This is a genomic window from Arthrobacter sp. Soil764 (assembly GCF_001428075.1).
Lineage (GTDB): Bacteria > Actinomycetota > Actinomycetes > Actinomycetales > Micrococcaceae > Arthrobacter.
On record NZ_LMSI01000024.1, the window covers coordinates 1 to 112878 of the forward strand.

The 112878-nt window shown below is 66.1% G+C and carries 113 protein-coding genes, 1 tRNA gene and 2 pseudogenes (1 of these 116 only partly in view); 73 read left to right on the forward strand and 43 right to left on the reverse strand.

Going from position 1 to position 112878, the window contains the following annotated elements:
* A pseudogene (locus tag ASG86_RS20825) lies at positions 1-349 on the reverse strand (HNH endonuclease signature motif containing protein); the annotation flags it as partial.
* Between the two features lie 272 nt (positions 350-621).
* Between ASG86_RS20825 and ASG86_RS17730 the strand changes: the two are divergent.
* Positions 622-1188 carry a type 1 glutamine amidotransferase domain-containing protein gene (locus ASG86_RS17730; protein ID WP_056337507.1) on the forward strand — a complete coding sequence of 189 codons (567 nt, stop codon included), beginning with the start codon at positions 622-624 and terminating at the stop codon, positions 1186-1188.
* Between the two features lie 121 nt (positions 1189-1309).
* Positions 1310-2791, forward strand: coding sequence for an MDR family MFS transporter (locus tag ASG86_RS17735; RefSeq protein ID WP_056337510.1), 1482 nt, complete (start codon positions 1310-1312; stop codon positions 2789-2791).
* A gap of 68 nt (positions 2792-2859) precedes the next feature.
* Here ASG86_RS17735 and ASG86_RS17740 read toward each other — a convergent pair whose 3' ends face one another.
* Both ASG86_RS17740 and ASG86_RS17745 read right to left on the reverse strand, forming a co-directional pair.
* On the reverse strand, positions 2860-3696 hold the full coding sequence (locus ASG86_RS17740) for an alpha/beta fold hydrolase (RefSeq protein WP_056337513.1): 837 nt from the start codon (positions 3694-3696) through the stop codon (positions 2860-2862).
* Between the two features lie 59 nt (positions 3697-3755).
* Positions 3756-4427 (reverse strand): TetR/AcrR family transcriptional regulator, encoded by a 672-nt coding sequence (locus ASG86_RS17745; protein ID WP_056337516.1) that lies wholly within the window; start codon positions 4425-4427, stop codon positions 3756-3758.
* A gap of 229 nt (positions 4428-4656) precedes the next feature.
* On the opposite strand from ASG86_RS17745, the gene ASG86_RS17750 reads away from it, so the two are divergent.
* Genes ASG86_RS17750 through atzF form a run of 5 tightly spaced genes read left to right on the forward strand, consistent with a single transcriptional unit; the run spans position 4657 to position 13307 of the window.
* Complete coding sequence (locus ASG86_RS17750) at positions 4657-6159, forward strand: amino acid permease (RefSeq protein ID WP_056337519.1); 1503 nt, start codon at positions 4657-4659, stop codon at positions 6157-6159.
* 41 nt (positions 6160-6200) lie between these two features.
* Positions 6201-7076, forward strand: coding sequence for an urea amidolyase associated protein UAAP1 (locus ASG86_RS17755; protein WP_056337520.1), 876 nt, complete (start codon positions 6201-6203; stop codon positions 7074-7076).
* Positions 7073-7750, forward strand: a complete 678-nt coding sequence (locus ASG86_RS17760) for an urea amidolyase associated protein UAAP2 (protein ID WP_056337521.1) — start codon at positions 7073-7075, stop codon at positions 7748-7750. Before ASG86_RS17755 ends, ASG86_RS17760 begins: the two co-directional genes overlap by 4 nt.
* Positions 7747-11463 (forward strand): urea carboxylase, encoded by a 3717-nt coding sequence (uca, locus tag ASG86_RS17765; RefSeq protein ID WP_056337525.1) that lies wholly within the window; start codon positions 7747-7749, stop codon positions 11461-11463. Before ASG86_RS17760 ends, uca begins: the two co-directional genes overlap by 4 nt.
* Positions 11460-13307 (forward strand): allophanate hydrolase, encoded by a 1848-nt coding sequence (gene atzF, locus ASG86_RS17770; RefSeq protein WP_056337529.1) that lies wholly within the window; start codon positions 11460-11462, stop codon positions 13305-13307. Before uca ends, atzF begins: the two co-directional genes overlap by 4 nt.
* On the opposite strand, the gene ASG86_RS17775 is transcribed toward atzF, so the two are convergent.
* On the reverse strand, positions 13285-14199 hold the full coding sequence (locus ASG86_RS17775; RefSeq protein ID WP_056337533.1) for an alpha/beta fold hydrolase: 915 nt from the start codon (positions 14197-14199) through the stop codon (positions 13285-13287). The genes atzF and ASG86_RS17775 overlap by 23 nt on opposite strands.
* 74 nt (positions 14200-14273) lie before the next feature.
* Here ASG86_RS17775 and lysS point away from each other — a divergent pair, with 74 nt between their 5' ends.
* From lysS to ASG86_RS20830, 10 genes are all read left to right on the forward strand, one after another.
* On the forward strand, positions 14274-15806 hold the full coding sequence (gene lysS, locus ASG86_RS17780; protein ID WP_056337536.1) for a lysine--tRNA ligase: 1533 nt from the start codon (positions 14274-14276) through the stop codon (positions 15804-15806).
* 11 nt (positions 15807-15817) lie between these two features.
* Complete coding sequence (locus ASG86_RS20685; RefSeq protein WP_162253501.1) at positions 15818-15985, forward strand: hypothetical protein; 168 nt, start codon at positions 15818-15820, stop codon at positions 15983-15985.
* A 130-nt stretch (positions 15986-16115) separates the two neighbouring features.
* Complete coding sequence (locus tag ASG86_RS17785) at positions 16116-16448, forward strand: histone-like nucleoid-structuring protein Lsr2 (protein WP_056337539.1); 333 nt, start codon at positions 16116-16118, stop codon at positions 16446-16448.
* A gap of 345 nt (positions 16449-16793) precedes the next feature.
* Entirely contained in the window at positions 16794-19286 is a 2493-nt protein-coding gene (locus ASG86_RS17790; protein ID WP_026266017.1) for an ATP-dependent Clp protease ATP-binding subunit, read from the forward strand.
* Between the two features lie 447 nt (positions 19287-19733).
* Entirely contained in the window at positions 19734-21857 is a 2124-nt protein-coding gene (locus tag ASG86_RS17795) for a S9 family peptidase (protein WP_056337542.1), read from the forward strand.
* A gap of 160 nt (positions 21858-22017) precedes the next feature.
* Entirely contained in the window at positions 22018-22527 is a 510-nt protein-coding gene (locus ASG86_RS17800) for an amino-acid N-acetyltransferase (protein WP_056337546.1), read from the forward strand.
* 250 nt (positions 22528-22777) lie between these two features.
* Positions 22778-23779, forward strand: a complete 1002-nt coding sequence (dhaK, locus tag ASG86_RS17805) for a dihydroxyacetone kinase subunit DhaK (protein ID WP_056337550.1) — start codon at positions 22778-22780, stop codon at positions 23777-23779.
* Between the two features lie 2 nt (positions 23780-23781).
* Entirely contained in the window at positions 23782-24414 is a 633-nt protein-coding gene (gene dhaL, locus ASG86_RS17810; protein ID WP_056337553.1) for a dihydroxyacetone kinase subunit DhaL, read from the forward strand.
* Positions 24411-25151, forward strand: a complete 741-nt coding sequence (gene dhaM / locus ASG86_RS17815) for a dihydroxyacetone kinase phosphoryl donor subunit DhaM (RefSeq protein ID WP_056337557.1) — start codon at positions 24411-24413, stop codon at positions 25149-25151. Before dhaL ends, dhaM begins: the two co-directional genes overlap by 4 nt.
* A 36-nt stretch (positions 25152-25187) precedes the next feature.
* Positions 25188-25361 carry a hypothetical protein gene (locus tag ASG86_RS20830; RefSeq protein ID WP_200946289.1) on the forward strand — a complete coding sequence of 58 codons (174 nt, stop codon included), beginning with the start codon at positions 25188-25190 and terminating at the stop codon, positions 25359-25361.
* A 13-nt stretch (positions 25362-25374) separates the two neighbouring features.
* Here ASG86_RS20830 and ASG86_RS17820 read toward each other — a convergent pair whose 3' ends face one another.
* The 3 genes from ASG86_RS17820 to ASG86_RS17830 all read right to left on the reverse strand — a co-directional run bounded on the left by ASG86_RS17820 (position 25375) and on the right by ASG86_RS17830 (position 27377).
* Complete coding sequence (locus tag ASG86_RS17820; protein ID WP_056337560.1) at positions 25375-25875, reverse strand: hypothetical protein; 501 nt, start codon at positions 25873-25875, stop codon at positions 25375-25377.
* 77 nt (positions 25876-25952) lie between these two features.
* Complete coding sequence (locus ASG86_RS17825) at positions 25953-26384, reverse strand: DUF3592 domain-containing protein (RefSeq protein ID WP_056337563.1); 432 nt, start codon at positions 26382-26384, stop codon at positions 25953-25955.
* Between the two features lie 72 nt (positions 26385-26456).
* The gene (locus ASG86_RS17830; RefSeq protein ID WP_056337566.1) at positions 26457-27377 is read right to left on the reverse strand and encodes an A/G-specific adenine glycosylase; all 921 of its coding nucleotides are present in this window, start codon (positions 27375-27377) and stop codon (positions 26457-26459) included.
* A gap of 194 nt (positions 27378-27571) precedes the next feature.
* On the opposite strand from ASG86_RS17830, the gene ASG86_RS17835 reads away from it, so the two are divergent.
* On the forward strand, positions 27572-28282 hold the full coding sequence (locus ASG86_RS17835) for a hypothetical protein (protein WP_056337568.1): 711 nt from the start codon (positions 27572-27574) through the stop codon (positions 28280-28282).
* A 141-nt stretch (positions 28283-28423) separates the two neighbouring features.
* Here ASG86_RS17835 and disA read toward each other — a convergent pair whose 3' ends face one another.
* The 3 genes from disA to ASG86_RS17850 form a co-directional block, all read right to left on the reverse strand.
* Positions 28424-29500, reverse strand: a complete 1077-nt coding sequence (gene disA / locus ASG86_RS17840) for a DNA integrity scanning diadenylate cyclase DisA (protein ID WP_056337571.1) — start codon at positions 29498-29500, stop codon at positions 28424-28426.
* 247 nt (positions 29501-29747) lie between these two features.
* Positions 29748-30248, reverse strand: a complete 501-nt coding sequence (locus ASG86_RS17845) for a 2'-5' RNA ligase family protein (protein ID WP_056337574.1) — start codon at positions 30246-30248, stop codon at positions 29748-29750.
* Between the two features lie 65 nt (positions 30249-30313).
* Positions 30314-30565, reverse strand: a complete 252-nt coding sequence (locus tag ASG86_RS17850) for a hypothetical protein (protein ID WP_056337577.1) — start codon at positions 30563-30565, stop codon at positions 30314-30316.
* A gap of 195 nt (positions 30566-30760) precedes the next feature.
* On the opposite strand from ASG86_RS17850, the gene ASG86_RS17855 reads away from it, so the two are divergent.
* Entirely contained in the window at positions 30761-32374 is a 1614-nt protein-coding gene (locus ASG86_RS17855) for a peptide chain release factor 3 (protein ID WP_056337580.1), read from the forward strand.
* Between the two features lie 6 nt (positions 32375-32380).
* Positions 32381-33610 carry a beta-ketoacyl-[acyl-carrier-protein] synthase family protein gene (locus ASG86_RS17860; RefSeq protein ID WP_056337582.1) on the forward strand — a complete coding sequence of 410 codons (1230 nt, stop codon included), beginning with the start codon at positions 32381-32383 and terminating at the stop codon, positions 33608-33610.
* Between the two features lie 87 nt (positions 33611-33697).
* On the opposite strand, the gene ASG86_RS17865 is transcribed toward ASG86_RS17860, so the two are convergent.
* The 5 genes from ASG86_RS17865 to ASG86_RS17885 all read right to left on the reverse strand — a co-directional run bounded on the left by ASG86_RS17865 (position 33698) and on the right by ASG86_RS17885 (position 40014).
* Positions 33698-35047, reverse strand: a complete 1350-nt coding sequence (locus tag ASG86_RS17865) for an MFS transporter (protein ID WP_056337586.1) — start codon at positions 35045-35047, stop codon at positions 33698-33700.
* 65 nt (positions 35048-35112) lie between these two features.
* On the reverse strand, positions 35113-36441 hold the full coding sequence (locus tag ASG86_RS17870) for an enolase C-terminal domain-like protein (protein ID WP_056337589.1): 1329 nt from the start codon (positions 36439-36441) through the stop codon (positions 35113-35115).
* Entirely contained in the window at positions 36438-38042 is a 1605-nt protein-coding gene (locus tag ASG86_RS17875) for an aldehyde dehydrogenase (NADP(+)) (RefSeq protein ID WP_056337592.1), read from the reverse strand. The genes ASG86_RS17870 and ASG86_RS17875 overlap by 4 nt, the downstream gene beginning before the upstream one ends.
* Positions 38043-38080: 38 nt before the next feature.
* Positions 38081-38995, reverse strand: a complete 915-nt coding sequence (gene kdgD / locus ASG86_RS17880) for a 5-dehydro-4-deoxyglucarate dehydratase (protein ID WP_056337595.1) — start codon at positions 38993-38995, stop codon at positions 38081-38083.
* 134 nt (positions 38996-39129) lie between these two features.
* Positions 39130-40014, reverse strand: coding sequence for a LysR family transcriptional regulator (locus tag ASG86_RS17885; protein WP_056337599.1), 885 nt, complete (start codon positions 40012-40014; stop codon positions 39130-39132).
* A 149-nt stretch (positions 40015-40163) separates the two neighbouring features.
* Between ASG86_RS17885 and ASG86_RS17890 the strand changes: the two genes are divergently transcribed.
* From ASG86_RS17890 to ASG86_RS17905, 4 genes are read left to right on the forward strand one after another with little or no spacing between them, the layout of a single operon-like run.
* Positions 40164-41174 carry a tripartite tricarboxylate transporter substrate binding protein gene (locus ASG86_RS17890; protein WP_056337602.1) on the forward strand — a complete coding sequence of 337 codons (1011 nt, stop codon included), beginning with the start codon at positions 40164-40166 and terminating at the stop codon, positions 41172-41174.
* Between the two features lie 5 nt (positions 41175-41179).
* A complete protein-coding gene (locus ASG86_RS17895; protein ID WP_056337605.1) occupies positions 41180-41755 on the forward strand; it encodes a tripartite tricarboxylate transporter TctB family protein in 576 nt (191 codons plus the stop codon).
* A gap of 9 nt (positions 41756-41764) precedes the next feature.
* Entirely contained in the window at positions 41765-43312 is a 1548-nt protein-coding gene (locus tag ASG86_RS17900) for a tripartite tricarboxylate transporter permease (RefSeq protein ID WP_056337608.1), read from the forward strand.
* Positions 43309-43713 (forward strand): universal stress protein, encoded by a 405-nt coding sequence (locus tag ASG86_RS17905; protein ID WP_056337611.1) that lies wholly within the window; start codon positions 43309-43311, stop codon positions 43711-43713. Before ASG86_RS17900 ends, ASG86_RS17905 begins: the two co-directional genes overlap by 4 nt.
* Before the next feature lie 11 nt (positions 43714-43724).
* Here ASG86_RS17905 and ASG86_RS17910 read toward each other — a convergent pair whose 3' ends face one another.
* Positions 43725-44213 carry an NUDIX domain-containing protein gene (locus ASG86_RS17910; RefSeq protein ID WP_056337614.1) on the reverse strand — a complete coding sequence of 163 codons (489 nt, stop codon included), beginning with the start codon at positions 44211-44213 and terminating at the stop codon, positions 43725-43727.
* Positions 44214-44358: 145 nt separating this feature from the next.
* Here ASG86_RS17910 and ASG86_RS17915 point away from each other — a divergent pair, with 145 nt between their 5' ends.
* Entirely contained in the window at positions 44359-44598 is a 240-nt protein-coding gene (locus ASG86_RS17915; RefSeq protein WP_056337621.1) for a hypothetical protein, read from the forward strand.
* A gap of 56 nt (positions 44599-44654) precedes the next feature.
* Here the strand turns inward: ASG86_RS17915 and ASG86_RS17920 are convergent, their stop codons facing one another.
* From ASG86_RS17920 to ASG86_RS17930, 3 genes are all read right to left on the reverse strand, one after another.
* A complete protein-coding gene (locus tag ASG86_RS17920; RefSeq protein WP_056337623.1) occupies positions 44655-46343 on the reverse strand; it encodes a sensor histidine kinase in 1689 nt (562 codons plus the stop codon).
* A gap of 122 nt (positions 46344-46465) precedes the next feature.
* Entirely contained in the window at positions 46466-47839 is a 1374-nt protein-coding gene (gene radA / locus ASG86_RS17925) for a DNA repair protein RadA (protein ID WP_056337626.1), read from the reverse strand.
* 29 nt (positions 47840-47868) lie between these two features.
* Entirely contained in the window at positions 47869-48996 is a 1128-nt protein-coding gene (locus ASG86_RS17930; RefSeq protein ID WP_056337629.1) for an FUSC family protein, read from the reverse strand.
* Positions 48997-49247: 251 nt separating this feature from the next.
* Here ASG86_RS17930 and pstS point away from each other — a divergent pair, with 251 nt between their 5' ends.
* The 5 genes from pstS to ASG86_RS17955 all read left to right on the forward strand — a co-directional run bounded on the left by pstS (position 49248) and on the right by ASG86_RS17955 (position 53944).
* The gene (pstS, locus tag ASG86_RS17935) at positions 49248-50369 is read left to right on the forward strand and encodes a phosphate ABC transporter substrate-binding protein PstS (RefSeq protein ID WP_056337631.1); all 1122 of its coding nucleotides are present in this window, start codon (positions 49248-49250) and stop codon (positions 50367-50369) included.
* 103 nt (positions 50370-50472) lie between these two features.
* Positions 50473-51405, forward strand: coding sequence for a phosphate ABC transporter permease subunit PstC (gene pstC / locus ASG86_RS17940; RefSeq protein ID WP_056337635.1), 933 nt, complete (start codon positions 50473-50475; stop codon positions 51403-51405).
* The gene (gene pstA / locus ASG86_RS17945) at positions 51406-52518 is read left to right on the forward strand and encodes a phosphate ABC transporter permease PstA (protein WP_056337638.1); all 1113 of its coding nucleotides are present in this window, start codon (positions 51406-51408) and stop codon (positions 52516-52518) included. It begins immediately after the preceding gene.
* A gap of 92 nt (positions 52519-52610) precedes the next feature.
* A complete protein-coding gene (gene pstB / locus ASG86_RS17950; protein ID WP_018770927.1) occupies positions 52611-53390 on the forward strand; it encodes a phosphate ABC transporter ATP-binding protein PstB in 780 nt (259 codons plus the stop codon).
* Between the two features lie 92 nt (positions 53391-53482).
* On the forward strand, positions 53483-53944 hold the full coding sequence (locus ASG86_RS17955) for a hypothetical protein (RefSeq protein ID WP_056337641.1): 462 nt from the start codon (positions 53483-53485) through the stop codon (positions 53942-53944).
* Between the two features lie 122 nt (positions 53945-54066).
* Here the strand turns inward: ASG86_RS17955 and ASG86_RS17960 are convergent, their stop codons facing one another.
* The 4 genes from ASG86_RS17960 to ASG86_RS17975 form a co-directional block, all read right to left on the reverse strand.
* Entirely contained in the window at positions 54067-54474 is a 408-nt protein-coding gene (locus tag ASG86_RS17960; protein WP_056338164.1) for a hypothetical protein, read from the reverse strand.
* 250 nt (positions 54475-54724) lie between these two features.
* The gene (locus ASG86_RS17965; protein WP_056337644.1) at positions 54725-55735 is read right to left on the reverse strand and encodes an inorganic phosphate transporter; all 1011 of its coding nucleotides are present in this window, start codon (positions 55733-55735) and stop codon (positions 54725-54727) included.
* Between the two features lies 1 nt (position 55736).
* Positions 55737-56354, reverse strand: coding sequence for a DUF47 domain-containing protein (locus tag ASG86_RS17970; protein ID WP_056337647.1), 618 nt, complete (start codon positions 56352-56354; stop codon positions 55737-55739).
* A 394-nt stretch (positions 56355-56748) separates the two neighbouring features.
* Positions 56749-57408 carry a hypothetical protein gene (locus ASG86_RS17975; protein ID WP_056337650.1) on the reverse strand — a complete coding sequence of 220 codons (660 nt, stop codon included), beginning with the start codon at positions 57406-57408 and terminating at the stop codon, positions 56749-56751.
* Between the two features lie 211 nt (positions 57409-57619).
* On the opposite strand from ASG86_RS17975, the gene ASG86_RS17980 reads away from it, so the two are divergent.
* Positions 57620-57692, forward strand: a tRNA-Lys gene (locus ASG86_RS17980).
* A gap of 71 nt (positions 57693-57763) precedes the next feature.
* Here the strand turns inward: ASG86_RS17980 and ASG86_RS17985 are convergent.
* Complete coding sequence (locus ASG86_RS17985; RefSeq protein WP_235565222.1) at positions 57764-58327, reverse strand: M23 family metallopeptidase; 564 nt, start codon at positions 58325-58327, stop codon at positions 57764-57766.
* 84 nt (positions 58328-58411) lie between these two features.
* Complete coding sequence (locus tag ASG86_RS17990) at positions 58412-58753, reverse strand: YciI family protein (protein ID WP_056337657.1); 342 nt, start codon at positions 58751-58753, stop codon at positions 58412-58414.
* A gap of 139 nt (positions 58754-58892) precedes the next feature.
* On the opposite strand from ASG86_RS17990, the gene ASG86_RS17995 reads away from it, so the two are divergent.
* The 5 genes from ASG86_RS17995 to ASG86_RS18015 all read left to right on the forward strand — a co-directional run bounded on the left by ASG86_RS17995 (position 58893) and on the right by ASG86_RS18015 (position 63208).
* Entirely contained in the window at positions 58893-59906 is a 1014-nt protein-coding gene (locus tag ASG86_RS17995) for a LacI family DNA-binding transcriptional regulator (RefSeq protein ID WP_056337659.1), read from the forward strand.
* A gap of 134 nt (positions 59907-60040) precedes the next feature.
* The gene (locus tag ASG86_RS18000; RefSeq protein WP_056337661.1) at positions 60041-60877 is read left to right on the forward strand and encodes a DUF4397 domain-containing protein; all 837 of its coding nucleotides are present in this window, start codon (positions 60041-60043) and stop codon (positions 60875-60877) included.
* Positions 60878-60987: 110 nt separating this feature from the next.
* The gene (locus tag ASG86_RS18005; protein WP_056337664.1) at positions 60988-61764 is read left to right on the forward strand and encodes a class F sortase; all 777 of its coding nucleotides are present in this window, start codon (positions 60988-60990) and stop codon (positions 61762-61764) included.
* 81 nt (positions 61765-61845) lie between these two features.
* Positions 61846-62424, forward strand: a complete 579-nt coding sequence (locus tag ASG86_RS18010; protein ID WP_056337667.1) for an RNA polymerase sigma factor — start codon at positions 61846-61848, stop codon at positions 62422-62424.
* Entirely contained in the window at positions 62411-63208 is a 798-nt protein-coding gene (locus tag ASG86_RS18015; RefSeq protein WP_056337669.1) for an anti-sigma factor, read from the forward strand. The genes ASG86_RS18010 and ASG86_RS18015 overlap by 14 nt, the downstream gene beginning before the upstream one ends.
* Here ASG86_RS18015 and ASG86_RS18020 read toward each other — a convergent pair.
* On the reverse strand, positions 63198-63710 hold the full coding sequence (locus tag ASG86_RS18020) for a hypothetical protein (RefSeq protein ID WP_056337671.1): 513 nt from the start codon (positions 63708-63710) through the stop codon (positions 63198-63200). The two genes, ASG86_RS18015 and ASG86_RS18020, sit on opposite strands and share 11 nt — an antisense overlap.
* Positions 63711-63783: 73 nt before the next feature.
* On the reverse strand, positions 63784-64584 hold the full coding sequence (locus ASG86_RS18025; RefSeq protein WP_056337674.1) for a GAF and ANTAR domain-containing protein: 801 nt from the start codon (positions 64582-64584) through the stop codon (positions 63784-63786).
* Between the two features lie 456 nt (positions 64585-65040).
* Between ASG86_RS18025 and arfA the strand changes: the two genes are divergently transcribed.
* The 12 genes from arfA (at position 65041) to ASG86_RS18085 (ending at position 75292) form a co-directional block, all read left to right on the forward strand.
* A complete protein-coding gene (gene arfA / locus ASG86_RS18030; protein WP_056337677.1) occupies positions 65041-66567 on the forward strand; it encodes an arabinosylfuranosidase ArfA in 1527 nt (508 codons plus the stop codon).
* 59 nt (positions 66568-66626) lie between these two features.
* Entirely contained in the window at positions 66627-67214 is a 588-nt protein-coding gene (locus ASG86_RS18035; protein WP_056337681.1) for an HhH-GPD-type base excision DNA repair protein, read from the forward strand.
* Positions 67214-68218, forward strand: coding sequence for a LacI family DNA-binding transcriptional regulator (locus ASG86_RS18040; protein WP_056337683.1), 1005 nt, complete (start codon positions 67214-67216; stop codon positions 68216-68218). The genes ASG86_RS18035 and ASG86_RS18040 overlap by 1 nt, the downstream gene beginning before the upstream one ends.
* A gap of 78 nt (positions 68219-68296) precedes the next feature.
* A complete protein-coding gene (locus tag ASG86_RS18045) occupies positions 68297-68848 on the forward strand; it encodes a cysteine hydrolase family protein (protein WP_056337687.1) in 552 nt (183 codons plus the stop codon).
* Between the two features lie 97 nt (positions 68849-68945).
* Positions 68946-69248, forward strand: a complete 303-nt coding sequence (locus ASG86_RS18050; RefSeq protein ID WP_056338167.1) for an urease subunit gamma — start codon at positions 68946-68948, stop codon at positions 69246-69248.
* An 11-nt stretch (positions 69249-69259) separates the two neighbouring features.
* Entirely contained in the window at positions 69260-69613 is a 354-nt protein-coding gene (locus ASG86_RS18055) for an urease subunit beta (protein WP_056337690.1), read from the forward strand.
* Positions 69610-71367, forward strand: a complete 1758-nt coding sequence (gene ureC / locus ASG86_RS18060) for an urease subunit alpha (RefSeq protein WP_056337694.1) — start codon at positions 69610-69612, stop codon at positions 71365-71367. Before ASG86_RS18055 ends, ureC begins: the two co-directional genes overlap by 4 nt.
* Positions 71368-71393: 26 nt before the next feature.
* Complete coding sequence (ureE, locus tag ASG86_RS18065) at positions 71394-71873, forward strand: urease accessory protein UreE (protein ID WP_056337697.1); 480 nt, start codon at positions 71394-71396, stop codon at positions 71871-71873.
* A gap of 126 nt (positions 71874-71999) precedes the next feature.
* Positions 72000-72668 (forward strand): urease accessory protein UreF, encoded by a 669-nt coding sequence (locus tag ASG86_RS18070; RefSeq protein WP_056338169.1) that lies wholly within the window; start codon positions 72000-72002, stop codon positions 72666-72668.
* Positions 72669-72693: 25 nt separating this feature from the next.
* Positions 72694-73311, forward strand: coding sequence for an urease accessory protein UreG (ureG, locus tag ASG86_RS18075; RefSeq protein ID WP_056337700.1), 618 nt, complete (start codon positions 72694-72696; stop codon positions 73309-73311).
* Positions 73312-73424: 113 nt separating this feature from the next.
* Positions 73425-74255: an urease accessory protein UreD gene (locus ASG86_RS18080; protein WP_235565223.1), complete on the forward strand. Its 831-nt coding sequence runs from the start codon at positions 73425-73427 to the stop codon at positions 74253-74255.
* Entirely contained in the window at positions 74255-75292 is a 1038-nt protein-coding gene (locus tag ASG86_RS18085) for a HoxN/HupN/NixA family nickel/cobalt transporter (RefSeq protein ID WP_056337705.1), read from the forward strand. The genes ASG86_RS18080 and ASG86_RS18085 overlap by 1 nt, the downstream gene beginning before the upstream one ends.
* Positions 75293-75359: 67 nt before the next feature.
* Here the strand turns inward: ASG86_RS18085 and ASG86_RS18090 are convergent, their stop codons facing one another.
* A complete protein-coding gene (locus tag ASG86_RS18090) occupies positions 75360-77291 on the reverse strand; it encodes a hypothetical protein (protein ID WP_056337708.1) in 1932 nt (643 codons plus the stop codon).
* Positions 77292-77459: 168 nt separating this feature from the next.
* Between ASG86_RS18090 and ASG86_RS18095 the strand changes: the two genes are divergently transcribed.
* Positions 77460-78512: a LacI family DNA-binding transcriptional regulator gene (locus tag ASG86_RS18095; protein WP_056337709.1), complete on the forward strand. Its 1053-nt coding sequence runs from the start codon at positions 77460-77462 to the stop codon at positions 78510-78512.
* Positions 78513-78543: 31 nt separating this feature from the next.
* Here the strand turns inward: ASG86_RS18095 and ASG86_RS18100 are convergent, their stop codons facing one another.
* The 5 genes from ASG86_RS18100 to ASG86_RS18120 form a co-directional block, all read right to left on the reverse strand.
* Entirely contained in the window at positions 78544-78993 is a 450-nt protein-coding gene (locus tag ASG86_RS18100; protein ID WP_056337712.1) for a DapH/DapD/GlmU-related protein, read from the reverse strand.
* A gap of 96 nt (positions 78994-79089) precedes the next feature.
* Entirely contained in the window at positions 79090-79749 is a 660-nt protein-coding gene (locus ASG86_RS18105) for a GntR family transcriptional regulator (protein WP_056337715.1), read from the reverse strand.
* Positions 79750-79868: 119 nt separating this feature from the next.
* Entirely contained in the window at positions 79869-80900 is a 1032-nt protein-coding gene (locus tag ASG86_RS18110) for a transketolase family protein (protein WP_056337718.1), read from the reverse strand.
* Positions 80897-81808, reverse strand: coding sequence for a transketolase (locus tag ASG86_RS18115; protein ID WP_056337721.1), 912 nt, complete (start codon positions 81806-81808; stop codon positions 80897-80899). Before ASG86_RS18115 ends, ASG86_RS18110 begins: the two co-directional genes overlap by 4 nt.
* 35 nt (positions 81809-81843) lie before the next feature.
* A complete protein-coding gene (locus ASG86_RS18120) occupies positions 81844-83181 on the reverse strand; it encodes an MFS transporter (RefSeq protein ID WP_056337723.1) in 1338 nt (445 codons plus the stop codon).
* A gap of 187 nt (positions 83182-83368) precedes the next feature.
* Between ASG86_RS18120 and ASG86_RS18125 the strand changes: the two genes are divergently transcribed.
* From ASG86_RS18125 to ASG86_RS18150, 6 genes are all read left to right on the forward strand, one after another.
* Positions 83369-84193 carry a sugar phosphate isomerase/epimerase family protein gene (locus ASG86_RS18125; RefSeq protein ID WP_056337726.1) on the forward strand — a complete coding sequence of 275 codons (825 nt, stop codon included), beginning with the start codon at positions 83369-83371 and terminating at the stop codon, positions 84191-84193.
* A gap of 108 nt (positions 84194-84301) precedes the next feature.
* Positions 84302-85075: an SDR family NAD(P)-dependent oxidoreductase gene (locus tag ASG86_RS18130; protein ID WP_056337729.1), complete on the forward strand. Its 774-nt coding sequence runs from the start codon at positions 84302-84304 to the stop codon at positions 85073-85075.
* Positions 85076-85122: 47 nt separating this feature from the next.
* Positions 85123-86898, forward strand: a complete 1776-nt coding sequence (locus tag ASG86_RS18135) for a dihydroxyacetone kinase family protein (protein ID WP_056337732.1) — start codon at positions 85123-85125, stop codon at positions 86896-86898.
* A complete protein-coding gene (locus ASG86_RS18140) occupies positions 86898-87389 on the forward strand; it encodes an RpiB/LacA/LacB family sugar-phosphate isomerase (protein WP_327019836.1) in 492 nt (163 codons plus the stop codon). The genes ASG86_RS18135 and ASG86_RS18140 overlap by 1 nt, the downstream gene beginning before the upstream one ends.
* A 23-nt stretch (positions 87390-87412) precedes the next feature.
* Positions 87413-87682, forward strand: a complete 270-nt coding sequence (locus ASG86_RS18145) for a hypothetical protein (RefSeq protein ID WP_056337736.1) — start codon at positions 87413-87415, stop codon at positions 87680-87682.
* Complete coding sequence (locus tag ASG86_RS18150) at positions 87682-88122, forward strand: SRPBCC family protein (protein WP_056337739.1); 441 nt, start codon at positions 87682-87684, stop codon at positions 88120-88122. Before ASG86_RS18145 ends, ASG86_RS18150 begins: the two co-directional genes overlap by 1 nt.
* On the opposite strand, the gene ASG86_RS18155 is transcribed toward ASG86_RS18150, so the two are convergent.
* Complete coding sequence (locus tag ASG86_RS18155) at positions 88100-89644, reverse strand: carboxylesterase/lipase family protein (RefSeq protein WP_056337741.1); 1545 nt, start codon at positions 89642-89644, stop codon at positions 88100-88102. The genes ASG86_RS18150 and ASG86_RS18155 overlap by 23 nt on opposite strands.
* Positions 89645-89747: 103 nt before the next feature.
* Here ASG86_RS18155 and ASG86_RS18160 point away from each other — a divergent pair, with 103 nt between their 5' ends.
* Entirely contained in the window at positions 89748-90500 is a 753-nt protein-coding gene (locus ASG86_RS18160) for a GAF and ANTAR domain-containing protein (RefSeq protein ID WP_056337744.1), read from the forward strand.
* Here the strand turns inward: ASG86_RS18160 and ASG86_RS18165 are convergent.
* On the reverse strand, positions 90485-90805 hold the full coding sequence (locus ASG86_RS18165; protein WP_056337748.1) for a hypothetical protein: 321 nt from the start codon (positions 90803-90805) through the stop codon (positions 90485-90487). The two genes, ASG86_RS18160 and ASG86_RS18165, sit on opposite strands and share 16 nt — an antisense overlap.
* Before the next feature lie 195 nt (positions 90806-91000).
* Between ASG86_RS18165 and ASG86_RS18170 the strand changes: the two genes are divergently transcribed.
* Positions 91001-91285: a hypothetical protein gene (locus ASG86_RS18170; RefSeq protein ID WP_056337750.1), complete on the forward strand. Its 285-nt coding sequence runs from the start codon at positions 91001-91003 to the stop codon at positions 91283-91285.
* Between the two features lie 35 nt (positions 91286-91320).
* On the forward strand, positions 91321-91758 hold the full coding sequence (locus ASG86_RS18175; protein WP_056337753.1) for a universal stress protein: 438 nt from the start codon (positions 91321-91323) through the stop codon (positions 91756-91758).
* Here ASG86_RS18175 and ASG86_RS20590 read toward each other — a convergent pair.
* Together ASG86_RS20590 and ASG86_RS18190 are read right to left on the reverse strand one after the other, a co-directional pair.
* Positions 91755-92651, reverse strand: a pseudogene (locus tag ASG86_RS20590) (IS5 family transposase). The gene ASG86_RS18175 and the pseudogene ASG86_RS20590 sit on opposite strands and share 4 nt — an antisense overlap.
* Positions 92652-92872: 221 nt before the next feature.
* Positions 92873-94531: a hypothetical protein gene (locus tag ASG86_RS18190; RefSeq protein ID WP_156386223.1), complete on the reverse strand. Its 1659-nt coding sequence runs from the start codon at positions 94529-94531 to the stop codon at positions 92873-92875.
* Between the two features lie 540 nt (positions 94532-95071).
* On the opposite strand from ASG86_RS18190, the gene ASG86_RS18195 reads away from it, so the two are divergent.
* The 5 genes from ASG86_RS18195 to ASG86_RS20600 all read left to right on the forward strand — a co-directional run bounded on the left by ASG86_RS18195 (position 95072) and on the right by ASG86_RS20600 (position 97570).
* On the forward strand, positions 95072-95374 hold the full coding sequence (locus ASG86_RS18195; protein WP_056337761.1) for a hypothetical protein: 303 nt from the start codon (positions 95072-95074) through the stop codon (positions 95372-95374).
* A 193-nt stretch (positions 95375-95567) separates the two neighbouring features.
* On the forward strand, positions 95568-96056 hold the full coding sequence (locus ASG86_RS20595) for a hypothetical protein (protein WP_156386224.1): 489 nt from the start codon (positions 95568-95570) through the stop codon (positions 96054-96056).
* Positions 96057-96250: 194 nt separating this feature from the next.
* Positions 96251-96685 (forward strand): DUF6884 domain-containing protein, encoded by a 435-nt coding sequence (locus ASG86_RS18205; RefSeq protein ID WP_056337768.1) that lies wholly within the window; start codon positions 96251-96253, stop codon positions 96683-96685.
* Between the two features lie 162 nt (positions 96686-96847).
* On the forward strand, positions 96848-97033 hold the full coding sequence (locus tag ASG86_RS18210) for a hypothetical protein (RefSeq protein WP_056337771.1): 186 nt from the start codon (positions 96848-96850) through the stop codon (positions 97031-97033).
* Between the two features lie 306 nt (positions 97034-97339).
* The gene (locus ASG86_RS20600; protein WP_156386225.1) at positions 97340-97570 is read left to right on the forward strand and encodes a hypothetical protein; all 231 of its coding nucleotides are present in this window, start codon (positions 97340-97342) and stop codon (positions 97568-97570) included.
* 42 nt (positions 97571-97612) lie between these two features.
* On the opposite strand, the gene ASG86_RS20335 is transcribed toward ASG86_RS20600, so the two are convergent.
* From ASG86_RS20335 to ASG86_RS18230, 3 genes are all read right to left on the reverse strand, one after another.
* Positions 97613-97888 (reverse strand): hypothetical protein, encoded by a 276-nt coding sequence (locus ASG86_RS20335; RefSeq protein WP_235565224.1) that lies wholly within the window; start codon positions 97886-97888, stop codon positions 97613-97615.
* 128 nt (positions 97889-98016) lie between these two features.
* Entirely contained in the window at positions 98017-98760 is a 744-nt protein-coding gene (locus ASG86_RS18225) for a GIY-YIG nuclease family protein (RefSeq protein ID WP_056337780.1), read from the reverse strand.
* 13 nt (positions 98761-98773) lie between these two features.
* The gene (locus ASG86_RS18230) at positions 98774-99064 is read right to left on the reverse strand and encodes a hypothetical protein (protein ID WP_056337783.1); all 291 of its coding nucleotides are present in this window, start codon (positions 99062-99064) and stop codon (positions 98774-98776) included.
* An 89-nt stretch (positions 99065-99153) separates the two neighbouring features.
* Between ASG86_RS18230 and ASG86_RS18235 the strand changes: the two genes are divergently transcribed.
* The 5 genes from ASG86_RS18235 (at position 99154) to ASG86_RS18255 (ending at position 105015) form a co-directional block, all read left to right on the forward strand.
* A complete protein-coding gene (locus ASG86_RS18235; RefSeq protein ID WP_156386226.1) occupies positions 99154-99333 on the forward strand; it encodes a hypothetical protein in 180 nt (59 codons plus the stop codon).
* On the forward strand, positions 99330-99608 hold the full coding sequence (locus tag ASG86_RS18240; RefSeq protein WP_056337789.1) for a hypothetical protein: 279 nt from the start codon (positions 99330-99332) through the stop codon (positions 99606-99608). Before ASG86_RS18235 ends, ASG86_RS18240 begins: the two co-directional genes overlap by 4 nt.
* Before the next feature lie 35 nt (positions 99609-99643).
* Entirely contained in the window at positions 99644-99940 is a 297-nt protein-coding gene (locus ASG86_RS18245; protein WP_056337792.1) for a hypothetical protein, read from the forward strand.
* Between the two features lie 270 nt (positions 99941-100210).
* Entirely contained in the window at positions 100211-104449 is a 4239-nt protein-coding gene (locus ASG86_RS18250; protein WP_156386227.1) for a putative toxin, read from the forward strand.
* Positions 104446-105015 (forward strand): HEAT repeat domain-containing protein, encoded by a 570-nt coding sequence (locus ASG86_RS18255; protein WP_082566843.1) that lies wholly within the window; start codon positions 104446-104448, stop codon positions 105013-105015. Before ASG86_RS18250 ends, ASG86_RS18255 begins: the two co-directional genes overlap by 4 nt.
* A 928-nt stretch (positions 105016-105943) precedes the next feature.
* Here the strand turns inward: ASG86_RS18255 and ASG86_RS18265 are convergent.
* Positions 105944-106087, reverse strand: a complete 144-nt coding sequence (locus ASG86_RS18265) for a transposase (protein ID WP_235565225.1) — start codon at positions 106085-106087, stop codon at positions 105944-105946.
* Positions 106088-106520: 433 nt separating this feature from the next.
* On the opposite strand from ASG86_RS18265, the gene ASG86_RS20605 reads away from it, so the two are divergent.
* From ASG86_RS20605 to ASG86_RS18275, 3 genes are all read left to right on the forward strand, one after another.
* Positions 106521-106679, forward strand: coding sequence for a hypothetical protein (locus tag ASG86_RS20605; RefSeq protein ID WP_156386228.1), 159 nt, complete (start codon positions 106521-106523; stop codon positions 106677-106679).
* A gap of 99 nt (positions 106680-106778) precedes the next feature.
* A complete protein-coding gene (locus ASG86_RS18270) occupies positions 106779-107495 on the forward strand; it encodes a hypothetical protein (protein ID WP_056337804.1) in 717 nt (238 codons plus the stop codon).
* A 146-nt stretch (positions 107496-107641) separates the two neighbouring features.
* Entirely contained in the window at positions 107642-107851 is a 210-nt protein-coding gene (locus tag ASG86_RS18275; protein WP_156386229.1) for a hypothetical protein, read from the forward strand.
* A gap of 11 nt (positions 107852-107862) precedes the next feature.
* Here ASG86_RS18275 and ASG86_RS18280 read toward each other — a convergent pair whose 3' ends face one another.
* Positions 107863-108798 carry a methyltransferase family protein gene (locus ASG86_RS18280; protein WP_056338176.1) on the reverse strand — a complete coding sequence of 312 codons (936 nt, stop codon included), beginning with the start codon at positions 108796-108798 and terminating at the stop codon, positions 107863-107865.
* A gap of 140 nt (positions 108799-108938) precedes the next feature.
* Positions 108939-110198 (reverse strand): glycoside hydrolase family 1 protein, encoded by a 1260-nt coding sequence (locus tag ASG86_RS18285; RefSeq protein ID WP_056337812.1) that lies wholly within the window; start codon positions 110196-110198, stop codon positions 108939-108941.
* Positions 110199-110418: 220 nt separating this feature from the next.
* Between ASG86_RS18285 and ASG86_RS18290 the strand changes: the two genes are divergently transcribed.
* Together ASG86_RS18290 and ASG86_RS18295 are read left to right on the forward strand one after the other, a co-directional pair.
* A complete protein-coding gene (locus ASG86_RS18290) occupies positions 110419-111975 on the forward strand; it encodes an ABC transporter substrate-binding protein (protein ID WP_056337813.1) in 1557 nt (518 codons plus the stop codon).
* Positions 111976-112036: 61 nt separating this feature from the next.
* Positions 112037-112878, forward strand: the 5' portion of a protein-coding gene (locus tag ASG86_RS18295) for an ABC transporter permease (RefSeq protein WP_056337816.1). 112 nt of this gene lie beyond the right edge of the window; 842 of the gene's 954 nt are visible here — the first part of the coding sequence; its start codon is at positions 112037-112039; its stop codon lies beyond the right edge, outside the window.

Consider the following 112878-nt stretch of genomic DNA (forward strand, 5'->3'; position numbering starts at 1 on the left):
CCCCGGCGGCGCCGGAGCTGACGGTCAGGACCCCGGCAATTTCCTCCACCGCCGACATCTCGGCGTAGGTGCGTTCCTGTACCGGGGCGTCCGGGGCAAGCATTGCGTGCTGGAACCCAATGCACTCCGCAGCGTCGCGGGCTTCCACGGCGGCCAGCTGTGCCTTTAGGCGGCGCGTCACTTCCAGCCGTTCCAGCCGGAGTTCGTACCGCCGCTGCAACACATCCACGTCAGCGCCAGTACCAACCCCGGCAGCCAGGAAAGCGTCCTCAGCAGCAAGCGCATCAAGGGCAGCGACGGAGGCATGAACGCCCTCCAAAACCACCTCACAACCGCTGCCGATTTCCATACGAACAGCATCCATCGAGGCACTGACATTCAAACCTGGAGACAAACCCGCCCCAGCCAATCGTCACCCAGGCGCCCCTGGCTGCGCAGCCGCGTGCCGCCGTCGTGCTTGCGCCTCCTTAGCTGCCGCACCCAATGAAGTGCCCACCCTGGAAATATAGTCAGCTTGCTTATTACTTTCACCTTTCCTAGGCTGGAAAGCGTCAGGCAATCAACTCTCGAAGCGGGACCCTGCGCGCCAAAAACGCGCAACCGCAAGCATGAGGAGGAACAATGTCAGAACACAGCATCGCAGGCAAGAAGGTGGCATTCCTGCTGACTGACGGCGTAGAGCAGGTGGAGCTCACCAGCCCCTGGCAGGCCGTGAAGGATGCCGGCGGCGAGCCCACTTTGGTGGCACCCAAGAGCGGCAAGCTGCAGGGCTACAACGGCACGGAAAAGGGCGACACCTTCGACGTCGACCTCACAGTGGCTGAAGCAAATGCCTCGGACTTTGACGCCCTGGTGCTTCCCGGCGGCGTCGTCAACGCGGACCACCTGCGCGTGGACAAGGACGCCCAGAGCTTCACCCGCAGCTTCTTTGAACAGCACAAGCCTGTGGCATCGATCTGCCACGGACCATGGCTGCTCATCGAGGCAGGAGTCATCAGGGGCCGCAACGTCACGTCCTACTTCACCCTGGAGACAGACTTGAAGAACGCCGGCGCCAACTGGACTGACCAGGAAGTGGTGGTGGACCAGGGCCTGGTGACCAGCCGCAACCCGGACGACCTCCCGGCCTTCAACAACAAGCTGGTGGAAGAGATCTCCGAAGGCCAGCACGCGGGCCAAACGGCCTGACCCCTAATGTTCCCTCAGGGGTGAAAAACCCGTATGGAGGAATTACTCCAGCGGGTAGAGTGTTTGCATCTGCAGCGGCGCCGGCCGTGCATCATTCACAAAAACCCCTGAGGGAACACCCATGTCTACCGAGACCTCGCCCAACTCCAGCGGCCAGTCCGTCCAAACGCCAGGACAGGAAGCCCAGCCTGCCGCACCGGAGAAGATGTCCCGGGAGTCCGTGACGATCATCAGCACGCTGCTGGTGGCGACGTTCGTGGTGATCCTCAACGAGACCATCATGAACGTCGCCCTGCAGCGGCTCATGGTGGACCTCCGGGTGGACGCTCCCACCGTGCAGTGGCTGTCCACCGGGTTCATGCTCACCATGGCCGTGGTCATCCCCACCACGGGGTTCATCCTGCAGAGCCTGTCCACGCGCGCCGTCTTCATGCTTGCCATGGGCCTGTTCGCCGGCGGAACGGCCCTTGCCGCGGTGGCCCCAGGGTTCGAGGTCCTGCTCCTGGCACGCATCGTCCAGGCCGGCGGCACCGCCATCATGCTCCCGCTGCTGATGACCACCATCCTCACCCTGGTCCCGCTGGCCAAGCGCGGCGCCGTCATGGGCAACGTCAGCATCGCCATCTCCGTGGCGCCGGCCATGGGTCCCACGGTCTCCGGCCTGATCCTGGAACATTTCACCTGGCGCTTCATGTTCGTCTTCGTGCTGCCGGTAGCCCTCGCGGCGCTGGCCATCGGAGCGAAGTACCTCACCAACGTTGGCAAGCCTGAAAAGGCTCGGCTGGATACGCTGTCCGTCATCCTCACCGTCCCCGCCTTTGGCGGCCTGGTCTACGGGCTCAGCCAGATCGGCGGCGGCCATGGCGGCCAGGCCGGCCCCAGTGCCGGCGCCATCGCAGCCCTGGTCGTCGGCGTCGCCGCCCTGACGGTTTTCGTCCTCCGCCAGGTCCGGCTCCAAAAGGCAGCCGCGCCTTTGCTGGACCTGCGCGCCTTCAAGCTCCGGATGTTCACCGTCTCGGTTTTGCTGATGGTGGTGGCCATGATGGCCCTGTTTGGCGGCGTTATCCTGCTGCCGCTCTACCTCCAGGAAGTCCGGGGCCTGGGTTCGCTCGAAACCGGCCTTGCGCTGCTTCCCGGCGGGCTGGCCATGGGCCTGTTAGGCCCGGTCATCGGCCGCGCGTTCGACAAGGTGGGCCCGCTGCCGCTCACCATCACCGGATCCATCCTGATGGTGCTGGCCCTCTGGCAGTTTTCAATGCTCGACGCCGGCACCCCGGTGTGGTGGATCGTCACCCTGCATGTGGGGCTGAGTTTCGGCCTGGCGCTGCTGTTCACGCCCGCCTTCACCACGGGCCTGAACCCGCTGCCGCCGCACCTCTACTCCCACGGGTCCGCGATCATGAGCACCACCCAGCAGGTGGCCGGTGCCGCGGGTACTGCACTCCTGGTGTCCATCTTCGCTGTGGTGAGCGCCGCCTCGGGACTCGTCGCCGGGATGAGCGCCGCCTTCCTGACGGCAACCGTCATAGCCCTTGCCGCCGTCGTACTTTCCGCGATGATGCGCAAGACCGAAGGTCCCGGCGCGGGCCACGGCGGGCACTGACCCAACTGGGTAGCGTTAAGTGTCGTTTTGGAGCATCAAAACGACACTTAGTGCTACTTACTTGGGGGTCAGCCGGCGAAGAACTCGCTCAGTTCCTTGATCAGCCTGTCCGGGGCCTTGATGGCGCCATCGTGGCCGAGGCCGGGCAGGATGGTGTAGCTGGAGCCGGAAAGCACGTCGTGGATTTGGCCGCAGGCGATGCCGAAGTAGGCGGGGCTCTTTTCGCCCACCACAATCAGCGTCTCCAGGGGAAGCGCCTGGAACGGTTCGGCCGGCATGTCGGCGGCAATGATGGCTTTGATTTCGCGGACGCCGGTGCGCATCAGCTCACGCTGCTGCTTGCCTTCGGTGGTGCCGGCCGTCAGTTTGTTGGCCAGGGTCAGCATGGACAGCGGCATGCGGGATGAGAAGGAACCGCCGGCCTCCAGCCCCCGCTGGATCACGGCGAGGGCCCGGTCATGGTCTCCGGCGGCAATGGCGCGCTCATACTCCACAATCCAGTCGGCGGTGACGCTGCCGTTCACGGAGACGGCGGGGTCGTAGACGGCGAGTCGTTCCACCGGCAGTGTCCGGGCCGCGTGCAGGGCGACGGCGCCGCCGAAGCTGTGCCCAAACACATCGGTGCTGGAGGTGTGCTTCATGACGGTATCCAGGTCGCGGATGTCCACGTCCAGCGTGTAATCCTCGGGCTGCGGGGACGAGGATCCGCGCCCGCGCCGGTTGAAGGTGTGCACCGGGCGGCCCAGGGCGGCGCTCAGTTTCTGGGCGAACTTGGTGTAATCCGCAGCCGTCACCATGGAAGGCGGCACAACCACCACGCCCGAGCCCGCAGAAGCAAGGTCAGCGCCGGTGGAGAAGAGCTCCACAGTGCCGCCGTCGGGGGTCCTGATGTTCTCTCGCGTCATGCTCCGAGCCTAGCCGAGCAAGCCGGGTGGGGCATCCCGGCGGCCGGCGGCACGCAGGGTCAGGCCAGGCGGTTGATGAGGGCCTGGCTCGCCGCGCGGATGGCCGGCAGCCGGTTCCCGAGCCCGCACAGGATCAGCCCGGCGTCGGCGGCCTGCATGGCGGAGTCGGTATCGGCCGCGCCGTCCGCGCGGAGGTAGATCAGGGATTCCACTAAGCGGAAGGTGAAGTCGCCGCCGTCCGGTCCGCCCGGCGCGGCTGACACCTCCGCGCCCAGTGCCCCGTACAAACGCCTGAGCTCCTGGCGGTGGCTGTGGAACCGGGCAAAGCGGTCGCTCCGGACCTCGGGCAGGTGGTATAGCACGCCAAGGTTCCACCGTGCGCTGCATAGCTGGGTGCCGTCATAAAGCGCGACGGCGTGAAGGCGGCTTCCAGCCGGACTTTCGGTTTCCGGGGCATCAGTGGGCAGGGCGGCCACGGCACGTGCGAATGTCAGCCCCCCGGACACCGTCCCCTCGAGCAGGTCCTCGAGGATATCGTCCTTGGTCTTGAAGTGGTGGTAGAGGGATGACTGCCGGATGCCCACCGCGTCCGCGATGGACCGCGTGGAGGTGCTGGCGAAGCCCTGGGTGGTGAACAGCTCCGCCGCGGCGTCGAGGATTTCGTCGCGGGCGGTGGCGCCCGGCCGCGAGGGCTGCTGGTGGCGGGGGCGGCCCGGTCCGGCGGAAGTCACGGCCCCATTCTTGCACTGCCGGGTGCGCCGAAATTCACCGGCGGGCATGGTGAGGGGACGGAAATCTGCCCGAAACAAGATGTCTATCCGCCTTTTACAGAGGTGAAACTGTTTGGGGACATCCCGCTGGAAAACTATCAAGTGACCGGTAATCAGCAGCCTTCGGCCGAGCGCTGCAGTACCGGGAGGCTTCGCCCCCAAGATCCCTTTCCAGTTCCGGAGATTCCCGATGACATCCACCGTTCTCCCCACCGTCCACCAGGACGATGCAGACCTGACGTCCCTCGGCTACCAGCCCACCCTCCACCGCAAGCTCGGCCGCTACGCATCCTTTGCCGCCGGCTTCTCGTTCGTTTCCATCCTTACCACCATCTTCCAGCTCTTCGCGTTCGGCTACTCGTTCGCCGGGCCGGCGTTCTTCTGGACCTGGCCGGTGGTCCTGGTGGGCCAGCTGCTGGTGGCCCTGAACTTCGCCGAACTCGCAGCCCGCTACCCCCTGTCCGGTGCCGTGTACCAGTGGGCGCGGCGCGTCGGCGGGGAAGGCGTGGGCTGGTTCGCCGGCTGGTTCATGGCCATCGCACAGGTGGTCACCGCAGCCGCGGCCGCCATCGCCCTGCAGGTGGTCCTGCCCCAGCTCTGGGACGGATTCCAGGTGGTGGGCGGCGATCCCGCGCTCAACACGGTGACCGGTGCTTCCAACGCCGTGGTCCTGGGCGCCGTCCTCCTGGTGGCCACCACCATCATTAACTCCCTTGGCGTGAAACTGATGGCCCACGTCAACTCCGTGGGCGTCACCTGCGAGATCGTGGGTGTCGCGGCCGTGATCCTGGCCCTCATCAGTGCCGCCCAGCGCGGGCCGGACGTGGTTGCGGACACCACCGTGATGCAGGGATCGGACCTCGGCGCCGTGGGAGCCTTCCTGGTCTCCGGGCTGATGGCCGCGTACGTCATGGTGGGCTTCAACTCCGCCGGTGAACTGTCCGAAGAAACCAAGGACCCGCGCCGCACCGCACCCCGGACCATCCTCTCCGCCCTGCTCATCTCCGGCGTCGGCGGTGCTCTGATGATCATCACCGCCCTGATGGCGGCGCCGAGCCTCGACGACGGTCGCCTCGCCACCGAAGGTCTCCCGTACGTCCTCACCGCGGTCCTGGGCACCTTCTGGGGCAAGGTCCTGCTGGTGGATGTAGCCATCGCCATCTTCGTCTGCACCCTGGCGATCCAGACTGCAGGTTCCCGCCTGGTCTTCTCCATGGCCCGCGACGGCAAGCTCCCGGCGTCGGCCCTGCTCTCCTCCGTCCACCCCACCCGCGGCACGCCCATGTGGCCCTCCATCGTCATCGGGGCCCTTGCAGTTGGAGTGCTCGCCATCAACGTAGGCAACGCAGCCCTGTTCACCACCCTGTGCAGCGTCTGCATCGTGATGGTCTATCTTGCCTACCTCCTGGTCACCGTCCCGCAGCTGCTCAACCGGCTCCGCGGCGACTGGGACCGGGTGGGCCAGACCATGCCGGCAGGCCTCTTCTCCCTGGGCCGCTGGGGCCTTCCGGTCAACATCCTGGCCGTCCTTTACGGCGGCGTGATGGTGGTCAACCTGGCATGGCCCCGGCCCGAGGTGTACGACCCCTCCGGAGAGAACGGCCTCCTCCTGTGGTCCGCGCCGCTGATGGTCACCGCCGTGCTGCTCCTGGGCCTCTGGGTCCGGAGCCGGAACCTGGCAGCCAAGGCCTGACACCCATTTCCCTCATCTTTTCGACACAACCCAGGACTGACATGACACAGACCCTCGAAACACCAGCAACCGGCACCGCCACCACGGCCGGCGCCCGGGCCCATGCCCGCGAACAGCACGGCAGGACCGCCGAAACCATGCGCCACGTGCCGGCAGGCTCCGCCCCGGCGCACCTTCTGGCGGGAATGCCCGACGGCGCGTCCCCCACGTGGGCGGAATCCCTCGCCTTCGGCCGGTACACCACCATGTCCCTGGCCCGCGGCACCCGGATCCGGCTTACCGACACCGCCGGCGATGCCTGCGTGCACACCCTCCTGTACCGTGCCGGCGCCACCCACGAACGCCTCAACGCCGCCGACACCGTCAAGGTCCCCTGGCAGGCCTACCCCGGTACGGGCCACCCGCTGCTGTCGGACGCCGGCCGCCTGATGGCAACCATCGTTGCCGATACGTCGAACCGGCACGACGCACTGACCGGCGCCACCACCCTCGCCGGCAACACCGCAAAGTACGGTGCCGGAACCGTCTACAGCGCATCCCCGGCGGCACGGGAGCTGCTCACCCTGGGCGCCCTCAAGAATGGCCTGGGCACCCGGGACGTGGCGCCGTCGATCTCCTTCTTCAAAGGCATCACCGTGAACCCGGCCGGAACCATCACCTTCACCGGCAGCGCCGGGCCGGGTGCCGTCGTCGAACTCCTGCTCCAGATGGACGCCGTGCTGGTCCTGGCCAACACCGCCCACCCGCTGGACCCGCGCACGGACTTCACTGGGACGGCCGTCGACATCACCGCCTGGCACGCGCCCCAGGACCTCGCCGCACTGGAAGCCGGCAGCCTGGCCGGACCACTGGCCCCGGAACACCTGCAGGCCCTCCGCAACACCGAACACGACCTCGCCGCAAGGAACGCCCGATGAACACTGCAATCGATACCAGGTCAACCCCTGACGCCGCCGACGCCGCGCTCACCCCAGGCGCCCTGGTCCTGGACGAATTCGTTGAAGCCCGCGGCCCGTGGTCCGCAATCGTGGCAGCGGGCGATGTCCTCACCATCGTGGACCTGGAAGGCAACCAGGCCGTGGACTGCCTCCTCTATGCCGCGGCCGACACCACCGTCCGCTACTCGGCGGCGGCCACCATTGCCGCCCAGCAGTCAATCGTCCTCACCACCGGTTCGGTCCTCCGCGCAGACACCGGCGCGCCCATGATGACCGTCGTGGCAGACGAAGTGGGCGTGCACGACACCATCGGCGGCGCCTGCTCCCAGGAATCCAACACCCTCCGCTACGGACAGCACACCCGCGAACAGCACGCCTGCGTGGAGAACTTCCTGATCGAGGGCTCCCGCTGGGGCCTGGGCAAGCGGGACCTGGTGTCCAACATCAACTGGTTCATGAACGTCCCGGTGGACCCGGACGGCGCCCTGGGCATCGTGGACGGCCTCTCCGCCCCCGGCAAGCGGGTGGCACTGAAGGCTGAGGTGGACACCCTGGTTCTCGTCTCCAACTGCCCGCAGATCAACAACCCGTGCAACGGTTTCAACCCCACCCCCGTCCGCATGATCGTCACCCGGCCGGAGGCTGCCAAGTGAGTACTTTCGACACCCTCCTGATCGCCAACCGCGGTGAAATCGCATGCCGCATCATCGAATCCGCCCGCAAGCTTGGACTCCGGACCGTCGCCGTCTTCTCCGAGGCGGACCGCGGCGCCAAGCACGTCCGGCTCGCCGACGAAGCCGTGCTGCTGGGGCCCGCACCGGCCAAAGAGTCCTACCTCCGGGTGGACGCGATCCTTGCCGCCGCCAGGGAATCCGGCGCGGGTGCCATCCACCCCGGCTACGGCTTCCTCTCCGAGGACGCAGCCTTCGCCGAGGCCGTGGAGGCAGCCGGCCTGGTCTTCGTAGGCCCCACCCCCGAGCAGTTGCGCATCTTCGGCACCAAGCACACAGCGCGCGACGCCGCCCGGGCGGCCGGGGTGCCCATGATCGCCGGTTCCGGGCTGCTTGAGGATGTGGACGCCGCCGTCGCGGCCTCCGCCGCGATCGGCTTCCCGCTGATGCTCAAGGCCACCGGCGGTGGCGGCGGCATCGGCATGACGGTCTGCCGTTCCGAGGCCGAACTCGTGGAAAGCTTCCCCCGCGTGGCCCGCCTGGCCGGTGCCAGCTTCGGAACGGCCGGCGTCTTCGCCGAACGGTACGTCGAAAACGCCAGGCACGTCGAGGTACAAATCTTCGGCGACGGCGAAGGCCGGGTGGTCAGCCTGGGCGACCGGGACTGCTCCCTGCAGCGGCGCCACCAGAAAGTCCTCGAGGAAGCACCCGCCCCGGACCTGCCGGACGAGCTGCGGGAGGAACTGCACCGCAGCTCCCGCGCCCTCTGCGCCTCCCTTAACTACCGCTCCGCCGGCACCGTGGAGTTCGTCTACGACTCCGTCCGCCAGGAAGCCTCCTTCCTGGAAGTCAACGCCCGGCTCCAGGTGGAGCACCCGGTCACTGAAGCCGTCACCGGCGTAGACCTGGTGGAATGGATGCTGCGCCTGGCCCAGGGCGGCAGCGACGCCCAGGCAGTCCTGGCCGGCGTGCCGGACAGCCTCCCGGTGGCCGGCCACGCCGTGGAAGCCCGGGTTTACGCCGAGGACCCGGCCAGGGGTTTCCAGCCCAGCGCCGGAACCGTCACCAACGCCGCCTACCCCACTGCGGCAGAAGCCCGCGTGGACGCCTGGGTGGAAACCGGCACCGATGTCTCCACCAGCTACGACCCCCTCCTGGGCAAAATCATCACGTCCGGCGCAAACCGCGCCGACGCCTTCGACCGGCTCGCCGCAGCCCTGGAAGACACCCGGATCGACGGGATCGAGACCAATTTGGGTATGCTGCGCGCCGTGAGCGGCCTGGACGTGGTCCGCGCGGTCCAGCATTCCACCAGCACCCTGGACAACGTGGGGGACCCGGAGCCCCGCATCACGGTGGGCCGCCCCGGCCTGCAGACCAGCGTGCAGGACTGGCCGGGCCGCACCGGCCTCTGGCAGATCGGTGTCCCGCCGAGCGGCCCCATGGACGATCTGTCGTTCCGGCTTGGCAACACCGCCCTGGGCAATCCGGAAGGCGCGCCGGGTCTCGAGTTCACCATGACCGGCCCAAGCCTGACTTTCACGCACGCCACGACCGTCTGCGTCACCGGCGCGGAAGCCACGGTGACTGTTGATGGAACGGAGGTGCCCGCCTGGACCCCGGTGACCGTCCCGGCCGGGGGAACGCTCGAGACGGGCACGGCCGCCGGCAAGGGCCTGCGCGGCTACATCCTGTTCCAGGGCGGCCTGGACATCCCCAAGTACCTGGGCAGCGCCTCCACCTTCACCTTGGGCCAGTTCGGCGGCCACGCCGGGCGGGTGCTCCGCACGGGCGACGTGCTCCGTGCTGTGAAGCAGGCCGCAGGGCAGGAAGCACCCACGGCAGCCGTCCCGCTCGACAGCCGTCCCGCCCTCACCTCCACCTGGGAATTGGCCGTGGCCGAAGGCCCACACGGAGCCCCGGAGTTCTTCCAGCGTGAGGATATCGAGGAGCTGTACAGCGCGGAGTACGAGGTCCACTTCAACTCCGCCCGCACCGGCGTGCGCCTCATCGGCCCCAAACCGCGCTGGGCGCGGACCGACGGCGGCGAAGCAGGCCTGCACCCCTCCAACATCCACGACACCGCCTACTCGGTGGGTGCCCTGGACTTCACCGGCGACACCCCCATCCTGCTTGGCCCGGACGGACCCAGCCTGGGCGGCTTCGTCTGCCCCGTCACCGTCGTGACGGCCGAACGCTGGAAGCTCGGCCAGCTCCGCCCGGGGGACAAGGTCCGGTTCGTGCCCATCAAAGCCAGCCAGGCGCCGTCGGCCAGGGACCTGGGACCCGGCCGCCAGTTGGTGCTGCCGGGTGACGCTGATTGGTCGTCAAACCCGTCCATGGCAGCCACGGGGACCAGCCGCGGCTTCCGCGGCGATGGCGACGACGGCGTGCTGGGCCGGGTGCCGGAAGGTTCCGGCCGGCCCGCGGTCACCTACCGCCGCTCCGGTGACGACAACTTGCTGGTGGAATATGGCGAGATGGTGTTGGACCTGGGCCTGCGTGCCCGCGTCCATGCCCTGCACCAGCAGATCGAAGCGCTCCGGGTGCCGGGCGTCGTGGACCTGACCCCGGGCATCCGGTCGCTGCAGATCAAGGTGGACCCGTCCGTCCTGTCCACTGCCCGTCTGCTGGACCTGGTCCAGGAAATCGAGGCCGCGCTGCCCGCGAGCTCCGAACTGGTGGTTCCCAGCCGCACCGTCCGGCTGCCGCTGTCCTGGGATGATCCGGCCACCCGCGAGGCAATCGAACGGTACATGGCGGGTGTCCGGGACGACGCGCCCTGGTGCCCCTGGAACATCGAGTTCATCCGCCGGATCAACGGCCTGGAGTCGGTCAGTGACGTCTTCGACACCGTCTTCAACGCCGAATACCTGGTGCTGGGACTGGGCGACGTGTACCTGGGCGCGCCGGTGGCCACCCCGCTGGACCCGCGGCACCGCCTGGTCACCACCAAGTACAACCCGGCCCGCACGTGGACGCCGGAGAACGCGGTGGGCATCGGCGGCGCGTACATGTGCATCTATGGCATGGAAGGCCCCGGCGGCTACCAGTTCGTTGGCCGCACCACCCAAGTGTGGTCCAGGTACGCCGATTCCGCCCCGTTCGAACCCGGGTCGCCGTGGCTGCTGCGCTTCTTCGACCGGATCTCCTGGTACCCCGTCAGCCCGGAAGAGCTCCTGGACCTGCGCGCCGACATGGCCGCGGGGCGTGGGCGGGGCGTCGAAATCGAGGAAGGGACCTTCTCACTTGCCGAGCACGAGAAGTTCCTTGCGGAGAACAGCCGGTCCATCGAGGCGTTCCGGGAAAAGCAGGGTGCAGCCTTCGCCGTGGAACGGCAGGCATGGGCCGACGCCGGCGAGTTCGACCGCGCGGACGCGCTGGCCGCCGTCGTCACCCCCGTGGTGGATGACGTGGAGGTCCCGGACGGCGGCTCCCTCGTCTCGGCGCCCTTCGCCGCGAGCGTCTGGAAGGTGGACGTGGCGGCCGGGGACCGGGTGGTGAAAGGCCAGCCGCTGGTATCGCTGGAGGCAATGAAGATGGAAACGGTCCTGGAGGCTCCCTGCGACGGCGTGGTGCTCCGCGTCCTGCCGGCGGCCGGGGGCCAGGTAGTGGCGGGCGAGGCAGTGGTGGTCCTCGGTGCCGACCAACCTGCGGGGCTGGAAGAGCTGGAACTGGAAGAGGCAGCAGTATGAGCACGGCAATCAACGGCAGTGCCACGCGGCGTGCCACAGCAGCCCTGGCAGCGCTTGAAACAGTGGACCGGCCGGAAATCTGGATCACGCTCCGCAGTGCGGAGGACCTTCTGGCCGAGGCAGCGTCGATCGACGCCGCCGTGGCAGCCGGCGCGGACCTCCAGCTTGCCGGGCTGCTGCTGGCCGTCAAGAACAACGTGGACGTGGCAGGCATCCCTACCACTGCCGCCTGCCCGGACTTTGCCTACACCCCGGACAACGATGCCGAAGCGGTGGCCCGGCTCCGCGCCGCCGGTGCCCTGGTCCTGGGCGGCACCAACCTGGACCAGTTCGCCACCGGATTGGTGGGGACGCGCAGCCCCTACGGCGCCGTCCGCGACTCGCGCCGGCCGGAGTACATCTCCGGCGGATCCAGCTCCGGCTCAGCCGTGGCGGTGGCGCTGGGACTGGTGGACATCGCGATCGGTACGGACACGGCGGGCTCCGGCCGCGTCCCGGCCGGGCTTCAGGGCATCGTGGGCATCAAGGCAACGCTGAACGTCGTCTCGACAGCGGGCGTTGTGCCCGCCTGCCGGTCCTGGGACGCCGTCACCATCTTTGCCCGGAACCTGTCCACTGCCGAGCTCGCCATGGGCGTCATGGCGGGCAACTCCCGGTCCTGGCCGACAGACATCCGTTTGGCTGCGCCGTCAAAGCCGCGCGTGGCCTATCCCGCAACCCTGCCGGCGCTACCGGACACCTGGGCAGCCGAATTCAACCGCCACGTGGACCGGCTTCAGTCCTTGGAAGTGGAGGTGGAAGCCATCGAATTCGATGCCTTCCTCGAAGCCGCCCGGCTGTTGTACGACGGCGGGCTGGTGGCCGAACGCCACGCTGGCGTGGGCGGGTTCCTGGAAGAGTACGACGCCGGCACGGCCGCTCAGGCGGGCATCGATCCCACCGTGGAACGCATCATCCGCGCGGCCGGTACAGTGCCCGCGCACCGGTACGTCAACGACACCGACAAGCTGGAAGCACTAAAGCAGAAGGCAATGGCACAGCTCGAAGGGTTCGACGCCCTGCTGATCCCCACCGCGCCCTTCCACCCCACGCTGGCTGAAGTAGCCGCGGATCCGGTGGGAGTGAACTCCCTGATGGGCACCTACACAAACTTCTGCAACCTGTTCGATCTCTGCGCCGTTGCCGTCCCCGCCGGGGAAGTGGACGGCGCCCAGTTCGGGCTCACGGTGGTGGGGCGGACCTTCGATGATGCCGTGGCGGCGGATATCGCCCGCCGCCTGGAGGTCACCCCGGCGGCTCCCGCCCTCTTCGCTCCCGGTGCGGCAGCGGAAGTTGACCGTGCCGGTGCCCAGCCGCCGTCGTCCGCGCCCTGGCCGCTGGCAGCCGGTGCAACCGCCGTGCCGCTGGTGGTGGTGGGTGCGCACCGCAAGGGCCAGCCGCTGGCGCCGCAGCTGGAGGAACTCGGGGCGTTCTGGGATGGCCCGGTCCGGACCGCGGCCCGCTACCGCATGGTGGCACTGGACACGGTGCCGCCCAAGCCGGGCGTGTACCGCTCCGAGGACGGCGCGGAACTGGTGGGGGAGAAGTGGCTGCTGTCGCCCGCGGCCCTGGGGATCTTCCTGGCCTCCCTCCCTGAACCCATGCTGCTGGGATCCGTGCGCCTGGCGGACGGCTCCACCGCCGTCGGATTCGCCTGTGATGCCGTTGCCGCCGCGGCCGGGGAGGACATCACCGCCTGGGGTGACTGGCTGGCGGACCGGAGCGTGGAGCCAAAGCCCCGGACGGTGTGGCGAGACCTGGGGGAGGCTGCCCTCGCGGGGTTCAGCCGCGGGGAGCGCGGATAGCCTCAGCTTCGTCCGGGCGGGATTCCCCGTCCGGACGTTCTTCCTTGAAGTACGCCGCGATGTCCGCCACCAGTTCCTTGACCGCTGCCGGGATGGACCCGTGGAAGCACTTGGGGGAGAGCAGGTAGGTGCTGCCCGGAACCGCCTGGTGCAGCCGCTGGGCTGTTTCCTTGTAGTAGGCAGGACTCTTGCCGCCGGCCATGAAATGGGTGTTTGCAGGCAGCACGCTGAAGTCCCGGGCATGGTCCTTTTCGTCGTAGGCTGCGCGCAGTTCGCCCACCCCGCTGGGCATGACCTGGCGGAACATCCTGTTGATCCTGGTCCGGGACAACACGGCCATCAGGCCGGCCAGGACCGGTTCCGGGATCCTGGCCATGGTTGAGCCGGGGCTGGTGGCCTTCTTCATATGCGCCAGCGCATGGCCCACCCTGCCCTGGTTCACGGCATCCTCGAACCCGTCCAGCCACGCGGTGTCGATGCTGCCGTCAATATTCACCGCGGCGTCGTAGACCGCAAGCTTGTCCGGGACCAACGCGGTTCCGGTGAACTCCTGCACCGCATTCAGGGCCACCGCTCCACCCAGGCTGTGGCCCAGGATGTTCCGGGCGCCGGTGGCTTTGAGGACAATCCGGACATCCTCGATTTCGGTGGCCATGGAGTAGTCGGCCGGTTGTTCGGACGAGTTTCCCCGGCCCCTGCGGTCATAGACGTCAACCGCCCAGCCATCCCCCAGGCCCTTCGCCAGCGCAATCGAGAACGGGCGGTAGATCAACGCCGTCAGGAACGCGCCGCCGATCAACAGCACCCGCCGTTCGCCGGGCGCCTCTTCGGTGCCGTAACTGTATAAAGCCAGCCTGCCGCCGTCGTGCGTTGGAAGTACGCGTTCTTTCACCAGCCCATCGTAGGGTGTGCACCTGCGGGGCAACTGGGAGCCCGGGTACCCAATGCCCGGTAAACTTGTGGATTGTGACTTCCCAAAACACCCCCTCGCCCAAGAACGCCCCTGAGCCCGTCGATGCCAGTGAGCAGATGCGGATCCGCATGGAAAAGCGCGCCAAACTCCTGGAGCGCGGCGCTGAGGCGTACCCCGTGGGTGTGGAGCGGACGCATTCGCTCGCCGAGATCCGGGAAAAGTACGCCCACCTCGAGGCGGATGACACCACTGGTGACGTGGTGGGCGTTACCGGCCGCGTCGTCTTCATCCGCAACACCGGCAAGCTCTGCTTCGCCACCCTGCAGGAAGGCGGCACCGACGGCAAGGCCACCCGCCTGCAAGCCATGCTGAGCCTGGCCAACGTGGGCGAGGAAGCGCTGGCAGACTGGAAGGCGCTGGTTGACCTTGGCGACCACGTGTTCATCAAGGGCGAGGTCATCTCCTCACGCCGCGGCGAGCTGTCCATCATGGCCGATTCCTGGTCAATGGCCTCCAAGGCCCTGCGCCCGTTGCCCGTCCTGCACGCGGACCTGAACGAGGAAACCCGCGTCCGCCAGCGCTACGTCGACCTGATGGTCCGTGACGAGGCCCGCGAAATGGTCTACACCCGCGCGGCCATCACCCGCTCCATCCGCGAGACACTGTTCCGGCACCGCTACGTGGAAGTGGAAACCCCCATCCTCAACCTGGTCCATGGCGGTGCCCTTGCGCGGCCGTTCGAGACCCACATGAACGCCTTCGACCAGAAGATGACCCTGCGCATCGCCACCGAGCTGTACCTCAAGCGCGCCGTGGTGGGCGGGATCGACCGCGTGTACGACATGGGCCGCGTGTTCCGCAACGAGGGCGTGGACTCCACCCACAGCCCTGAATTCACCACCCTCGAGTGCTACGAGGCCTGGGCAGACCAGTTCGTCATGGCCGAGCGAATCAAGGAGATCATCCTCGACGCCGCCGACGCCGTGGGTGCCGGCCGTGTCCTGCAGACCGAGGCCGGCGAGATCAACCTCGACGGCGAGTGGGCGTGGCTGGCCGTCTACCCCGGACTTTCCGACGCCGTTGGGCAGGAAATCACGCCGGACACGCCCGTTGAGGTGCTGCGCGGGACTGCGGAAAAGCACGACGTCAAGGTGGACCCCAAGTGGGACGCCGAGAAGCTGGTGGTGGAACTCTTCGGCGAAATCGTGGAGCCCACCCTGCTGAACCCCACCTTCGTCTACGACTACCCGCCCTCCGCCCAGCCGCTGGCCCGCCCCCACCGCGAGGACGGCCGGCTGATCGAGGCCTGGGACCTGATCATCGGTGGCATGGAGCGCGGCACCGCGTTCTCGGAGCTGATCGACCCCGTCATCCAGCGCGAACGGCTCACCGAGCAGTCCATGCATGCCGCCGCCGGTGACGTGGAGGCAATGCAGCTCGACGAGGACTTCCTGCGCGCCCTGGAATACGGTGCCCCGCCCATGGGCGGCATCGGCCTGGGCATCGACCGGCTGGTCATGCTCTTCACGGGCGCCGGCATCCGCGAAACCATCCTGTTCCCCCTGCTGAAGCCCGAAGGGCACTGATCATGGAATACGTGGCAGTTATTCTTCCCTCCCTGGTGGTGGGCCTGCTGTTCTGGTTCGCCATGAAGGCGATCTTCAACGCGGACAAGGCCGAGCGGCAGGCGGAGGCCCGGGCGCAGGCCGAGGCCGACTCCCTCCCGGTGCAGCCCGTGGACCGCCCGGGCCCGGAATCCAAATAGATAAATCCCCCCTTCTTTCCGGTTTTATCCCCAAGGAACCAATAGGCGCTTTGACGCGTTGCCAACATAAGAGTCATAATTTTTTTGGGAAACATCCTGCTTTTCTGAAAACCCAAGAGGAAGACCTTTAATGGCACAGAAAGTAAACATCATCCTCGTTGATGATCTGGATGGGGGATCCGCAGACGAGAATGTTAAGTTCGGCCTCGATGGGGTCAACTACGAGATTGACCTGTCGGCAGGCAATGCCGCTGAACTTCGGTCTTCACTGGAGAGGTTCATCAACGCTGCACGCAAGGCATCCGGCGGCCGCAGCACCCAGAGGGCGAAGGCTCCAACGGGAGGGCGCAGCCACGATTCCGCGCAAATCCGGCAATGGGCCCGGGATAACGGCTACACCGTTAACAGCCGCGGCCGAATTCAGGCTGAAATCCAGGAAGCCTACCAAAAGGCGAATTCCTAGGACTGCCTTTAGCTTCACTGAAACCCCGCTTACCGCCGCCAGGCGGGGCGGGGTTTTTCAATTCCCGGCATAATCCTGCTATGGGCGGCTGCGCGGGCGGCTCAATTGGCCAAAATATGGAGGTGCTCCAAGCGCCCGGCGTCCGTCCGTATTTCGTGGCCGTGGACAACCGGGGATGTACGTTCCAGCCACTGGCTGTCTCTATGCGGACCCGGTTCACGGCCCCGCAGCCCGGCGCCGTCCTTATTCCCGCAAGGGCCCGGGTTTCCCCTGTGGCGAACACGCTCCACAACTTAGGAGCGGCCACGTAGCATCAAAGTACGTCGTAGCTAGGAGTGTGGCGAAATGTTTGAGCGATTTACGGACCGTGCCCGTCGCGTAGTTGTGCTTGCCCAAGAAGAGGCACGCATGCTGAACCACAATTACATCGGTACCGAACACATCCTCTTGGGTCTGATCCATGAGGGTGAGGGCGTTGCCGCCAAAGCTCTTGAGTCCTTGAGCATTTCGCTCGACGGCGTTCGCGAGCAGGTGCAGGAGATCATCGGACAGGGCCAGCAGGCCCCCTCCGGCCACATCCCCTTCACCCCCCGCGCCAAGAAGGTGCTGGAACTCTCGCTGCGCGAAGCCCTGCAGCTGGGCCACAACTACATCGGCACGGAGCACATCCTGCTCGGCCTCATCCGTGAGGGTGAGGGCGTTGCCGCCCAGGTTCTGGTCAAGCTCGGCGCCGACCTCAACCGGGTCCGCCAGCAGGTCATCCAGCTCCTCTCCGGCTACCAGGGCAAGGAAACCACCGGCGCAGGCGTCGGCGGCGGACAGCCCGAAGGCGCACCCGCCGGTTCCGTGGTCCTGGACCAGTTCGGCCGCAACCTGACCCAGGCTGCGCGCGAGAACAAGCTGGACCCGGTCATCGGACGCGAGCAGGAAATGGAACGCGTCATGCAGGTCCTTTCACGCCGCACCAAGAACAACCCCGTCCTGATCGGTGAGCCCGGCGTCGGCAAGACGGCCGTCGTCGAAGGCCTGGCCCAGGCAATCGTGCGCGGGGACGTCCCGGAGACCATCCGCGACAAGCAGTTGTACACCCTGGACCTCGGTTCCCTGGTGGCAGGCTCCCGCTACCGCGGCGACTTCGAAGAGCGCCTGAAGAAGGTCCTCAAGGAGATCCGCACCCGCGGCGACATCATCCTGTTCATCGATGAGATCCACACGCTGGTGGGTGCCGGTGCCGCCGAAGGCGCCATCGACGCAGCCTCGATCCTGAAGCCCATGCTGGCCCGCGGCGAGCTGCAGACCATCGGCGCCACCACGCTGGACGAGTACCGCAAGCACATCGAGAAGGATGCCGCCCTGGAGCGCCGCTTCCAGCCGATCCAGGTCAAGGAACCCTCCGTGGCACACGCCATCGAGATCCTCAAGGGCCTGCGCGACCGGTACGAGGCACACCACCGCGTCACCATCACCGACGGCGCCCTGGCCTCGGCTGCAAGCCTGGCCGAACGCTACATCTCGGACCGCTTCCTGCCGGACAAGGCGATCGACCTGATCGATGAGGCCGGCGCCCGGCTGCGCATCCGCCGCATGACCGCTCCGCCGGAGCTCAAGGCCATGGACGAGCGCATCGCCAAGCTGAAGATGGAGAAGGAATCCGCCATCGACGCCCAGGACTTCGAAGGTGCCGCTTCGCTCCGCGACAAGGAGCAGAAGATGATTTCCGAGCGCGCGGAGAAGGAACGCCACTGGAAGTCCGGCGGCATGGACGACATCTCCGAGGTGGACGAGGATCTCATCGCCGAGGTGCTGGCCAACTCCACCGGCATCCCCGTCTTCAAGCTGACCGAGGAAGAATCCTCGCGGCTGCTCAAGATGGAAGACGAACTGCACAAGCGCGTGGTGGGCCAGGACGAGGCCATCAAGGCACTCTCGCAGGCCATCCGCCGCACCCGTGCAGGGCTCAAGGACCCCAAGCGCCCCGGTGGCTCGTTCATCTTCGCCGGCCCCACCGGCGTCGGCAAGACCGAGCTCGCCAAGGCACTCGCGGAGTTCCTGTTCGGTGAAGAGGATGCCCTCATCACGCTGGACATGTCCGAGTACTCCGAGAAGCACACCGTCTCGCGGCTCTTCGGTGCCCCTCCGGGCTACGTGGGCTACGAAGAGGGCGGCCAGCTGACAGAGAAGGTCCGCCGCCGTCCGTTCTCCGTGGTGCTGTTCGACGAAGTGGAAAAGGCCCACGCGGACCTCTTCAACTCGCTGCTGCAGATCCTGGAAGACGGCCGCCTGACCGACTCCCAGGGCCGCGTGGTGGACTTCAAGAACACCGTGATCATCATGACCACCAACCTGGGCACCCGGGACATCTCCAAGAGCGTTGCCACCGGCTTCCAGTCCGGCACCGACACGCAGACCGGCTACAACCGCATGCGTGCCCGTGTCACCGAGGAGCTCAAGCAGCACTTCCGCCCCGAGTTCCTGAACCGTGTTGACGACGTCGTGGTGTTCCCGCAGCTGACGCAGGACGAGATCATCGAGATCGTGGACCTGTTCGTCACCCGCCTGGAGAAGCGCCTCAAGGACAAGGACATGGGCATCGAGCTCACCAAGGCCGCCAAGGTGCTCCTGGCCACCCGCGGCTACGATCCCGCAATGGGTGCCCGGCCGCTGCGCCGCACCATCCAGCGTGAGATCGAGGACCAGCTCTCCGAGAAGATCCTCTTCGGCGAGATCCACCCCGGCGACATCGTCGTAGTGGATGTCGAAGGCGAAGGCGACGACGCGAAGTTCACCTTCGCCGGCAACGCCAAGCCGCGCATCCCGGAAATCGCCCCGAGCGTCTAGTCTCCACAGCCAAAGCCCCGCCACTCCGCAAGGAGCGGCGGGGCTTTCTGCGTTCACGCCACCGTGCCTGGGTCCCGTGCTTTCATCCGTGGCTGGGTCCGGCGCCGGACATCAGAGATTTCCCGGCGCCTGCTCCTTCGTCGCTTTGACGGCGCCTACATAAATCCCTGATGCCCGGCACCTCGTGCGGAAGGCGGCTTTTGGGACAATCCTGGGGCTGGGCCCTGGAGAGTCCTTGAGCGGCCCTTCCCCGCATAACCGGTGCTGCCCGCCACCGTTTATGCGGTCCAGGGCCGGTCCTGTCGCTGGCCTACCGTGGCACCCCTCTGTGCGTAGCCTCAAGTGCAGGTGCCGGGGCCGGAGCGGACCCGGCCATGGGAGCGCACGCAAACCGCAGGGGAGCGTGGCGGCTGTGATGCGGGGCACAAACCGTGTTGAATCGGGGGCATGGCTAACTTGGAACCGGCGATCCCGGAAGAGCAACCACAGACCCCATTCCACGACCTCGACCACTACCTGTCCATCCCGCGGGTAAGCGGACTGGCCCTGAGCCCGGACGGCTCGCGGCTGGTCACCACTGTCAGCACCCTGAACGGCAAGGGCACGGAGTTTGCCACTGCGCTGTGGGAGCTTGACCCGGCCGGGCAGAAGCACGCGCGGCGCATTACCCGCAGCGCCAAGGGTGAGGCGGGTGCGGCCTTCGCTGCCAACGGCGACGTCTACTTCACGTCCGCTCGTCCCGACCCGGACAGCCCGGACGAGGAGCCGGTGAACCCGCTGTGGCTGCTTCCGGCCGACGGCGGGGAAGCCCGCGTGGTCCTCAGCCGGCCCGGCGGCGTCAGCAAAGTGATGACGGCCCGGGACGCCGACGCGGCGTTCGTGACGGCAGACGTTTTGGCAGGGTCCACTAACGAGGAGGACGACGCCGAGCGGCGCAAGGCGCGCAAGGACGGGAAGGTCTCGGCCATCCTGCACAGGGAATACCCGGTCCGCTACTGGGACGCGGACTTGGGCCCGGGACAGCCACGGATCTTTGCGGTGGAGGAGGGGGAGGACAAGGGGCCAGGCAAGCCGGCAACCGTTGACGCCACCGCGCCCTTGGTCCTGCGCAACCTGACACCGGAGGCTGGGCCGCGGCTGCGGGAGGCGGAGGCGGTGGTGAGTCCTGACGGCAGGACCATCTACAGCAGCTACACCAAACCATTGGCCAAGGCGGACAGCCGTTCCATCCTGGTGGCGGTGGATGTGGCATCCGGCGGCATGAAGGTGCTGCTGGACCAGGAGGGAATGAGCTACTTCCCGGGCCCCGTCAGCCCGGACGGCCGGACGCTGGTGGTGGTCAGCGAAAGCGACTCCACCCCGGAGGAGGCCCCCGAAATCAAAATGCACCTGCTCGATGTCTCCGGCGCTGCTGCCGGCGAAGCCGCGGGCCTGCAGCCCCTGGCCCACGACTGGGACCGCTGGCCCAAGCCCTCAGGGTGGCTCCCGGACGGCTCCGCCATCCTCGTCACAGCAGACGACGACGGCGCGTCGCCGGTCTTCCGGGTCAGCGTTCCGCCGGCTGCGGCGGAGGTGGGTGTCACCCGGGTGACGCAGGACGCCGCGGCCTACTCCGACGTCGTCATTTCTCCTGAGGGGCGAAAGGCGTATGCCCTGCGCAGCTCCTATGGATTCCCGGCCGAAGCCGTACGCATCGACCTGTCCACCGGGGAAACCACCCGGCTGCCTGCCCCCGCAGAACGTCCCGGCTGCCCGGGGCGCCTTGAGCGCATCGCCGCAACCGCGGCCGACGGATCCCGGGTACCTGCCTACCTGGCGCTGCCGGACGGTGCCTCAGCGGACAATCCGGCGCCGCTGCTCCTGTGGATCCACGGCGGTCCGCTGGGATCCTGGAACGCCTGGACGTGGCGCTGGAACCCATGGCTGCTGACGGCCAGGGGATACGCGGTGCTGCTGCCGGATCCTGCCTTGTCCACGGGGTACGGACAGTCCTACATCCAGCGGGGCTGGGGTTCCTGGGGGAAAGCGCCGTTCACCGACCTCATGGCCGTCACCGACGCCGCCGTTGAACGGCCGGACATCGATGAATCCCGGACTGCGGCGATGGGCGGTTCCTTTGGCGGCTACATGGCCAACTGGGTGGCAGGCAACACGGACCGGTTCAAGGCCGTGGTCACCCACGCGAGCCTGTGGGCGCTGGACCAGTTCGGGCCCACCACGGATGCCTCGCAGTACTGGCTGAAGGAAATGACGGCGGAGATGGCGCTTGAGAACTCCCCACACCTGCATGCCGAGAACATCAGCACACCCATGCTGGTGATCCACGGCGACAAGGACTACAGGGTTCCCATCGGCGAGGGACTGCGGCTTTGGTACGAACTGCTGTCCAAGTCCCGGCTGGCGGCGGACCAGGACGGGCAGACGCCCCACCGGTTCCTGTACTTCCCGGATGAAAACCACTGGGTCCTCCAGCCGCAGCACGCCAAGGTCTGGTACCAGGTGGTGGAGTGGTTCCTAGCAAAGAACGTCCTGGGCAAGGACATACAACTGCCCGCGGAACTGGGACTGTAGCTTTCGGGCCAACAGGTACGCGGCTCCGGCGACAGGGCCGAGTATGAGGTGAAGGGGGCTGGGGCATTTACGTAGCGTGCGTCTAAGCGAGGAACGAGCGAGCACGCGGTAAATGTCGCAGTCCCCGAGCCGAAAGCTGTTCGCCTCGTAGGATGGCTGTGTGACCGACTCCTTCCATATCCGCCCAGCACGCACCAGTGACGTCCCTGCCATCAAGAAACTGGTGGCGCCCCTGGCAGAGGAGCGCATCCTGATGGCAAAGGAGACGGTGGCGTATTACGAGAGCCTGCAGGAGTTCCGTATTGCCGAGTCCAGCGACGGCGGGATGATCGGCTGCGGCGCCCTGCACGTGATGTGGGAGGACCTCGCGGAAATCCGTACCCTGGCAACTTCCGGGGAATGGCGCGGCAAGGGGGTGGGGCACGTCCTGGTGGAAAGCCTGCTGGAGGAGGCCCGTGCCCTTGGTGTTGCCCGCGTCTTCTGCCTCACGTTCGAGGTGGACTTCTTCAAGCGCCACGGCTTCGAGGTGATGGCGGACCAGTCGGCGGTGGACCCGGAAGTGTACTCGGAGCTGCTGCGCTCCCATGACGAAGGCGTGGCCGAATTCCTGGACCTGGCACGCGTGAAGCCCAATACCCTGGGCAACACCCGGATGATCCGCACCCTCTAAGTCCCTGCACAGGTGTTCTGCGCTAACCCGTCTTGGCTTTACTCGATTTGATGGATAAACTGTTGGCGGCCGATATGTGGGGGGCCTCAGGAAAGGGACAGTCATTGGGGGCTGTCCCTTTGCTGCGTCCCGGGACGGCCGGCCGGGGGAGCGGCGGGCAAACCGGGGCGGAAGGGACCTACCGCCACCTCCGATGACGGTAGTAGGGTCAAAAAACACATCCTTCAGGAGCACAGCCAGGAGCAACGCCGTGAAGAAACTCATCAACGATCCAAAATCCGTCGTCCAGGAAGCTGTCCAGGGCTTTGGCCTGGCCCACGCCGGACTGGTCGCGGTCAGCGAAGACCCCATCTACATCACGCGCAAGGACGCGCCCGTGGCAGGCAAGGTGGGGCTGGTTTCCGGCGGCGGCAGCGGCCACGAGCCGCTGCATGCCGGCTACGTCGGGCAGGGAATGCTCGACGCCGCGGTGCCGGGGGCGGTGTTCACCTCACCGACGCCGGACCAGATCCTTCCCGCCACCCTGGCAGTCAACTCAGGCGCCGGCGTCGTCCATATCGTCAAGAACTACACGGGCGACGTCCTGAACTTCGAGACAGCGGCGGAACTGGCCGAGGCGGAAGGCGTGAGCGTCCGCACGGTGCTGGTCAACGACGACGTCGCGGTGGAGGACTCGCTCTACACGGCAGGCCGCCGCGGCGTGGGCGGCACCGTGCTGGTGGAGAAAATTGCGGGAGCGGCTGCGGAGCGCGGTGACGACCTGGACGCGGTTGCTGCCATCGGCGAACGGGTCAACGCCAATGTCAGGACCATGGGCGTGGCCCTGTCCGCCTGCACCGTTCCGCACGCGGGCACACCGAGTTTCGACCTGGCCGAGGATGAGATTGAAATTGGCATCGGGATCCACGGGGAACCCGGCAGGCACCGGATACCGATGGAAAGCGCGGACGGCATCACCAACCGCCTGCTGGAACCGGTCTTGTCCGACCTGAAGATCAGCTCCGGGGACAAGGTGCTGCTGTTCGTCAACGGCATGGGCGGCACCCCGTTGAGCGAGCTCTACATCGTGTACCGGCGGGCCGTGCAGGTGCTCGCCGATGCCGGTGCCACGGTGGAACGCTCGCTGGTGGGCAACTACATCACGGCCCTGGAGATGCAGGGCTGCTCCATTTCGGTCCTCCGGCTCGACGACGAGCTCACCCAACTGTGGGACGCACCCGTGCACACCGCCGCGCTGCGCTGGGGTGTGTGACTGTGGTCCTGGACGTCAACTGGGCCGTGAAATGGCTGACCCTTTGCGCGCAGGCCATGGCTGAACACCGTGTCGAACTGATCGAACTGGACCGTGCCATCGGGGACTCGGACCACGGCGAAAACATGGACCGTGGCTTCCAGGCCGTCCTGGCCAAGCTCGGTGAAGCCACGCCGGAAACCCCCGGCGCGGCCCTGAAGATGACCGCCATGACCCTGATGTCCAAAGTGGGCGGTGCCGCCGGGCCCCTTTACGGCACGGCGTTCCTTCGTGCCGCCACTGCCCTGGGTGATGCCGGTGAGATCGATCCGGGAGCGTGGGCCGGTGCCCTGGCGGCCGCCAGGGACGGGATCGTGGCGCGCGGGAAGGCGGAGCCGGGCGACAAGACGATGGTGGATGCGTGGACGCCCGCGGTGGATGCTGCCCGCGCCGCTGCGGACGGCGACGGCGCGGACGTTCTGAGCGTCCTGGTGGCCGCCGCGGAAGCTGCCGAAGCCGGGGCGGTGGCCACCGATCCGCTCATCGCGCGGAAAGGCCGGGCCAGCTATCTCGGCGAACGCAGCGCCGGCCACCGGGATCCCGGAGCTGTCTCCAGCGCGTTGATCCTGCGCGCGGCCGTTGGGGCAGCTGCGTGACCGTAAGCATCGTGGTGGTCTCCCACAGTGAAAAAATTGCCGACGGCGCCGTGGAGCTTGCCACCCAGATGGCACCCGACGTGATGATCCTGGCTGCCGGCGGCACCGACGACGGCAGGATCGGCACCAGCCTGGAGAAGGTCCTTGCCGCCCTTGAACGGGCCGGTGGAGAGTCGGGCGGGGAACAGGCCGGCGCTGAACAGGCCGCCGCGCAGCCCAGCGGCACGGTGGTCCTGACGGACCTCGGATCGGCGGTGATGACGGCCGAATCGGCGCTGGAGTTCCTGGCGAATCCCGCCGGCGTCCTGCTCGCCGACGCACCGCTGGTGGAAGGCCTGGTGGCGGCTGCGGTGGCCGCGCAGGGCGGAGCTGACGTGCAGGCAGTGCGGGAGGCGGCCGAGGCGGCGGCTGGTCCGCCGCGCCAGCCGGAACCTGCCCGGACGGAAGCGACGGACGCGGGACCTGTCAGCAGCGCCTCACCTGATTGCACAGGCGACTTCGAACTGGTCAACCAGGCAGGCATGCATGCCCGTCCTGCCGCGAGAGTGGCAGGCGGCCTGGCGTCGCTTGACGCCGAGGTCACCATCAATGGGGTGGACGGGGCGTCCATGACGGGGCTGATGACCCTCGGGGCGGGCAAGGGCACTGTGCTGCACGTGGAAGCGTGGGGCGCAGATGCGGAGCGTGCAGTGGAGTACGTCGGCGGGCTGGTGGAGGCCGGCTTCGGCGAGCCCTAGCCCCCGTGGCGGGTTCCTGCGAATAAGCTCAATGCCATGGAACGGCCGCTTGCAGAGAACTCCCAGGAAATCGAAGTGCTGGACGGCCAAATCTCCGTAGAGGAACTGCTGGCCGAACTCGGCTTCAACTGGAGTGCTGAACCCGTGGTCGGCGGTGCGGAACCCGGAGCCCCCGGGGGCGAAACCTTCACGCAGCCGGCGCTGTTCTAGGCCACTTCCAAACTCAAGGCCGGGCCTGCTGGTGCAGCCCGGCGTCGTCCAAAACCACCGACGCCGACAAAATCCTCCCGCACTGCTCGCCGAAGGGATACGCCGCCTGCGGACTGAACTCCAGGCTGCGAACCGGGAGCGCGGTTCCGTCCGGGGCTGTGGCGGACACGGTCACGGCCATGGGTGATTCGGTCAGGGCGTCCAGCATCAGCACACCAACTTTGGTGCCGTCCGGAGAGGCGGTGGCCGAACACACGCCCTCCGGATTGCACCCCGAGTCCACGGAAGCACTGCCCGGGCGGAGTTCGACGTCGCCCTCCTTGCAGGTGCCGTCCTGGCAGGCCCGCACGTGCAGCGCCCCCACCTTCGGCGAGTAACCGGCGGTAACGGTTATGGAGACAGCGGTGGCCTGCGCGATAGCCGGGCAGGCGCTGCCGCGGAAATCGCAGGCGGAGACAGAGGCAGACAGCAGTGCCGCCGTCAATAACACCAGGAGCCGCCCGGGCTTGTGCATGCCTTCAGGCTACGTCGGGTGGGTCCGCATCAGGCCCGGCGGCCGTCAATTGGAGGCGCCATTGTTATGCCGCAGGCCTAACCCACCGGGAAAATGCCGATGAACCAGAACAGTGCCAGGGCAAACACCGCGAAAAAGGCAATCAGGCAGCCGACGGCGGTGCGCGGCTCTGAGGAAACCTGGAGGGATTCGTTGGGGTTCTGCGGGTTGTAGGCCACCTCGATCAGCGACCCCGGCACCGGCTGCTCCACCCCGGAGACCTCGGACTTCCCCATGAAAAGGGTGCCCTGCGGATCGGTGAACTGGTAGGTGGGGTAGTAGCGGAGGTTCCGGTTGGAGCCGCCCACGCCGCTGGTCCAGCCGGTGGCGCTGCCGGTGACGGTCGCCTGCACCTTGGGCCAGGCCGCCATCAGCCGTTCCCGGCGCCTGGTCCTGCGACCCGCATGGACCAGCGAAAAGACCGCGGCGGCAACGAACAAGGCCCACACGATGTACAGGATGGTTTTCATGGCTTCCCCCGGTTCCGGTCACCAAGAAGTATGCCATTCCCAGCATGTGGCCTGGCCCGTGCCCCAGACGGGTCAGGCGGGGAGCCGGTAGCCGCCGTCGTGCATCTCGGCCAGGCCGTCCGCCAGCAGCCCCGCCAGCGCCCGCTCAAGCTGTTCCGGGGCGGTGTTGAGCCGGTGCAGCGCGGCAAGGGGCACGCCGATTCCCTCGGGCGCGTAGCCAAGATCTGCCGGCTCCCGCTGGAACATGTCCGCCGGCACGGGGGTTTCGGCCAGCCGCAGCACGGCCAGCACGGCGCCGCGGACCTGGCGGTCGGTGCCGTGCCACGCCTGGCCTTTGGGAACGTACGACGGCGGGGGCTCACCCGCAGCGAGCCAGGCGCAGGAGTCCTGTACCGGGCAGGCAGCGCATTTGGGCGCCCGTGCCGTGCAGACCAGCGCCCCCAGTTCCATGACCGCAGCGTTCCAGCGCACGGAGGTTTCGTCGTCGTCCGGCAACAGGGCGGCGGCCAGCCGCATCTCCGCCGCGGTCAGCGCGGGGGCGGGAAGCGCGACGCCGGAGACCAGGCGGGCGTGCACCCGCCGGATGTTGGTGTCCACCACAGTTTCGCGACGGCCGTACGCGAAGGCGGCCACGGCCGCGGCCGTGTAACTGCCCACGCCGGGCAAGGCCAGCAGTTCCGGGTAGGTATCCGGGACCAGGCCGGCGTGGTCCTGGACAATGGCGGTGGCTGCGGCATGCAGCCGGAGGGCGCGCCGGGGATAGCCGAGCCGTCCCCAGGAACGGACCGCTTCGCCTGCCGGTTCGCCTGCCAGGCCGGCGGGGGTGGGCCAGCGCTTGAGCCATTCGTGCCAGACGGGGAGGACCCGGACCACGGGGGTCTGCTGCAGCATGATCTCGCTGACCAGCACGCCCCAGGGGGAGCAGCGGGGCTCGCGCCAGGGCAGGTCGCGGGCGATTCCGGCGAACCAGGAGTTGATCCGGTGATGGAGCATCGCAAGGTCTGCAGGGCCCGGGGGAGTGACCGCAGCGGCGGCGGTGGAGGTTTGAGTGTCGATGCCACATACCTTAGTTGATGCGTTCAGGCGGGTTGAAAACCGCGTGTGGCCAGTGCCGTGTGACCAGTGCGATCCGGCGTGCGGCGGCGTGGTGGCAGTGCAGAACCGGCGGTGTTCCCTAGCCTAGGAGGATGGGCAGGCAAGGCGATTCAGCAGCACGCGGCACGGCATCCGGTTCCAGCAGCGTCCGGAAGCCCAGCCCTGCTGTGTACCGCCGCCGTCGCCTGGTTGTCGGCGCGGCGCTGCTGCTGGTGCTTGCGCTTGTGGTCAGCGGTTTTGCCCTGGCCGGAGCCTTCAAGGGCGGTTCGCAGCAGGCGTCCTCCACGCAGCCTTCTCCAGGCGGCACGGCCGCCCCGTCCGCCTCCGCAAGTCCGTCTGCTGCCGCCACCCCTTCCGGCCCGGCGTCGGCAACCACGTCCGCGACGCCGTCGGCCACTGCCTCTGCCACCCCTTCCTGCAACCAGAACCAGGTGACTGTTTCGGCGTCCACTGACAAGCCCGCTTATGGCCCGGGAGAAAACCCGATGCTGACACTGAAGGTGACCAATGGCGGCAGCGTCCCCTGTGAAGTCAACATCGGAACCTCACAGATGGAATTCCTGGTCACCAGCGGCTCCGACCGGATCTTCTCTTCAAAGGACTGCCAGGCCTCCAGCGAAGACCTGGTGAAGGTGATTGCCCCCGGCGCCAGCGAAACCGCGAACTTCCCGTGGAACCGGAACCGCAGTGCCGAGGGCTGCAAGGCAGTCTCTGCAGCGCCTGGCGGCGGTGGCGCCTACTACATCTTCACCGCCAGGCTGGGTTCACGGGCCAGCCCCAAGGCCGTCTTCCAGCTGAACTGACGCCCACCCTGCATCGATTGCTGAGTAACTGTCGTTTTCGGGGCTGAAAACGGCACCTGCTCAGCAATCGATGAGGGGGAAGCGCGGGGTGCTTGATGGGGAAGAAGCCTGCGCGGTGCGCCGGGGAAGGGTGAATCTGGTTTAGAGGAAGCGGTCCAGGAGGCTTGCCTCGGCCATCCGGCTGAGCCCCTCACGCACTGTCCGGGCGCGCTGGTCACCGATGCCGTCGACGGTCATGAGGTCATCGATGGTGGCTGCCATCAGGAACTGCAGGCCGCCGAAGTGGTCCACCAGGCGGTCCGCTACGGCCTTTGGAACAGCCTTCAGGCCGGACAGCAGCCGGTAGCCACGGGGCTGCACCACGGCATCCAGATTTACTTCACCGCCCGCAAATCCCACGATTGACGAAATCTTGCCGAGGTCGATCAGTTCCGTTGGTCCCAGGCTGACGAGTTCATTGACGGCCTTTTCGATGTCCTCCGCGGACGCATCGGGGCTGGCGTAGTCGCGGATGATCACGTCGCTGCCCGGGCCGCGGCCCACGGTAAGCTCGTCCAGCTGGAGGGAGAGGAGCCGGCCGTCGTCGCCCAGTTCCAGGACGTACTGCGAGATTTCCTCCGAAATGCGGCGGACCATTTCCTGCCGCTGCAGGGTGACCGCCACGTCGCGCACGGTCACCATGGCCTCGATTTCCAGGGCCGAGAGCGAACTGGTGACCTGGTCCAGGCGGGCCACGTAGCGCTCCAGCGTGGCAAGGGCCTGGTTGGCGCGGGCCAGGACGTTCTCGGATCCCTCCAGGACATGCCGCAACCCGTTCACGTACAGGGCAATGATCTGCATGGACTGGCTCACGGAGATGACGGGGGCCCCGGTCTGCTTGGCCACCCGCTCCGCCGTACGGTGGCGGGTGCCGGACTCCTGCGTTTCGATGCTTGAGTCCGGGACCAGCTGGACTGCGGCCCGCAGGATGTTGCCCGCGTCCTTGTCGCAGATGATGGCGCCGTCCATCTTGGCCAGTTCGCGCAGGCGGGTGGGGGAGAATTCGATGCCGATATCGAATCCGCCGGAGCAGATGGAATCTATGGTGCGGTCCGAACCCAGGACGATCAGTGCGCCGGTGCGCCCGCGGAGGATCCGTTCCAGGCCGTCGCGGAGGGGCGTTCCGGGTGCAACCCTGCCCAGAGTGGCCCTCAGCGATTCTTCGGGGCTCCGCGCCATAGGTGTTTCCCTTCAAAGATGCGGACCGCCGCCCGCAGGAATGCCGGCGTCCGCAGTTTGCCGGCAGGATCAAAAAGTGCACTGATTCCCGCAAGCTCAATGATAGGGGCAAGAAACCCAACTTCCGCACGGTCAAGCCCCAAAGTGCCCCATTAGGGGGTGCCCCGAACGGCCGGGAAAACGGCCTCTGGACCGCTGGCCGGGCGGGTACTTTCGACCCGTTTGATGCCCGGCGCTGAGGTGTTGGTCAGACGGACGGTCCCAGGGGCGTAACCGTTTTGGTGCTGCTGTCCCAGAGCCGCGCGCCTGTGCAGCGGCCTTCGAGGCGCAGGGCCAGCAGGTCCAATGCAGTTCCGAGTTGATGCGCGGGAATCCGCCGGGAAATGGTGACGTGCGGTGTCCAGGCCCCCGGACAGGTCTGCGGCAGTGCCCCGGACAGGCCCTGGTGGAGGAGGCGGTGCAGGTCCAGCAGGGGTGAGGTCAACAGAACGGACCGGGCAAGGACATATCTTCCGGTACCGGCGGGAAAGACGATCGCCCCGGAGAAGATGACATCGATGGGCAACCCTTCCCAGGGGCCTTCGTCTGCAGCAATCAGGTCCGGTCCGGCGGCAAGCGTGATGTGCGGGCTGTTGCTGGCGGAAGTATGGGCGGCAAGGCTGGGGAGGCCCGCTGCCGCGAGCCGCGCCCAGTCGGCCCTGACGAGTGAGTCCGTGGCGTCGTCAAAGACCAACTCGATGCTGCGCATGAACACATCATGCCCCCACCGGCGTGCTGCGGGCGCCTGCCGGATGTTGCCCCCGCCCAGGGGCTTCAGCGTTTCAGGTCCCGAAGCATCCGTTCCAGATCCCGGCTGACTTTGGAAAGCGATGCAGCCCGGAGGGCCCTGTGCTCAGCCGCTGTCTGCACTCCCCGTTTCCGGGACGGTCCTGAGGGAAGGGCCGACGCCGGTGCCTGGGTTGGCGCGCCAAGGCCCGCCGAGGCGTTGGCGGGCACATTCGTCGCCAGGTTGGTGGCCAGGGGGTCGAAGAAGAGGTTGCCGGTGAAAGTGGCGCCATGCATCATGCGCCAAAGCTAACCGGCCCGCATTTCACTGCTTTGAACACCCGGTTTCGCCCGCGTTAAGCCGGACCGGTCCCGTTTGCAGCCCTGCGATAAACTTGTACTTTGGCCGTTTGCCAATGCCATTCCCCGCCCTCGAGTCGCAGCGCAGTACCCGAAAGGCCCCTGGGCAGCCACAACCGCAGCGAAGGTAACACCGTGTCCCAAGATGTCCTGACCCCCGCCCGGATCTCCGGTATCCACAAAGAGGCCGGCCGCCGCAGGACCTTTGCTGTCATCTCGCACCCGGACGCCGGCAAGTCCACGCTCACCGAGGCCTTGGCCCTGCACGCAAAGGTCATCGGAACCGCCGGCGCTTCCAGCGGCAAAGCCAACCGCAAGGAGACGGTCTCCGACTGGATGCAGATGGAAAAGGACCGCGGCATCTCCATCAGCTCCGCGGCCCTGCAGTTCTCCTACCGCGACACCGTGATCAACCTCCTGGACACCCCCGGCCACGCCGACTTCTCGGAGGACACCTACCGGGTGCTCGCCGCCGTCGACTGCGCGGTGATGCTGGTGGACGCCGCCAAGGGCCTGGAAACCCAGACTATGAAGCTGTTCGAGGTCTGCAAGCAGCGGAACCTGCCCATTATCACCGTCATCAACAAGTGGGACCGTCCCGGCCTGGACGCGCTGGCGCTGATGGACGAAATCACCGAGCGGACCGGGCTGCAGCCCATGCCGCTGACCTGGGCCGTTGGGATATCCGGCGATTTCCGCGGCGTCTGGGACCTCCGCAATGACCGCTTCGCCAGGTTCCAGCGCAACAACGCAGGCGCCCAGATCGCCCTCACCGAGTACTTCACCCCGGAGGAAGCAGCGGAAAGTCAGGGCAGCAACTGGTCGGACGCCGTGGACGAGGCCGGACTGGTGATTGAGTCCAACCTGGAGTTCGACGTCGACGCCTTCCACGCCGGCAAGGCCACCCCCATCCTGTTCAGCTCCGCCGCCCTGAACTTCGGCGTCAAGGAACTGCTGGACGCCCTGGTGGACTTCGCGCCGCCCGCAGCGCCCCGCCCCGACGTGGAGGGCAACCCGCGGCCCGTTGAGTCGCCGTTCTCCGGCTTCGTCTTCAAGGTCCAGGCCGGCATGAACAAGGCCCACCGCGACCACGTGGCCTTCATCCGTGTCTGCTCGGGCGTCTTCGAGCGCGGCATGGTGGTCACCCAGACCCGCACCGGCAAGTCCTTCGCCACCAAATACGCGCAGCAGGTGTTCGGCCGCGAACGCGAAGTCATTGACGAGGCCTACCCCGGTGACGTTGTTGGCCTGGTCAACGCTTCCTCGCTGCGCGTCGGCGACAGCCTGTTCCTTGAGGACCCGGTGGAATACCCGGCCATCCCGCTGTTCGCCCCCGAACATTTCCAGGTGGCCCGGTCCAAGGACCCCAGCAAGTTCAAGCAGTTCCGCCGCGGCATCGAACAGCTGGAGCACGAGGGCGTCATCCAGGTGCTCCGCTCCGATGTCCGCGGTGACCAGGCGCCGGTGCTTGCCGCCGTCGGACCCATGCAGTTCGAGGTGGTGGAGGACCGCATGGCGCACGACTTCAGCGCACCCATGCGCCTGGAACGCCTGCCCTACTCGCTGGCCAGGATTTCGACGGCGGAAGCCATGCCTGCGCTGGCCAACGTCATCGGCGCGGAGGTGCTGTTGCGGTCCGACGGCGAATACCTGGCCTTGTTCAACGACGTTTGGGCGCTGCGCCGGATCGAGAAGAACCACCCGGACCTGACCCTCGTGCCCATCGGCACGCACAACCCCGCAAAGTAGGGCCCCATGGCTGAAATCCAACCCCGCGCGCTGGTCACCGGTGTGGGCACCATCAACCCCCTGGGTTCCAACGCCAAGGAAACCTGGGAGGCCCTGCTGGACGGGCGTTCCGGGATTGTGGCGCTGGAGCAGGACTGGGCGGAACAGCTGCCGGTCAGGATTGCCGGGCAGGTCACGGCAGACCTCTCGGAGCACCTCAGCACCCGCGAAATGAAGCGGATGGACCGGTGCGGACAGTTCGCGCTGATTGCGGCACGGGAGGCGTGGGCACAGGCCGGCGCCCCGGAGGTGGACCCGGAACGGTTCGCCGTGGTGATCGGCTCCGCGTACGGCGGCCTTGGTTCCACCCTTGAGCAGGACCGCGTGCTGGGACAGTCGGGCCCCCGCAAGGTCTCGCCGCACACCCTGACCCGACTCATGGTCAACGGCCCGGCCGCGTGGGTGTCCATGGATCTGGGTGCCCGTGGCGGCGCCCGGACGCCTGTCAGCGCCTGCGCCTCCGGGGCTGAGGCGATTGTCCAGGCAGCCGAGATGATCCGCGCCGGTGCTGCCGACGTCGTGATTGCAGGCGGGGTGGATGCCTCGGTGAATGACCTGGTGATCAGTGGCTTTTCGCAGATCCGTGCCCTCTCCACCCGTCCGGGTGATCCCCAGCTTGCCTCGCGGCCGTTCGACGGCGGCCGGGACGGCTTTGTGCTCGCGGAGGGCGCCGGGGTGGTGGTGCTTGAGAGCGAGGAGCACGCCCGTGCCCGTGGCGCCGCCGTGCTTGGGGCCGTTGCCGGGGGAGCCGTAACCTCCGACGCAAATGACATCGTGGCCGCAGATCCCGCCATGCAGCGGCGGGTCATGCAGAAGGCCCTGGATTCGGCGGGCATGCAGCCTGCGGACATCGGATTCGTCCACGCACATGCCACCTCCACTCCCGTGGGGGACCGGCTTGAAGGCCAGTCCATCAACGCGGTCTTCGGCAGCGACGTACCGGTCACTTCCACCAAGGGGCATACCGGACACCTGCTGGGCGGCGCGGGCGCCCTGGCCGCCGTCGTGGTGGTTGAAGCCCTGCGGACCGGCAAGGTGCCGGGGACGCTGAACGTGGAGGCGCTGGACCCGGAAGTGGACCTTAACGTCCTCACCGAAGGCGCCCACCAGCTTCCCCCGGGTTACGCCCCGGCCGGGCTGGTAAACGCCTTCGGTTTTGGTGGCCACAGCGTGGCTTTGGTGATCACGGGCTCCTGACTTCAGCCAGAACGCCGGAACGGTACCGGGACGCCGGAACGTTACAGCGTCCGGGCACCGTTCCGGCGATTTCGAGGGCAGGGGGCGTCAGGCGCGGCTGGGAACCGCAACCTCCACGGACTCCTCCGCTGCCTTCCCGGCTGGTTCTGCAGTGCGGCGCTCCCTCAGGAAGTAGACCAGGCCGGCAGCCACCGCGGACGCGGCAGCCAGGGCGAAGAGGCCCGGGATGACGCTTCCGGTCTGCTCCTTGATGATGCCGAAGCCGAACGGTGCCACGAACCCGCCCAGGTTGCCCAGCGAGTTGATGATGGCGATCGCCGGCGCAAGGACCACCGGGTGCAGGCCGGACTGCGGGATGGTCCAGAACAGCGGGGACGCGCTCTTGAACCCCATGGCTGCAATGGCCAGGAACACCAGCGCCAGCACGGGGGAGGCCACAGCTGCAGCGTAGGTGCCGGCGGCGGCCACCAGGAGCGCGACCACCAGCAGCGGCTTCTTTGACCTCGCTTTGTCCTGCATCTTGGCGGCGAAGTACATCGCGAATACTGCGCAGATCCAGGGGATGGAGGACAGGAAGCCGGCCGAGAGGTCGGTGGTTCCCGGGATCCGCTTGACGATGCCCGGCAGCCAGAAGGTGTTGGCATAGATGGACAGCTGGATGGCGAAATAGATGCCGCACAGGAGCAGGATCTGCGGGTTCAGGAGCATCTTCCAGCGGTTGACCCTGCCCTTTTCCGCGTTGGTGTGCTTTGCGTCCTCGGCATCGATGGCCTTGGACAGCGCATCCTTTTCCGCCGGGGAGAGCCACCTGGCATCCGCGATTTTCGCGTCGAGCAGGAAGAACACGGTGATGCCCACCAGGACGGAAAGGATGCCCTCGAAACCGAATAGCCATTGCCAGCCGCGCAGGCCCAGGCTTCCGTTCAGGCTCAGCAGCATGCCGGCGATGGGGCCGGAAATTGCCGCTGCCACCGAGGACCCGGCGATGAAGACCGCCGTCGCTTTCCCCCGCTGGCCGGCCGGTACCCAGCGGGCGAAGTAGAAGATGACGGCCGGGAAGAAGCCGGCCTCCGCGGCGCCCAGCAGGAACCGCAGGACGTAGAACATGGTTTCGTTCTGCACGAACGCCATGAGGAACGACACGATGCCCCAGCTGACCATGATCCTGGTCAGCCAGACCTTGGCACCGTACTTTTCCATCATCACGTTGCTGGGGAGCTCGAAAATGGCGTAGGCGATGAAGAACAGGCCGGCGCCGAAACCGTAGGCGGCGGCGCCGATGCCTACGTCAGCCTGGAGGTGGTCCTGGGCATAGCCGATGTTGGACCGGTTGAGCTGGTTGCAGACCAGCATGACCAGCATGACCGGGAGCACGCGCTTGAAGAACTTCCTGGTGGCAGATGCCAGGTCCAGGACGGCGTTGTCCACAGACTTCATTGAATATTTCCTTTGGGGAGGGGACAGGCAAGGCGGGGGCCTTGCAGAAATTTACCGGACTGCCGTTACCTGACCAGGCAGGGCCGCTTGGGGTCGAAGGACCAGCCGTCGACGTAGTACTGCATGCCGATGCTGTCATCCCGGGCGTCCAGGCCATGCTCGAGGTACAGCTGGTGGGCTTTGTCCAGGGCGTCCCGGTCCAGTTCAATGCCCAGGCCGGGAGCGGCGGGGACCTCGATGGCGCCGTCCTTGATCTGCAGCGGTTCCTTGGTGAGGCCCTGGCCGTCCTGCCAGATCCAGTGCGTGTCCAGCGCCGTGATCTCGCCGGGCGCGGCTGCGCCGGTGTGGGTGAACATGGCCAGCGAGATGTCGAAGTGGTTGTTGGAGTGTGAGCCCCAGGTGAGGCCGAACTCGTTGCACAGCTGCGCCACCCGGACGGACCCGTGCATGGTCCAGAAGTGGGGGTCGGCCAGCGGGATGTCCACGGCGTTGCTGCGGACGGCATGGGACATCTCGCGCCAGTCCGTGGCGATCATGTTGGTGGCGGTCCTCAGCCCGGTGGCCCGGCGGAACTCGGCCATCACCTCGCGGCCGGAGAACCGTCCTTCGGCGCCGCACGGGTCCTCTGCATAGGCAACCACGCCCTGCATCCGCTTGCCCAGGCGGATCGCTTCCTGCAGGAGCCAGCCGCCGTTGGGGTCGAGGGTGACCCGGGCGTCAGGGAAGCGCTTGGCGAGGGCGGTGACCACGTCCACTTCGTCGTCGCCGGACAGCACGCCGCCCTTCAGCTTGAAGTCCGAGAACCCGTAGCGTTCCTGGGCTGCCTCGGCGAGGGCGACGACGGCTTCCGGAGTCATGGCCTCCTGGCGCCGGAGCTTCTCCCAGCGGTCCGACGGCGATGCCTCCACGAGGTACGGCAGGTCCGTGCGCGCGTGATCGCCGATGAAGAACAGGTACCCGAGCATGGGTACCGAGGTGCGCTGCTGCCCGTCGCCGAGCAGTTCTGCCACGGGAACGCCGAGGAACTGCCCGTGCAGGTCCAGCAGGGCGGACTCGATGGCGGTGACCGCGTGGACGGTGGTGCGCAGGTCAAACGTCTGCAGGCCGCGTCCGCCGGCGTCCCGGTGGGCAAATTCGGCGGCGATTTCCCGCAGCAGGGAGCGGTACCGTGCCACGGGCCTGCCCTTGATCAGGGCCGCGGCTTCCTCGATGGTGGTGCGGATCTTCTCGCCGCCGGGAACTTCGCCAAGCCCGGTGCGGCCTTCTGAATCGGTGATGATGGCAACGTTCCGGGTAAAGAACGGTCCGTGGGCGCCGCTGAGGTTCATCAGCATGCTGTCGTGGCCGGCTACCGGGACTACTTCGATGGCGGCAATGGTGGGCTGGTTGCTCATGCGTTGATCTCTGCTTTCTCTGCGGCGGAAACCACTTCGCCGTCAATGCGCCGGTTCAGGTGCCAGGGGTTGCTGTCCTGGAGGGCTGCCGGAAGCAGTTCCTGGGGAAGGTTCTGGTAGGCGACGGGCCGCAGGAAGCGGTTGATGGCGAGGGTTCCCACGGAGGTGGTGCGGGAGTCGGAGGTGGCGGGGAACGGGCCGCCGTGGACCATGGCGTGGCCAACTTCGACGCCGGTGGGCCAGCCGTTGACGATGATGCGGCCCACCTTCTGCTCGAGGGCCGGGATCAGGGGTGCCGCCGTCGCGTAGTCCTTTTCAGTGAGCTGCAGCGATGCGGTGAGCTGGCCTTCGAGCCGTGCAACGGCTTCGAGGAGCTCGTCCGTGTTGCCGTATCGGATCACCAGGGACGCGGCGCCGAAGATTTCCTCGTGCAGGATGTGATTCGTGGTGAATTCGCTGACCCCGGTGCCGAAGATGGTGGGTGCCGGAGCGTTTTCGGTGGGGCCGGGGGTGCCCTGGCCGATCAGTTCGACGCCGGCGGCAGAGCCCAGGTTGGCGGTTCCGGTGTTCCAGGAGTTGGCGATGCCTTCGGTGAGCATGGTCTGCCCGGGGCAGGCGGCGATGGCACGTCCGACGGCGGCCGCAAGTTTGTCTCCCGCCTCCCCTTCGGGGGCGAACAGCAGGCCCGGCGAGGTGCAGAGCTGGCCGGAGCTTCCGGTGACCGAGGTGACGTACTGCTGGGCGAGGGCGTCAATGTCACCTTCAAGGGCGCCTTGGAACACGAAGACAGGGTTGAGGGAGGACATTTCGGCGTAGACCGGGATGGGTTCGGGACGGGCGGCTGCGGTCTTCATCAGCGCGATGCCGGCTGCCTGGGAGCCGGTGAAGCCGACAGCCTTGATGGCGGGGTCGGCCACGAGGGCCTGCCCGATGCTGGAACCGGGCCCGTAAATGAGGGAGAACACGCCTGGGTGCAGTCCATGGTCCTTGACGGCTTTGGTGACTGCCTGCCCCACAAGTTCGCTGGTGCCGGGGTGGGCGTTGTGGGCCTTGAAGACGACCGGGCAGCCGGCGGCCAGGGCCGACGCGGTGTCTCCGCCCGCCGTCGAGAAGGCCAGCGGGAAGTTGCTGGCGCCAAACACGGCGACGGGGCCGAGCGGAATCTGCCGCTGCCGGATGTCAGCGCGGGGCAGCGGGGTGCGGTCCGGGACGGCGGGGTCGAGGCGGACACCGCGGAAGTCGCCTTGGCGCACCACCTCGGCAAAGAGCCGCAGCTGGCCGGTGGTGCGGGCGCGTTCGCCCTGGAGCCGGGCGGCGGGGAGTCCGGTTTCCTGGCCGGCGCGGATGATGAGTTCGTCACCGATGGCCTCGATGTTGTCCGCGATCGCTTCCAGGAAGGAAGCGTGGGTTTCCGGTTCCAGGGTGCTGAAGGACGGGAAGGCCTCGGCCGCTGCGGAGGTGGCCGCTGTGAGCTGTTCCTCGGTAATCAGGGAGTAGGCAGGCTCCAGCGCCTGGTTGGTGGCCGGGTTGAAGCCGTTGGTGGTCTTGCCTTTGCCGGCGGTGGGCCGGCCGGCGATGAGGGAATGTCCGTTCAGGGTCATTGTTGGCTCCTGTGTCTGCAGTGACGGCGGGAATATGGCTAGGAAATCATGGCGATCAGGGCTTTGAGGTCTGCGAAGTCCTTCTCGTTGAGCTTCTGCAGCGGGGGGCGTACCGGGCCGGCCGGACGGTCGATGGCCTCGAGGCCGGCCTTGACGATGGAGACAGCGTAGCCTTTCACGCGGTCGCGGATGTCCAGGTACGGGATGACGAAGTCGTTGAGCTTCTTGTTGACGGCCACGCGGTCGTTGTTCCGCACATCCTTGTAGAAGTCCAGCGCGAACTGGGGGACGAAGTTGTACATGGCGCTGGAGTAGGTGCTCATGCCCAGCTGTAGCAGCGGCAGGGCGAAGGTCTCTGCCGTCGGGAGGCCGCCCAGGTAGAAGAGGCGGTCGCCGAGCTTGGCGTAGACGCGGGCGTCGTGCTCAAGGTCGCCCACACCGTCCTTGAAGCCGATGAGGTTTTGGTGCCGGTCCGCGAGGGTGGCGACGGTGGTGTCCTTGTAGATGGCATTGGCCCGGTTGTAGATGATGACGCCCAGGGAAGTGGCGCCGCAGACTGCGCTGACGTGTTCCACGAGCCCGTCCTGGTCTGCCTCGGTGAGGTACGGGGGAAGGAGCAGGATGCCTTCTGCGCCGGCGGCTTCGGCAGCCTTCGCGTTCTCGATGGCCTGGGCGGTGGAGCCGCCTGCAGAGGCGAGGACGGGAACCCGGCCTCCTACTTCGTCGACGGCGGTCCGCACCACGTGCTCCGATTCAGCGGGAGTAAGGGAGAATCCCTCGCCCGTGCCGCCGGCCGCGAACAGGCCTGCCACCGGGAAGCTTGCCTGCCACGCCAGGTGCTTGCGGTAGTTCTCTTCGTCGAACTGCAGGTGCGCGTCGAAAGAGGTGACGGGGAAGGACAGCAGGCCTTCCTTGAGTGTGTCCGCGAGTTCCTGGGGTGTGTACTTAGCCACGGTGTGGTCCTTCGGTGTGTGCGCCGCGGGCGGCAGGCTGATGATTCCTTCCCAGAGTAGGAGGGGCGCTGATGCCTGTCTAAGTGCATTTTTATATGTATTGATACCTTGCCTGCATCACCGACGAGTCCGGGCTACTCCATCGCGAACTCCAGGTCCCGGAGGAGGCGCGCGAGCGCAGGGTTGGTGATACGCCGATTCCACAGCGCATGCAGCTCCACCTGCTCGTGGTCCCCGTCTTCCAGAGGAAGGAACTCAACGCCGCGGATCCCCAGCAGGGTGGCGGAGTGGGGCACGAATGCCAGCCCGCGGTTGGCCGCCACGAGCGACACCATGGTGAGGATCTGGCTGACCGTATGCACCACGTTGGTATGGCGGATGGGGAGCATGCGCACCACCAGGTCATAGAAGTAGCGCGCCTGGGTGGCCGAGTGCATGATCAGGGGCTCATCGCTGAAATCGTCCGCCGTGATGCTTCGGCCCAGCAGTGCAAGCGGGTGGCTCTCCGGTACGGCCAGCATCATGGACTCGCGGTAGAGCAGATGCGAGTCGAACGTCTCCCGGTCGAACGGCGGCCGCGCCAGGCCCAGGTCCAATTCGCCGGTCAGCAACCCGGCCAACTGGTCCCCGGTCACCAGTTCCTGCAGTTCGATGTCCACGTCCGGGATAATGCCCGAAAGCTCCTCCAGCAGCGGGCCCAAGATGCTGAAGCCACTGGCTGCGGTGAAGCCGATCCGCAGGACGCCCGATTTGCCGGAAGCGATCCGCCGCGCAGTGGCGGGCGCCCGCTCCGCGAGAGCCATGAGCCGGCGGGCTTCATCCAGGAACGTCCTCCCTGCAGACGTGAGCTCCACTTTCCTGTTGTCCCGCTCGAGGAGTTCTGCCCCCACGATCTTCTCCAGTTTCTGGATCTGCCGGCTCAAGGGCGGCTGCGTCATATTCAGGCGTTCGGCGGCCCTGCCGAAGTGGAGCTCCTCTGCAACGGCGATGAAGCCAGCCAGCTGGTCGAATGTAAACATGATGCCTTCCGGGTATCAAATGATGCAGATAAGGGCTTAGACAGGCATCATAACCGCTCTCTACACTCGACAAAGCGAAGCGGGGGTGACCCCCTTCACAGATGTTCCGGGCCCCCGCCCGCCACTTGCGCTTGCACCTAGGAGTTCCAATGAAGCACTTCCCGTCCCGCCGCGCCGTCCTTGGAACGGCGTCGGCCTTCACCCTGCTGGCACTGACGGCCTGCGGCGGCAACGTTGCCGGCGGAGCCGCGGCCGGCAACTCGTCGAAATATCCAGCAGGGCCCGTAACAATGACCGTGGGACAGGCCGCCGGTGGCAGCACCGACCTGATTGCCCGGGCGCTGGCAGACGGAGCGGCCAAGACCCTCGGAGCCCCGATGCCTGTGGTGAACAAGCCGGGTGCCAACGGCGCCCTTGCCACCAAGGAAGTTGCCGGCAAGCCGGCCGACGGCCAGGAGTTGGTCCTCCTCACGGCATCCCTGATCACAATCACGCCGCTTGCCGTCAGCAAAGACGAGGCCGTGAACCTTGATGACCTGGATATCATCGCTGGCCTTTCACAGGACGACTACGTGCTGGTGGCCAGCCAGGGCTCCGGGTTCAAGAGCTTCAAGGATGTCACTGCCGCCGGCCGTAACGTCACGTTCGGCACCACCGGTGTGGGCACGGGCAGCCAACTGGCACAGACTGTCCTGTTCAAGCAGGCCAACGTGCAGGGCACCGATGTCCCGTTCGACAGTGGAAAGCCCGCGCTGACCGCCGTCCTGGGCAACCAGGTGGAACTGGCCACTATCCAGCTGGGCGAGGCCATGGCGCAGATCCAGGCCGGAAAAGTCGCTCCGCTGCTGGTCTTTTCCGAAGGTCGCAACAGCTTCCTGCCCGAGGTTCCGTCCGCCAAGGAAGCGGGCTATGACGTGCCCGTGGCACAGTACCGGGCCGTCGCGGCACCCAAGGGCACTCCCCAGGAGGTCAAGGACAAGCTCGCCGCTGCGTTCAAGGACACCTTCAAGACTGACGCCTACCAGGAGTTCAACAAGAAGAACCTCCTGACGCCCAAGGAGATCTCCGGCGAGGAAGTGGTAACGCAGTGGAAGGACTACGCCGCGAAGTACAAGTCCCTGGTGGAGAAGTACAACATCAGCCTCAGCGGGAACAAGTAAACGTCATGGGAACCACTCCATCAGTGACTGCCGGGCGGGGCGGCAGCTCCGCCCTTCCGCCCGGCGGTGATGGCCGGGAAGAGATGCCTGAGGCCCTGACCCCCGAAGAGCTGGCCGCGCAGTGGGAGGAGGAAAAGCCTCCCGCTGCGGGCCCGCTGGCCAACGCTGCCTCTTCCCTGGTGGTGCTCGCCGTCGGGCTCGGTGCCCTCGCACTGTCTGTGTCCATGGGCCTTGGCACCCCGGAGAAGCCCGAACCGGGGCTGTGGCCCTTCCTGACCAGCTGTGTGATGGTGGCACTGGCCATCTTCCAGCTGGTATGGGGCCGGCACAACCGGGACGCGGAGAAGTTCACCCGGATGTCCCTCGCTCCGCTCACTGGCCTGGCCACGCTGGCCGCCATGGTGGCGCTGATGCCCGTGATCGGCTTCGAAATCCCCTCCCTCATCCTGTGCATCATCTGGATGAAGTTCCTGGGCAGCGAGACCTGGCGCTCCGCGCTCCTCATCAGCACCATTGTCGTCGCGGCGTTCTACGGGATCTTCGTCCTGGCCCTCGGCACCTCCATTCCCCACCTCTTCTAGGAGACCACCGTGGATTTCTTCAATCCTGTGATCAACGGTTTTTCCGTCGTCCTGGAACCCATGAACCTTCTCTACTGCCTGATCGGTGTTGTGATCGGCATGCTGATTGGCGTGCTGCCCGGGCTGGGCCCGGCCGCCACCATCGCCATCCTGCTTCCGCTGACCTACAGCGTGGAGCCGGTCACCGCCATCATCATGCTCGCCGGTATCTTCTACGGCGCCCAGTACGGCGGCACCATCACCTCCGTCCTGCTCCGGCTCCCGGGTGAGGCGTCATCGGTGGTGACTGTTTTCGATGGTTACCAGATGGCAAGGCAGGGCAGGGCCGGAACCGCCCTTGGCCTGGCGGCCATCGGTTCCTTCATCGGCGGAACCGCCGCCATTATCGGCCTGACCTTCCTGGCCCCGGTGGTGGCCGGCTTCGCCCTCGACTTCGGGCCCGCCGAATACTCGGCCCTGGCGCTGCTGGGCATCCTGCTGGTGGCAACCATCAGCGGGGGCACCAAGGCCAAGGCGCTTATCGCGGCCGCCGTCGGACTCCTGCTCGCTACTGTCGGGCGGGACGTGTTTACCGGCGAAAGCCGCTTCACCTTTGGCAGCCTGCAGCTCGCGGACGGGATCGACTTCGTGCCCATCGCCATGGGTCTCTTCGGCCTGGGCGAGATCCTCTACAACCTCGAGGAGCGGCACCGGGCCGCCAAGGCGCCGTCGAAGGTCTCCAATGTCTGGCCCTCCAGGTCTGACCTCAAGCAGGCGTCGGGCGCCATCACCAGGGGCTCAGTCCTGGGCTTTTTCCTGGGCATCCTGCCCGGCGGCGGCGCCACCATCGCTTCCATGGCCTCGTACGCCATGGAGAAGAAGCGGGCAAAGCAGCCGGAACGGTTCGGGAAAGGCGCGCCGGAAGGCGTGGCGGGCCCGGAAACAGCGAACAACGCGGCAGCAACGTCGTCGTTCATTCCGCTGCTGACCCTGGGCATCCCCGCCAACGCCACCATGGCACTGATGTTCGGCGCGCTGCTGATCCAGGGTGTGACGCCCGGTCCGCAGCTGGTGGAGCAGAACCCGGACCTCTTCTGGGGCGTGGTCAACTCCATGTACATCGGCAACATCCTGCTGCTGATCATGAGCCTGCCGCTCGTGGGCATCTTCGTCCGGATCCTCCGCGTCCGGGCAGCAATCCTGGCGCCGATCACCGCCCTCATCACGCTGCTGGGTGCCTACACCATCAACAACAGCATGTTCGACGTGAGCCTTGTGGTGTTCTTCGGCGTGCTGGGCTACCTGATGAAGAAGTTCGGCTTCGAACCGGGACCGCTGGTCCTGGCTTTCGTCCTGGGTGAGCTGCTGGAAAGCTCGCTGCGGCGCTCGCTGCTGGTTTTCGGCGGCGACCCCACCGGGTTCTTCACCCGCCCCATCTCGGCAACGCTGCTGGTGGTCTTCATCCTGGTGGCCGTGCTGCCGGGCATCCGCAGCATGTTGGCCAGGCGCAAAGGCACGACGGCGGCGGCCGCTTCCGCCGTGAACGGCACCAACCAGAACATCAAGGAGAAGGTATGAGCATCATCGTCGGGTTCGTTCCCACCCCGGCCGGCGAGGCAGCCCTCGCCGCGGGCATCGCCGAAGCGCAGCTCCGGCAAAAGGACCTCTACATCGTGAACTCGGCCCGCCAGGGCGCACTGGTGGACAAGTCGGTGGCCCCGGAGGACGTGCTGGCCCAGGCCGCGAAAAAGGCGGCCGACGCCGGCGTCACAGCAACCGTCATCCAGCCGCCGTACGAGCACGACCTCGCGGATGAGTTCCTGGACGTGGCAAGGGAGGTGGATGCTTCGCTGATCGTGATCGGCCTCCGCCACCGCACACAGGTGGGCAAGTTCATCCTGGGCAGCCACGCCCAGCAGATCCTCATGCAGGCTGACCGGCCGGTACTGGCGGTCAAAGCCGGCGCTGCGCGTTCCTAAGGCGCAGGGGCTTATGCCAGTTGCCCGTCCTTGACGAGTGCGTCAAGGATGGGCAACTGGCCTTTCACGAGTTTGCGCCGCGCCTCCTGCTCGGGGAACCAGCGGGCGTCATCAATTTCGGGGTAGTGCTGGATCCTGCCGGACCCCTTGGGCCATTCCAGCGGAAAAGTGTTGCTGCTGATCACGGCGGGAGCGAAATCCACTTGCGCCGCGAAGACCGTGATCAGCTTTCCCGAGCGTTGCCGGAACTCGCCAAGCAACCGGTATTCGGCCTCGGGGGCAGGGGTGCCCATTTCCTCGGCGAATTCGCGAAGTGCGGCAGTGCGTGGATCCTCGCCCTCGTTGTATTCACCCTTCGGGATTGACCAGGCGTGGGCGTCCTTGCGGGCCCAGAACGGCCCGCCCATATGTGCGATCCACACCTGAAGCCCGTCCCGGGCACCGGCGGGGGCGGCCGGGTCCTGGCGGTACAGCAGGACGCCGGCGCTGCGAATGGGCATTGATCCTCCAAGAAGCCAGTTTCAACAGGAAGCGAAGTTGCCGTCCGCCGTTAACGCGGAGTTCACGGCCCTGCTTTAGGTTATTCCTTCAGGCACTCTGCCAGGCACTCTGCCTGGCACCCTGGTCGAAGGGACGGGACCACTCATGGCCAACATTGCCGAGGTTTTGGGACGGCTTACGCCGGAAGAAGTCGATGAGCTCCGCAGCATTGGTCCCCAGGGCCACCTGCCGCGGCATTTGGTGGACGCCCTGGACCGGGCAGCCGGGGGAGCGGGTTCCGGCCGCGGCTATTACGTGGTGAACGGCAACGTGAGCGCCACCGGCGGCCCCCTCCTGGTGCTGCGCAGCGACGTCTCCACATGGCTGGCCGGTACGGCTTCCTGAGCGCTGGCAGGGGCACCCCTGCTTCACGGGGCAGTCCGGAACCTCCCGGATCCCTGTCAGGATTCCGGCAGGATGAAAGTGGCCCTGGTACCGCCACCGGGCCCACTGTCCAGGCTGATGGATCCATGGTGGCCCTCAACAATGGTCTTGCTGACCGGCAGGCCCAGGCCGGCGCCCGGAATGGCCGTCTCACGCGAGCGTTCCGAACGGAAGAACTTGGTGAAGGCCTGATCCTGCTCTTCTCTGGTCATCCCCATGCCCGTGTCGGTGACGGAGCAGGCCACGCCCTGCCCTGTCCTGAAGGCCCTGACGGTGATCACGCCGCCGTTAGGGGAGTATTTGATGGCGTTCGAAAGCAGGTTCCGGACCACTTGGGCGATCCGTTCCCGATCCATCATGGCGGGCAGCGGCTCCTCCGCATCAAGCACCAGCTGCAGTGAGTGACCGGCAGCCTTGGGTGTGGCTGCGTCCACCTCCAGTGCCACCAGCCGGGAAAGGTCAGCCTTCTCCAGCGAGAGGTCCAGGCGTTCCGAGGCCACCGCAATGAGGTCATTGACGAGGCCCAGCAGGTGTTCCGCGTTCCGGCGCACCACCAGGAGCTCCTCGCGGATCTCCTCGTGCCCGGGTTCGTCCAGGATCAGTTCCAGGTAGCCGAGGATGGATGTCAACGGGGTGCGCAGCTCGTGGGAAACAGTGGCAACGAAGTCGTCCTTTGCCGCCATCGCAGCGATCAGGCTGGTGACGTCCACAAACGTGATGACGGAGCCCCCTTCCTGACCGCCCGCAGGAGGGAAGCTGTGGGAACTTACGGAATAGGCCCGTTGGCGCTCTAACGGACCGGCCCAGTACAACTCATCGGCAAATGCTTCCCCCGCTGCGGCGCGGGCAGCGGGAAGCAGGTTTGCCGGCACGGGAGTGGAGCGGTCGGCCGACCTGAGGCATGCCTGCCCGGTGGCGGGATCAACGACGCCGGCAAGGGCGGGGTCCACCTGCATGGCCCTGTTGGCCAGCACGGTGTTCCCTTTGGCATCCACCACCCAAACGCCCACTCCAACGGCCTTGAGCACAGCGTCGAGCAGTGCCTGCCGGCGGATGCTTTCACGGAGTGTGCGGAACAGGGCCTGCTCGTTTTCAATCAGCCGGGTCCGGTGGCGGCGGATGGTGGTGGCCACCACATGTGCTGTCACCGCGATGATCGACAGGACCAGGGGCAGGATAAGGGTGCGGATCATCGATCCGCCCACCGTCGACGAGCCGCGGACAGCGGCGGGGACAACAGTGCTGAGGACCGCCCCCGCAATGCCCAGGACAGGCATGTACGGCCGGACGTGGGCGGAGAGCCAGATGACGGGGAACACCAGCATCATGCTGAGGACGCTGAAGGGTGGTCCGCCCGCCTCCCGGGTGAACCCGATGGCCAGGCAATCCAGAAGCGGGATGACGACGAACGCCGGTGCAGGGAGCCGGCCCCACGGCACGGCAATGGACGCTGCGGCGATTGCCAGGTGGAACAGCAGCGCCGCCAGGAACAGCCTGTTGGTGAACGTCTCCGGGCTGAAGACCGCCGCGGCCGCCACCACCAGTGCAACGGTCAACGTCACGGGCAGTTGGCTTGCCACTACGCGCTTACGGGCGCTGAGGCTTCCGAACAGTCCGTCAAGACGGTCCGACACTACCGGCTCAGCCGGCACCCTGCGTTCGCGGCCCGCACCTTCGGCAGTGGCCTGCTGTTCTTTGATTGCCAAGCTTCCCCCAGCGCAGAAACCAAAAGCCGCCGTTTGCAGGACGGCCTGGCACCAACAGTACCCGCCGGGAGTGCGTCAGCGGCAAGGGCTTTGCGGGCGCGTGCCCTGGCGAGCCCGTTCTGCTAGCCGATTAGAAGGCTGAGCGCTTCGGTCAGGTGCTCAACTTCGCGGACCGAGAAGCCTGCCGGAACCGGGCCCGGTCCGGTGTGGCTGGCTGGAACCACGGCGTGGGTGAATCCCAGCCGGTGCGCCTCCTGGATGCGCTGGTTGATGCCCGGGACCGGCCGGACCTCCCCGGCGAGCCCCACCTCGCCAAAGGCAATCAGCCGGATGGGCAGGGGCTTGCGGGCCTTGGCCGAGGCGACGGCGAGGGCCACGGCGAGGTCCGTGGCCGGTTCACTGAGTTTCACGCCGCCCACGGTGGCAACATAGGAATCATCCTTGTGCAGAAGGGTCCCCGCCCGTTGCTGCAGCACGGCAAGGAGCATGGATACGCGTGAACTGTCCAGCCCGCTGGTGGCCCGCCGGGGCTGTGAGTTGGGGCTTTCGGCGAGCAGTGACTGCACCTCCGCCAGCAGGGGGCGTCGGCCCTCCATGGTGACCGTGATGCAGGTTCCGGAAACCGGCTCCTTGGTGCGGCTGACAAAAAGCCCGCTGGGATCGGCCAGTCCCTCAATGCCGTTCTCATTCAGGTCGAAGCAGCCCACGTCGTCCGTGGGACCGTACCGGTTCTTGACGGCCCTGAGCAGCCGCAGCCTGGAATGCCGCTCGCCCTCGAACTGGCACACTACGTCCACCAGGTGTTCCAGCAGCCGCGGCCCGGCGATGGAACCGTCCTTGGTGACGTGGCCCACCAGCAGGGTGGTCATGTTCCGGCGCTTGGCTGCGGCAATGATGGATGCAGCCACTTCACGGACCTGGGACACGCCGCCGGCGCTGCCGTCAACGTCCGCGCTGCTGAGGGTCTGCACTGAGTCCACGATCAGCAGCCGGGGTTCGATCTTCTCCACCTGCCCCAGCGCCTGCCCGAGGTCCGTCTCCGCGGAAAGGTACAGCGATTCGGCGACGGCATCGATCCGCTCCGCCCGCAGCTTCACCTGGGCGGCCGACTCTTCGCCGGTGACATAGAGGACGTCCTGGGCAGTCCGTGCGAACTTGGCGGCAACGTCCAGGAGCAGGGTGGACTTGCCCACCCCAGGCTCGCCGGCCAGCAGGATGACGGCGCCGGGAACCAGGCCGCCGCCCAGCACCCGGTCCAGCTCATCCACCCCGGTTGGCAGGAAAGCCGCGGTGGTGGCGTCCACGTCCGCTATCCTGCGGGCGGGCTCCACGACTGTTGTGGCCGCCGTCGTCCGCGCCACCGCAGCGCCCGTTTCCTCAACCGTTCCCCACGCCTGGCATTCGCCGCAGCGACCCACCCATTTGACGGTGGTCCAGCCGCATTCGGCGCATTTGTATGCGGGCGCCTTGGAGGCCCGGGAAGTCTTTGTTGCCATGCGTCCAACCCTAGTGGCGGGCACTGACATTACAGTGCGGGCAGTACGTCCCTGGCTTCGTCCGCGTCCATGCCCGTAGCTTCCAGCAGGTCCACCATCAGGGGCCGGAACAGCATCACCACCGTTTCACCCTCCAGCCGCTGCACCTCCAGCAGCTTGGGGTGCAGGCGCAGGGCGATCTCGCTCAGGTCGCGCCGGGCAGTGCGCAGGTGGGCGCGGCGGACGCCGTCGTGCGATTCCGCAAGGCCCAGCGAAAGCTCGTCAATCGCGGCAGCGGTCTCCTGCAGCACCTCCGCAATGCTGTCCGTCGCCTCATCCGAGAGGGCGGCGTGGTTGATGGCGCTGGTCAGCCGCCGCGCAAATACGCGGCTGTTGCGCAGCGCAAGGTCGATGAAGTCCAGCGACTGCTTGAGCCTGTCCAGCTCATCCCGGTGCCGGCGGTAGGCAGGTGCCAGGGTGGCCACTTCGCCGGAGGCGCGCAGGGACTGGCGCATGGTGTCCACCAGGGGCTGGCAGTTCCTGCCCCGGATGAGCGCGTGCCAGGCCTGCGTGGAGTCGCTGTTGACCAGGGCCCCGGCGCACTCCCGCAGCACTTCCGCCAGTTCATGCAGCAGTTTCTGGACGTCGCGTCGCGGCTCCCGGCGCGGATCCTTGGGCATGAGGATGGTCACCAGCAGCGCGAAAAGCCCACCCACCACGGCGTCGATGCTGCGGGTGAACGGGCCGCCCGCGGGCGCGGGGAGCAGCACCACCAGCAGCGACTGCAGGGCCAGCTGGGTGGTGAAGATGTTTCCGCTGTCCAGGAACCGCGCCAGCAGGATGGAGAACAGAAGAACGACGGCGGCCACCCAGATGTCGCCGCCCAGCCAGTGCAGGAGGAGGTCACCCACGGCGATCCCGATGGTGCAGCCCAGGCCGACTTCCATGACGCGCCGCAACCGCGGCTCCCGGGAAAATCCGAGCGCGATCAGCGAGGAGGTAGCGGCGAACAGCGGCCCGTGGTGGCCCAGGATCTTCTCGGCGAATGCGTAGGCACCCACCGCGCAGACTGTCATCTGGATGGCGGGGACGAAGGAGTTGCGGCTGCGGATCAACCCGGTCCGGACGCGGCTGCGCAGGAACCGCCTGCTTGCTGAAAGTCCTGATGGGATGGCCATGGGTTCAAGTGTATTCAGTGGCGGTGGAGCACCCGGGGCAGGCCACTACGGCCGGACATGTGATCGGCGCAATGGTGACCCGGCATTTGTCAGCCAATATCCCGCCGTCGTTAATCCTCCGTTCACTTTGTACCGCCCATCCCGTTACCTGCGGCCCATAACTTACTTGAAGGTACACAACGTACGCATCGCGCAGCAGGGTTCTGACGTCCCTGTCCCGCACCTGAATAACCCTGGAAGGGGTACATCTAGTGAAGGCACTTCGCTTCGGCCGCCACGCGGCTATCGCTGTCATCGCAGCCGGCGCACTCGCGCTCAGCGCCTGCGGTTCAGACAACGCCACGGGCACCGCGCCTGCCGGCAGCCAGTCCGCCGGCGGCACCAAGGTCACCGGTACCCTGACCGGCATCGGGTCCTCCGCCCAGGGCGCCGCCATGGACGCCTGGAAGACCAACTTCGCTTCCGCCAACTCCGGCGCCACCGTGCAGTACTCCCCGGACGGCTCCGGCGCAGGCCGCAAGGCCATCCTGGACGGCTCGGCCCAGTTCGCCGGCTCGGACGCCTACCTGAAGGATGACGAATACGCGTCCTCCAAGTCCGTTTGCGGCCCCGACGGCGCCCTCAACGTCCCGGTGTACATCTCCCCGATCGCCGTTGCCTTCAACGTCCCCGGCGTCACCGACCTGAAGCTGGACGCCACCACCGTGGCCAAGATCTTCCGCGGCCAGATCGCCAAGTGGAACGACCCCGCCATCGCAGCCCTGAACGCGGGCGTCTCCCTTCCTGATCTCAAGGTCACCCCGGTGAACCGCTCCGACGACTCGGGCACCACCCAGAACTTCACCGACTACCTGGCCGCCGCGGCCTCCGACGTCTGGACCGACAAGGCCGCCGGCATCTGGCCTGCCAGCCTCCAGGGTGAAAACGCCAAGGGAACCTCCGGAGTGGTCAAGACCGTGACGGACACCCCCGGTGCCGTGACCTACGCTGATGACTCCGCCGTGAGCGGCAAGCTGGGCGTGGCACAGATCAAGGTGGGCGATTCCTTCACCAAGATCTCCGCCGACGCCGCTGCCAAGGCCGTGGACGCAGGCAAGCCGGTTGAAGGCCGCGCCGCCAACGACCTCTCCATCAAGCTGGACCGCAAGACCACCATCGCCGGCGCCTACCCGATCGTCCTGGTGTCCTTCCACATCCTGTGCACCACCTACGACAAGCAGGAGACCGTCGACCTGGTCAAGGGCTTCGAGCACTACGTAGTTTCGGCTGAAGGCCAGAAGGCCGCAGCAGAGTCGGCCAAGTCCGCTCCGCTGTCCTCCGACTTGGCAGCCAAGGCTGCCAAGGCCATCGACTCGATCAAGGTCAAGTCCTAGCCAGTGCCGTAAACCGGGTTCCCCGCCTGCCGGAAGGCAGTGCGGGGAACTTGGCTTTGCACCCGCATCCCCAGTCCAGCAAAACGAATCGAAGGGCCGTCGAATGACCGCCACCCCCTTGACCAGTACCCAGGGCGCCGGGCGCGCCGGGGACAAAGTCTTCTCCGGCGCCACGCTGGCCGCCGGGTGCCTGATCCTCGCCGTCCTGTTCGGCGTCGCACTCTTCCTGGTCGTCCAGGCAATTCCCGCGCTCACCGCGCCCGCCGACAAAATCCAGGGCGGCCAGGGCTTCTTTGCCTACATCTGGCCAATCGTCATCGGTACGCTCATCGCCGCTGCCATTGCACTGGTAATCGCCACCCCCATCGCCATTGGCGTGGCGCTGTTCATCTCGCACTTCGCACCGCGCGGCCTGGCCTCCGGACTCGGCTACGTGGTGGACCTGCTCGCCGCCATCCCGTCCGTGGTCTACGGCGCCTGGGGTGCCGCGTTCCTGGCCAAGGAGATTTCGCCGGCCTACGGCTGGCTCGCGGCCAACATGGGCTGGCTCCCCATCTTCCAGGGGCCCGCCTCCACCACCGGCAAGACCATCCTCACCGCGGGCATCGTCCTGGCGGTCATGGTCCTGCCGATCATCACCTCGCTGTCCCGGGAAATTTTCCTGCAGACCCCCAAGCTGCATGAAGAAGCCGCACTGGCGCTGGGCGCCACCCGCTGGGAAATGATCAAGATGGCGGTGCTGCCCTTCGCCCGTCCGGGCATCATCAGCGCCGTCATGCTGGGCCTGGGCCGCGCGCTGGGCGAAACCATGGCCGTTGCCCTGGTGCTCTCCTCCGGTGCCCTGACCGCAAGCCTGATCCAGTCCGGCAACCAGACCATCGCTGCCGAGATTGCCCTGAACTTCCCCGAAGCCAGCGGCCTCAAGGTCAGCACGCTGATCGCCGCCGGCCTGGTGCTGTTCATCATTACCCTGGCCGTGAACATGATCGCCCGCTGGGTCATCACCCGGCACAAAGAATTTTCGGGAGCCAACTAAATGACCTCCACCCTTACCCCCGTCCGCAGCAAGCGGTCGGCGCTCACCAAGGGCCAGCTGCCCAAGTACGCACCCTATGCCGTACTTGCTGCCGCCCTGATCATCGGCGCCGCCATCCTTGCCCTGGTGGGTTTCAACCCGTTCGGCTGGGGAGTGGTCTCCGCCATCCTGTTCGCGGTGGGACTGGTGTCCTGGAGCGCTGCCGTGGAAGGCTCCCGCAAGGCCAAGGACAAACTGGCCACCTGCCTGGTGGTGGGTTCGTTCCTGGTGGCGCTGCTGCCCCTGGTTTCGGTGATCTGGACCGTGCTGGTCAACGGCATCCCCGGGCTCCTGGACCCCGGATTCCTCACCACCTCAATGAACGGCGTGACGGGCGCCTTCGACAACAAAGCTGTGGAGAGCGGCGGTCCGGTAATGGGCGGCATCTACCACGCCCTCCTGGGAACCGTGCAGATCACGCTGCTGGCCACCGTCATCTCCGTTCCCGTGGGGCTGCTCACCGCCATCTACCTGGTGGAGTACGGCCACGACGGACGCCTGGCCAAGGCCATCACGTTCTTCGTGGACGTCATGACCGGCATTCCTTCCATCGTGGCCGGCCTGTTCGCTGCCGCGTTCTTCTTCGCAGTGGTGGGTCCGGGCACCAAGACCGGTGCCGTGGCCGCCGTCGCGCTGTCTGTGCTGATGATCCCCGTGGTGGTCCGCTCCAGCGAGGAGATGCTCAAGATCGTCCCCAACGAACTCCGGGAGGCCGCCTACGCCCTGGGCGTGCGCAAGTGGCGGACCATCCTCAAGGTGGTTATTCCGACGGCGATCTCCGGCATTGCGTCCGGCGTCACCCTGGCGATCGCCCGGGTCATCGGCGAGACTGCGCCCATCCTGGTCACCGCGGGCTTTGCCACCAGCATCAACTCGAACGTGTTCGGCGGCTGGATGGCTTCGCTGCCCACGTTCATCTACACCCAGATCCTCAACCCCACCTCGCCGTCCAACCCGGACCCCTCCTCACAGCGGGCATGGGGCGCGGCGCTGGTGCTGATCATCCTGGTGATGGTCCTGAACCTGGCGGCCCGCCTGATCGCCAGGATCTTCGCCCCCAAGACCGGCCGCTGACCAGGGCGCCCTGAAACCAGGCCGTACCCGCCTTCCGCCTTCCCGCGGCGGCTCCTAGACTTCAATCCATACCCAGCAAGTGAAGGAACACCATGTCTAAGCGCATCGACGTAAAGGACCTGAACGTGTACTACGGCGATTTCCTTGCCGTGGAGGACGTCAGTATCAACATCGAGGCCAAGTCCGTTACCGCGTTCATCGGACCCTCCGGTTGCGGAAAGTCCACCTTCCTCCGCACCTTGAACCGCATGCACGAGGTCATCCCCGGCGCCCGGGTTGAAGGTGAGGTCCTCCTGGACGGCGATAACCTCTACGGCCCCGGCGTGGATCCCGTGACCGTGCGCTCGCAGATCGGCATGGTGTTCCAGCGCCCCAACCCGTTCCCCACCATGTCCATCCGGGACAACGTGCTGGCCGGCGTCAAGCTGAACAACAAGAAGATCTCCAAGGGTGAGGCCGACGTCCTGGTGGAGCGCTCGCTCAAGGGCGCCAACCTGTGGAACGAGGTCAAGGACCGGCTGGAGAAGCCAGGTTCCGGCCTTTCCGGCGGCCAGCAGCAGCGGCTCTGCATTGCCCGCGCCATCGCCGTGGAGCCCCAGGTGATCCTCATGGACGAGCCCTGCTCCGCCCTGGACCCCATCTCCACCTTGGCCATTGAGGACCTGATCAATGAGCTCAAGGACCAGTACACGGTGGTGATCGTGACCCACAACATGCAGCAGGCCGCCCGCGTCTCCGACAGGACGGCATTCTTCAACATCGCGGGCACCGGCAAGCCGGGCAAGCTGATCGAATATGGGGACACCCACACCATCTTCAGCAACCCGGTCCAGAAAGCCACCGAGGACTACGTCTCTGGCCGTTTCGGGTAGGCATCGCCCCCGTTGGCGATCTACTGGCCGACTTAGTACGCTCAGCCAGATACTTACAGAACCAGTAGTAAGCCAGCACAAGGAGTTTTGCCATGACGCAGACGGCCAGCAGCCCCCAGCTTACGGTTTCCGTGCCCGCGCAGGATGCAGCTGCACAGGAAGCGAAAGTGCAGGATTTCGCGCCGGAGGCACAGGGTATTGCCGGCGTCGCTGGCCCCCTTGGCGGCGAACCCCTTGCCGCCATCCCGCTCAGTGCCGTCCCCATTGCCGCCGTTCCCCTTGTCCAGGAGCTCGAACCCGCCCTCGGGCTGGCTGCTGCGGTTATTGAGGAAGAGGGCGATGCCCTGTCGGAGGTGTGGCGCACCAGTTCGCACCTTGAAAGCATGCAGTGGGAACTGGACAGCGCCCAGGAGTCCCTGCGCCAGGCGGTCCGAAATGCCTCCGCTGCGGGAGTGGCGCGTGAAGAGCTCTGCACCGCCGCGAACCTGACGGCCGACGAGCTCACAGCCGTCCTGATGCCCGCATCCGGCGGCCCGGGGGTCATCCAGCTCTGACCAGTGCCTGCCTCACCGGACAGGAGCCCGCGCCAATAACGGAGCTCACTGTGCGGGGACTGCCCTGCGCACTGAGGTGCCCGCTCGCTGCGCAGGGACATGCAGGGAACCTCCTGCCGTGGTCACTCAGGGATTTCCAGCTGGAATCCGCAGTGGCAGCGCAGGACCCGGGTGGGCAGCGACACCGCGTTGAGGCCGCTGCCCGTGGTGCTGGTTCGGTAGCAAAGCCGCTCAACCTCGTGCTCCGCTTCCTCCATTGGATAACCGCAGTGGATGTACTCATCGCCAAAGAGAATCACCTTGGCCATCCAGCGGACCTGGTTCAGGGCGGCCGCGACGTCGGCGGCGAAGGCGCTGTGTTCCTGGAACAGGTTGCAGTCATTGCAGGTGTAGGAGACGGTCACGAGGTCCCCACCGGCGGCGCCAATGGCCATGATGGCGTGGATGGTCAGCTGGTGCCCGGTTCCGCAGGCCTCGCACTGAAGTTGCCGTGGCTGTGGAAGGGGGCGCCGGGAATACGAGGAAGACATGGCGCCTGCCTTTTCCGCGTTGTGCATCCAAGCCGCCGTGTTGCTGCAGCGGCGCATATCCGCAGCCCTGCACGAGGCCCGGACGCCGGTTCCCGGCAACGTTGCCCAGGACCCTTTTTTCGAATCTACGTCACGTCCGTGCCCCTGTACAGGGGAGTTTCGCCCTCCTCTTCGCAGGCTCAACAGGGGCCGGCCAAGGCGGCTGGGGCAACGGGATAGGGGTGAAGACGCCGGGCTGGACGGGTGCCGGCTAGGCAGCGATGGGGGAGAGGGCCAGTGCGAGCACGAAGGCCAGGCCGCAGGTCGCCAGGGGAGTCAGGGCCCAGAGCCACAGGATCCGGATGACCAGTTTGCGGTTCGTCACCGAAAAGTGCTGGTTTTCCCCTGCCCCGAGGGCGCCCGCAGTGACGGTGTGGGTGGTGGAGAGCGGCCAATGGAGCCCGATGGCGCCCACAAAGAGCATCAGTGCGCTGAACGTCTGGGCCACAGATCCGCGCAGCGGGTCGATCCTGGTGATTTTGTATCCGATGGTGTGCGAGATCCGCCATCCTCCGAGGAGTGTCCCGGCAGTCATCATCACTGCGGAGAGCCCTGCCACCCAAAGGGGGATCCCGCCGTCGGAATAGCCTGCCGCCAGGAGGGCCAGCAGCAGCACTGCGCTGACGCGCTGCCCGTCCTGCAGGCCGTGGCCGAAGGCAACGGCTCCGGCTGCCACGGCCTGGCCCCGGCGAAAGCGCTGGTTCACCACATTGGGTTGCGTGTAGCGGGCCACCCACGTGGCCGGATAGACCAGCAGGAAGGAGCCGCTGTAGGCCACGAGCGGGGACAGCACCAGGGGCAGCACCACCTGGAACAGCAGCGACTGGTCCACCCCGGCAACCCCCGGCCCGCCAATCGCCAGGCTGGCAAGGCCGGCGCCCGCGAGGCCGCCCACCAGGGCATGGGTGGAGGATGCGGGAATGCCGCGCCGCCACATCAGCAGGCCCCAGGCGCAGGCGCTCGCCAGCCCGGCCACCAGGATGGCGAGTCCGTCGGGGCCGGCGGGAAGGCTGATCCAGGTCTGGCTGGCCGCGACGGCGAGCAGGGCGCTGAGGAGGGCGCCGATGAAGTTGAAGAACGCGGCAAGGAGCACGCCCACGCTGGGGGTAAGGGCCCGATTCCGCACGGCCAGGGCAACGGAGTTGGACGCATCGCGGAAGCCGTTGAGGAAGGCAAACGCCGCCGCCAGCAGGACCACCGCGGCGAAGATGACTGCCGCCACCTCAGGATTCCTTGACGATGATGCTGCCTACCTGGGTAGCCACCCGGCGCATGTCCTTGGTGACCTCCACCAGCTGGTTGGCGATGTCCCGGTTGCGGGAGTACTGCGCCCATTTCATGTCCGCGATCATGTCCGCCACCCACACCCGGTGGGTCCGCTCGGCACGCTTGGCCAGGCGCAGGATCTCGATCCAGTAGTCCTCGAGGTCATCAAGGTTATTGAGCCTGCACATGGCGTCCACCGTCAGCTCGGCCTGCCGGCTGATGATCTCCAGCTGGTCCGCGGCCCGCTTGGGCAGGCGGTCCAGCTTGTACAGGGCCACCAGTTCCGCGGCGGCATCCATCTTCTCCATCGCCTCGTTGAGGTACCGGGACAGGGCGTACATGTCCTCGCGGGGGAGCGGGTTCACGAAGCTGGTGCGCATGTGGGTCAGCAGGGCGAAATGCAGTTCGGCGGATTTGGCCTCGAGGTTGTGCATGTCCTCCACGAGGTTGCCGTGCTCGTCCGCCGGTACGCCGAGGATCTCGGCCAGGGTGGCGGTGGCCAGCACGATCTGTTGTGCCATCTGCGAGAGCAGGTTCAGCCCTTCGGGCTCCTGGGGAAAAAGGCGCAGCTTCACGTGTTTACCGGTCTCCGGGGACTTATCAAGGCGGGGGTTGCTGCCGTGTGACTTGACTCCGGCGGGCAACTGACGCCTACTCTACCGGCCCATTACGGCAGCCTCTGAATTGGCCCCGGGAAGAGGGCAGAAAAATGGTGCCGAACCGGATACGCCTCTCGGCGGTAGGCCGCTCTAGGCGGCTAATTGTTGAAGCCCGGGGGTTTCGCGGCTCGGCACCGGTTTCAGTCTTCTACTTCACCCGGCCCAAGTCAATCTTGACAGCGGGGCCTTATCCGTCCCGGAAAGCGGATCCGCCGGGGCCCGCAGCAGCTCCAGCAAGGAAGCCCAGTTCAGCAGGCAGCCCGGTCCGGCAAAGCGGCCCGGGCCAGCGAAAAAATTCGGCCAGGAAAGCTCAGTCCAGCTCGCCCAGGCGCCACGCGTTGGCGGCGTGCTCCAGGTCCTCGGCCGTCTTGACCAACTGGTGCGAATTGCGGGTCAGCTTGCTGGCGTGGGCCTCGTTGGCGTGCTCTGCGCCGTCGGCAAGCGTGGCCTGGCCGAGCGCCACCACCCGGCAGAAGGCGGCGGACCGTTCCAGCGCGACGTCGAAATCGCCGTCGAACGCCCCGGAAAGGATGGCATCGGCCATGGTGCGCATTTCCTCTGCACCCGGCGGCTCAGCAGCGCCGGCCACCACGTTGGACACCTGGGCGGTGTCCCGGCCCGCCCGGAAGTACACAGAGATGCGTTCGGGATCCTGGACGGTGGCAGCGCGCAGCGCATAGAGCCGCCACAGGGCGCCGGGAAGGGAGCGGGCGGGGCTCTCGGCCCACATCTCGGCGATGGCTTCCAGGCCCTGCTCGTCGGCGAGCTTTACCAGACGTTGGGTGACGACAGGATCATCGCTGTCCCGGCCATGCCGGACCAGGGCCTGCGCGGCAAGGTGGGCGGCCTCTGAGACGCGGGCGGGATCGGCCCCACCGGCGAAGGGCTCGAAATCCATCGGGGCGAAGGGCTTGGGCTTATGGTGCCGGTTGCTGCCGCCGTATGGACTGGTTCCTGCTTGCTCGCTCATGTCCCCCACGCTACTCCTGTGCGGACGCGGAAATCGAGCATCTGCGGCGCCCGTTGCACGTGCCGCTGAAGGGCGTTTGACGGGGGTTGTCAGTGCACGACGACGGCCCATTGGCCTTGTGCGAAGACGCCGGAACCATGGGTTAGAGTATTAACGTCCAGAAATGGATTGGGCCGGACGGACGGACACAGCGTGTTTGACCGGGCGGCAGGGGCCTTTAGCTCAGTTGGTAGAGCATCGGACTTTTAATCCGTGGGTCGTGGGTTCGAGCCCCACAGGGCCCACCCGCAGGAACCGTGAGGGTCCGCCGCGAAAGCCGGCGGACCCGTTCCATTTAAGTCCCTGCTTTCCGGACTCAGGCGTGAACAATACTTCCGTTGCGCGGCAGGCTGCCCCGGAATGCGATGGGAACGGCGGAAGCCCGTCCGGGATCCGCTGAATCCATTGCCTGCACATGCAGATGAGGTTCCGTGCTGTTGCCGGAATTGCCGCACCGTCCCACCGGATCCCCGCAGTTAACCAACTGGCCCGGCCGCACGCACAGGCTCCCACGCTTCAAATGGCACAGGGCGATGAAGACACCACTGCCCTCGATGATCACGTGGTTGCCTGCAAGCGCCGGCCACCCCTCCCGCAGCCGTTGGGCCTGCGTCGCTGCGTAGCCGATTGACGGAAAGCCGCGGAAGGCAGCGTGGTCCGGCTCCCCGTCGTGGGCGGCCTGCACAATCCCCGAGACGGGAGCCGTCACGGCCCTGCCGAACCCCACGAACTGTTCCGGCGGCTGGGGCCGGAACAGCGCCACAAACGTGATTGGTGCAGACCGCCCGTTCCCGTCTACCGGGGTGAAATCGATGGCGTGGCCCGTGGCGAAGAGCTGTGTGCCGTGGCTGGGTACGCGGTTCGCCGGTGAATTCTGCACCAGCCAAGGGCCTGTGAACGGATATTCCAAGTACACCGCTCCTGCCGGTTTCACCGGCTTGCCTGGTTCACGCGCTTGCCGGGTTCAGCTGGCGGGATCGTATTGGAAAGCCCGCACTTCCTGCGCGCAGCGGCAGGCCGCAGCGATCTTCGCGGCCCAGTGCAGCGCCGCTTCGTAGGTGGGCAGCTCCAGCACCGTGTAGCCGCCTTCGAGCTGTGCCGTCTGGGGGTAGGTGCCTTCGCTGACCGTACCGTCGCCGTCGACCATCACGGGTGGAACGCTCTCATCAATGCCGCCGCCGAAAACCCAAACGCCGGCGTCCTTCGCCTCCTGGACAACTGCGTGCGCCGCGTCCGCCACTGCCTGCAGGCCGCCGTCCGGGATATCCATGGCGCCGCTGGGAAACGAGATCAGATACTTGGTCATTCCGCCGGCTCCTTCATCGCAAAGGCTGGTTCAGCTTCATCCTTCCCACTGCCCGGCTGCCGCGCAAGGATGCGGCAGGACCCGCAACAATGAGCCGCCAGGCGGGGGCCGCAGCGGCTGCAACAGGCACAATAGGCTCATGGCAAAAACCAGCAAGGGCCGGATGCCGCGCCTGGAAGACGTGGCCAAGGTGGCAGGCGTCTCCCACCAGACCGTCTCCCGTGTGGTGAACAACCACCCCAATGTCAGCAAGGCCACCCGGGAAAAGGTGGAGGCGGCCATTGCCGAGCTGGGATACCGGCGCAACACCGCCGCCCGGAGCCTGGTCACGCGGCGCTCGCAGACCATTGGCGTGCTGGCAAGCGAGCTTTCCCAGTACGGCCCGGCGAACACCCTGCTGGGGGTTGAACATGCAGCGCGCAACGCCGGCTACTTCGTCAGCATCGCGGCCCTGCGGGAAGTCAACCGGGATGCCATCTCCAACGCCGTGGGCCACTTCATGGACCAGGCCGTGGACGGGATCGCCGTGCTGGTGCCGCACTCGGACACCCTTGCCGTACTGGAGCAGATGAATCTTCCCGTGCCCGTGGTGGCCGTGGGTTCGGCCGGCAGCGCTTCCGTTAGCGGCGCCATGGTGGACCAGCGGGCGGGCGCCAGGCTCGCCGTCGAACATCTCATCAAGGAGGGCCACCACCAGATCGGGCATATCGCCGGCCCCCCTGACTGGACGGACGGTGCCGAGCGGGCAGCGGGGTGGCGTGCCGCCCTCCGGGAGGCCGGACTGGATGAGTCCCTGCTGGTGGAAGGGGACTGGAGCGCGGGCAGCGGCTACGCGATCGGCCGCAAGCTCGCGTTCGGACGCACGGCCACTGCCATCTTCGTTGGCAATGACCAGATGGCCCTGGGCCTGCTGCGCGCCTTCACCGAAGCGGGGGTCAGGGTGCCCGACGACGTCTCCGTGGTGGGCTTCGACGACCAGCCGGAGGCGGGGTACTTTACGCCTCCGCTGACCACCGTCCGCCAGGACTTCGAGGAGCTGGGACGCCGCTGCATGGACATCATGCTAAAGGAGATCGAGTCCGGCGCCGCCGTGAGCTCCACCGTGGTTCCGCCTGAACTGATCCTGCGCGCCAGCACGGCCGCCCCCGCTTAACCGGGCAGCTTTAGCGGCCCGCACAAGGAGCCCAAAAAATATCTCCATGAATCTGCATCCAAATCCGGGGTTGCGCCGGTAGTAGGAGTGTCAGCAAAAAACGCCCGGCAGCCGGGCCGTTCAAGGAGATGGACATGCGCAACAAAATCTTCACCGCAGGTGCCGGTGCAGCAGCCATTGCAGCCGCAATCGCTCTGGCCGGTCCGGCCCACGCAGCAGACGGGGACGCCCAGCTGTCCGTGCTGCACGGTGTTCCCGGACTGACCGTGGATGTGTGGGTCAACGGTGACCGCACCCTGGATGACTTCGCCCCCGGAGCCCTTGCCGGGCCGCTGGCCCTGCCGGCCGGCACCTACGAGATCGCCATCACGGCAGCCGATGCCGCCGACGCCTCCGCGCCCGCCATTGGACCGGTCAGCGTAAACCTGGCTGCAAACGGAAACTACACGGCCGCAGCCCACCTGGGCGCTGACGGCAAGCCCACCGCCAGCCTGTTCACCAACGATGTGTCCCAAATCCCCGCAGGTAAAGGCAAACTGACCGTCCGGCACGCGGCCGCTGCCCCCGCCGTCGATGTCCTGGCAGGCGGCACCGCCGTCATCACCAACCTTGCCAACCCGAACGAAAAGACGCTCACCCTCGATCCCGGCACGGTCCCCGCCGCGGTGGCCGCCGCGGGCACCACCACCCCGGTGATTGGACCGGCGGACGTGGCAGTGGCCGAAGGGACGCACACCATCGTCTACGCCTGGGGCAGCCTGGCCGACCAGAACCTGAAACTCGCCGTCCAGACCATCGAGGGCCTCCATTCCGCACCGGCATCGGTGCCCGGTGCCCTTGACGGTTCCGCGGCTTCCGGTGGAGCCGGCACTGCCGTTGCCACTGCCGGGTTTGGCTTTGCAGCGCTGGCCCTCCTCGCCGGGGCCGTGGGCGTAGCCCGCGCGGTCAACACCCGGCGGGCGCAGCTGTAAAACCGGGGCAGAAACCGGTTGAAGGGCCGAACGCAGGGGCCCGGCCAGCACGGTCGGGCCCCTGCGCCGGACACCAAATAACAAGCAGCAACGGAAGGGAGGCGGCAGGCATGAAGGCAGGCACGACGCCGGCAGCGGAGTACCGCCGTCGCCGTCCGGCAGGTGGGGCGGCAGCAGCGATGGTGGCTGCGGCGGTGATTCTGGCCGGCTGCGGTTCCACCAGTTCCGGCAATTCCGGCAGCGTAAGCGGGCAGGCGGCCCAATCAACGGCTGCCACCATTGTTGCCGATCCCCCGCTTTCCCCACCGGCGCAGGGCTCTGCTGCCCCCAGCGGTCCGGCAGCCGTAACTGTCCCCACCGGACCGGCCGGTTCCCCAGGTCCTGCCGGCCCTTCCACCAGCCCGATCCCGGTCCGGCCTGCCACTCTGCCGGCCGCCGCGGCGGTGCCGGCGCCAACGTCACTGGCCGTGGCGGGCACCGCCATCGACATGCCGGTGGTGGCCGGGGGAGTGTCCGCGGAGGGAGCGATGGAAATACCTGACGCCTTTGACCGCGCGGCCTGGTATAAATTCGGCCCGGCGCCGGGAGCGGCTGAGGGAACCGCCGTCATCGCCGGACACATCGACACGAAGTCGGACCGGGCGCCGTTCTCGGCGCTGAAGTCGCTCGCGGCCGGAACCTTGATCCGGGTGGGACGGGACGGGGCCGTCCCGCTCACCTACCGGGTGGTGGGAGTGGAAATGATGGCAAAGGACAAGTTCGACGGCGGCGCGCTGTTCCGCCGGTCCGGTCCGCACCAACTGAAACTGGTTACCTGCGGCGGCAGATGGCTGGACGAGCGCATGGACTACAGCGACAATGTGATTGTCACCGCAGTTCCTGAATGAGCCGGTTCCTTCATGAGCCCGTTCCTGCATGATTGGTGGCCAGCCAGTAGCTCGTTCGCCGAAGCCGGGAAGGAGTTGCCTGTGACGCTTCCCGGGCACGCTTCCCGCGGGTGGGATGACGCTCTCACCGATTCCTTCCTGGCCGGGGATGAGCACGCGCTGGCAGCGGCCTACCGTGAATTCGCGCCCCTGGTGCACACCCTGGCCCTGCGTTCCCTGCCGGACAGGGCGGCGGCGGACGATGTGACCCAGGAGGTCTTCATCCGGGCCTGGCGCTCGCGGAACACCTTCAACCCGCAGGTGGCAAGGCTGCCTGCGTGGATCGTGGGAATCACGCGGAACGCTATCACCGACGCGCACTCGGCCGCGGCCCGGGAAGCACGAAAGGCCTTCGCGGCGGCCGGAGCCGGCATGGGGGAAGACACCGGCACAGGAACAGAGGCAGCGGAAATGCTGGCGGACCGGCTGCTCCTGGACGGTGAATTGGAGAGGCTGGGCGAGCCGCAGGGGTCCATCATGAAGCTCGCCTTCTACGAGGACCTGACGCACGAGCAGATTTCACGCAAGCTGGGCCTTCCCCTTGGTACGGTCAAGAGCCACATCCGCCGGAGCCTGTCGCATTTACGAAGCAGATTGGAGGTAGACCATGCCGCATCTTGATCCGGAACAGTTGAGCCTCCTTGCGCTCTATGACGGCTGGGAGGACCCGGCCGGCCGGGAGCACCTTGCTGCCTGCCCCGAATGCGCCGCCGACTACGCCGCCCTGCGCCGCACCGTGGATGCGGTGAAGACAACCCCTGACACCAGCCGCTTGACCGTCCCCGGACCGCAGGTATGGGCTGGAATCCACCGGGAACTGGGTCTGTCCGAGTCGGTGCGGGAGGATCCGCTGTCCCCGGACTCGGCCAAGGGCGCGGCCGAGGGTGCGGCCAAGGAAACCCCCGCAGCCCCTGCCGTTAAGCCGGCACCTGCGCACGTGCCGCCGTCGAACGTGGTTCCCCTGCGCCGCCGCCGGACCTGGTGGCAGCGCCCCGGCACTTGGGTGGCAGCTGCCGCGGCAGCCGTCCTGGTGATTGTTGGCGCCGTGTTGACGGTGACCCGTCCGCCCCAGCCCCAGCAGCTGGCCGCTGCCCAGCTGACACCGCTGGCCCAGCACTCCGCCGCAGGATCGGCCAAGGTGGTGACGGCCGGCGACGGGTCCCGCAACCTGGAAATCAACCTGGACAAGGATGAGGCCAAGGGCTACCAGGAGGTGTGGCTGATCGCCCCGGACCTTTCCCGGCTGGTCAGCCTGGGCGTCATGAACTCCACATCCGGAACCTTCCAGGTGCCCGCGGGCCTGGACCTCTCCCAGTACCCGGTGGTGGATGTGTCAGACGAGCCCATGGACGGCAACCCGGCGCATTCCAGCGTGAGCATCGCCAGGGGCACGCTTACGTCCTGACGGGAGCCTGCCTCCGGCGCAGTGCCCGGGCCCACCGGCTGAGCCTGTTCCACCCCACCACAGTGGCGGCGGTAAGGAGTGCCGCGCCGGCATGCAGATACAGCATCAGGTGCAGCGAGTGGGTTGCCGGGGAGGTGGGCGACGACGGGGCGTCCGGAGTGGGCGGCCCGCCATGGTCGTGGCCCGGCAACGGGACGGCACTGGCCGTGGCGAAGGCGGCGAAGGCCAGGTGCAGCAATTGCTGCGCGGCAGCGGCCGCCACCAGGACTGCCCAGCCGGGAAGCTGCGCCGACGCCGGCCGGTTCCGCCGCAGGGCAAGTCGCTCCAGGACCACCGCCGCCAGGCTGAGCAACGCTGCCAGCGCCGCAACAATGGCGGCTGCGGGCGGCTGGCCCCCACCTGCAAGATGGGCAGCCAGTCCCGGGAGGGTGGCGAGTGGTCCGGCGAGCCAGCTGGGGGCGCTGATGAGGGCACGCCGGCCGTCCGGCTCTTCGCCTTCCATCCGTGCGCCCCCTCCCGCTGCTTGGTCCTGGTTCTCCCCTACCCAATCGGGCCGGCGTCAACCGTGAACCGCGTCAGCGGCCGAAGTGTGAGCGCGGTGCACCTTCCGGCAGCCGGTCCAGCAGCTCTTCTGCCACCTTGCGCACCTTGATGTTCCGGTGGCTCGACGCCTTTGCGAGGATGGAGAAGGCCTCCTCGTAGGAGCATCTGTTCTGCGCCATGATCACGCCGCAGGCAACGTTGATGGACGTGCGGCTGTCCAGGGCCGAGCGGAGGTCGGTGGCCAGCGAGCGGGCGGCGTGCAGGTTGATTGCCATTTGCAGGCTCTTGGTTGCCAGTGCCGCGAACGTGCGTGCCTCGGCAATGGCCTGCAGCGGGAAGGCTTTGGAGTCGTGGGCGAAGAAGGCCAGCGCAGCGGCGGACTGGCCCGGCTCGCTGCTGCCGTTGCCCCGGTCATCTGCCGGGAGGTCAGTATCCAGGCGAAGCCGCACGGCCAGGGCGCTGCCGAACCCGGAGAGCTGCAGCTGTGCGGAGTAGTTCTGCCACCGGAAGTCCCCGTTCCGCTGGAGCACCGCAACCGGGTGCCCGCCGGACATCACGTCGGTGACCGGGCCCTCGGCCATGTCCCGTTCCCAGTCCAGCAGGCGCTCCACTTCAACGGTGGTGCCCGTAACGGCAGGCGTCCGTTTGGGCTGGTGCAGCACCAGGCCGCAGCCGACGTCGATCCCGGCCGTGGCGGCCACATGCCCGGCTGACGCAGCCACCAGCAGGTCGAGGGATTCGGAGAGGGTTTGCGCGCCGTTGACCAGGTCCAGCACGAGGGCCGGGTTCCGGGGCGCACCGCGTTCCTGGCCTGCGGGCTCCGGATGGGGCACGCGCAGCCTGCGGGCGCCCGCAGGGTGGGGAGGGCCGGCGACGGCTGGGGGAGAGCCCTTGGTCTCGAAGGACTCCTCGTCGCCGGCCCCGCTTGATACCCGTGTCCTATGGACCGGGAAGCCTGGGTTTACCTGTCGTGCATGCATTGCCAGTCTCACACCCCCTAGTGAGCCAAGTACCGCCGAAGCAGAACAGGTCTTGTCTCTGTGAAAAACCTAATTGCCGTCCAGCCTCCGGTGGATGCGTATCCAGTACCTGTTTTTTCGATTAGGTAGTACTTGGCCCTGCACGCTGTGGCACCGCTTTGGATTGTTGCCGCAGGTGAGCGCCGCCTGGGACTGCAATCCAAGGCAGCGGCAGCGCTGCGCCGCGGCGGAAGAAAACACTTGACTCACGGCACGGGGCCCTCAACAATATTTCTATAACGTTGTAAAAACCGAGCCGAGGATGCTTTCGTGACCCAGCCAGAACCCGCCGCAGCAAAAATCACCGTTGACCCGTCGTTCACCGTGGGGCCCGTCCGCCGTCGTACTTTCGGTGCCTTTGTTGAGCACCTTGGCCGGTGCGTGTACACCGGCATCTTTGAACCGGACCACCCGGATGCTGACGGCGACGGCTTCCGCAGGGATGTCCTTGAGCTCACCCGTGAACTGGGAGTGTCCACCGTCCGGTACCCGGGCGGGAACTTCGTGTCCGGCTACCGCTGGGAGGACGGCGTAGGCCCGGTGGACCAGCGGCCCGTGCGCCTGGACCTCGCCTGGCATTCCACCGATCCCAACACCGTGGGCGTGGACGAGTTCGCCAAGTGGTCCGCCAAGGCCGGCGTGGAACCCATGATGGCGGTGAACCTGGGCACCCGCGGGGTCCAGGAGGCGCTGGACCTTCTCGAGTACTGCAACATCGACGGCGGCACCGCCCTTTCCGGACAGCGGCGCGCAAATGCGGCCGCCGACGCCTACGGCATCCGGATGTGGTGCCTTGGCAACGAAATGGACGGCCCCTGGCAGATCGGGCATAAGAATGCCCTGGAATACGGGCGCCTGGCCGCGGACACCGCCCGAGCCATGCGCATGGTGGAACCGGACCTGGAGCTGGTGGCCTGCGGCAGCTCCGGGCCCACCATGCCCACCTTCGGTGAGTGGGAGCGCGTTGTCCTGGCCGAGACCTACGAGCTGGTGGACCTGATCTCGGCGCACCAGTATTTCGAGGACTTCGGCGACCTGCAGGAGCACCTCGCCGCCGGACACAAGATGGACGCGTTCATCCATGACATCGTCAGCCACATCGACCACGTGAAGTCGGTGAAGAAGTCCACCAAGCAGGTGAACATCTCCTTCGACGAGTGGAACGTCTGGCACATGAGCCGCGACGAATCCAAGGTACCCACCGGGAAGGACTGGCCGGTGGCCCCCGTCCTGCTGGAGGACACCTACACGGTGGCAGACGCCGTCGTGGTGGGAGACCTGCTGGTCACGCTGCTCCGGAACACCGACCGTGTCCACTCGGCAAGCCTGGCGCAGCTGGTGAACGTCATCGCACCCATCATGACCGAGCCCGGCGGGCGGGCCTGGAAGCAGACCACCTTCCACCCGTTCGCCCTGACCTCCCGGCACGCTTCCGGCACGGTCCTGCAGCTCGCCGTCGAATCCCCGCTGGTCAGCGGCGGCAAGACAACCGATGTGGCCGCCCTGTCCGCCGTCGCCACCTACGACGCGGACAAGGGCGAGGCCGTGGTGTTCGCCGTCAACCGGTCTGCGGAGAAGGCATTGGCGCTGGATGCAGCCGTGGCGGGACTGGGCGATGTCCGGCTGGTGGAGGCGGTGACCTATGCCAACAAGGACCCGTACTGGAAGGCCAGCGCCGATGATTCCACCTCGGTCCTGCCCACTGAAAACGGCTCCGTGAAGGTGGACGGCGGCCGGCTTACCGCCGAACTCCCCGCCGTTTCCTGGTCCATGATCCGGCTGGCCGTGAACAGCTGACCCACCGGGGCAGCAGGGCGTGGGCATCCTTATGACGACGGCGGCCCGCAGGTGGGAGGATGGACGGCATGGAACTGCACATCACTGGCGATCCCGCCGCGGACAAGTTGTTGAGTGAGGACGACTTCGCCCTGCTGACCGGCATGCTGCTGGACCAGCAGGTGACGATGGAATCGGCCTTCGCCGGTCCCGAGAAGATCCGCAGCCGGGTGGGGTCGCTGAAGCCGGAAGCCATTGCCGCCCAGGACCCCCAGGCGTTCGTGGAGATGTTCAAGGAACGGCCCGCCGTCCACCGGTTCCCGGGTTCCATGGCGGCCCGTGTCCAGGCGTTGGCCGAGGCCGTCCAAAGCGAGTGGGACGGCGACGCTGCTGCCATCTGGACCAAAGGTTCACCGGACGGCGCCGAGGTGCTGCGCCGGCTCAAGGCCCTGCCCGGATTCGGTGAGCAGAAGGCGAAGATTTTCCTGGCGCTCCTGGGCAAGCAGCGCGGCCTCCAGGCGCCCGGATGGCGTGAAGCCGCCGGTCACTACGGCGAGGACGGAAGCTATCTTTCGGTGGCAGACATCGTGGATCCGGAATCCCTGGCAAAGGTGCGGGCCAGCAAGCAGGCTGCCAAAGCGGCGGCGAAAGCAGGAAAAGAACGTTAATGGCAGTCACCATGAACGACGTCGCACGGGCGGCCGGCGTTTCCCTCAAGACCGTTTCCAACGTCCTGAACGACTACGAATTCATCCGGCCGGCCACCAAGCAGCGGGTGCAGGACGCCATCGCGGAGCTGGGCTACGAGGCAAACCTCACTGCCCGCAGCCTCCGGTCCGGCAAGACCTCCATGCTGGGGCTGGTCCTGTCCGATCTCTCCGCCCCGTACTACGCCGAGCTCGCCTCCAAACTGATGAAGGCCGCCTCCCGCCACGGCTACCGTGTGCTGGTGGAGCAGTCCGATGCCGAGCCGGCCGTTGAACTTGGCGCCCTGCAGGGGACGTTCCGGCAACTCACGGACGGCCTGCTGTTCACGCCGCTGGTGGTGGACGCCGAGGCCATTGCCGCGCGGGCCGGCACCAAGCCGCTGGTAATGCTCGGCGAGCACATCATGGATCCCCGCTTTGACCTGGTGACCATGAAGAACGAGGAAGCCGCGGCTGCGCTCACGGCGCACCTGCTGGCCGCCGGCCGCCGTCGCATCGCCGTGATCGGAGCCAATGCCGGGGAATCCGCCGGCAGCGCGGGCCTGCGCCTGAACGGGTACCGGAAGGCGCTGGGGGAGGCGGGCATCCCGTTCGACCCTGCGCTCGTGGCGCCCGCGGAATGGCGGCGCGACACCGGGGCCGCAGCGGTGGCCGGGCTCCTGGAATCGGGCGTGGAATTCGACGCCGTCTTTGGGCTCAATGACGTACTGGCACTCGGTGCACTGCACGAACTGCTGATCCGCGGAATCAAGGTGCCGCAGGATGTGGCCGTGGCCGGCTTTGACGACATCGACGAAGCCCGGTTCGCTTCCCCGTCCCTGACCACCGTCTCTCCGGGAATGAACGAGATCGCCGAACGCTCGATCGGCCTGCTGCTGGACCGGATCGCCGGCCGTGAAACATCCAGCACCGGCGTGCACGTGGAGGCCGGATTCGAGCTGAAAATCCGGGAATCGGCCCCCTAGATTCTGCCTATGCAGGTTTTGCCTGCGCCGCCTGCGGGTACAGAAATGGCACCGGTTCAAGAGACGGAAAGGCGCCCCATGATTGCCCTCCTGGTCATCGACATGCAGAACGCGTTCTTCGAAGCCCCCGAGCTGGCAGCCCAGCAGGAGCGGGTGGTCAGCGAGTGCAACCGCCTGCTGGAGGGGTTCACGGCAGCCGGGCACAAGGCGCTGCTGGTGGGCACCGAACACGAGCGGGACAAATCCACCTGGACCCTCAGCATGCTCGACGACGACCAGGGGTTCATCTTCCGCGGCAGTGAGCAGGCCCAGTCCGTGCCGGGGCTCATCACCGGGGATCTGCCCCAGCTGAACAAAACCAGGGACAGCGCCTTTGTGGGCACCAACCTGCTGGCCCGGCTGCGGAACTGGGGAGCCGACGAGGTGGTGCTCGCCGGCGTTTCCACCCACAACTGCATCGCCCAGACTGCCGCTGACGCCTTTGCGCACAACATCCGCGTGACGTATGCCAAGGACGCCATGGCCTCCGAAGACGACCAGGACGCCGCCGACATGCTCCGCATCCTCTCCACCACCTACCGCCAGCCGGTCCAGTCCAGCGGGGAGATCCTCGGCCGGCTCAATATGTGAGGTCTGCTGGACAGAGCGGCCTGATGCTGCTGAAACCTGGTGGAAACGTGCCGGGTTTACGCTGGACCCCACGCCGTTGGCCGTCGAAGGGAAGTCCATGCATCTGATGCCGCGCGAGCAGGAAAAGCTCATGATTGTGGTGGCCGCGGACCTGGCCCGGCGCCGGCAGTCACGCGGCCTGAAGCTCAATTACCCCGAGGCCGTGGCCATCATCAGTTACGAACTGATCGAGGGCGCCAGGGACGGCAGGACCGTCGCCGACCTCATGAGCTACGGCACCACGCTCCTCAGCCGCGGGGACGTCATGGAGGGTGTGCCGGAGATGATCCACGACGTGCAGATCGAGGCCACTTTCCCCGACGGCACCAAGCTGGTCACCGTCCACAACCCCATCCGCTGAGGAGAGCCGCAATGATTCCAGGCGAGTACGTGCTCCGGCCGGAACCAGTGACCGCGAACGCGGGCAGGGAGGCAATCGAGGTTGCTGTCACCAACACCGGCGACCGGCCCGTGCAGGTGGGTTCCCACTTCCACTTTGCCGAGGCCAACGCCGCACTGTCCTTCGACCGGGACGCCGCCTACGGCCGGCGCCTGGACATTCCCGCTGGGACGGCTGCCCGTTTTGAACCGGGGGACTCCCGGAGCGTGCGGCTGATAGAGCTGGCCGGGCGCCGCGAGGTGTTCGGGCTCAGCAACGCCGTCAATGGAAAGCTCGACGCCGGCACCCGCCCGGGCAGGCTTGCTGCGGAAGGGAACGCCCAGTGAGCTTCGGGATTCCACGCCGGCAGTACGCGGACCTGTACGGGCCCACCACCGGGGACAAAATCCGCCTGGCGGACACCGACCTGTTCCTCGAGATCGAACAAGACCTCACCGTCTACGGCGAAGAAGTGGTGTTCGGCGGCGGCAAGGTGATCCGCGACGGCATGGGCCAGAACGGCCAGGTGGCCAGGGACGACGACGGCCAGGGCGGCACCATCCCGGACACCGTGATCACCAACGCGGTGATCCTGGACTACACCGGCATCTACAAAGCGGACGTCGCCCTGAGGGACGGCCACATCCTCAAGATCGGCAAGGCCGGCAACCCGCAGATCACCGACGGCGTGGACATCGTCATCGGCGCCAGCACGGAAATCATTGCCGGGGAGCGGAAAATCCTCACCGCCGGCGGTATCGACACCCACATCCACTTCATCTCCCCGGACCAAGTGCCCACCGCCCTGGCCAGCGGCATCACCACCATGATCGGCGGCGGCACGGGTCCAGCCGAAGGCACCAAGGCCACCACCGTCACTCCCGGAAAGTGGCACATCCAGCGGATGCTGCAGGCGGCCGAGGGGCTGCCCATGAACATCGGCCTGTTCGGCAAGGGGCACGCCTCCGCCGTCGAACCTTTGGCCGAGCAGATCCGCGCCGGTGCCATCGGACTCAAAGTACACGAGGACTGGGGATCCACCACCTCCTCCATCGACACCTCGCTCAAAGTGGCGGACGAGTACGACGTCCAGGTGGCCATCCACACCGACACCCTGAACGAGTGCGGCTTCGTGGAGGACACCATCCGCGCCATCGACGGCCGCGTCATCCACACCTTCCACACCGAGGGCGCCGGCGGCGGGCACGCACCGGACATCATCAGGATCGCCGGCATGCCCAACGTCCTGCCCGCTTCCACCAACCCCACGCTGCCGTACACGCGCAACACCATCGAAGAGCACCTGGACATGCTCATGGTGTGCCACCACCTGAACCCGGACATCCCGGAGGACGTTGCCTTCGCCGACTCCCGCATCCGCGCCGAGACCATCGCCGCCGAGGACGTCCTGCAGGACCTGGGCATCTTCTCCATCACTTCCTCCGATTCCCAGGCCATGGGCAGGGTGGGCGAGGTGATCACCCGTACCTGGCAGGTGGCGGACAAGATGAAGAAGCAGCGGGGTGTGCTGGAAGACCCCCGGGGGGACAGCGCTGGCGGTGCGCACGGTTCCGAGGGCAGCGACAACTTCCGGCTCAAGCGCTACGTGGCCAAGTACACCATCAACCCGGCCATCGCGCAGGGGATCGCAGACTCCGTCGGATCCGTGGAAGTGGGCAAGTTCGCCGACCTGGTCCTCTGGGATCCCGCGTTCTTCGGCGTCAAACCGGAACTGGTGCTCAAAGGCGGCCAAATCGCCTACGCCCTCATGGGGGACGCCAACGCCTCCATCCCCACCCCGCAGCCCCGCACCATGCGGCCCATGTTCGCCACCTTCGGCAAGGCTGTGCAGCAGTCCTCCATCACCTTCCTGTCCCAGGCCGCGATCAAGGCCGGTGTGCCCGAAGAACTCGGGCTGGAAAAGGTCATCCGGCCCGTCTCCGGCATCCGCACCCTGACCAAAGCGGACCTCAAGTACAACGACGCCACACCCGACATCCAGGTGGACCCGGAAACCTACCAGGTGACCGTCGACGGCGACGACGTCACCTGTGAACCCGCCGACGTCCTGCCCATGGCCCAGCGCTACTTCCTCTTCTGATTTCTTCCAAGCCCCCGGAGTCCCACGTGATCATCGAAAAAGTCCTCGGCAACCTGCACGACCTGCCGGACCCTGAAACCTATGCCGGGCTCCACCGCGAAAAAGTGGTGCTCCCCAGCGCCTCCCTGGTCAAACGCATCCAGCGCGCCACCACCGACCACGGAAAGGAAATCGGCATCCGCCTCCCCGTCGGCTCCGGAGACCTCCGTGACGGCGACATCCTGCACGTCGAAGAGACCAACATGATCGTCGTCTCCGTCCTGCCCACCGACGTCCTGGTCATCACACCCCGCACCCTCCACGAAATGGGCGTCACGGCACACTCCCTCGGCAACCGGCACCTCCAGGCACAGTTCTTCGACTCGTCTTCTGAATATGGAGCCGACGTCATGGTGTGCGCCTACGACCACACCGTCGAGGACTACCTCCGCCACAACTCAGTGCCCTACACCCGCCAGGAACGCGTCCTCCCTGTACCTTTCCGCCATGCTGAGCACAGTCACTAAGGAGGACGACGGCGTGGCGTGGGACGCCGCGAGGGATATGGGGCCGTGCCCGCTTCGCGGTGCCCGCCACGCCGCGGCCCCATATCCCTCGCGTCGCTTGCTTGCCTCACCTTGGGTGCGCCTTTCGTGAGCGGGTATCAGCTGGCGCTGCAGCAATTGGTCGATTCCGCGCTTCCTACCGGGGCCTTTGCGCACTCTCTGGGTTTTGAAAGCTACATCGATCGGGGACTCGTGGTTGATGAGGCTGGTTTTGGGGTTTGGTTGTCCGCCTTCATCTCGCAGTCGCTTACTTACTCGGATGGGTTGGCCATTCGGTTTCTTTATGAGGGTGTGGATCTTGGGGAGTTGGATGCTCTCTTGTCTGCTTCTCTTTTGCCGCGGCAGGTTCGGGAGGCCTCCCTCAAGATGGGGTCGCGGCTGCTCGAGATCGGCGGGGAGGTCTTTCCGTCTCCTGCGCTGGAACTGTACCGGGACCTGGTGACCAGCGGGCGGGCTGCCGGGCACCAGCCGCTCGCGTTCGCCGCCGTCGCCCGCTCCCTCGGCGTGCCCCAGCAGGAGGCGCTCGCCGCGTACCTTTTCGCCACCGTTACCACCCTGACGCAGAATGCCGTCCGCGCCATCCCGCTGGGTCAGAACGCAGGCCAGCGGGTGCTGCGAAAAGCGCACGACGACGTCGCTGCCGCCATCGAAGTGATCGCCCACCTCACGCCGGACGACCTTGGCGCCGTCAGCCCCGGACTCGAAATTTCGCAAATGCGGCACGAACGTCAACGTGCCCGGATGTTCATGAGCTAACTGGCTTTTATCTCAAGGAGGACACATGTCTGAACCCATCAAGATCGGCATCGGCGGACCCGTCGGCGCCGGCAAAACCCAACTCGTGGAGCGGCTCACCCGGCACATGAGCGGTGACATCTCCATGGCCGCCATCACCAACGACATCTACACCATCGAGGACGCCAAAATCCTCGCCGCCAACGGCATCCTCCCCGTGGACCGGATCATTGGTGTCGAAACCGGCGGCTGCCCGCACACCGCCATCCGCGAAGACACCTCCATGAACACCGCCGCCATCGAGGAGCTCAAGGCACGGCATCCTGACCTGCAGGTCATCTTCGTCGAATCCGGCGGCGACAACCTCTCCGCCACCTTCAGCCCCGAACTCGTGGACTTCTCCATCTACATCATCGACGTGGCCCAAGGCGAAAAAATCCCCCGCAAAGCCGGCCAGGGCATGATCAAGTCCGACCTCTTCATGATCAACAAAACCGACCTCGCACCCCACGTCGGCGCGGACCTCACTGTCATGGAACGGGATTCCCGCGAGTTCCGCGGCAACAAGCCCTTCTGCTTCACCAACCTCAAAACCGATGAAGGGCTCGACAAAGTCATCGATTGGATCCGCCGCGACGTCCTGATGCTTGATTTGGCCTCATGAGTACGACGGCGGGAGCGCCACCGGCGGCTACACCGGATGTAAGGGGCCGTGCCCGCTTCGCGGTGCCCGCCACGCCGCGGCCCCTTCCACCCGCGTCCGCTGATCGGCCCCCGATGGGAGAGCTTGAGCTTCGGGTGGCTGTTCGGGGGCAGCGTTCCGTTGCGAGTCACCAGTACCACCGGGGTGCTCTTCGCGTACTCCGGCCTCACTACCTCGATGACTCCGGGCAGGTTTGTTATGTCGTCCTGAATCCTGGCGGGGCTTATCTTGGGGCTGATCTCTTCCTGGTGGATGTGGAAGTCATGGACGGCGCTGATCTGTTGCTGACTACCCAGTCGGCGACGAAGGTTTACCGTACTCCCGGGTCTTTTGCTGAACAGCGGATGGCTGTCCGGCTGGGGGAGGGGGCGCGGCTGGAACTCATGCCGGACCAGCTCATCGCCTACCGTGAGGCCAGCTACCGGCAACGGACCTCCGTGACCCTGCGGCCGTCGTCGAGCATTGTCATGGCGGAAGTTGTGACCCCGGGGTGGTCGCCAGACGGGGCCGCTTTCCGGTACCAGGAAGTCCGGCTGCGGAACGAGATTCGTGTCGAAACCGATCAGGGCACCCAACTGCTGGCGCTGGATAACCTGCTGATCCGGCCGCCGCTCCACGACGTCACCGGGCTCGGTTTCATGGAGGGCTACAGCCACCTGGGGTCGCTGGTGGTGGTGGACGCGCGGGTGGACCAGGCGCTCGCCGACGAACTGCACGGGCTGACCGCAGGCCGCGAAGCATTGACCGGCATCTCCCTGACCCGCACCGTGTCCGGAACCACCGGGCTGGTGCTGCGCAGCCTCTCCAACAGCACCGATGAACTGAACCTGCTGCTCCGATCGTGCACGGATCACCTGCGCGGACGCTGGTACGGGCAGGCCCCGCTGGACCTGAGGAAACACTGATGGCCAGCATCGGCGACCTCTACCGCGGCCGGGACGCACTGCCGCTCCGGACCCGGGTGCTGTTCACCTTCGGTGCCGTCGCCGCGCTCCATGCCGCCGCCGTCGTACTTCTGCTCGCCGGAAACATCACCGGGGCGAGCCACCCGCTGACCTGGGGCCTGGTCCTGACGGCTTACCTTGCGGGCGTAAAGCACAGCTACGACTGGGACCATCTGGCCGCGATCGACAACTCCACGCGCAAGTTCGTGGCCGACCGGCGGGATCCGGTGAGCGTCGGGTTCGCCTTCAGCCTGGGCCACAGTTCGGTGGTGGCCCTGGCAGGCGTGCTGGTGGTTGCCGGTGCATCCATGATGGGCGGGCTGATGCAGGACGGCAGCGCCGGAAATCTGGTCCTGGGCCTGGCAGGCAGCGGTGTGTCCGGGTTGTTCCTGCTTGCCATGGGCCTGTTCAACGGCTCCGCGTTCACGCGTTCGCTTTCCGCCTACCGGCGCTCCCGGGGCGGCGCCGCCGTCGATCCCCGGGACCTGGAGCCGCAGGGCCTGGTGGCGCGGCTCCTCGCCAAGCCCCTGTCCCGGGTGCGCCGGCCGCGGAACATCTACATCATCGGCTTCCTCTTCGGACTGGGGTTCGATACCGCCACCACCATCGGCCTGCTGATGATGGCGACGGCGGCCTCGCTGGCCGGCGTGCCGCCCTTCGCCCTGCTTGCGCTGCCGCTTGGCTTCGCTGCCGCCATGACCCTGTGCGACTCGCTGAACGGAATGGCCATGATGCGGATGTACCGCTCAGCCCTGGACCACCACCAGCGGAAGCTCGGCTTCAACGCGCTGGTCACGGGCATCTCCGCAGCCTCGGCATTGTTCATCGCCGTGATCACCCTGGGCGGGTTCTTCCATGCCGCGTTTGCCCTCGACGACCCGCTGCTTGCGTGGCTCGGATCAATCGACCTGGGCGACGCCGGCCTGTTGCTGGTGGCGCTGCTTCTGGCGGTGTGGGGCGCATCGGCGCTGGCGTCGAGGCAGGCACGGAGCGGATAAGGGCGCGGTGCCGGCATTCACTTCCGGCTCCGCGCCCTGCATCCTTACTGAATGGTCTTCAGCTCCTTCAGCCGAAATCGGCTACATAGCTGGGTACTCCGACGGCGTCCGTTGAGACGGGTGCCCCGGTGTCATTGACCACGTGGTCCAGCGTGCCGGCGCCCAGGTTGACTGTCAGCAGGCTGTGCAGCTTCACGCCCGGCGTGACCGGCACCTCGAAACCGCGGGTTGCGTGGATGGTGGGGTCCACGTTGTTGTACACATAGCTGCCGCCGCCCCACAGTTCGTGGGTTTTGACGGTGTCTGCGATCTTGTAGCCGGCCCAACCCAGGACCCCATCGTGCTGCCAGGCGGCCTGATTGGGGGCGTCGTAGGGCAGTTCATTCTGGAAGAAGATGGTTCTGCCGTTTTCACCGTTCCAGATGACGTTGTACTCCTGGTAGTGCTCCACGAACAGACCCGTGGCAGTGACGTTGTCGCCGTTGATGATGACGCCGTTCCGGCCGGTATTGGTGGTCCAGCCGACGCCGTTACCGTGGTCGGCGCGCCAGGCCCAGATGTGGTCAAGGAGGACGTTGTCGCTGTTGACCTCCAAGCTGACCGAGGCTTTGCCCACGTGGGGTCCGCCGATGCGGAAGAACACGTCGTGGAGCGTGGTGGGGTTGGTGGGATCACTGCGCACGGCAGAGTTGGCGGGGCCGCCCCCTGCGCCCGGGATTGCCTTGCCGATGCGCATCAGGGCAGGGGAGTTGACCTCGCCCGCGTCGACGGTGACCGCAGCGATGTCCACTCCAGGGACATCCGCCACCGTCAGCGGAACCGATCCGTTGACGGCGGTAAGTGTTGCCATTCCGAGCCCGAGCACTACGGTTCCGGCCCTCTTGACCTCGATGCTGTGGTCAATGTCGTAGACCCCGGGGGTCAGGATGAGGTTCTTTCCGCGGGCCAGTTGGGAGTTGATGGCCTGCACTGAATCGCCGGGCTTGGCGATGTAGAAGTCGGCCAAGGGGATGCTGCGGCCCTCCGTCGGACCGTTTTCCCATGTGGTCCCCGCGGAGTCCTGGCGGACGGCTGGCACGAACACGCTGTACTCGCCGGCCGGATCCACGGTCAGGTATGGCTTCTCACGGCTGATCGGGGTGCTGTCCAGCGTGGTGTACGGCGGGTTCGGGAAGGAATCGGCAGGTGCCCCGTTCACGCCCGAGAACACCTGGTTCCAGACTCCGTTGGACCAGCTGCCGATGCTGCTGTCGCGCACCAGGTACTGCTGCTGGGAGCCATTGATGACGGCACCCGTCTTTGAGTCCGCTATGAAGCCGCCGCTGGCGTACTGCGGACCGGCGGTGCAGTAGTCCATCAGGGAGAGGTTGCCGCCGGTGATGTTGACCCTGCGCATGGGGGAGGCCTGGGATGCTGCCCAGAAGTTGGCGGAGCTGCGGCAGCCTTCGAGACCTGTGACGTTGATGGTGAGGTTGGACAGGGAGCGCCAGAAGTTGTTCAGCGCGATGCAGTTGTCCGCGGTGAGGCAGCGGTTGTAGACGTCCACGTGGCCGTTGATGGTGACATCAGTGGGGGCAGCGCCGAGCCCGGCCACCTCGGTGGAGTAGCCCACCTGGACGATCAGCGGCTCTTCGGGAGTGCCGTAGGTGCCGGGTTTGAACAGCAGTGAGTAGCGCTTTGAGCCCATTTCATCGTCCACCTGTTGGGCGGCGATCGCATCAACCGTGGCCTGGATCTGCGCCACCGGCATGCTGGGGTCGAATACGTACGTATTGGGGCCGAACGGGTTCTGCACTGCCTGGGGTGGAGTTTCCGGCGCGGCGGGTGCCTGCTGTGCTGGTGCCGTGGACGGGGCTGACGGCACGGCGTGCGCCGGAGCGGTCCCGCCGGCGGCGAAAAGTCCAACGAGAAGGGCGGTGGCGGCCGCAACGGTGCCGGGATGACGCCGGCGATCCGCTGGAAGGGGGCCGGATGAATCAGGGCGTAAGGCTAGCGGCATTGCTGGTCCTGTCAGTGGAGGGGCTGGACGACCACGACGGCTGCGACAGGCAGCCGGGGTCGAGTGGTGGGAGCGCTCCCGTCGGGGAAGCCTAGCATCGGGTTTTTGTCTCGGCAAGGGTTTCACGGGAGCGCTCCCACGCGGGAGTGGTGTCGTATTGTCGGTGTAATGAACGAAAAGACCAGCCGCGATGCCCTGGCCGTAGCAGGGCGGACAAGTCCCACCCTGGAGGACCTGGCATCGGCCGCCGGCGTGTCCCGATCCACTGCTTCGCGTGCCATCAACGGCGGATCCAAGGTGAGCCCGGAAGCCCAGGCCGCGGTTGACGCTGCGATCGTGGCGCTGGGCTACACGCCAAACCGTGCGGCGCGAAGCCTGGTCACCCGGCGCACGGGTTCGGTGGCGCTGGTCATCCCCGAGCCGGACGCCCGGGTCATGATGGACCCGTATTTCGCCGCGGTGATCACCGGAGTCAATGAAGCACTCCGGGACACGGACCTGCAGCTGGTCCTGCTCATGTCCCGGGCAGGGGACGACTCCGCACGGACCATCCGCTACCTTCGCGGTGGCCACGTCGACGGTGCGATCGTGGTGTCCCACCACCGCGCCGACGACTGGGTGGAAACCCTGGGCGCCACCGGGTTGCCAACTGTCTTCATCGGCAGGCCGTGGGACACGGCATCCGGGATTCCCTACGTTGACCTCGACAACTTCGAGGGCGGACGACTGGCGGCACGGCACCTGGCGGGCATCGGCCGCACCAGGCTCGGAAGTATCGCCGGCCCCACTGACATGACGGCCGCCGTCGACCGCCTGGACGGATGGCTGCAGGGACTTAGGGAAGCCGGCCTCCAGCCCGGGCCCGTCATCCACGGCGACTTTACGACGGCGGGAGGTGCCGACGCAGCGAAGAGCCTCATGGACGGGACGCCTGGGCTGGACGGCGTGTTCGCTGCATCCGACCTCATGGCGCTTGGCGTCGTGGACACGATGCGCGCCGCGGGTCGTCGCGTTCCGGAGGATGTGGCGGTGGTGGGCTTCGACAACCACGACATCCAGGCGGCAAACGGACTGGGACTCACCACGGTGGCCCATCCCATGGTTGACATGGCGGCAACCGCAGGACGGCTTCTCGCCCGGGCCATTGAGGAGCCGGGGATCGCCCTGGAGTCCGTCATTTATCCGGCGGACCTGGTGGTGCGCGGAAGCACTGCTTCCTGACCGCAGGTACAGACCTTTGCCCAGCGGAGGATTAGGCCGCGATCCCGCCCTTGGCCTTCCGGTGGGTCCGGTGCCTTGCCGGTGCCAGGCGTGAGTGCGCCCCGGCCAGGACCTCGCTGCCGTCAGGCACTGTGCTGTCGGTATCCAAATGGACGCCGTGCTCAATCAGCACGCTGGAACCGATCCGCGAGTGGCTGCCGATGTGCACCCGGTTGCCGATCACGGTGCCCCGGCCGATGCGCACGCCGTCCCCGATCACCGTCCGGTCACCAATGGTCGCGTCCCGGTCGATCCAGCTGCCATGTCCAATGCGGCAGCCCGAACCCACCCTGGCGCCGTGTTCCACGTAGGTCAGGGCCCCGATCCTGGCGCTCTCCGCCACCGTGGCTCCGGGCGCGATGAGCCCGCCGCCGTTGTCGTGGCGGGCATACCGGGTGACCTTCCCGGCGTCGTCCTCGAATGACACAAACTTTGCCGTCATACCATCCCTCGTTAACGCCGCGGTTATTTACCGCGCAGTAAGTTAACGGGCGGGAACCCGTTGAGATTCCCGGACGGGCACGTGAAAGGGCGGAAGCTACGCCACCAGGTTGGCGGCGGCGGTGTCCATGTGCTCCAGGATGGTCTTGCGTGCCAGGGTGGCATCCCCGGTGTCGATGGCAGCCACGATGTCCTTGTGGCGGTCCACGCTCATGTTGCTGACACCCTTTTCCAGGCCCGCGAACATGATGGACATCCGGATGGAGCCCTCCAGTGATTCCCACGAGTGGAGCAGCGTTTCGTTTCCGGTGAGCCGGCAGAGGGTGCGGTGGAACTCGAGGTCCGATTCGATCCGTTCCTCCAGGGTGCCGTTGGCTGCGGCGTCCATGGCGTCGACGGCCTTGTGCAGGGACTCGGTGACCTGCTGCCGGTCCGGCAGTTCACACAGGGTCCGGGCGGCGAGGGACTCCAGGGCGGCGCGGACGGCGTAGATGTCCCGGATTTCCTTTTCGTCCAGGTGCCGGACCGACAGCCTGCCGCGGGGCCCGGCGGACAGCAGGCCTTCCTGCTCCAGTTGGCGGAGGGCTTCGCGGAGGGTGCCGCGGCTGATCTGCAGCATCTCGGACAGTTCGGTCTCCACCAGGTGCCGCCCGGGCTCCAGCTCGCCACTGGTGATGGCGGTCCGCAGCGCGGAGAGGGCCTGTTCGCGCAGGCTCTTCCTTTCAAGTCCCAGCAGCGGGGCGGTCAGTCCGGCCATGGCTTCTGTCCTCAATGTCATAAGTCGACTGTTTACAGTCGGTAGTGGTTCGATCTTACGGCAGAAAGCACGGCTCCGGCCTAGGACCGGTGCCGTGCTTTCTGCATATCCGGTTTTCCCTACCCGAGTTCGGCGAGCACCTTCGCCACGATCCGGTCCACGGCCAGGCCGTAGCGGTCGTGCAGGGTGGGCAGTGCGCCGGCATCCAGGAACTGGTCCGGCAGTGCCACCGGCACCACGCGCTTGCCCACGCCCGCAGTCACGACGGCGGAGGCAACGGTTTCGAACAGGCCGCCCACCACGGAGTGGTTCTCCAGGGTGACGGCCAGCCGGTCCGTGTTGATCTCGGCCAGGACGGTTTCGGCGTCGAACGGCTTGATGGTTGGGGTGTGCACGACGGCGACATCCACGTTGTGTGCCGCCAGCGCCTTTGCTGCCTGGAGGGCGCGCATGGTCATCAGGCCGGAGGAGATGAACACGACGTCGTTGCCGCCGCGCAGGACCTTGGCCTTGCCGAGCTCGAACGTGTAGCCGTACTCGTCCAGGACGGTGGGCACGTTGCCGCGCAGCAGGCGAAGGTAGGTGGGTCCTTCGGAGGCCGCGAGCTGGGGCACTGCCTGCTCGATGTCCACCGAGTCGCAGGGGTCCACGATGGTCAGGTTGGGCATGCCGCGGAAGATCGCCATGTCCTCCGTGGCCTGGTGGCTGGGGCCGTACCCCGTGGTCAGGCCGGGCAGCCCGCCCACGATGTTCACGTTCAGGTTTGGCTCGGCAGCGTCCAGGCAGAGGAAGTCGTAGGCGCGGCGGGCTGCGAACACCGAGTAGGTGGACGCGAACGGCACCAGCCCGGTCTCGGCCAGGCCGGCGGCGGCACCGAAGAGCAGCTGCTCGGCCATGCCCATTTGGAAGAACCGCTCCGGGAAGGCTTTGGCGAAGATGTGCATGTCCGTGTACTTGCCCAGGTCCGCGGTGAGGCCAACGATCTTGTCGTTCTCCTGCGCGGCCTTGACCAGGGCGTGCCCGAACGGCGCCGAGGACGTCTTCTGCCCCGGGTCTGCGAAGGACGCGATCATGGCCGACGTCTTCAGCTTCGGCTTGGCCGCTGTGGTGGTGGCTGCAGGTGCCGAAGCGGCCTTGGTGGTGGTGCTCATGCTGAAGCCTTTCCTTCATAACCGGCGGTGAGCTGCTCGCGGCAGACCTGCCATTCGTGTTCTTCAATGCGCATGAAGTGCGCCTTTTCGCGGTTTTCCAGCAGCGGGACGCCGCGGCCCACCTTGGTGTCGCACAGGATCACGGAGGGACGTCCGACGGCGGCGGCCTGGGCAGCTGCGTTGTCGAACGCTGCCAGCAGCGCGCCGACGTCGTTCCCGTCCACCCGCTGGGTGTACCAGCCGAACGATTCCCACTTCTCGGTGACGGGTTCGGTGCGGAGCACGGTGTCCGTCTTGCCGTCCGCCTGCAGGGCGTTGATGTCCACCATGGCGGTGAGGTTGCCCAGCTGGTGGTGGTGTGCGCCCATGGCGGCTTCCCAGTTGGAGCCCTCGTCCAGCTCACCGTCAGAGAGGAAGTTGAACACCCGGGCACTGGAGCCTTGGTAGCGCAGGCCCAAAGCCATGCCGACGGCGATGGTCAGGCCGTGCCCCAGCGAACCGCCGGAGATTTCCATGCCGGGGGTGTAGGTGGACATCCCCGACATCGGCAGCCGCGAGTCGTCCGATCCGTAGGTTTCCAGCTCGTTCACCGGGACGATGCCGGCCTCCGCGAGGGCGGCGTAGTGGCCGATGGCGTAGTGGCCGGTGGAGAGGAGGAAACGGTCGCGGCCCTCCCAGTGCGGGTCCTCGGCGCGGAAATTCAGCTGGTCCCCGTAGACGGTGGCGAGCATGTCCGCGGCGCCCAGGGCCTGGCCCACGTATCCCTGGCCCTGGACCTCGCCCATGTTCAGGGCGTGGTGCCGGATCCGGTAGGCGGCGGCGCTGATCTTGTCCACACGTTCCGGGGTCACTGCGGTCTGCAGCATTCGTCCCTGCGGGGCGGCGTCCTGGACGGTTTCTGTAGGCATTACTGGCTCCGTGATCGTTTGGTGCGTGACGTTATTCAGGCGTTGACGGTGTTGGGGGTGCTTTTGGTGGCTTCGTCTGCCAGCTCGCGCTCCCGCTTGCCCCAGGTTTCCCGGGTGGCGACGGCGGCCCAGAGCCCGATCAGGGCGTAGGTGCCGAAGAGCAGTGCCGGGCCCATCCAGCCAAAGCTGACGAACAGAAGGGTGGTGATGAACGGGGTGAAACCGGACACCATGGCGGAGATCTGGTAGGCCAGGCTGGCGCCGGAGGCCCGGGTCTTGGCCTGGAAGAGCTCGGGGAACCAAGCGCCCTGGGCGCCGGCCAGGGAGTTCTGGCAGACCGCGTAGGAGATCACGATGGTGATGATGATGGCGATGAACAGGCCGGTGTTGACCAGCAGGAACATCGGGATCGCGAACAGGGCGGCAAAGGCTGTTGACCAGATGTACAGGGGGCGGCGGCCGATGCGGTCCGTGAGGGCTGCCCACGCCTGGGTGGCGAAGATGCCGATGGCCGAGGCGATGCAGAGGGCGATCAGCGTCTGGCTCTTGTCCGCCAGGTGCTGGCTGTTGAGGTAGGAAATCATGTAGGTGATGGACACTGCGTAGCCGGCAGTTTCGGCGATGCGGAGGCCGATGCCCTTGACGATGTTGCGCCAGTCGGTCTTGATGACCTCCACGATGGGGGCCTTAACGATGGCGCCGCTGTCCTTGACCTCGTCAAAGACCGGGGACTCGGGGACCTTGGAACGGATGATCAGGCCCACGGCCACCAGCAGGATGCTGGCCAGGAACGGAATGCGCCAGGCGAGCTCGCCACCCAGCTGGACGCTGAACAGGAAGGTCAGGTTGGCCAGCAGCAGACCAACGGGGAAGCCGGCCTGGACGATGCCGGTGTACTTGCCCTTGGCCTTCCAGGGTGCGTGCTCGTAGCTCATGAGGATCGCGCCGCCCCATTCCGCGCCGAAGGCCAGACCTTGGACGATGCGGACAAAGACGAGCAGGGCCGGAGCCAGCAGTCCGACTGCCGCGTAGGTGGGGAGCAGGCCGATGGCGAACGTGGCCAGGCCCATCAGGATCAGCGAGGCAACCAGGACGGGCTTGCGGCCCACCTTGTCGCCGAGGTGGCCGCCGATGATGCCGCCCAAGGGACGGGCTGCGAAGCCGACGCCCAGGGTGGCGAAGGAGGCGAGCGTCCCCGTGACGGGGTCGCTTCCGGGGAAGAACGCAGTTCCGAAATACAGTGCGGCAGCGGTGCCGAAGCCGATGAAGTCGTACGTCTCGATCACGGCCCCCACGCCGGATCCGATGGCAACTCGCCTGGCGTCCTTGGTGCCGTGGACCGGACCGCGCATGGTCAGAGCATCTTTGCTCATGGTGGTTCCCTTTCGAAGAGCGGCTAGAGGAGTCCCGCCGCTGTCGACTGTTAACAAATTGATAGGAACCAGTGTGACCCAGATCATTTCCACTGTCAACAGTCGACTTTCAAAGTTGACTGTTGACAGTTAACGAGGTTACTGTGGTCCCCATCACTACTGCTCGGCACGAACCAGAGGATCAATGATGTTCCATTCCAGACTCGGGTGCTCATCCATCAGCTTCCGGCACCAGGACCTGGCCACCGCCCTGCGCACCATGAAGGGGCTGGGCTTCGAGGAGATCGACCTCGGCGCGCTGCCCGGTGTATGCGACCACGTTCCGTACGAACTGACAGAAGCAGCTGTTGACGCTGCGTCCGAGGAAGTTCTGGCCTCGGGCCTGCGGGTCCGGTCCGTAAACGGCGACATCGGGGACCTGAACGCCGTGCTGGATGCCGACGGCGAAGCCGCAAGGCAGCGCCATCTCGACGCCCTGCTCACCCTCACCGCCAATATCGGAGCCAAGGCCCTGGTGCTGCCCTGCGGTGCCCTGCACCACACCCCGGTGCGCACCGTCGAAGAGGACCTGGACCTCGTTGCCGCCCAGCTCATTGGTGCCGGCCGGCACGCTGCCGAGTTCGGCGTCGAACTTTGGACCGAATCCCTGCACTTCCTGCGGTTCTGCTGGAACCTGGAGCGCGCCGGGATGCTTGCCGACCGGCTGGCGGGGACCGGCGTCGGAATCGTCATGGACTTCAGCCACATCGTGGCTTCCGGCGAGGACATCCAGGCGTACCTGGACCGGCACCGCGGCCGCATCAGCCACGTCCACCTGCGCGACGCCGTGCCGGGGAACATCAACCTCAGCATCGGCAACGGGGATGCGGACTTCGCCGGAGGCCTGAAGCGGCTCGCCGCCGACGGCTACACGGGCCACTTTTCCCTGGAACTGGAAACCCGGGACGTCACCAATGACGAGCGCCCGGCCGCCGCCGCCAAGGCGGCAAGCTTCATCACCGACCTCATTTGAACCATCGACTGCTCCGTAACTGCCGTTATGGGCCCTCATAACGGCAGTTACGGAGCAATCGATCCACCCAAACAAGCGATCCACGCACACAATTCAAGGAGCACCACCATGACCACCATCCACCGCACTGCAGTCCTCACCGGAGCCACCTCGGAACGCGGCATCGGCATCACCACCGCCCGCCGTTACGCCCGCGAAGGCTGGGGCATCGTGATCCTGGACCTCGACGGAGAGAAGTCAGCCAAGGTTGCGGCCGAAATCGGCAACGAATTCAACGTCGCCGCCTTCGGCCACGAGATCGACGTTGCCAACGAAGCGTCCGTAACCGCCGCCCAGGCCGCCGTTGCCGCCGAGGTGGCCGCCGGCAACCTCCCGCCCGTCGGTGCCCTGGCCAACATCGCCGGCATTACGTCCCCGGTTCCGTTCCTGGAAACCACCCTTGAGCTGTGGCACAAGGTCATGGACGTCAACGCCACCGGCACCTACCTGGTAACCAAAGCCTTCCTGCCGGACATGATCGAGAACGGGTGGGGCCGCATTGTGAACATGTCCTCCGTGTCCGCCCAGCGCGGCGGCGGCGTCTTCGGCAAGGTTCCCTACTCCGCCGCCAAGGCAGCCATCCTGGGCTTCACCAAGGCCCTGGCGCGCGAGCTGGGCGCCACCGGCGTCACCGTCAACGCCATCACCCCCGGCGCCGTGGACACCAACATCCGCGTGGGCAGCACCGACGAACAGGAAGCCGCCATCAACGCCGGCATCCCGCTGGGCCGCAACGCCACCACGGAAGAAGTTGCCTCCGTGATCACCTTCCTGTCCTCCGAGGACTCGGCCTACCTCACCGGCACCACCATCGATATCAACGGCGGCAGCCACATCCACTAGCAGCCCCCACCAAACCCGCCCCCACCCTGGACGCCGGAGAACCCACCATGACCAAAATCTTCAACGACCCCTCAGAGTTCGCCGAGGAGGCCCTGGCCGGCTTCTGCGACGTCCACTCGGACCTGGTCCGCCAGGTTCCCGGCGGCGCCGTCCGCCGCTACCGGCCGGCACAGCCCAAGGTTGCCGTACTGGCCGGCGGCGGCTCCGGCCACTACCCGGCCTTCGCCGGACTGATCGGCAGCGGCTTCGCCGACGGGGCAGTGGTGGGCAACATCTTCACCTCTCCCTCGGCCCAGCAGGCGTATTCGGTGGCGAAGGCGGCCGAATCCGGGGCCGGCGTGGTCTTCACCTACGGCAACTATGCGGGCGACGTGATGAACTTCGGGATGGCCAGCGAACGCCTGGCCGCCGAGGGCATTGCCGTGGAGAACGTGCTGGTGACGGACGACATCGCCAGCGCCCCGCCGTCGGAATCCGCCAAGCGCCGCGGCATCGCCGGTGACTTCACGGTGTTCAAGGTGATGGGCGCGGCTGCGGAGGGTGGCGCGGACCTGGCCGAGGTGGTCCGCCTGGGCCGCAAGGCCAACAGCCTGACCCGGACCATCGGCAGCGCGTTTGCCGGCTGCACGTTCCCAGGCGCTGAATCACCGCTGTTTACCCTTCCCGACGGGCAAATGGGCCTGGGCCTTGGAATTCACGGCGAGCCCGGCCTGCACGACACCAACCTGCCGTCGGCCAAAGACCTGGGTCGGGAACTGGTGGAGCGGGTGCTCGCCGAAACGCCGCCGAACGCTGGCAAGCGGATCGCCGTCATCCTCAACGGGCTCGGCTCCACCAAGCATGAGGAGCTGTTCGTCCTTTGGGGCACTGTGGCCCCGCTGCTGCGCGCCGAGGGCTACACGCTGGTCATGCCTGAGGTGGGCGAGCTGGTCACCAGCCTGGACATGGCGGGCGTCTCGCTCACCATCACCTGGCTGGATGAGGAACTTGAACCGCTGTGGACGGCCCCGGCGGAAACTCCCGCCTACCGCCGAGGCAACGCGGCCAGGGAAGCGGCTGGTCCGGATGCCCAGGAAGCGCACGACGGCGGTGCCTCCGCTGCGGCGTTCGTTGCCACTGACCTCTCCCGTGGGTATGCTGCCGCCTGCGTTGCTGCCATTGCAGCCGCCCGCACGTCCCTGCACGACGCCGAGGAACGGCTTGGCCGGATGGACGCCATTGCCGGGGACGGCGACCACGGCCGCGGCATGGTGCGCGGGGTGGATGCAGCTGCGGCAGCAGCGTCGGACGCACTGGGCAGGGGAGCCGGCGCCGGCGACGTGCTGGCCGCCGCCGGCGACGCCTGGGCGGACAAAGCCGGTGGAACCTCCGGCGTCCTGTGGGGAGCGGGACTGCGCGCGTTTGGTGAAACGCTGGGAAACACGTCCGCGCCTGCGCCCAGTGCCCTGGCGGCAGCCGTGACAGCGTTCGCGGACCGGATCGTCCAGCTGGGCAAAGCCGAGACCGGCGACAAGACCATGGTGGACGCCCTGCTGCCCTTCGCCGCCGGATTCAAGCGAGCTGTGGCTGACGGCGTGGATCCGGACCGGGCCTGGCAGGACGCCGCACGTGAGGCGGCCACCGCGGCGGAAGCCACCGCTGACCTCCTTCCCCTCAAGGGCCGGGCCCGCCCCCTGGCGGAGAAGAGCCTGGGCACGGCGGACCCTGGTGCCACGTCGCTGGCGATGGTCTTCGCCGTCATGGGGCCGCATTTCACCATCACCGCTGCTGTACGGAACGCAGAAGGCATGGTGCCCGCCGCGGCACCGGCGGGAGCAAAGTAATGACAACGGAAGGACAATCAATGGGACTGCGGCTCATTGTCGGCGCGGACGAGGCCGGCGTGGACTACAAGGACAAGGTGCTGGCGGACCTGCGGCAGGATCCGCGGATCAGCGAAGTCATCGATATCGGGGTCAACCGAAGTGACGCCCCGGACGACTTCACCAGGCCCTACCCTTACGTGGGCATCACGGCCGGGGAGATGATCCGGGACGGCAAGGCGGACCGGGCCATCCTCTTCTGCGGTACCGGAATCGGCGTGGCGATCGCCGCGAACAAGGTGGACGGCATCCGGGCCACCGCCGCCCACGACTCCTTCTCCGTGGAGCGTTCCATCCTGTCCAACGACTGCCAGGTGCTCACCATGGGCCAGCGCGTGGTGGGCATCGAACTCGCCCGGCGCCTGGCAAAGGAATGGATCGGCTACACGTTCGATCCGTCGTCGGCCTCTGCCGGCAAGGTGAAGGTCCTCACCGATTTCGAGGGCTGCTAGCACCCGGCCGCAAAGGGGGAACCATGAAGCCGTACCCCTCCCAGGACTGGAGCCGCCTGATCGGCGTTCCGGTGGAGATCCGCAAGGACTTGCAGGTTGTCCGGACCGGCGTGGTGGATGACGCCATGCGGGATCCGGCGGTCCTGTGGCTCGCCGCCGACGCCGGGGCCGGAAGGGCATTGTTTGCCGCCGCCGAGGGCTACGAGGCATGGATCCGGCCGCAGGAGCTGGGCGGAAAACTGTGCTTCAAAATGGCTGCCGCCCAGCTGCAAGGTGCTCCTAGACTGGGGTGATGATCACAGTCACCGGAAGTGTGGAAACCAACCTGTCCGCGGAGAAGGCCTTTGCCTTCATGAGTGAGTTTGAGAACACCAGCAAGTGGGACCCCAACACCCCCGTTATGGACAAGCTCACCCCGGGGCCGGTGGCCGTGGGGCACAAGTACCATGCCGAGTCGGAGTTCAGGGGAAAGCGCCAGACCCTGGTCTACGAGGTCATCGAGCTGACCGACAACCACATCAAGCTGCGCGGCGAGAACAAGACCGTCACGGCTTTCGATTCGATCGACGTCAGCCCCAACGGGACCGGCTCGGTGGTGAAGTACACAGCCGAGTTCAGCATCAACGGGCCGGCCAAGATCATTCAGCCGCTGCTGAAGCCTGCCTTCATGTCGCTGCGGGATCCGGCGCTGAACGGGATCCGCGACACGCTTAACTCGCTGGCTGCAGCCTGACGGCTTCGAAGAACTCCCGGACCTTCTGCCGGGGGTCGGCTTCCAGCCGGGACTCGCCGTCGAGCATCATGGTGGTGCGCTGCGGTCCGTACTCCGGCCACGCGAGGTGTTCCGTGCCGGGCGTTCCCGTGCCTGCGAACGCCGCCCAGGCCCGGCTCATGGCGTCGCTCAGGGGCTGGGGAGCCTTGGCCCGGGTGAGGAAGGCCGCTTCCGGCGCGTCCAGGTGCCGGAAGACGAAGGGGATGTCCAGGGCGTGGCAGGCTCCCAGCTTCCCGCCCATGGCCGGGCTGCGCCAGGTGAACAGGTACGCGAAGTTCTTTCCGCCGGCAGCCTCCCGGCGGGCGGCCAGCAGCCGGTTGCTGGGCTGGCGGTAGAGGGAGTCTGCGATGGCCGCTTCCAGGAGTTCCTTGCCTGCCGGTTCCCTGCCCAACAGCCGGGTGAGTGCCTCCGCATAACCGGGGGTGGCTTCAGGTGGGACGCCGGCGCCGGACAGTACGGCGCCGGCGCGGTCCGGATAGCCCGGGTCAGACGCGGAGTCCGGGCGCATCTCGACGGCGAACGAGCCCTCGTTCAGGTTGGTGCCGATCAGCAGGTCCACCCCACGGTTGACCCCGTTGCGGACGGCCTCCAGCGGTGGCACCGGCAGCGACGGCGTGCCCACCGTGGGCTGGAACGGCAGCGGAACCGCGAACGACTCCTGCGCAGCACGCCTCTCCAGGGCGGCCTGGGCTTGCAGCAGCCGCTCCACTGGCAGGGTCAGCAGCTCCTTTGCTGAGGAGCCGTCCAAACCGCAGAGTTCAAGGAATGCGGCGGTGATCCGCGCAGATTCCTCCGGTCGGCGGTAACGTTCGGCCGTGCCGCTTTGCATGATGGCCCGGCGGAAGAGTCCTTCCGACGACGGCATGCCCAGCAGGGTGCCGATGGCTGCGGCGCCGGCGGATTCGCCGAAGATGGTCACGTTGTGGGGGTCGCCGCCGAAGGCGCCGACGTTGCGGCGGACCCAGCGCAGGGCCTCCAGTTGGTCCAGCAGGGCAAGGTTGGACGAGTCACTGTAATCCGGCCCCAACAGGTCCGCCAGGTGCAGGAAACCCAGCGCACCCAGCCGGTAGTTGACGGACACCAGCACCACGCCCGCCGCGGCGGCGAGCCGGGCGCCGTCGTGCATTGCATCACTGTTGGCGCCCATGAGGTACGCGCCGCCATGGATCCATACCATCACCGGCCTGGCCGGCCCGTCCGTCCCGGGCGTCCAGACGTTCAGGTTCAGGCAGCCCTCTTCGCCCCAGGAGCGCGGCGTTGAGCCGGGGGGTGCATGGGATTCAGGGTTCTGGGGAGCGGCCGGGCCGGGGGTGGTGCAATCGAGCACGCCGGTCCAGGGCACCACCGGCCTCGGCGGCCGGAAGCGGTTGGCTCCCGACGGCGGTTCCGCGTAGGGGATGCCAAGGAACCGCTCGATGGTGGTCCCGTCAGTCTCGAGGGAGCAACCGCGGACGGATCCGTCCGGGGTGGAGAGGCGCGTCATGGTTGACAGGTTACGACACGGGCGCAGGTAGGCTGGCATCACCGTTCGGCAGTGGGCGGCCACAGTGGTGTGGCTTTTAACTAATGTCCGGGAGGTAAGACGCGTGCTCAACGCCGGCGTCCCTGAAGACGAGGACTTCGCAGACGTTGCCCTGCATATCCAGGAGTCGTTCCTGCAGAACCCCGAGGTTGAGGCGTTCCTCCAGGATCTGGCGTCCTACGCGGCGGGGCGGATCGGCGGCCAGGGGCACGTATGCTCCTGTGAAATCGTGGTGCTGCGGCCCAAGAAACCCGCGACGAGCGCCGGCAGCAACCTCAGTGCACCGCTCATGTCGCAGCTGGAGTTGAGACTCGGCGATGGTCCGGGCACCACGGCCATGCGAACGGCAAAGACAGTGCTGGTTCCGGACCTGCGGCGGGAAGAGCGTTGGCCGGAATACGTCCAGGCCGTCCAGCGGCAGGGTTTCCGCTCGGTGCTGAGCATCCCGGCGTCGCTGGAAGGGGATTCGCAGGGCGTCCTCACGTTCCACTGCTCGCAGCCCCTCACCTTTGGCAGCCAGGGCATCGATGCCGCCGAAGCGTTCGTCCGGCAGGCTTCCAAGGGCCTGGGTCTTGCCCTGCGGATGCTGAAGCTGGAAGAGACCAGGGACGGCATGAGCGCCGCCATGCAGACACGCACGGTGATCGACCTGGCAACCGGTGCCATCATGGCGCAGAACCGCTGCAGCCAGGCAACGGCGTTCAAGCTGCTGCGGGATGCCTCAAGCACCAGGAACATGAAACTCAGGGACGTTGCGGCAGCCGTTGTCGCGTCAGTGGCCGGCGCCGCGGACACCTTCACCTACTTCGACGAGTGAGGGTCTTTCCGCTCCGGGTCCTTCTGCTTCGGGTCGTGCCGTCCCGGCTGCCGCGCGGAAAGGGCAGAGCCGCTCAGGGGAGCCCGGAGCGGCAGGCCCTCCGCAGCGCAATGTTCATTGACAGCCTGCGCCAGCGCATCACGTTCCTTGGCTGAAAGGTCCGTCTGGCCCGAACAGTAGTCCCGGATGACCTGTTCAGAGGCGTCCCCGCCCAGCCCGGCGAACTCCAGCCACAGTTGTGCCAGGTCCAGCCGGTACTCCTTGATGACGGCACCGGTCAGGGCCTGCTGGTCCACGGCATCCATTGCTCATCCTTGCCTTGGTTGCAGTACTACAGTTGCGGTTCGGAACGGCCGGCACGGTGGATGGGCAGAGATTGAAAAGTTTGAGCGGGAATTTGAGGCATCCCTGCCGGGGGACCTTCGCCCCTAGGCAGGAAACTCCGGGACGCGGTCCACTGAAGTGTCTGGAGCAGGCGAGGACAAGAGGAGACAAAGACCATGGGCACATGTGATGTCTGCGGCAACAGCGAGGGCCGCATTTTCACCGTCAGTATGGGAAACCAGTCCGGCACCTTCGACAGCTTCGAATGTGCCATCCACATGATGGCTCCCGCTTGTGAGCACTGCGGCTGCCGGATCCTGGGCCATCCTGTTGAAAGCGAAGCCGGCATCTACTGTTGCCTCCATTGCGCCAGGGAAGCAGGAAATCCCCACCAGGCCGCCAAAGCCGGGCACTCCACGGTGGCCGTGCCGGCGCAGGGGACGTCAACAGGCCAGGGCTAGCCCACATCAGATAGTGCACCAGGAAAAGGAAAACCGTGGCCGGAAACGGAAGCTTCAGGATCGTGGTGGGCGTGGACGGTTCCGAGCAGTCCCGGTCGGCCATGGACTGGGCGATTGAGGAATCCCGGCTCCGCAAGGGTGAGCTCCAGGCGTTGACCGCATGGAGCTTCCCCTACGTCAGTGATGCACTCGGCACCGCTTGGGACTACGAGATCTTCCAGAAGGACGCGCAGGCCATCCTTGAGGCGGAGCTGGAACGCGTCAAGGACCAGGGCGTTGCCATCACAGGAAAGATCGTGGAGGGCAACCCGGCGGCCGCACTTATTGACGCTTCCCGCGACGCGGACCTGGTGGCAGTCGGCTCCCGGGGTCATGGCGGATTCACCGGAATGCTGCTCGGTTCTGTCTCCCACCAGACCATCCACCACGCGCACTGCCCGGTGCTGGTCATCCGCGAACCTGCCGCCGACTAGGGTGTGTCTCCTAAAGCTGTCAGCCAGATGCTAACTGCCCGGAGAACGGCTCCGCCGCGGTAGGTGAGTGCGAGTTTGTCGTAGCGCGTTGCCAGGGCCCGCCACTGCTTGAAGATATTGAAGTTGCGTTCGACGACGTTGCGGCCTTTGTAGTCCTCTTTGTCGAAGGCCGGCGGCCTGCCGCCGGTGGATCCGCGTCGTTTTCGATGACCGATCTGATCGGATGGCTGCGGGATAACCGCTACGATGCCGCGGTTGCGAAGGTGGGTCCGGATCGCCCTGGATGAGTAGGCCTTGTCACCGCGGACACGGTCCGGGCGGGTTCGTGGCCTGCCCGGACCGGCACGGTTGATCTTCAGTTGGTCGATCAGGTGGGTGAACATCGGCGCATCTCCGCCCTGACCGGGGGCGACCAGCAGTACTAATGGCCTGCCTTTGCCGTCGACGAGGGCGTGGATCTTGGTGCTCAGTCCGCCGCGGGAACGGCCGATCGCATGATCGTCTGGTTCATCAAACAGATTCATGTAATTCGACGGGGCCCCCTGTGGTGCGGGGAAGATTGGTGCCGTGCTGGTGGGCGCGGTTCACAGTCGAGTCAACTGAGATCGACCAGTCCACTTCACCGCGGGCATCCGCGACCGTCAGCAGCCCGGCCAGGATTTTGTCCCAGGTTCCGTCACCGCTATAGCGGCGGTGCCGTTTCCAGATCGTCTGCCACGGACCAAACTCGGCTGGCACATCCCGCCAGGCGATGCCGCACCCGTAGCGGTAGATGATGCCCTCCACCACGCGTCGTTCATCCCGGAAGGGACGACCACGGCGACCAGCGGAGGACGGCAGCAACGGCTGAATGCGGCCCACTGCCCATCAGTCAAAACAGAAGTACGAGACACCCATCAAGCATCCCGAACAACTGACCCGGGATTTAGGAGACACGCCCTAGGGGTAGGGAAAAATGGCGCGCGGTACGAGCGGTTGGCGCAGCAGCGGTAGTCTCCGAGTCCTCGTTCGACTGCGAGGAGAGTGTTGCGGCCGTGCCATTCGGGCGAGTATGCCGGAGCGTAAACCCGCTCCGTCGCGAGGACGAAGCCGGTCTAGACGTCGAGTGTTTCGGCTAGAAAGTGTAGCGAGTGTCTGACGTTTCAATCACGAGACCGCCGTTGACCAAGTATGCGGCCCTCCGTGGCTTCGGCAGCTCAACCGTCTGGCCGGTGAAAGACTCTAAATCAAAGACACCGGAGGTTTTCCGGGTGTTGAGAAGGACGTGGCTCCCAACCACCTGCGGGCGATCATAGTAGTCCGCCGGTTGGTAATTGACCGTCTCACCTTCGTTGGCCTGGAAGAACTTCTCTCCGGCCAGTCCAGCGACTCCTCCGGCTGTCTGCTGCAGGATCTGGGGTGACGCGTCGAGATTCCATGAAGCAATCAGGTCACCGCTGAAGGTGATATGCATCAGCAAGCCCGAGTATGCGCCGATGAACAGTCCTTCGCCGCCAACTGCAAGCTGTATGAAATATGCCCAGTCCGGACGGGACATGCCAGAGACGGCAACGCCCTGGAAACTATGCTCCTTCGTTTCTTCGTTCAACCGGAAGGCGGCGACCACTTCACCGGCGAACGTGTAGACGAAGACATGATCGATCACGGATATAGCCAGGAGTCGCTGAGCGATGGAGGCATGAACAGAACGCACGGCAGAGCTTGGCTTCATGCCCCTTTCTCCGAACGCGCGCATCACCTCCCTCACCTCCGGAGCAGAGGCAAGGCTAAATGCGGCTACCTGCCGACCGTCCGTGGTGTAGATGCGGACGTTGACCTCGCTGTCCACGGAAACAACACAATCCCCGTGCGGGTCCGCACGAAGCCTTCCCCAATCCAGTTCAACCGCGCCGACCCGTGCCCCGTCCGGTCCGATGATTTCCGTAGGTACGTACCTCGTTCGATCGGCACGGGTACTGAAACCGGTCTGCAGCCAGACATTGCCTCCGGCCGAAACCGCCTCGGCGGTGCGAGTCCGCTGCGAGCCCTTCGGGAGCGGGGCCTCGACCCGTGAAGCAACAGGCCAGCTTTCCATGGGGTTCTCTGCGTCACTCGGCATTTCGGGGTCTACTGCTCGCCGTCCAGGCACGAGCCCTAGGAGACGTGCCTGAGCCGCTGGCATTCCCTTCCTGAAAGGGACAGGGTCTGCAGAAACAGGAGCCGGCGCGGGGGCAGTGCGGTGGAAGAAGATCTTGGCGCCCTGGGCTTCCACAATCAATTGCCCGGCATCCCGCATTGCCCGCCAGACTGAGCGAAGCCGGACCCGGTCTTCGGGTGAAAAGACCTTGCGGACATCTTTGATGTCGGTGACCTCGTTGGCGGCGACGATCTCACGGATCTTGGCAACGATGTTCAGGTATTCGGCACTGCATGGCTGCGACTCTTCAGAGCTGAAGTGGCCGCAGAAGCTGTCGAGTACTTTCATGCTACCCATGTCGCTGCGGACCGCGGCGAACGCAAAGGCCTCCTGACTGAGGAGGGGGTAGAAAAAGTAGGTGGTGATTCCTTTCTTCCGGTCATAATCGGAGACCTGCTCGTCACGGAGGTTCTGCCAATAGACCGGCATCAGCGTGGGGTCTTTCTCCGCCGCTTGGATCTCGGATGGCATGAGGCTGACGGCGCGGTGAAATGCGGCGCTTGCTGCAGCGGGCTTGGAGGCACTCAGCGCGTTTTGCACGAGCTCCCAAGAGTCCCAGTACGGATGAAGTGTCATTTGATCCCCAGTCGAAGTCACTGGGCCCATTGTGGCAGAAGACATTGAACCAGAGACGTTCCGGCTCTGCTTGGCGAACGAAAAACCTGCTCGGTCGCGTGACGAAACGGGATCTTTCGAAAGGCAGTTTAGAGCAGAGGCAACTGGGCTGCAGACCCAGCGAGGTGGGCAACGGTCCCCGGAAGTCGTAGCCCGTGAAGAACATCCAGCCTGCCACGGCGAGTCCGCCTAGGACAGCAAGCGTGATGACCAGCGCGAGGATCACGGTCTCTTATGCTGCGAGGCGGCTTTTCCCGCTCCGAGCGTCAAGACGGTCGAGGCGGCACTGAGATCCGAGGCTCCCAAGCGAAGACACTGATCGGCGGCGTCCCGCTGCCGGCGGTGGCCTAGGCTGGTGTCGGCGCTAAATCCGCGGGTCACTCCTCGGATAATCGACACAGCAGGCCGGTGAAGATGGGGGACAGCCGTGGGTAGACGAAGCGAAGGGGTTCCTCAGGAGCCGGGCTACGTGAGCCATATGCGGGCGAACAGCTGATCTACCGCAGAGCGGAAAACGGCGAGATGGTGGGCTACACAGCCGCCGAGTACGGTGTTCGCAAGGACGACGGCGGAGGCCTGGTCAAGCCCGTCAACAGTTCTGGGGGGCTGCTGTTCCTGGCGATCCTGATCAGTCTGGCGTTCGGCGGCATGCTCTACGGCATCGTGCAGATGGCACTCACCGACCAATGGGACATCTTCGGCAGAACCTGGTGGATGTATGTAGTGGTCCTCTATCCGCTCTTTGCGGCCTGGACGGGCTACTTCAGCGAGCGTAAGGCCGAGAAGCTCCGCGCTAGCCGGAACCTGCCGAGGCCAGTGGAGTAGAACCACGGAGACTGCCGGCTCGTGACCTCCTGCGCCAAGACGTAACCAAAAGGCAACCGGCGCCCCTGCCGGCACATGTCATGCTGGGCCCATGAAGAGGCTGTATGGCATAGCGCTGAGCCTGCTCCTCGTATCCGGGGCGGCAGGTTGCGCTACGCCCGGTGTGTGTCCGGCCATCGGTTGGAGCAATTCTGTGACGGTGGTTCTGGACGGGCCGGTGGATGCTGTGGCCAAGGTTCAGTTCTGCCCGGGCGGAGTCTGCGCCGTCACTCCACAGCCCACCACAGCCCCGAAATCGACTATCACCCCCACCGACGGTGCCATCCCCGGCCAGGCGGCTACCGCTACACACCTGACACCTGGGACTCAAATGCCAGGGACGATGTACAGCTTCTACACCGGCAGGAAGGTAGATGACCGCACCTGGCAGTTCAGCACCCCCATGACCGCACCGAAGAGCGCCACCGTGCGTGCGCTGAATGCTGAAGGCGATGTACTTGCCGAGCGGGACGTGGAACTGACCTGGACCCGCGTCGGCGGCAGCGCACAATGCGGCGGCCCGTCAACGACCGGACCTATCACCCTGTCCTTGGAGGTAGCCGGCAGGGTTCATCCGTCCGCAGCCCAGGGCCGGGAGTCGGGGGCGGTCTGGGCGAGCCCGGAGGTAATGGGGGCAACCTGAGGGCTCATTCGCCGCCGACCTGGCTGTGAGTCTACGACGGAATCCTTGGCGGAATCTGTATTTCCGGCGGCCATGTAGGGGATCTCTACGCATGTTTCCGTGCAGAGACCCGTTGCCAGCTTGGGAGTTCCCGTGAAGAAGTTCGTTACCCCCGCACTGTTTGCCGTCCTGGCAACGCGTAGCGGGTACGGGACGTGAGTACCGGAACCTTCGCCGTCGGTTTGGTCGCCTGCGCGTCCCGGAAGCTGCAGCGGCCGGCGCCGGCCCGGGACCTCTACGTCTCCCCGCTATTCAAGAAGGCATCGGCCTTCGCCGAGTCGTCCTGCGTCCGCTGGTATGTCCTGTCCGCCAAACATCGCCTGGTCCATCCGGATACGGTGCTCGAGCCCTATGACCAGCGGCTCAGCGGCAGCCGCGCATCCGCAGCCAACCAGGAGTGGGCCGACATGGTCCGGAAGCAGCTGGAGGACGAGCTGAACGGAGTCGAGAACATCACGCTCCTCGCCCTGGCCGGCGAGCAGTACCGGACCATCCTCCGGGACGTCCCCTGGCCCTACGAGGTCCCAATGCAGGGTCTCGGTATTGGCCAGCAGCTCGGCTGGCTGACCAGGAAGCTGGCTGAGGCGTGAGAATAGATAGCTGGATGCCGTGGCGGAGAAGAAGATCGACGAGCATTCCCGCCGGGCCATCAACCGCCAGTACTACAAGCCCGCCCCCGAGAGTCCCGAACACCCGAGACGGCGGAGCTGGTTGTCGCTGCCGATGAACGCGAACGCCGCTAAGCTCCCACTATGGGGAAAACAATCAACGGCAGGGCCTTCGCGGTTGTCGCGGGCCTTTCGGTTGCGGCGATTTCGCTGCTTGCCGCGTGGGTGAATGGCAACATCCCGCTACCAGCTGTCCTCGCCACGTCCCTGATTCTTGGAGTAGCCACATTCCTGGCCACCAACAGGAAGGACGCCAAGAACTCCAGCTAGAGGATCCCCAAGGGGACTAGTGGAAACACGCGGGGGCCCCATCCGTACGGCCTGGGGGGCCGCGACAAATAGCTAAAAGGCAAATGGAAGGAATGGCATGGGGGAGCAAAAGGGCCGAGCGAACAAGCGCGGCAGTACGGCATTCTTACCGCTCGGCCTCGTGTTCCTTGCTTTGGCGGTAGCCATGGTGTTCCTGGGAAACGTAGCCTGGATCGCGTTCTTCACAATGGGCATCACCTTCCTCGTCGTTGGTTTGCAGAATCGCGCGCGGACAGGTCAGCACCGATCCGGGGATACTCCAGGGGGTTGACCCTGAAATTCCCCGCTCCCGCACCAGAGCGGCCATCGCCAATCCAAGTCACAGAGCTGGCCGGGCTGCGGCTCGAGGGCGACAAGAGCGTCGGGGTGAACCGGAAGGTATCTCCGTTCAGGGCCGACGGCAGCATCAACAACCGCACCAGCATCCTTGGCGGCCGGAAAGCCCACATGCGCAACGGCAGACGTGTGAAGGCTTCCCGCAACAAGTACATGTGGTGACCATGAAGGGCGGCCGAGCCGTGTGCGGGGCCGCGAAGTCGCCTAGGTAATCTGCTTGCCGCCGTCGGGAAAGTCACGGAGTATCGCGGCCACGGCGCGGACAGAGGCAGGGTCCTGGGCCCATGGGATTCCGCTGCGGGTGCAGGCGTGAAGGCTCAACACCTCGGAGTCCCGGGCGGCTTCGGTAAGTTCAGCCCACGCCTCCTGCAGGTCCTCGGTTTGGGCCAGCGGGGCATTCGCCTCGCCGGTGCCGGAAAGTTCGGTGGCGGGGCTGCCTGTGGCCTTGGCCCTACGGTGAAAAAGATGCTTGAGGTGCACGCTTGTCTCCTTTCTGATGCTGGCCGGGATGTGCTCGTCTAGGAAGCCGGGATCGTCCAGGAGCCTGCTACGGCCGCACTGCCCTATTCTGCGGTCGTGGGCATGACGTGCCAAGTCGCCGCCCGGCATCAGTCGATTTCCAGAGCTTCGGCCGGCACCAGTCCGCGCCGTTTCATCTCCGCCGAAATGAACATGCCCCGCAGTCCGCTTACGGCGCCGCCGCCGATCCTGTTCAACAGGTAGTCGGGCGGGAACGTGTTGACGAGCCGGGTCTCCAGGGCGTCGTAGTTGATGGTTTTCGAAGCGAAGATCCGGGTCGTGTCCAGGGCGCGGAACGCATCGATAGACATCACCGAATCCTCGACACCGCCCCACAGCAGACGGTCAAACTGCTTGGTCCCGGTCCAGTGCGCCTTGATCCGCTTGCGCATGTCCCACGAGGACTGGCCGATGTAGGCCTGGCGATACTCGTCCAGGACCAGCACGTAAACACCCCATTCTTCGTCCAGGGACTTCAGATCGGTTACCGGCCGAAGGCGCTTGTTCTTTCGCAGCATTTCCGCGAGGGCTTCGTCGAAGGACTCTTGGGGGATCTGGGCGAAGAAGGCCATGTTCAGGTCGAAGTTCTCCAGGGCCATTTCCCTGTGGCGCCGGCAGAACTCGTCGGTGTGGATCGTAAGCGCCGCGTCCTCGTAGTGAGGGGCCAGGAAAGCTCGCATTTGATCGGTGAGCATGTGCTCCGGGATCCGGGTCGACGACTTCTTGTTGACCAGCCCGTACATCTCGCGCGTCAGGCGCTGCCCGTACTTCCCCGGCCGGATCAGCTCCCCGAAGTGTTCAACCGGAGCGCCCGGAAGGTGTTTGGCTGCCATCGCTGTCCGCCGTCTAGCTTGCGACGAAGGGCGAGAGGGACTGGAGGTCGAGGGCCAGGGCTCCCATCTCAGCCGTGGGAGGTCCGGGCTGTTCGGACGGGTCACCGAACCACTTGTGCCAGACTCCGGCAACGGCTTCCGGGGTGATGGGTCCGCCGGCGGCCAGCAGCCGCGCGAAGTCCTCCATCTCCGGGTCGTACTCATCAGCCGGCGCACCCAGGTCCAGGACCCCGAGCAGGTCATGGGTGTTAAGGCACGCCGTCACGGCTTTGCGGAGGCGGGCATCGTCCAAGGTGGTGTCCATGCCGCCAGTCTAGGAGCAATCGGGTCAGCCGTCTCTCACAGGCATTTGTGTGTGCCCTCCTAGGAGAGAAGGACTATTGGGGGAACTTCATGAAAGCACGCTACTTTTTCCGAGCTATCTGGCGGATGTTCGATTTCAAGGGTATGACCAGCCGGGCCGAGTACTTCACGTACGCCGTGACGTCGTTCGTGGTGACCGTGTTCTTGACGCTTGCGGCCGTCAATACCGGCATGGAGTACGACTCCGTCAAGGGGTTCGTCACAGGATGAGTCCCTTCACCGTCCTGCCGCTCGTGGCAGGCAGCCTTTGGTTGGTGCATGCGTGCCTGACCATCGCAGGCAGCCCTGTGCCCCGCTATACCCGCTGGTTCCTTTTCGGCGGGCTGCCGGCCTTGGCTGCGGCGATGATTCTTTCCGGCGGAATGGTGGGGTTTATGTTCGCGCTCATAACCGCGCTGACGTGGCTTGGAATGATCCTCCTGGAGGTCTTCCTGACAGTTGGGATGATGGTTGCACGTGATGCTCCCGCGAAGAGGGCGGTGTGAAAGACCGATCAGGAGGAGCGCACTAGGCGAAAGCGATGCCTCAAGTAAGGGTCCGGGGGACCGGAACCATAGCCTGGATCCTGCTCGTCCTCACCTCGATGGTCCTGATCGGCTACGGGGTATGGCACGCCGGCTGGCATATCTGGCTACCGGCTCCCGTCGAGCAGGAAGAGGTCCGGATCGGTAACCGCTACATCTTCGCCGGCTGCGCCCTGTCCCTCGCGACGGCCGTCTGGTCCGTGAAGGACACGCCTTGGGTACCGATCCTTTTCTTTCAGGTGGCAACCACCGGCAATTCAGGTACCCGAATCTCTTGTAAATGTGACAGCTGAGGTCAATGATCATCTTGTGTCCGGCCAGGACATGAAGCTGCTCAAGGGTGAGCACTGCTTTTTGGGGGGTCCTGCGTGTCTGCTCTGCGCGTTCTTCTGTCCGGTCTTCTTGTGTCCGCCTTGTTGGCCGTAGGTATCACTTTCCCCGCTTATGCCGTAGAGCATGCCCCGGCATCCAAAACCGGGCAGGCGGACACGGCAGCGGTGCTTGCTCCGCCAGATCCCATACCGGCGTCCGAAACCGAGGAACCTGCTTCTTCGGAGGGACCTGTGTCCGGTGTCGAGGGCCCCGGAGACGGGCACATCACGGCCCGCCGCAGCAAGACACAGCAGCCGCTCGCGCCAACTCTGTTGTCCGCAACAACAACAGGCGTCGTCAGCGGCCCCGACGAACTACGGGCAGTGAAGGCCATAGCCGGCCCGAGTAACTGCCAGGACAGCCCCTTGTGGAACGGCGCCTTAGCCCACCTGTGCGGCTACATGTATATCAACCAAGGCTTCGGATACAACAGCCAGGGCCAGTACAACCTCTACTCAGGAGCCCTGGCATTCAAGGCTACCGACGCATGCGGGAACGTCGTCGTCGATTACCAGGATTACGGGATGCTCTACTGGTACCCGTCGGCCGGGACGTGGTCCTGGGACCTGCGCCGGCTCCTGCCATACGATTTGTCCAACGCCTGTGACGGCACCTGGAACATCCACTTCTCTGTAACCCAGACCTTCCCCGACGGCCAAACCCTCTCCGACAGCGTCGACGGGCCCGCAACGGTCAACTCTGACGCCGGGTCTGTCGCGCTTGCCCCTGAGCAGTGCTACGGCGGAGCCCCGGTTCATGCCACTCAGGGTGACCCAGTCGACTCCTTTAGCGGCGCCTTCAACAACCATCTCGGGGCCGACCTTTCCCTGTCCGCCCGGGGCGGCGCTCTTGAGACTTCCCGCAGCTACGCATCCAACGTTGCCCGGGCCAGTGCTTTCGGGCCAGGCTGGTCCTACAACTACGACGCCAGCCTTACCGCGGACGGCACCGGCAAAGTCAGCTACCATGACCCGTCCGGCTCCATTCAGGTGTTCACCCCCAACGGCACAGGCGGCTTCGTCCCGCCCCCGGGCGTCCACAAAACCCTCGCCCCGGTATCGGGCGGAGGGTACACCCTGACCAGCTGGGACCGCTCGGCGCAAACATTTAACAGCGCCGGGCAGCTGACCGCTACCAAGGACCGGAACGGCCAGGGAGCAACCTTCTCTTACAGCGGCTCACAGCTGGCGACGGTTAGCGGTAGCGGAAGGACCCTGACGTTCACGTGGGACCCGACCGGAACGAGGATCACGAAGGTCCCCGGCAACGATGGCCGGGCCGTTCAATACGGGTACGACTCATCATTACGGCTCACCACCTTCACCGACGCCAGAGGCAAGGTCACCACCTACGGCTACGACGGCGGCGGACGTTTGAACTCCATCCGGGATCCGAACGGGAACTACCCGGTTCGTCTCACCTATGACCCCGTCACAGGGCGAGTCAGCCAGCAGCAGGATCCCAATGGCGGAACGACTTTCTTCGCCTGGGACAACGCAACCCAAACAGCAAGCACCACGGACCCCCGGGGACTCGTCTCAAAGGACGTGTACATCAACGGCTACCTGATCCAACAGGTGGACGCAGCGGGCAACTCAACCCGCTACTCCTGGAACAACGACGGGCAACTGCTCCGCGTCTCGAACCCCACCGGCCAGACGACCAGCTTCCGCTATGACAGCAACGGCAACGTTGTAGAGAAGATTTCACCGGACAAAAACTACACCGCCTATTCAGGCAACCCCTCCGAGCGGTACTACTACGACAACAGCAATAATCTGCTGGCCATGACCGATTTCCGCGGCACGACAACCCAGTATTCCTACGACGCCGCAGGTAACCTGGCCACGGTGACCAGACCTGACGTCATCACAGGCTCCGGAACCGTTGCCGCGGTTCAGAACACCTACAACCCTGACGGCACCCTCAAAACCAGCACAGACGCCAACAACCGGGTGACCACCTACGGCTACAACGCCGCCGGGGACCTGACCTCAGTCACAACAGCCGCCGGTCGCACCACCACCTACGGATACGACGCGGCAGGACGGCTCGTTTCAACCGTCAGTCCCCGAGGCAACGTCAGCGGGGCCAACCCCGACGCTTACCGCACGACAAACACACTGAACGAGAACGGCCAGGTCATCGCTAGCCGTGATCCCCTCGGCAACACCACCAGCTCCGCCGTCGATGATGCCGGCCGGCTCACAGCAATGACCGATGCCCGCGGCAGCACCACTACCGCGACTTACCTGCCTGATGGGCATATAAGCACCGTCCAGGGGCCGGATACCCGCTTTGGTCCGGAGCGGTTCACCTACGATGCCGATGGAAACGTCGCAACCAAAACGTCCCCTGCAGGTGTGGTGACTACGTTCACCTACACCGTCACCAACCAGCGCGCTACAGCCAGCTCAACAGGGACGGGGCAATACACGTACGCCTACGATGCTGCAGGCCGCCTGACGTCCCAAACGGCTCCGTCAGGGAGATCCGTTACCTTCTCTCGCAACTCCGTCGGCGCCGTCACGAAAATTTCCTTCAGCGACGGGACAGCACCACTGTCCTACACGTTCGACAACAACGGGAATAGGACCGGACTCACCGACGGGCTCGGGAGCACCGCTTACACCTACAACACGCTGAACCAGCTCACCAAAGCTACCCGCGGCACCGATACTTGGACGTACGCTTTCGACAACACCGGTTCCCTGGTTTCCCGCGCAACCCCGGGTGCCGCCGCCCAGCAGCTCAGCTACGACGCCGATGGGCGCTTGACCAAGGTCATGGCAGGCACCTCGACTCTTGTCTCCTACGCCTATAACGACCCAACCGCTGATACCGTGGCAACCCTGCCCGGGGGCGTCACCCAGACAACGTCAATCGACGCTGCGGGCCGGCCAGCGAAAGTCACCGGGGCGAAGGGCAGCACGATCCTTGCCCAGTCGACCTACCAGCTCGACCCCAACGGCAGCCCGACTACCATCACCGGCCCGACCGGGACCACTGACACCTACACCTACGACGTCTCCAACCGGCTGACCTCGGCCTGCTACGGGACGACGACCTGCACCGGTGCCACCAACTACATCAAGTGGGGTTACGACGCCGACGGGAACCAGCTCACAGAGACCCGCCCCGCAGGGACCACCACCTATAGCTACAACACGACCGGACGCCTGACCGGCAAAACAGGAGCATCCGGCAGCGCCGCCTACACCTATGACGCTGACGGCAACGTCACCAGCGACGGGACCAACAACTACACGTGGAACGCCGCCGGGCAACTGCTGACCGCCGGCGGCGCCAAGCCGACCAAATACACCTACGACGGAGACAACCGACGAACCAGCATCACAAACGGCAACAGTGTCATCAACCCTGTCTGGGATCCGGCCAGCGGCCAGCTCCTCGCCGAGCGCGACGGAAACGGCAAGACGCTCCGCGGATACACCTACGGGACCGGCCTGGTCGGAATGACCGCAGGAACCGCCAGCTACTCCTACCTGACGGACGCTCAAGGGTCAGTACGGGCCGTGGTCGACGCGGCCGGGGCACCTCAATGGAACTACGCTTATGAGCCCTATGGCGTCACGCGGAGCGCCGTCGCCGTGTCGGGCCGTCAGGCTCCCACGAATCCCCGGCAGTATCTTGGGGCATACGTTGACGGGGCGGCATACAACCTCAACGCAAGGCAATACCTGCCGGGAACAGGCCGGTTCCTGTCCACAGACCCGGTGGCAAGCCCAGGGTTGGGGTATGCCTACGGAAGTGCCAATCCTATGGTGTATATGGATCCATTCGGGATGGACGACTTCGAGTGGATCGACATCGTCCATGACGTGAGCACCGGCGTCGCTGCGGCTGCCGGCGCAATCCTCATCGGGTGCACGCTGGCGGTTATCTGCGCAGAAACTGACGTTGTTACTGCCCCGCTGGCCGCCTTCGCCGGGGCTGTCAGCTGGGCAACCGACGACAACACTGGTAAATGCTTCTCCGGCAAGGGCGGGTGTGCGGAAACTGTCATCTTCGGGGCTCTGACTGCTGGCGGATTTGGAGGTCTCAGCACGGTAGCAAGGCTCGGCAAGGCAGCCGAGAGCACAGCGGCATCAGGGATGGCCGGCGTACGGGCCGCGGGCAGGGCAGGTGAAGCGGCAGCCGGGATTGTGAAAAACACGAAGCGGATTCCGTCAGCCACCGGAACGGCCGAATTCAGAATTCCTGATGAGTTGGGTAACGGTATCCTTGGCGAGGTGAAGAACGTCAAGAGCCTCACCTACACGAGCCAGCTTCAGGATTTCGTGGCCTACTCCCAAGCGAACAATCTTCAATTCAACCTCTACGTCCGGCAATCGACCACCTTCTCCGGACCGCTGCAGGGCCAAATCAACGCCGGCACGATCACTCGCGTGCCGTCTCTGGGGCCATGATGGATCTGCTGACTGAGTTGGCCGAGGCAGGCTATCCCGTTGCCTCCGTCTCCGATCTCCGGAACTCAGGACTCCGGTACGCCTCCGCCATCCCGGTCTTGCTGAAGTGGCTGCCGAAGGTCCGGCGGGAGGAGAAGGAAGAGATTGTCCGGGCACTGTCTGTCCCCTGGGCAAAGTCTCTGGCGCTGGACCCGCTCATCAACCTGTTCAAGGCTGACCCTGTCCCGTCAGACCCGATGGGCGAATCGCTGAGATGGGCTGTAGGAAACGCACTGGAGGTGCTCTGGGACGACAGCCGGTTCGATGAACTGGTCGCACTGACAATGGACCGGCGATATGGCATCGCCCGTCAGATGGTGGTGCTGGGGTTGGGCCGGTCCAAACGGCCCGAGGCTGTGGACGTTCTCATCAAACACTTGGACGACGCGGATGTCAGTGGTCATGCGGTAAAGGCCCTCGGGAAGCTTCGCGATCCGCGGGCACGAACAGGCCTTGAGTCGATGACACAGGATGGGCGCACGTGGGTCCGAAAAGCCGCTGAGAAGGCTCTCTCCAGGCTGGGATGAGGCTCTACCAGACCGAGGGGGTGGCCGTGCTTCCCCGAAGTTCAGCGAACACGTACCCGCCCGAGAACTTACGTCGGCTATAGGGCAAAAGAACCGCCAACACGTGCCCCTCCCGGTGCTCCAAAGTGACCCGAATTGCATCGGAAGCGTCTTGAATCCGTACGTCCGCCACCACAGCCACCGCCCGGTAGGAGTCTCTTTGCCCGGCAAGATCGCGAGTGATGGCGTCGATAACGGAAGGTGCCTGTCGCTGCTCGCTGGGCACCTCCGCCATAAACATTTCCTGCTCTCCGCTCATACTTAGGATGACGGCATACGGATAAAACTCGCCTCGCTCCTGAAGACACTGTTGGGCGAAGCCAAGGGCCGGCTGAAGAAGTCCGTCCAGGTCGGCTTGGACTTGCGGAGACGCGGCGTCCCTCCATGAGGTCATTGCTGCAGCCTTCCTTTTACGTGCGGGTCCAGCGCCATATGACACCACCCAAGGCCGGCTAGTCAAGCACGTAGCTCTTCGGATCGGCAGCATTCAACGGGGGGGTGCCAGCCCTCAGCTCCGTTCAGGGCATCTACCTCATAGCCGACACCAGCACCGGCAGGCTGTACGTGGGGAAGGCTGACGCCGCCGAGCGTTTCCTTGGGCCGCTGGAGCGAGTACGCCCGGAATGGCCATGGCGGCAACGTGGCCCTGCGGGAGTTGGCTGCCGCCGACGCCCGGCACCGGCAGCACTTCCAGTTCAGCATCCTGCAGGTCTTCTCGCCGAGCGCGCCGGCCGCGCAGGTCGATGCAGCCGAGACCCATTTCAAGCGGGCACTCCTGACCCGGCAGTTTGGTATGAACCTGAACTTGGTCCGCCCGCACGGCCTTGGAGGCCGCCATATGAGGGTGCAGTGTGGGTCTAGGGCGTGTCTCTTTATTGGCGTAGCCAGATCAGGCATGCGTAAAGGGCGACGCGGCCCGGTAGGTGAGCGGGAACTTGTCGTACCAAGTGGCGATGCCGCGCCATTGCTTGAAGAGGTTGAAGGACTGCTCGACTGCGGCCCGCGCCTTGTAGGCCCCGGCGTCGAAGTTCACCGGGCCACCGCCGCGGGAGCCCCGACGTTTGCGGTTGGCGATCTGGTCCCTGGGTTAGGGGATCACGGCCCTGATCTTCCTGGCCGGCGGCAGTTCCCGGTTGGCCTTCGAGGAGTAGGCCTTGTCCCCGAGCACCGCATCGGGCCGGGTCCTGGCCCGGCCGCCGCCGGCGCGGGGACGCGGACCGCCTTGATGACGTGCGCGAACATCCGTGAGTCCAAGCCCTGGCCGGGCTCGATGAGGAATGCCAGCGGCCAGCCCTTCCCGTCGTAGGCGTGGTGGATCTTCGCAATCAGCCCGCTGAGGGAGCGGTCGACAGCAGGGCACTTGAACGACTCAGGACTCACGCCAGGACTGTCTTCACAATCCCTGAGGATCGCCCGGGTGGTGGAGAATCAGTCCAGGAAACGCTGCGATGAAAGGGCCATGGGGGATGGGCGAAGGAAGACGCTTCAAAGTCGGCGATCTGGTCGAGGCCAAGCACTGGGATAGGGGCGACGTCATCACAGATGGAGTGATCGCCGAGGTTTTTGAGCCCAAAGACGACGATCACTTCAGCAAGCGTTACGCCTACCACGTGGTGCACGCCTGAAACCACCCGCTGCGGAGGGGGGATTTCTTCACTGACCACGAGGTCAAGCCACGCTCTGCGGACGATGCCTGGCGTGCGGGGCATTTCTTCCTTCGCGACTTGGTGGTTGCCGACGACGGAATAAAGTCCTTCAAGGGAGTCGTCGAGAAGTTCGTGGCGGATGGCGACCGGCCCTACAAAGTGCGGGACTCTAAATCGGGGCAGTTCGGTTTCTTCGGCGAGGCACACCTCACACTTGAACACCGGAACCGGGACCCCTACGACGCACCGGAGCGGTTCCAGCTTGGTGACTGGGTGGTTGCTGACGACGGGGAGGTTCGCTTCGTGCATGCCCTGATTGGGCGAACGCCCTCCGATGGCAGCGGTCGTCTCAACCAGACATGGCACTACGTGTATGAAGCCGATGGGTCCGGGGATGTACGCGTGTACAGCGAAGAGCATCTCAGGCCCAGGCGCACCCCCGTGTACCCGGATCTCCGAGACCCCGAAGGACGGTACCCGGACTGGCAGTGGGCCTACTTGGCCCCTAAACGAGCCCGCATCGAAGCTCTCCAGGAAAGCCGCCGGCAGTCGGCAGAAGCAAAGGTAGAGGTACTGCCTAAAGAGTCCAGCCTTTTCAAGCACCTCTACGGTGAACCGCCAAAGCGTCCGATCGTCAGCGGGTTCAGGGGCGTGCTGATGTGGATTGCGGCCGTACCGGTGGCAACCCTCGCTGCCGAATCCCTGGCCCCCGGAGCAGGCCAAACAGTATCGCTGATCCTCGTCGCGAGCTCCGCTGTGCTCGTGCCATGGATCGCCCGTCGGATACCTGACTAGACCACCGGAGCAGCACCAGAGAGTACTGGCACCCTCTCAACACCGCCGGCAAAAACGAGGCGCAGCACCGGCGCGGTGAAACACCCAGGGGCGTTGGTGATGCCCCGCGTGGGGGCGTGACATGAAGAAGACCTCCGGATGGGGTGGTGCTTACGACAGTCATCACGTCTGGCCCGGAGGTCTTCAATGCCTCCTGCCAACGCCGTCGTGACCTCGAAGGGCCGGTTCCGGCTGGCCCGCTGCATCTCGAGGACCGGTGGCTGCTGGCCCGGGCCGCCGAGCAGTCCTTCAACCTCTCGCTCACCTACCGGGCCGGCGTCGACCTTTACGCATGCCTGATGTGGCTCCGCCAATAAAGAGACACGCCCTAGGCCGTCCGGCTTTTTCCGGAAACTCTGGGGACCCAACAACGGACCGTCCGCCGGTATTGCTGGAAGTCGTCGCCGAACCGCTCCGACAGGTCTGCTTCCTCGAGGGGCCGCACGGCGTAGTTCCATACCAGTGAGCCGAGGACCGCGTAGCCGACGACGAGCCACGACTGCAGGATCAGGCCCATGGCGGCTCCCTGGGTAATGCCCGCCACAGCCATGGGATTGCGGATCCAGCGGTAGGGCCCGGCGACGACCAGCCGGTTGGGCATTGCGGAGGGCAGCGGCGTGCCATTACCCAGAGACGACATCACGGCCGCCGACCAGATCCCCAGCGCGCTGGCCAGGACAAGGATGGCGATACCAGTGGGCACCGCAACCGGGGGAAACTCAAGGGCGAGGCCCCAACGCTGTTCGAGGAAGGCCAGGCAGGGCGGCACCAACCCCAGGAAGAAGCCCCAAAAGACGATGAGCTGCCCGAACGTCGCGGCCATGTGGAATCCTGGGCTTCGGCGGCTGCGGGCCGGCCGGAAAGCGAAGGGGCCCCGGATGATCCACTCTGTGGGTATGCGCCCCAGCAAGAGGACGCAGAGCGCGGCAACGGAGCCCGCCGCCGCGGCTCCCATCGCCATTACGCCGAGCCCCGCTTGGGTTGTGACGGTTGCGTAGGTTGCCAGCGCCACGGCAACGGCAACCGTCCACCCGGCGCTAACGACGGCGGCAATGCTGCCGAAGGAGGTCCGGCCGAGGGCGGCTGCGGCTGCCGAGGCCATGACAAACAGGGGGACGTCGAAGGCCGCAACCAGGACGGAGTCCAGGTCCCCGAGCGTAGCCCGGCGTACCGCGGGCGACAGGAACACAGCGGTCCACCAGAGACAGCCGGCGACCGCCTGAAGGGCAAAGTATGCCCTCCCCCACTGGACCAAGCCCCACATGGTCAAGTGCGCCACAGATCCCCCGAATCTTCTGGTGCCGTGAAAGGTACGGCGGGTCCCAGCCTAGCCAACGCAACCCCAGGTAGCCGGAAATGGGAAAGGCCCGGACTCCACAGGGAAGTCCGGGCCACCGGCTGCTTCTAGGCAGGCTGCGGCGCTTCCGCCAGGCTCTGCTGCCGTGCCAGGCTGCCCAGCCAGCGTGCGCTTTCCTTCGGGATCCGCTCCTGCGTGGAGCGGTCGACCGCGATCAGGCCGAACTTGGGCCGGTAGCCGAAGATCCACTCGAAGTTGTCGAACGCCGTCCAGGCGATGTACCCACGCACGTCGATGCCGTCGGCAAGGCAGGAGGCAACGCCGTCGACCGCTGCCTTCAGGTAGTCCACCCGCTGGGTGTCATCCTCCGTGGCAAGGCCGTTCTCGGTGACCATGACGGGGATGCCGGCGATCCGGTGCGCCTCCCGGATGGTCGCTTCCAGGGCCTGCGGGTAAATCTCTTCACCCATCTGGTTGGTGGGAACGCCGCCAGGGGAAGGGGTATGCCCATCCGGGCCGTATACGGTGCGCCCGTAGGTCTGGATGCCCACGAAGTCATCGCCGCGGGAAGCCTCCAGGAAGCGTTCGTTGACGTCGCGGCGCACCCGGCCGGCAATTTCCTCACCGCCGGCGATGGACTGGATGTCCGAATTTGCCAGGGTCCAGCCCACCTGCAGGTCGGGGCGGTGCGCCTTGATGGCTGCCGTGGCTGCCCGGTGTACCGCCACCTTCACCTGGAATCCCGCCTCGGTGGAGCAAAACTGGAAGGGCGCAACAGTGCTGGCGTCAATGCCAAGGCGTTCCGCGGCGGCAGCCCACATGGGCACCGAAGCGCGGTTCTCCGGTGCTTCCCCGCCGATACCGAAGGACTCCAGCAGCCAGGGAAGGTTGGGTTCGTTCAGGGTGCAGGCGACGCCGATCAGGTCACCCAGATGCGCCATCACCCGGTCGCAGTAACGGGCGAAAAGGTCAGGGGTCTCCTGGCCCTCCCAGCCGCCCATCTGAAGCAGCCAGCGCGGTGAGGTGAAGTGGTGGAAGGTGACCACCGGGGTAAGGCCGTGCTCGTGGCACGCCTCCAGCACCCGCTTGTAGTGGTCCAGTTCGGCCACCGAGAAGTGGCCTTTCTCCGGCTCAACCCGGGCCCACTCAATGGAGAAGCGGTAGCTGGTGAAGCCCAGCCCGGCGATCAGGGCGACGTCCTCCCGGTAGCGGTGGTAGTGGTCCACCGCATCGCCGGACGGCTCCGCGAAGATGGTCCCGGGCAGGTGCTCCAGGAACCAGGTATCGCTGTTGACATTGTTGCCTTCCACCTGGTGGCCTGCGGTGGCCACGCCCCAAAGGAAGTCGCGGGGGAACGGGTTGGTCATGGGGTTCCTTTCGTGATGGACGCGTGAAGGCGTCCCAGGCTTCGCTGCCCTGCATCCATCCTGTCGGCCCGCGTGACCGCCGCCACAATACTTTTTCAATCAATGACATTGTCATGTTTGGTGCAGGCGGCCGCGGCCGATTCTGGAAGGGAGCCGGGCACTTCCGGCCCCACTGTTTTCCTTTCCGTTGCAGTCATAGAAGAATGCGAAGGCGCACCACATGAAACTCCTGACCACCACCGCACGCGGCAGCGCTGCCGTCCTGACCGGTGCCCTGTTGGTGGGCTCCCTGGCCGCCTGCGGCGGCGGGTCCAGCCAGGCCGCCGCCAAGGCCGACACCAGCAGCCTGACCCTGGCCATCGACAGTGATTCGGCCTCCTTCGGCTTCGACCCGCTGCGCGTCTCCGCAGCGCAGCGCCAGTTCTTCGAAGGCCTCTACGACAGCCTGATGACGCTCCAGCCGGACGGCTCCGCCGGCCCTGGCCTGGCCAAGGAGTTCAGCTACAACGCGGACAACACGGTCCTGACGCTGACCTTGAAGGACGGCGTGACATTCACGGACGGCTCCAAGCTCGACGCCGACCTGGTTAAGGCCAACCTGGACCGCCGGTCCGACCCTGCCCTGAGTGCCTATTCCGCCGTCGCCAAGGGCGGGGCGCAGGAAATCATGTCAGTGGACGTTGTCAGCCCCACCCAGGTGGCGTTGACCTTCGCCAAACCGCAGCCCGGATTCGAGAAAAACCTGGCCTCCACCACGGGCATGATCGTGGGCAAGAACGGCGTCACTGACACTTCAACCCTGGCCGCCACACCCGACGGTTCCGGCCCGTACACCCTGGACCCCTCCACCGTGAAGGGCAACAAATACGTCCTGGTCAAGAACGACAAGAGCCCGGATGCTTCCAAATACGCCTTCAAGAAGGTTGTGTTCAGCGTGGTCCTGGATCCCCAGGCCCGGGCCAACGCCCTGGTTTCCGGCCAGGCCGACGTCGCCATGCTGACCTCCAACACGGTTGACTTCGCCAAGTCCAAGGGCGTTGGAGTGTCCCAGATCGGCGGCACCGTCAACACCATGATCTCCTTCGACAAGACCGGCAAGACCGCTCCGGCGTTCGGCCAGGAAAAGGTCCGCCAGGCCATCCAGTACGCCATCAACCGCAAGGCCCTGGTGGACGCCCTGCACAAGGGAGACATTCCCGCCTGGAACGCGCTGCCCAAGGATTCGGCCGGCTTCACCAAGGACCTCGAGAACAAGTTTGCGTACAGCCCGGAGAAGGCCAAGAGCCTGCTCGCCGAGGCCGGCTACCCGAACGGCTTTGAGTTCACCATCATTGCCGGCGCCCAAACACAGACGGACCTGCAGGCCGTCCAGAAGGACCTTGCCGCCGTCGGCATCACCATGAACGTGAAGATGGCCGCCTCCACAGACGAAGCGTTCGCCGCCGTCGCCACCACGCCGCTGGGCTACGCGCCGCTGAACTGGGACAACCCCGTGGGTGTGATGTACGGGGCCATCCTGAACGGCTTCACCAACGTCCAGAAGGCCACCGACGACCAGCTGAGCGCCGCCACCGGTGAGCTGGCCGCAGCCAAGGGTGACGCAGCCGTCAAAGCAGCCGCAACCAAGCTGAACACCCGGCTGGTGGAGTCTGGCTGGATGATCCCGCTGTACGAGGCGCTGACCAACCAGGGCTACAACACCAAAAAGGTTGCCCAGGTGAAGTTCGCCGGCACTAACGCCTACCCGCTCCTGTCGTCCTACACCCCGGCCAGCTAACACCACGTTCCATCCCGCCGGGCCCTCCAACAGGAGGGCCCGGCGCGACGGCACATGACCGATGGAGGTCACCATGGCACTATTCATCACTAAGCGCCTGCTGATGGCGCTGGCCACCGTGCTGGTGGTTGCGGTGCTGGCATTCCTGCTGGTGCACGCCATGCCGGGCAGCCCGGGGGCCATTTCCCTCGGCGCCGGCGCCTCCCAGGAAGCCATCGACGAGGTCAACCAGCGCCTGGGCTGGAACGATCCGCTGTTCACGCAATTCTTCAGCTGGCTCGGGTCAGCGGTCCAGGGCGACCTGGGCATCTCCCTCATCGACGGCCGATCGGTCAGCGCAGACCTTGCCAGCCGCCTGCCGGTTACGGCCTCCCTTGCTGCCGGAGCCACCGTCCTCAGTGCAGTCCTGGGCATCGCCTTGGGCGTTACCGCCGCTGTCCGCGGCGGCCTGCTGGACCAGGTGATCGGCGGCTTCGTGGGCCTCCTCGTTGCCCTGCCGGCGTTCTGGGTGGGCGTGATCTTCGTGTACCTGTTCGCCGTCCAGTCCTCCATCTTCCCGGCCACCGGCTACGTGCCGTTCGAGGTCTCACCGCAGGACTGGGCCTTGTCCCTGGCGCTGCCGGTGATCACCCTCGCCGTGGGCGGCGCGGCCTTCATCGCCCGCCAGACCCGGGCCTCCATGCTGGAGGCGCTGCAGCAGGAACACATCCGCACGCTGCGCGCCACCGCCACCCCCACCTGGAAGATCCTCTACGTCCACGCCCTGCGCTACGCCAGCCTGCCCATCGTGGCCGGCATCGCGCTGCAGTTCATCGGCCTGTTCGGCGGTTCCGTCATCGCGGAGCAGCTGTTCGCCATGCCCGGACTGGGCCAGGCCGTCCAGACCTCCGTCAGCACCCACGA

Coding starts and splice junctions, on each gene's coding strand:
- ASG86_RS17730 (WP_056337507.1), top strand. CDS start 622: ATGTCAGAACACAGCATCGCAGGCAAGAAGGTGGCATTCCTGCTGACT.
- ASG86_RS17735 (WP_056337510.1), top strand. CDS start 1,310: ATGTCTACCGAGACCTCGCCCAACTCCAGCGGCCAGTCCGTCCAAACG.
- ASG86_RS17740 (WP_056337513.1), bottom strand. CDS start 3,696: ATGACGCGAGAGAACATCAGGACCCCCGACGGCGGCACTGTGGAGCTC.
- ASG86_RS17750 (WP_056337519.1), top strand. CDS start 4,657: ATGACATCCACCGTTCTCCCCACCGTCCACCAGGACGATGCAGACCTG.
- ASG86_RS17755 (WP_056337520.1), top strand. CDS start 6,201: ATGACACAGACCCTCGAAACACCAGCAACCGGCACCGCCACCACGGCC.
- ASG86_RS17760 (WP_056337521.1), top strand. CDS start 7,073: ATGAACACTGCAATCGATACCAGGTCAACCCCTGACGCCGCCGACGCC.
- atzF (WP_056337529.1), top strand. CDS start 11,460: ATGAGCACGGCAATCAACGGCAGTGCCACGCGGCGTGCCACAGCAGCC.
- ASG86_RS17785 (WP_056337539.1), top strand. CDS start 16,116: ATGGCACAGAAAGTAAACATCATCCTCGTTGATGATCTGGATGGGGGA.
- ASG86_RS17790 (WP_026266017.1), top strand. CDS start 16,794: ATGTTTGAGCGATTTACGGACCGTGCCCGTCGCGTAGTTGTGCTTGCC.
- ASG86_RS17795 (WP_056337542.1), top strand. CDS start 19,734: ATGGCTAACTTGGAACCGGCGATCCCGGAAGAGCAACCACAGACCCCA.
- ASG86_RS20830 (WP_200946289.1), top strand. CDS start 25,188: ATGGAACGGCCGCTTGCAGAGAACTCCCAGGAAATCGAAGTGCTGGAC.
- ASG86_RS17820 (WP_056337560.1), bottom strand. CDS start 25,875: ATGCACAAGCCCGGGCGGCTCCTGGTGTTATTGACGGCGGCACTGCTG.
- ASG86_RS17825 (WP_056337563.1), bottom strand. CDS start 26,384: ATGAAAACCATCCTGTACATCGTGTGGGCCTTGTTCGTTGCCGCCGCG.
- ASG86_RS17830 (WP_056337566.1), bottom strand. CDS start 27,377: ATGCTCCATCACCGGATCAACTCCTGGTTCGCCGGAATCGCCCGCGAC.
- ASG86_RS17835 (WP_056337568.1), top strand. CDS start 27,572: ATGGGCAGGCAAGGCGATTCAGCAGCACGCGGCACGGCATCCGGTTCC.
- disA (WP_056337571.1), bottom strand. CDS start 29,500: ATGGCGCGGAGCCCCGAAGAATCGCTGAGGGCCACTCTGGGCAGGGTT.
- ASG86_RS17845 (WP_056337574.1), bottom strand. CDS start 30,248: ATGCGCAGCATCGAGTTGGTCTTTGACGACGCCACGGACTCACTCGTC.
- ASG86_RS17850 (WP_056337577.1), bottom strand. CDS start 30,565: ATGATGCATGGCGCCACTTTCACCGGCAACCTCTTCTTCGACCCCCTG.
- ASG86_RS17860 (WP_056337582.1), top strand. CDS start 32,381: ATGGCTGAAATCCAACCCCGCGCGCTGGTCACCGGTGTGGGCACCATC.
- ASG86_RS17865 (WP_056337586.1), bottom strand. CDS start 35,047: ATGAAGTCTGTGGACAACGCCGTCCTGGACCTGGCATCTGCCACCAGG.
- ASG86_RS17870 (WP_056337589.1), bottom strand. CDS start 36,441: ATGAGCAACCAGCCCACCATTGCCGCCATCGAAGTAGTCCCGGTAGCC.
- ASG86_RS17875 (WP_056337592.1), bottom strand. CDS start 38,042: ATGACCCTGAACGGACATTCCCTCATCGCCGGCCGGCCCACCGCCGGC.
- ASG86_RS17885 (WP_056337599.1), bottom strand. CDS start 40,014: ATGTTTACATTCGACCAGCTGGCTGGCTTCATCGCCGTTGCAGAGGAG.
- ASG86_RS17890 (WP_056337602.1), top strand. CDS start 40,164: ATGAAGCACTTCCCGTCCCGCCGCGCCGTCCTTGGAACGGCGTCGGCC.
- ASG86_RS17895 (WP_056337605.1), top strand. CDS start 41,180: ATGGGAACCACTCCATCAGTGACTGCCGGGCGGGGCGGCAGCTCCGCC.
- ASG86_RS17905 (WP_056337611.1), top strand. CDS start 43,309: ATGAGCATCATCGTCGGGTTCGTTCCCACCCCGGCCGGCGAGGCAGCC.
- ASG86_RS17910 (WP_056337614.1), bottom strand. CDS start 44,213: ATGCCCATTCGCAGCGCCGGCGTCCTGCTGTACCGCCAGGACCCGGCC.
- ASG86_RS17915 (WP_056337621.1), top strand. CDS start 44,359: ATGGCCAACATTGCCGAGGTTTTGGGACGGCTTACGCCGGAAGAAGTC.
- radA (WP_056337626.1), bottom strand. CDS start 47,839: ATGGCAACAAAGACTTCCCGGGCCTCCAAGGCGCCCGCATACAAATGC.
- ASG86_RS17930 (WP_056337629.1), bottom strand. CDS start 48,996: ATGGCCATCCCATCAGGACTTTCAGCAAGCAGGCGGTTCCTGCGCAGC.
- pstC (WP_056337635.1), top strand. CDS start 50,473: ATGACCGCCACCCCCTTGACCAGTACCCAGGGCGCCGGGCGCGCCGGG.
- pstA (WP_056337638.1), top strand. CDS start 51,406: ATGACCTCCACCCTTACCCCCGTCCGCAGCAAGCGGTCGGCGCTCACC.
- pstB (WP_018770927.1), top strand. CDS start 52,611: ATGTCTAAGCGCATCGACGTAAAGGACCTGAACGTGTACTACGGCGAT.
- ASG86_RS17955 (WP_056337641.1), top strand. CDS start 53,483: ATGACGCAGACGGCCAGCAGCCCCCAGCTTACGGTTTCCGTGCCCGCG.
- ASG86_RS17960 (WP_056338164.1), bottom strand. CDS start 54,474: ATGTCTTCCTCGTATTCCCGGCGCCCCCTTCCACAGCCACGGCAACTT.
- ASG86_RS17975 (WP_056337650.1), bottom strand. CDS start 57,408: ATGAGCGAGCAAGCAGGAACCAGTCCATACGGCGGCAGCAACCGGCAC.
- ASG86_RS17990 (WP_056337657.1), bottom strand. CDS start 58,753: ATGACCAAGTATCTGATCTCGTTTCCCAGCGGCGCCATGGATATCCCG.
- ASG86_RS17995 (WP_056337659.1), top strand. CDS start 58,893: ATGGCAAAAACCAGCAAGGGCCGGATGCCGCGCCTGGAAGACGTGGCC.
- ASG86_RS18000 (WP_056337661.1), top strand. CDS start 60,041: ATGCGCAACAAAATCTTCACCGCAGGTGCCGGTGCAGCAGCCATTGCA.
- ASG86_RS18005 (WP_056337664.1), top strand. CDS start 60,988: ATGAAGGCAGGCACGACGCCGGCAGCGGAGTACCGCCGTCGCCGTCCG.
- ASG86_RS18015 (WP_056337669.1), top strand. CDS start 62,411: ATGCCGCATCTTGATCCGGAACAGTTGAGCCTCCTTGCGCTCTATGAC.
- ASG86_RS18020 (WP_056337671.1), bottom strand. CDS start 63,710: ATGGAAGGCGAAGAGCCGGACGGCCGGCGTGCCCTCATCAGCGCCCCC.
- ASG86_RS18035 (WP_056337681.1), top strand. CDS start 66,627: ATGGACGGCATGGAACTGCACATCACTGGCGATCCCGCCGCGGACAAG.
- ASG86_RS18040 (WP_056337683.1), top strand. CDS start 67,214: ATGGCAGTCACCATGAACGACGTCGCACGGGCGGCCGGCGTTTCCCTC.
- ASG86_RS18045 (WP_056337687.1), top strand. CDS start 68,297: ATGATTGCCCTCCTGGTCATCGACATGCAGAACGCGTTCTTCGAAGCC.
- ASG86_RS18050 (WP_056338167.1), top strand. CDS start 68,946: ATGCATCTGATGCCGCGCGAGCAGGAAAAGCTCATGATTGTGGTGGCC.
- ASG86_RS18055 (WP_056337690.1), top strand. CDS start 69,260: ATGATTCCAGGCGAGTACGTGCTCCGGCCGGAACCAGTGACCGCGAAC.
- ureG (WP_056337700.1), top strand. CDS start 72,694: ATGTCTGAACCCATCAAGATCGGCATCGGCGGACCCGTCGGCGCCGGC.
- ASG86_RS18080 (WP_235565223.1), top strand. CDS start 73,425: ATGGGAGAGCTTGAGCTTCGGGTGGCTGTTCGGGGGCAGCGTTCCGTT.
- ASG86_RS18085 (WP_056337705.1), top strand. CDS start 74,255: ATGGCCAGCATCGGCGACCTCTACCGCGGCCGGGACGCACTGCCGCTC.
- ASG86_RS18090 (WP_056337708.1), bottom strand. CDS start 77,291: ATGCCGCTAGCCTTACGCCCTGATTCATCCGGCCCCCTTCCAGCGGAT.
- ASG86_RS18095 (WP_056337709.1), top strand. CDS start 77,460: ATGAACGAAAAGACCAGCCGCGATGCCCTGGCCGTAGCAGGGCGGACA.
- ASG86_RS18100 (WP_056337712.1), bottom strand. CDS start 78,993: ATGACGGCAAAGTTTGTGTCATTCGAGGACGACGCCGGGAAGGTCACC.
- ASG86_RS18105 (WP_056337715.1), bottom strand. CDS start 79,749: ATGGCCGGACTGACCGCCCCGCTGCTGGGACTTGAAAGGAAGAGCCTG.
- ASG86_RS18110 (WP_056337718.1), bottom strand. CDS start 80,900: ATGAGCACCACCACCAAGGCCGCTTCGGCACCTGCAGCCACCACCACA.
- ASG86_RS18115 (WP_056337721.1), bottom strand. CDS start 81,808: ATGCCTACAGAAACCGTCCAGGACGCCGCCCCGCAGGGACGAATGCTG.
- ASG86_RS18120 (WP_056337723.1), bottom strand. CDS start 83,181: ATGAGCAAAGATGCTCTGACCATGCGCGGTCCGGTCCACGGCACCAAG.
- ASG86_RS18125 (WP_056337726.1), top strand. CDS start 83,369: ATGTTCCATTCCAGACTCGGGTGCTCATCCATCAGCTTCCGGCACCAG.
- ASG86_RS18130 (WP_056337729.1), top strand. CDS start 84,302: ATGACCACCATCCACCGCACTGCAGTCCTCACCGGAGCCACCTCGGAA.
- ASG86_RS18135 (WP_056337732.1), top strand. CDS start 85,123: ATGACCAAAATCTTCAACGACCCCTCAGAGTTCGCCGAGGAGGCCCTG.
- ASG86_RS18140 (WP_327019836.1), top strand. CDS start 86,898: ATGACAACGGAAGGACAATCAATGGGACTGCGGCTCATTGTCGGCGCG.
- ASG86_RS18145 (WP_056337736.1), top strand. CDS start 87,413: ATGAAGCCGTACCCCTCCCAGGACTGGAGCCGCCTGATCGGCGTTCCG.
- ASG86_RS18150 (WP_056337739.1), top strand. CDS start 87,682: ATGATCACAGTCACCGGAAGTGTGGAAACCAACCTGTCCGCGGAGAAG.
- ASG86_RS18155 (WP_056337741.1), bottom strand. CDS start 89,644: ATGACGCGCCTCTCCACCCCGGACGGATCCGTCCGCGGTTGCTCCCTC.
- ASG86_RS18165 (WP_056337748.1), bottom strand. CDS start 90,805: ATGGATGCCGTGGACCAGCAGGCCCTGACCGGTGCCGTCATCAAGGAG.
- ASG86_RS18170 (WP_056337750.1), top strand. CDS start 91,001: ATGGGCACATGTGATGTCTGCGGCAACAGCGAGGGCCGCATTTTCACC.
- ASG86_RS18195 (WP_056337761.1), top strand. CDS start 95,072: ATGGTGGGCTACACAGCCGCCGAGTACGGTGTTCGCAAGGACGACGGC.
- ASG86_RS18210 (WP_056337771.1), top strand. CDS start 96,848: ATGGGGAAAACAATCAACGGCAGGGCCTTCGCGGTTGTCGCGGGCCTT.
- ASG86_RS18225 (WP_056337780.1), bottom strand. CDS start 98,760: ATGGCAGCCAAACACCTTCCGGGCGCTCCGGTTGAACACTTCGGGGAG.
- ASG86_RS18230 (WP_056337783.1), bottom strand. CDS start 99,064: ATGGACACCACCTTGGACGATGCCCGCCTCCGCAAAGCCGTGACGGCG.
- ASG86_RS18235 (WP_156386226.1), top strand. CDS start 99,154: ATGAAAGCACGCTACTTTTTCCGAGCTATCTGGCGGATGTTCGATTTC.
- ASG86_RS18240 (WP_056337789.1), top strand. CDS start 99,330: ATGAGTCCCTTCACCGTCCTGCCGCTCGTGGCAGGCAGCCTTTGGTTG.
- ASG86_RS18245 (WP_056337792.1), top strand. CDS start 99,644: ATGCCTCAAGTAAGGGTCCGGGGGACCGGAACCATAGCCTGGATCCTG.
- ASG86_RS18255 (WP_082566843.1), top strand. CDS start 104,446: ATGATGGATCTGCTGACTGAGTTGGCCGAGGCAGGCTATCCCGTTGCC.
- ASG86_RS20605 (WP_156386228.1), top strand. CDS start 106,521: ATGGGCGAAGGAAGACGCTTCAAAGTCGGCGATCTGGTCGAGGCCAAG.
- ASG86_RS18280 (WP_056338176.1), bottom strand. CDS start 108,798: ATGTGGGGCTTGGTCCAGTGGGGGAGGGCATACTTTGCCCTTCAGGCG.
- ASG86_RS18285 (WP_056337812.1), bottom strand. CDS start 110,198: ATGACCAACCCGTTCCCCCGCGACTTCCTTTGGGGCGTGGCCACCGCA.
- ASG86_RS18290 (WP_056337813.1), top strand. CDS start 110,419: ATGAAACTCCTGACCACCACCGCACGCGGCAGCGCTGCCGTCCTGACC.